The 114,999-nt window shown below is 71.2% G+C and carries 95 protein-coding genes, 1 tRNA gene, 1 pseudogene and 1 riboswitch (1 of these 98 cut by a window edge); of the genes and pseudogenes, 32 read left to right on the top strand and 65 right to left on the bottom strand.

The window, feature by feature from the left end:
* The 5 genes from ACNYS0_RS24815 to ACNYS0_RS24795 form a co-directional block, all read right to left on the bottom strand.
* Positions 1-1,088, bottom strand: partial view of an SIS domain-containing protein gene (locus ACNYS0_RS24815; RefSeq protein WP_422476684.1) — the 5' portion only. 40 nt of this gene lie to the left of the window's left edge; 1,088 of the gene's 1,128 nt are visible here — the first part of the coding sequence; the start codon lies at positions 1,086-1,088; its stop codon lies beyond the left edge, outside the window.
* A gap of 37 nt (positions 1,089-1,125) precedes the next feature.
* Positions 1,126-1,296, bottom strand: a complete 171-nt coding sequence (locus tag ACNYS0_RS24810) for a Trm112 family protein (RefSeq protein WP_422407648.1) — start codon at positions 1,294-1,296, stop codon at positions 1,126-1,128.
* 604 nt (positions 1,297-1,900) lie between these two features.
* Positions 1,901-3,268 (bottom strand): phosphomannomutase/phosphoglucomutase, encoded by a 1,368-nt coding sequence (locus ACNYS0_RS24805; RefSeq protein ID WP_422476683.1) that lies wholly within the window; start codon positions 3,266-3,268, stop codon positions 1,901-1,903.
* A gap of 149 nt (positions 3,269-3,417) precedes the next feature.
* Positions 3,418-5,034, bottom strand: a complete 1,617-nt coding sequence (locus ACNYS0_RS24800; RefSeq protein ID WP_422476682.1) for an L-lactate permease — start codon at positions 5,032-5,034, stop codon at positions 3,418-3,420.
* Positions 5,035-5,199: 165 nt separating this feature from the next.
* Positions 5,200-5,577: a DUF3499 domain-containing protein gene (locus ACNYS0_RS24795; protein ID WP_385765462.1), complete on the bottom strand. Its 378-nt coding sequence runs from the start codon at positions 5,575-5,577 to the stop codon at positions 5,200-5,202.
* 321 nt (positions 5,578-5,898) lie between these two features.
* Between ACNYS0_RS24795 and ACNYS0_RS24790 the strand changes: the two genes are divergently transcribed.
* Complete coding sequence (locus ACNYS0_RS24790) at positions 5,899-6,393, top strand: metallopeptidase family protein (protein ID WP_422411456.1); 495 nt, start codon at positions 5,899-5,901, stop codon at positions 6,391-6,393.
* A 24-nt stretch (positions 6,394-6,417) separates the two neighbouring features.
* Here the strand turns inward: ACNYS0_RS24790 and ACNYS0_RS24785 are convergent, their stop codons facing one another.
* The 3 genes from ACNYS0_RS24785 to ACNYS0_RS24775 all read right to left on the bottom strand — a co-directional run bounded on the left by ACNYS0_RS24785 (position 6,418) and on the right by ACNYS0_RS24775 (position 12,011).
* Complete coding sequence (locus ACNYS0_RS24785; RefSeq protein WP_422476681.1) at positions 6,418-7,878, bottom strand: DUF5719 family protein; 1,461 nt, start codon at positions 7,876-7,878, stop codon at positions 6,418-6,420.
* Entirely contained in the window at positions 7,875-11,555 is a 3,681-nt protein-coding gene (locus ACNYS0_RS24780) for a glycosyltransferase family 2 protein (RefSeq protein WP_422476680.1), read from the bottom strand. The genes ACNYS0_RS24785 and ACNYS0_RS24780 overlap by 4 nt, the downstream gene beginning before the upstream one ends.
* Positions 11,556-11,747: 192 nt before the next feature.
* Entirely contained in the window at positions 11,748-12,011 is a 264-nt protein-coding gene (locus ACNYS0_RS24775) for a WhiB family transcriptional regulator (RefSeq protein ID WP_127831770.1), read from the bottom strand.
* Between the two features lie 615 nt (positions 12,012-12,626).
* Here ACNYS0_RS24775 and ACNYS0_RS24770 point away from each other — a divergent pair.
* The 3 genes from ACNYS0_RS24770 to ACNYS0_RS24760 are packed head-to-tail and all read left to right on the top strand — an operon-like array spanning position 12,627 to position 15,461.
* Complete coding sequence (locus ACNYS0_RS24770; RefSeq protein WP_422476679.1) at positions 12,627-13,145, top strand: cysteine dioxygenase; 519 nt, start codon at positions 12,627-12,629, stop codon at positions 13,143-13,145.
* A gap of 43 nt (positions 13,146-13,188) precedes the next feature.
* Complete coding sequence (cofD, locus tag ACNYS0_RS24765) at positions 13,189-14,160, top strand: 2-phospho-L-lactate transferase (RefSeq protein ID WP_422407654.1); 972 nt, start codon at positions 13,189-13,191, stop codon at positions 14,158-14,160.
* Complete coding sequence (locus ACNYS0_RS24760) at positions 14,157-15,461, top strand: coenzyme F420-0:L-glutamate ligase (protein ID WP_422476678.1); 1,305 nt, start codon at positions 14,157-14,159, stop codon at positions 15,459-15,461. Before cofD ends, ACNYS0_RS24760 begins: the two co-directional genes overlap by 4 nt.
* Before the next feature lie 138 nt (positions 15,462-15,599).
* Here the strand turns inward: ACNYS0_RS24760 and ACNYS0_RS24755 are convergent, their stop codons facing one another.
* The 3 genes from ACNYS0_RS24755 to ACNYS0_RS24745 form a co-directional block, all read right to left on the bottom strand.
* Positions 15,600-16,514, bottom strand: coding sequence for a DNA-3-methyladenine glycosylase family protein (locus ACNYS0_RS24755; RefSeq protein ID WP_422476677.1), 915 nt, complete (start codon positions 16,512-16,514; stop codon positions 15,600-15,602).
* A gap of 185 nt (positions 16,515-16,699) precedes the next feature.
* A complete protein-coding gene (manB, locus tag ACNYS0_RS24750; protein WP_422476676.1) occupies positions 16,700-17,782 on the bottom strand; it encodes a mannose-1-phosphate guanylyltransferase in 1,083 nt (360 codons plus the stop codon).
* Between the two features lie 91 nt (positions 17,783-17,873).
* Positions 17,874-19,145, bottom strand: a complete 1,272-nt coding sequence (locus ACNYS0_RS24745) for a peptidoglycan recognition protein family protein (protein WP_422476675.1) — start codon at positions 19,143-19,145, stop codon at positions 17,874-17,876.
* 376 nt (positions 19,146-19,521) lie between these two features.
* On the opposite strand from ACNYS0_RS24745, the gene ACNYS0_RS24740 reads away from it, so the two are divergent.
* The 4 genes from ACNYS0_RS24740 to ACNYS0_RS24725 all read left to right on the top strand — a co-directional run bounded on the left by ACNYS0_RS24740 (position 19,522) and on the right by ACNYS0_RS24725 (position 25,428).
* Positions 19,522-20,277 carry a TIGR03089 family protein gene (locus ACNYS0_RS24740; RefSeq protein WP_422476674.1) on the top strand — a complete coding sequence of 252 codons (756 nt, stop codon included), beginning with the start codon at positions 19,522-19,524 and terminating at the stop codon, positions 20,275-20,277.
* Positions 20,278-20,364: 87 nt separating this feature from the next.
* Complete coding sequence (locus tag ACNYS0_RS24735; RefSeq protein ID WP_422476673.1) at positions 20,365-21,690, top strand: LCP family protein; 1,326 nt, start codon at positions 20,365-20,367, stop codon at positions 21,688-21,690.
* Between the two features lie 277 nt (positions 21,691-21,967).
* Complete coding sequence (locus ACNYS0_RS24730) at positions 21,968-23,668, top strand: LCP family protein (protein WP_422476672.1); 1,701 nt, start codon at positions 21,968-21,970, stop codon at positions 23,666-23,668.
* Between the two features lie 86 nt (positions 23,669-23,754).
* Complete coding sequence (locus ACNYS0_RS24725; protein WP_422476671.1) at positions 23,755-25,428, top strand: LCP family protein; 1,674 nt, start codon at positions 23,755-23,757, stop codon at positions 25,426-25,428.
* Positions 25,429-25,486: 58 nt separating this feature from the next.
* Here the strand turns inward: ACNYS0_RS24725 and ACNYS0_RS24720 are convergent, their stop codons facing one another.
* Complete coding sequence (locus ACNYS0_RS24720; RefSeq protein WP_422476670.1) at positions 25,487-26,542, bottom strand: glycosyltransferase family 2 protein; 1,056 nt, start codon at positions 26,540-26,542, stop codon at positions 25,487-25,489.
* Positions 26,543-26,666: 124 nt separating this feature from the next.
* Between ACNYS0_RS24720 and ACNYS0_RS24715 the strand changes: the two genes are divergently transcribed.
* Entirely contained in the window at positions 26,667-28,139 is a 1,473-nt protein-coding gene (locus tag ACNYS0_RS24715) for an LCP family protein (RefSeq protein WP_461858965.1), read from the top strand.
* A 155-nt stretch (positions 28,140-28,294) separates the two neighbouring features.
* Here ACNYS0_RS24715 and ACNYS0_RS24710 read toward each other — a convergent pair whose 3' ends face one another.
* Complete coding sequence (locus ACNYS0_RS24710; RefSeq protein WP_422476668.1) at positions 28,295-28,831, bottom strand: acyl-CoA thioesterase; 537 nt, start codon at positions 28,829-28,831, stop codon at positions 28,295-28,297.
* A 108-nt stretch (positions 28,832-28,939) separates the two neighbouring features.
* On the opposite strand from ACNYS0_RS24710, the gene ACNYS0_RS24705 reads away from it, so the two are divergent.
* Genes ACNYS0_RS24705 through ACNYS0_RS24695 form a run of 3 tightly spaced genes read left to right on the top strand, consistent with a single transcriptional unit; the run spans position 28,940 to position 31,738 of the window.
* On the top strand, positions 28,940-30,208 hold the full coding sequence (locus ACNYS0_RS24705; protein ID WP_422476667.1) for an LCP family protein: 1,269 nt from the start codon (positions 28,940-28,942) through the stop codon (positions 30,206-30,208).
* A gap of 36 nt (positions 30,209-30,244) precedes the next feature.
* A complete protein-coding gene (locus ACNYS0_RS24700; protein WP_422476666.1) occupies positions 30,245-30,988 on the top strand; it encodes an SDR family NAD(P)-dependent oxidoreductase in 744 nt (247 codons plus the stop codon).
* 12 nt (positions 30,989-31,000) lie between these two features.
* The gene (locus ACNYS0_RS24695; protein ID WP_422476665.1) at positions 31,001-31,738 is read left to right on the top strand and encodes an SAM-dependent methyltransferase; all 738 of its coding nucleotides are present in this window, start codon (positions 31,001-31,003) and stop codon (positions 31,736-31,738) included.
* 9 nt (positions 31,739-31,747) lie between these two features.
* On the opposite strand, the gene ACNYS0_RS24690 is transcribed toward ACNYS0_RS24695, so the two are convergent.
* Both ACNYS0_RS24690 and ACNYS0_RS24685 read right to left on the bottom strand, forming a co-directional pair.
* Positions 31,748-32,182, bottom strand: a complete 435-nt coding sequence (locus ACNYS0_RS24690) for a hypothetical protein (protein WP_422476664.1) — start codon at positions 32,180-32,182, stop codon at positions 31,748-31,750.
* A 112-nt stretch (positions 32,183-32,294) separates the two neighbouring features.
* Complete coding sequence (locus ACNYS0_RS24685; protein ID WP_422476663.1) at positions 32,295-33,452, bottom strand: acyl-CoA dehydrogenase; 1,158 nt, start codon at positions 33,450-33,452, stop codon at positions 32,295-32,297.
* A gap of 192 nt (positions 33,453-33,644) precedes the next feature.
* Between ACNYS0_RS24685 and ACNYS0_RS24680 the strand changes: the two genes are divergently transcribed.
* On the top strand, positions 33,645-34,970 hold the full coding sequence (locus tag ACNYS0_RS24680) for a UDP-glucose dehydrogenase family protein (protein WP_422476662.1): 1,326 nt from the start codon (positions 33,645-33,647) through the stop codon (positions 34,968-34,970).
* 24 nt (positions 34,971-34,994) lie between these two features.
* Here ACNYS0_RS24680 and ACNYS0_RS24675 read toward each other — a convergent pair whose 3' ends face one another.
* Complete coding sequence (locus ACNYS0_RS24675; protein ID WP_422476661.1) at positions 34,995-35,498, bottom strand: CGNR zinc finger domain-containing protein; 504 nt, start codon at positions 35,496-35,498, stop codon at positions 34,995-34,997.
* An 87-nt stretch (positions 35,499-35,585) separates the two neighbouring features.
* On the opposite strand from ACNYS0_RS24675, the gene ACNYS0_RS24670 reads away from it, so the two are divergent.
* Positions 35,586-35,951 carry a VOC family protein gene (locus ACNYS0_RS24670; protein WP_422476660.1) on the top strand — a complete coding sequence of 122 codons (366 nt, stop codon included), beginning with the start codon at positions 35,586-35,588 and terminating at the stop codon, positions 35,949-35,951.
* A gap of 80 nt (positions 35,952-36,031) precedes the next feature.
* Here ACNYS0_RS24670 and ACNYS0_RS24665 read toward each other — a convergent pair whose 3' ends face one another.
* The 4 genes from ACNYS0_RS24665 to ACNYS0_RS24650 form a co-directional block, all read right to left on the bottom strand.
* Positions 36,032-37,189: a dipeptidase gene (locus ACNYS0_RS24665; RefSeq protein ID WP_422476659.1), complete on the bottom strand. Its 1,158-nt coding sequence runs from the start codon at positions 37,187-37,189 to the stop codon at positions 36,032-36,034.
* A gap of 1,162 nt (positions 37,190-38,351) precedes the next feature.
* A complete protein-coding gene (locus ACNYS0_RS24660; protein ID WP_422476658.1) occupies positions 38,352-39,539 on the bottom strand; it encodes a dipeptidase in 1,188 nt (395 codons plus the stop codon).
* A 5-nt stretch (positions 39,540-39,544) separates the two neighbouring features.
* Positions 39,545-40,081 carry a 5-(carboxyamino)imidazole ribonucleotide mutase gene (gene purE / locus ACNYS0_RS24655; protein WP_422476657.1) on the bottom strand — a complete coding sequence of 179 codons (537 nt, stop codon included), beginning with the start codon at positions 40,079-40,081 and terminating at the stop codon, positions 39,545-39,547.
* Positions 40,078-41,280, bottom strand: coding sequence for a 5-(carboxyamino)imidazole ribonucleotide synthase (locus tag ACNYS0_RS24650; protein ID WP_422476656.1), 1,203 nt, complete (start codon positions 41,278-41,280; stop codon positions 40,078-40,080). The genes purE and ACNYS0_RS24650 overlap by 4 nt, the downstream gene beginning before the upstream one ends.
* A gap of 117 nt (positions 41,281-41,397) precedes the next feature.
* Between ACNYS0_RS24650 and ACNYS0_RS24645 the strand changes: the two genes are divergently transcribed.
* The gene (locus tag ACNYS0_RS24645; RefSeq protein WP_422476655.1) at positions 41,398-41,943 is read left to right on the top strand and encodes a GtrA family protein; all 546 of its coding nucleotides are present in this window, start codon (positions 41,398-41,400) and stop codon (positions 41,941-41,943) included.
* Here ACNYS0_RS24645 and ACNYS0_RS24640 read toward each other — a convergent pair.
* Both ACNYS0_RS24640 and ACNYS0_RS24635 read right to left on the bottom strand, forming a co-directional pair.
* On the bottom strand, positions 41,936-43,210 hold the full coding sequence (locus ACNYS0_RS24640; RefSeq protein ID WP_422476654.1) for an ATP-binding protein: 1,275 nt from the start codon (positions 43,208-43,210) through the stop codon (positions 41,936-41,938). The two genes, ACNYS0_RS24645 and ACNYS0_RS24640, sit on opposite strands and share 8 nt — an antisense overlap.
* Before the next feature lie 155 nt (positions 43,211-43,365).
* Positions 43,366-44,043, bottom strand: a complete 678-nt coding sequence (locus tag ACNYS0_RS24635) for a response regulator transcription factor (RefSeq protein WP_399237506.1) — start codon at positions 44,041-44,043, stop codon at positions 43,366-43,368.
* A gap of 511 nt (positions 44,044-44,554) precedes the next feature.
* Here ACNYS0_RS24635 and ACNYS0_RS24630 point away from each other — a divergent pair.
* Positions 44,555-46,048 carry a peptide MFS transporter gene (locus ACNYS0_RS24630; RefSeq protein WP_422476653.1) on the top strand — a complete coding sequence of 498 codons (1,494 nt, stop codon included), beginning with the start codon at positions 44,555-44,557 and terminating at the stop codon, positions 46,046-46,048.
* A gap of 68 nt (positions 46,049-46,116) precedes the next feature.
* Here ACNYS0_RS24630 and ACNYS0_RS24625 read toward each other — a convergent pair whose 3' ends face one another.
* From ACNYS0_RS24625 to ACNYS0_RS24595, 7 genes are all read right to left on the bottom strand, one after another.
* Complete coding sequence (locus tag ACNYS0_RS24625) at positions 46,117-46,473, bottom strand: hypothetical protein (protein ID WP_422476652.1); 357 nt, start codon at positions 46,471-46,473, stop codon at positions 46,117-46,119.
* Positions 46,474-46,605: 132 nt separating this feature from the next.
* On the bottom strand, positions 46,606-47,919 hold the full coding sequence (locus tag ACNYS0_RS24620; protein WP_422482769.1) for a hypothetical protein: 1,314 nt from the start codon (positions 47,917-47,919) through the stop codon (positions 46,606-46,608).
* A gap of 38 nt (positions 47,920-47,957) precedes the next feature.
* Positions 47,958-49,112 carry a hypothetical protein gene (locus ACNYS0_RS24615; protein WP_422476651.1) on the bottom strand — a complete coding sequence of 385 codons (1,155 nt, stop codon included), beginning with the start codon at positions 49,110-49,112 and terminating at the stop codon, positions 47,958-47,960.
* Entirely contained in the window at positions 49,109-50,008 is a 900-nt protein-coding gene (locus tag ACNYS0_RS24610) for a COG1470 family protein (protein WP_422476650.1), read from the bottom strand. Before ACNYS0_RS24610 ends, ACNYS0_RS24615 begins: the two co-directional genes overlap by 4 nt.
* Positions 50,009-50,143: 135 nt before the next feature.
* The gene (locus ACNYS0_RS24605; RefSeq protein WP_422476649.1) at positions 50,144-50,854 is read right to left on the bottom strand and encodes an LPXTG cell wall anchor domain-containing protein; all 711 of its coding nucleotides are present in this window, start codon (positions 50,852-50,854) and stop codon (positions 50,144-50,146) included.
* Between the two features lie 145 nt (positions 50,855-50,999).
* A complete protein-coding gene (locus ACNYS0_RS24600) occupies positions 51,000-51,491 on the bottom strand; it encodes an ATP-binding protein (RefSeq protein ID WP_422476648.1) in 492 nt (163 codons plus the stop codon).
* Between the two features lie 285 nt (positions 51,492-51,776).
* Positions 51,777-52,160, bottom strand: coding sequence for an STAS domain-containing protein (locus ACNYS0_RS24595; RefSeq protein WP_422476647.1), 384 nt, complete (start codon positions 52,158-52,160; stop codon positions 51,777-51,779).
* Positions 52,161-52,415: 255 nt separating this feature from the next.
* Here ACNYS0_RS24595 and ACNYS0_RS24590 point away from each other — a divergent pair, with 255 nt between their 5' ends.
* A complete protein-coding gene (locus ACNYS0_RS24590) occupies positions 52,416-53,315 on the top strand; it encodes an RNA polymerase sigma factor SigF (protein WP_422476646.1) in 900 nt (299 codons plus the stop codon).
* A gap of 200 nt (positions 53,316-53,515) precedes the next feature.
* The gene (locus ACNYS0_RS24585) at positions 53,516-55,132 is read left to right on the top strand and encodes a ricin-type beta-trefoil lectin domain protein (RefSeq protein WP_422476645.1); all 1,617 of its coding nucleotides are present in this window, start codon (positions 53,516-53,518) and stop codon (positions 55,130-55,132) included.
* 42 nt (positions 55,133-55,174) lie between these two features.
* Here ACNYS0_RS24585 and hutI read toward each other — a convergent pair whose 3' ends face one another.
* The 4 genes from hutI to hutU form a co-directional block, all read right to left on the bottom strand.
* A complete protein-coding gene (gene hutI, locus ACNYS0_RS24580) occupies positions 55,175-56,353 on the bottom strand; it encodes an imidazolonepropionase (RefSeq protein WP_422476644.1) in 1,179 nt (392 codons plus the stop codon).
* A gap of 134 nt (positions 56,354-56,487) precedes the next feature.
* Complete coding sequence (locus tag ACNYS0_RS24575) at positions 56,488-57,825, bottom strand: formimidoylglutamate deiminase (protein ID WP_422476643.1); 1,338 nt, start codon at positions 57,823-57,825, stop codon at positions 56,488-56,490.
* Positions 57,822-59,024, bottom strand: coding sequence for an allantoate amidohydrolase (locus ACNYS0_RS24570; RefSeq protein ID WP_422482768.1), 1,203 nt, complete (start codon positions 59,022-59,024; stop codon positions 57,822-57,824). The genes ACNYS0_RS24575 and ACNYS0_RS24570 overlap by 4 nt, the downstream gene beginning before the upstream one ends.
* Positions 59,025-59,116: 92 nt before the next feature.
* Entirely contained in the window at positions 59,117-60,775 is a 1,659-nt protein-coding gene (gene hutU / locus ACNYS0_RS24565) for a urocanate hydratase (RefSeq protein WP_422476642.1), read from the bottom strand.
* Between the two features lie 265 nt (positions 60,776-61,040).
* On the opposite strand from hutU, the gene ACNYS0_RS24560 reads away from it, so the two are divergent.
* Genes ACNYS0_RS24560 through ACNYS0_RS24545 form a run of 4 tightly spaced genes read left to right on the top strand, consistent with a single transcriptional unit; the run spans position 61,041 to position 63,177 of the window.
* Complete coding sequence (locus tag ACNYS0_RS24560; protein ID WP_422476641.1) at positions 61,041-61,454, top strand: hypothetical protein; 414 nt, start codon at positions 61,041-61,043, stop codon at positions 61,452-61,454.
* Entirely contained in the window at positions 61,451-62,209 is a 759-nt protein-coding gene (locus ACNYS0_RS24555; RefSeq protein WP_422476640.1) for a transcriptional regulator, read from the top strand. Before ACNYS0_RS24560 ends, ACNYS0_RS24555 begins: the two co-directional genes overlap by 4 nt.
* A 47-nt stretch (positions 62,210-62,256) precedes the next feature.
* Entirely contained in the window at positions 62,257-62,760 is a 504-nt protein-coding gene (locus ACNYS0_RS24550) for a roadblock/LC7 domain-containing protein (RefSeq protein WP_422476639.1), read from the top strand.
* A 42-nt stretch (positions 62,761-62,802) separates the two neighbouring features.
* Positions 62,803-63,177: a roadblock/LC7 domain-containing protein gene (locus ACNYS0_RS24545; RefSeq protein ID WP_422476638.1), complete on the top strand. Its 375-nt coding sequence runs from the start codon at positions 62,803-62,805 to the stop codon at positions 63,175-63,177.
* A gap of 54 nt (positions 63,178-63,231) precedes the next feature.
* Here the strand turns inward: ACNYS0_RS24545 and ACNYS0_RS24540 are convergent, their stop codons facing one another.
* The 6 genes and pseudogenes from ACNYS0_RS24540 to ACNYS0_RS24515 form a co-directional block, all read right to left on the bottom strand.
* Positions 63,232-63,663, bottom strand: a complete 432-nt coding sequence (locus ACNYS0_RS24540; RefSeq protein ID WP_422476637.1) for a hypothetical protein — start codon at positions 63,661-63,663, stop codon at positions 63,232-63,234.
* 11 nt (positions 63,664-63,674) lie between these two features.
* Positions 63,675-65,093, bottom strand: a complete 1,419-nt coding sequence (locus ACNYS0_RS24535) for a purine-cytosine permease family protein (RefSeq protein ID WP_422476636.1) — start codon at positions 65,091-65,093, stop codon at positions 63,675-63,677.
* A gap of 12 nt (positions 65,094-65,105) precedes the next feature.
* The gene (locus tag ACNYS0_RS24530; RefSeq protein WP_422482767.1) at positions 65,106-66,041 is read right to left on the bottom strand and encodes an ABC transporter substrate-binding protein; all 936 of its coding nucleotides are present in this window, start codon (positions 66,039-66,041) and stop codon (positions 65,106-65,108) included.
* A gap of 20 nt (positions 66,042-66,061) precedes the next feature.
* Positions 66,062-66,739, bottom strand: a complete 678-nt coding sequence (locus ACNYS0_RS24525) for an ABC transporter permease (RefSeq protein ID WP_422476635.1) — start codon at positions 66,737-66,739, stop codon at positions 66,062-66,064.
* A gap of 7 nt (positions 66,740-66,746) precedes the next feature.
* On the bottom strand, positions 66,747-67,397 hold the full coding sequence (locus ACNYS0_RS24520) for an ABC transporter permease (RefSeq protein WP_422476634.1): 651 nt from the start codon (positions 67,395-67,397) through the stop codon (positions 66,747-66,749).
* 569 nt (positions 67,398-67,966) lie between these two features.
* Positions 67,967-68,995, bottom strand: a pseudogene (locus ACNYS0_RS24515) (ABC transporter ATP-binding protein); the annotation flags it as partial.
* Between the two features lie 179 nt (positions 68,996-69,174).
* Here ACNYS0_RS24515 and ACNYS0_RS24510 point away from each other — a divergent pair.
* Both ACNYS0_RS24510 and ACNYS0_RS24505 read left to right on the top strand, forming a co-directional pair.
* Positions 69,175-70,638 carry an aromatic amino acid ammonia-lyase gene (locus tag ACNYS0_RS24510; RefSeq protein WP_422476633.1) on the top strand — a complete coding sequence of 488 codons (1,464 nt, stop codon included), beginning with the start codon at positions 69,175-69,177 and terminating at the stop codon, positions 70,636-70,638.
* Positions 70,639-70,735: 97 nt separating this feature from the next.
* On the top strand, positions 70,736-71,617 hold the full coding sequence (locus ACNYS0_RS24505; protein WP_422476632.1) for a MurR/RpiR family transcriptional regulator: 882 nt from the start codon (positions 70,736-70,738) through the stop codon (positions 71,615-71,617).
* 257 nt (positions 71,618-71,874) lie between these two features.
* On the opposite strand, the gene ACNYS0_RS24500 is transcribed toward ACNYS0_RS24505, so the two are convergent.
* The gene (locus tag ACNYS0_RS24500) at positions 71,875-73,266 is read right to left on the bottom strand and encodes a cystathionine beta-synthase (protein WP_422476631.1); all 1,392 of its coding nucleotides are present in this window, start codon (positions 73,264-73,266) and stop codon (positions 71,875-71,877) included.
* Positions 73,267-73,424: 158 nt separating this feature from the next.
* Here ACNYS0_RS24500 and ACNYS0_RS24495 point away from each other — a divergent pair, with 158 nt between their 5' ends.
* From ACNYS0_RS24495 to ACNYS0_RS24485, 3 genes are all read left to right on the top strand, one after another.
* Complete coding sequence (locus tag ACNYS0_RS24495; protein ID WP_422476630.1) at positions 73,425-74,459, top strand: SGNH/GDSL hydrolase family protein; 1,035 nt, start codon at positions 73,425-73,427, stop codon at positions 74,457-74,459.
* Between the two features lie 262 nt (positions 74,460-74,721).
* Positions 74,722-75,942 (top strand): acetyl-CoA C-acetyltransferase, encoded by a 1,221-nt coding sequence (locus ACNYS0_RS24490; RefSeq protein ID WP_422476629.1) that lies wholly within the window; start codon positions 74,722-74,724, stop codon positions 75,940-75,942.
* A 243-nt stretch (positions 75,943-76,185) separates the two neighbouring features.
* A complete protein-coding gene (locus ACNYS0_RS24485) occupies positions 76,186-77,004 on the top strand; it encodes a hypothetical protein (RefSeq protein ID WP_422476628.1) in 819 nt (272 codons plus the stop codon).
* A 74-nt stretch (positions 77,005-77,078) separates the two neighbouring features.
* Here the strand turns inward: ACNYS0_RS24485 and ACNYS0_RS24480 are convergent, their stop codons facing one another.
* Positions 77,079-77,390 (bottom strand): hypothetical protein, encoded by a 312-nt coding sequence (locus ACNYS0_RS24480; protein WP_422476627.1) that lies wholly within the window; start codon positions 77,388-77,390, stop codon positions 77,079-77,081.
* Positions 77,391-77,477: 87 nt separating this feature from the next.
* On the opposite strand from ACNYS0_RS24480, the gene ACNYS0_RS24475 reads away from it, so the two are divergent.
* The gene (locus tag ACNYS0_RS24475; protein ID WP_385765319.1) at positions 77,478-77,708 is read left to right on the top strand and encodes a DUF4287 domain-containing protein; all 231 of its coding nucleotides are present in this window, start codon (positions 77,478-77,480) and stop codon (positions 77,706-77,708) included.
* 101 nt (positions 77,709-77,809) lie between these two features.
* Here ACNYS0_RS24475 and ACNYS0_RS24470 read toward each other — a convergent pair whose 3' ends face one another.
* From ACNYS0_RS24470 to ACNYS0_RS24460, 3 genes are all read right to left on the bottom strand, one after another.
* Positions 77,810-78,715 (bottom strand): Bax inhibitor-1/YccA family protein, encoded by a 906-nt coding sequence (locus tag ACNYS0_RS24470; RefSeq protein ID WP_422476626.1) that lies wholly within the window; start codon positions 78,713-78,715, stop codon positions 77,810-77,812.
* Between the two features lie 145 nt (positions 78,716-78,860).
* Positions 78,861-80,036, bottom strand: coding sequence for a 4-hydroxybenzoate 3-monooxygenase (locus tag ACNYS0_RS24465; protein WP_422476625.1), 1,176 nt, complete (start codon positions 80,034-80,036; stop codon positions 78,861-78,863).
* Between the two features lie 248 nt (positions 80,037-80,284).
* A tRNA-Leu gene (locus ACNYS0_RS24460) sits at positions 80,285-80,367 on the bottom strand.
* 384 nt (positions 80,368-80,751) lie between these two features.
* Here ACNYS0_RS24460 and ACNYS0_RS24455 point away from each other — a divergent pair.
* Both ACNYS0_RS24455 and ACNYS0_RS24450 read left to right on the top strand, forming a co-directional pair.
* Positions 80,752-81,525: an ABC transporter ATP-binding protein gene (locus ACNYS0_RS24455; RefSeq protein ID WP_422476624.1), complete on the top strand. Its 774-nt coding sequence runs from the start codon at positions 80,752-80,754 to the stop codon at positions 81,523-81,525.
* 91 nt (positions 81,526-81,616) lie between these two features.
* Complete coding sequence (locus tag ACNYS0_RS24450) at positions 81,617-84,157, top strand: ABC transporter permease (protein WP_422476623.1); 2,541 nt, start codon at positions 81,617-81,619, stop codon at positions 84,155-84,157.
* A 70-nt stretch (positions 84,158-84,227) separates the two neighbouring features.
* Here the strand turns inward: ACNYS0_RS24450 and ACNYS0_RS24445 are convergent, their stop codons facing one another.
* The 16 genes from ACNYS0_RS24445 to ACNYS0_RS24370 all read right to left on the bottom strand — a co-directional run bounded on the left by ACNYS0_RS24445 (position 84,228) and on the right by ACNYS0_RS24370 (position 103,256).
* On the bottom strand, positions 84,228-85,547 hold the full coding sequence (locus ACNYS0_RS24445; protein ID WP_422476622.1) for a class I SAM-dependent methyltransferase: 1,320 nt from the start codon (positions 85,545-85,547) through the stop codon (positions 84,228-84,230).
* Positions 85,548-85,756: 209 nt separating this feature from the next.
* On the bottom strand, positions 85,757-87,169 hold the full coding sequence (locus tag ACNYS0_RS24440) for an NAD(P)/FAD-dependent oxidoreductase (protein ID WP_422476621.1): 1,413 nt from the start codon (positions 87,167-87,169) through the stop codon (positions 85,757-85,759).
* Positions 87,170-87,664: 495 nt separating this feature from the next.
* Positions 87,665-88,609, bottom strand: a complete 945-nt coding sequence (locus ACNYS0_RS24435) for a Ppx/GppA phosphatase family protein (protein WP_422476620.1) — start codon at positions 88,607-88,609, stop codon at positions 87,665-87,667.
* A 141-nt stretch (positions 88,610-88,750) separates the two neighbouring features.
* Entirely contained in the window at positions 88,751-89,281 is a 531-nt protein-coding gene (locus ACNYS0_RS24430) for a DUF501 domain-containing protein (protein WP_422476619.1), read from the bottom strand.
* 26 nt (positions 89,282-89,307) lie between these two features.
* Complete coding sequence (locus ACNYS0_RS24425) at positions 89,308-89,796, bottom strand: FtsB family cell division protein (protein WP_422482766.1); 489 nt, start codon at positions 89,794-89,796, stop codon at positions 89,308-89,310.
* Positions 89,797-89,902: 106 nt separating this feature from the next.
* Positions 89,903-91,183 carry a phosphopyruvate hydratase gene (gene eno / locus ACNYS0_RS24420; RefSeq protein ID WP_399237548.1) on the bottom strand — a complete coding sequence of 427 codons (1,281 nt, stop codon included), beginning with the start codon at positions 91,181-91,183 and terminating at the stop codon, positions 89,903-89,905.
* Positions 91,184-91,506: 323 nt separating this feature from the next.
* Positions 91,507-92,217: a transglycosylase family protein gene (locus ACNYS0_RS24415; RefSeq protein ID WP_422476618.1), complete on the bottom strand. Its 711-nt coding sequence runs from the start codon at positions 92,215-92,217 to the stop codon at positions 91,507-91,509.
* Positions 92,218-92,221: 4 nt separating this feature from the next.
* Positions 92,222-92,379, bottom strand: a riboswitch (cyclic di-AMP (ydaO/yuaA leader).
* 180 nt (positions 92,380-92,559) lie between these two features.
* Positions 92,560-93,564, bottom strand: coding sequence for a transglycosylase family protein (locus ACNYS0_RS24410; RefSeq protein WP_422476617.1), 1,005 nt, complete (start codon positions 93,562-93,564; stop codon positions 92,560-92,562).
* Positions 93,565-93,707: 143 nt separating this feature from the next.
* On the bottom strand, positions 93,708-94,991 hold the full coding sequence (locus ACNYS0_RS24405; RefSeq protein ID WP_422476616.1) for a cytochrome P450 family protein: 1,284 nt from the start codon (positions 94,989-94,991) through the stop codon (positions 93,708-93,710).
* Positions 94,992-95,010: 19 nt separating this feature from the next.
* The gene (locus ACNYS0_RS24400; RefSeq protein WP_422476615.1) at positions 95,011-96,027 is read right to left on the bottom strand and encodes a nucleoside triphosphate pyrophosphohydrolase; all 1,017 of its coding nucleotides are present in this window, start codon (positions 96,025-96,027) and stop codon (positions 95,011-95,013) included.
* A 57-nt stretch (positions 96,028-96,084) separates the two neighbouring features.
* Positions 96,085-96,756, bottom strand: coding sequence for a SurA N-terminal domain-containing protein (locus ACNYS0_RS24395; RefSeq protein ID WP_422476614.1), 672 nt, complete (start codon positions 96,754-96,756; stop codon positions 96,085-96,087).
* A 130-nt stretch (positions 96,757-96,886) separates the two neighbouring features.
* Entirely contained in the window at positions 96,887-97,723 is an 837-nt protein-coding gene (locus ACNYS0_RS24390) for a glycoside hydrolase domain-containing protein (RefSeq protein WP_422476613.1), read from the bottom strand.
* Between the two features lie 39 nt (positions 97,724-97,762).
* Positions 97,763-98,488, bottom strand: a complete 726-nt coding sequence (locus ACNYS0_RS24385) for a hypothetical protein (RefSeq protein ID WP_422476612.1) — start codon at positions 98,486-98,488, stop codon at positions 97,763-97,765.
* 288 nt (positions 98,489-98,776) lie between these two features.
* Positions 98,777-100,312, bottom strand: a complete 1,536-nt coding sequence (locus ACNYS0_RS24380) for a serine/threonine-protein kinase (RefSeq protein WP_422476611.1) — start codon at positions 100,310-100,312, stop codon at positions 98,777-98,779.
* Complete coding sequence (locus tag ACNYS0_RS24375; RefSeq protein ID WP_422476610.1) at positions 100,309-100,947, bottom strand: hypothetical protein; 639 nt, start codon at positions 100,945-100,947, stop codon at positions 100,309-100,311. Before ACNYS0_RS24375 ends, ACNYS0_RS24380 begins: the two co-directional genes overlap by 4 nt.
* A gap of 221 nt (positions 100,948-101,168) precedes the next feature.
* Positions 101,169-103,256, bottom strand: a complete 2,088-nt coding sequence (locus ACNYS0_RS24370) for an N-6 DNA methylase (protein ID WP_422476609.1) — start codon at positions 103,254-103,256, stop codon at positions 101,169-101,171.
* A 227-nt stretch (positions 103,257-103,483) separates the two neighbouring features.
* Here ACNYS0_RS24370 and ACNYS0_RS24365 point away from each other — a divergent pair, with 227 nt between their 5' ends.
* Entirely contained in the window at positions 103,484-104,317 is an 834-nt protein-coding gene (locus tag ACNYS0_RS24365; RefSeq protein WP_422476608.1) for a DUF4190 domain-containing protein, read from the top strand.
* An 84-nt stretch (positions 104,318-104,401) separates the two neighbouring features.
* Here the strand turns inward: ACNYS0_RS24365 and ACNYS0_RS24360 are convergent, their stop codons facing one another.
* The 5 genes from ACNYS0_RS24360 to ACNYS0_RS24340 form a co-directional block, all read right to left on the bottom strand.
* Entirely contained in the window at positions 104,402-105,166 is a 765-nt protein-coding gene (locus ACNYS0_RS24360; protein ID WP_422476607.1) for a GNAT family N-acetyltransferase family protein, read from the bottom strand.
* A gap of 56 nt (positions 105,167-105,222) precedes the next feature.
* Positions 105,223-105,735 carry a hypothetical protein gene (locus tag ACNYS0_RS24355; RefSeq protein WP_422476606.1) on the bottom strand — a complete coding sequence of 171 codons (513 nt, stop codon included), beginning with the start codon at positions 105,733-105,735 and terminating at the stop codon, positions 105,223-105,225.
* Positions 105,736-105,911: 176 nt separating this feature from the next.
* Positions 105,912-109,451: a transcription-repair coupling factor gene (gene mfd / locus ACNYS0_RS24350; RefSeq protein ID WP_422476605.1), complete on the bottom strand. Its 3,540-nt coding sequence runs from the start codon at positions 109,449-109,451 to the stop codon at positions 105,912-105,914.
* A 220-nt stretch (positions 109,452-109,671) separates the two neighbouring features.
* Entirely contained in the window at positions 109,672-112,257 is a 2,586-nt protein-coding gene (locus ACNYS0_RS24345; RefSeq protein ID WP_422476604.1) for an ABC transporter permease, read from the bottom strand.
* Positions 112,254-113,042 (bottom strand): ABC transporter ATP-binding protein, encoded by a 789-nt coding sequence (locus ACNYS0_RS24340; RefSeq protein WP_399237561.1) that lies wholly within the window; start codon positions 113,040-113,042, stop codon positions 112,254-112,256. Before ACNYS0_RS24340 ends, ACNYS0_RS24345 begins: the two co-directional genes overlap by 4 nt.
* 296 nt (positions 113,043-113,338) lie before the next feature.
* On the opposite strand from ACNYS0_RS24340, the gene ACNYS0_RS24335 reads away from it, so the two are divergent.
* Complete coding sequence (locus ACNYS0_RS24335; protein ID WP_422476603.1) at positions 113,339-114,901, top strand: MDR family MFS transporter; 1,563 nt, start codon at positions 113,339-113,341, stop codon at positions 114,899-114,901.
* Positions 114,902-114,999 lie beyond the last annotated feature (98 nt).

Below are 114,999 nucleotides of genomic sequence, written 5' to 3'. Positions count from 1 at the left end.
TCCGTGACGGCGATCAGCTCCGCGAGGGTCTCCAGGTCGCTGCCCTCCTCCGGCTCCAGCTCGCTGATGGCGATGTCGTGCGAGAGCGCGAGTTCGCGGGCGGCGGGCGCGGCGGTGAGGCCGCCGGTGGGCCGGTCGCGCAGCAGGACGACGCGGGCGCGCATCATCTGGACCTCCTCGACGCGGTCGCGGAAGAAGTCGTCGGGGTCGGCGCCCGCGGCCAGGTCGCCGGTGAGGAGGGCGCCGTGGGCGGGCATCGCCTCGGGCAGGTCGGCGGCGAGCGCGGCGCGTCCGGCGAGCTCGGCGAGAGCGGCGGCGAAGCGGCGGCCCGCCGGGCCCGCGGCGGCGCCCTCCGTCCAGATCAGCGGGAGCGCCTCGGCGAGCTCGGCCGCGAGCGTCTTGGCCGGGTTGCTGTACGTGGCGATGGCGGGGCCGCAGCGCTCGGCGACCTGGTCGAGGCGGTCGGCGACCTTCTCGAGCGTGTCCGGCTCGGCCGTGAGCAGGCCCGTGCGGTCGAGCAGCGCGAGGAGGGGGGTGAGCAGCGCCCAGAGTGTGCCCGGCGCGGAGGCGGCCGCGGGTTCGTCCGCCTCGTACGGGGCGGCGGCCATCGGTACGAACAGGCCATGGGCCGCGGCGATCGACTCGGTCAGCGGGGCGCCGGAGGGGCAGACGGCGACGGGCGTGACGCCGCGGCGGTACGCCTGCTCGACGAGGAGCGAGAGGCTCGGCTCCGTGCCGTCCGGGGTGGCGATCAGGAGGAGGTCGAGCGAGCCCGCCCAGCCCGGCAGCTCCCAGCGCAGCGCGCCCGGCGCGGGGGCCACGCCGGTGGAGCGCAGGCGCACGACCGGGCAGGCGGCGCCCGCCAGGCGTCCGACGAAGTCGGCGACGCCCGCGGCGGCCGTGCCGGGGCCCGCGATCAGGACGGCGCGGGGGCGGCCGTCGGGCTTCAGCTCGGCGATGCCGGCCTCGGCCGCGTGCCGGGCCGCCGTGCGGACGCGGGCGCCGGCCTCCGCGGCGCCGCGCAGCAGGCCGCGGCGGTCGGCCCTGGCCAGCGCGTCCGGGTCGTCCAGGAGCGTTTCGTCGAACATGGCGTCAGGCCTCCTGCGAGCGGCGTCTTTTCGGGGGTTACGCGGGGCGGCGCGCCTCGTCGATCAGGAGGACGGGGATGCCGTCGCGGACCGGGTAGGCCAGGCCGCAGTCCTTGCCTGTGCAGATCAGCTCGGCGTCGGCCTCCTTGAGCGGGGCGTGGCAGTCCGGGCAGGCGAGGATCTCCAGGAGGCCGGCTTCGAGCGGCATGGTTCCCTCCGGGGGGTGTGGGGTTCGGGTGCGCTGCACCGCGTGCGGTGGCCGGGTGGCCGGCCGGGGTGCGGCGCTGGTCACCAGCCTACCGGCGGGGGGCGGGGGCCGTGTCGTGGCCGGGGCCGTGGCCTCCGGCAGGGGCCGGGTGCTCCGGAGGTCGGGCTTGGCGGCGGATTGCCCCGGCGGCGGGGGCCTGGGCCTGTCCGGGGTTGAGGTCGCGGGGCGCTGCCCCGGGCCCCGCGCCTCAAGCGCCGGCGGGGCTTGATCGGCTCGACCGGCGACGGGGCTTGATTGGCTCGACCGGCGACGGGGCTTGATTGGCTCGACCGGCGACGGGGCTTGATTGGCTCAATCGTCGCCGGGGCTTGATTGGCTCAATCGCCGCGGGGGCTTGATTGGCTCAATCGTCGCCGGGCCGTGTCGTGGCCGGGGGCGTCGTGAGGGGTGCGCGGCACCGGGTGCCGCCTTGCCCACCCTGCCGCCCAAGGCGAAGGCGGCACCCCGTCCGGCCGACGCCCCCGGAGGGGGCGGGCGGTGGGAGATGGGGTGGTGTCGGGGGATCAAGGCGTCTTCGGACGGCTTGATTTGTCCACCCGGGGCCTCAGGCGCGGATGATCGCCAGGGCCTCGTCGCGGATTTTTTCCATTGTGGGGGTGTCGCGGGCCTCCGCGTTCAGGCGCAGGAGCGGTTCCGTGTTCGACGGGCGGACGTTGAACCACCAGTCGGTCGCCGTGATCGTCAGGCCGTCGAGCTCGTCCGTCGTGATGCCCTCGCGGTCCGCGTACGCCGCCTTGATCGCGGCGAGGCGGTCGGACTGGTCGGCCACGGTGGAGTTGATCTCGCCGGAGGCCGCGTAGCGGTCGTAGGAGGAGACGAGGGCGGAGAGGGGGCCGGGCTGGCCGCCGAGGGCCGCGAGGACGTGGAGGGCCGCCAGCATGCCCGTGTCGGCGTTCCAGAACTCGCGGAAGTAGTAGTGCGCGGAGTGCTCGCCGCCGAAGATCGCGCCGGTGGTGGCCATCTCCTGCTTGATGAAGGAGTGGCCCACGCGCGTGCGCACGGGCGTGCCGCCGTTCTCCTTCACGACCTCCGGCACCGTCCAGGAGGTGATCAGGTTGTGGATGACCGTGCCCGAGCCGCCGTTGCGCGCGAGTTCGCGGGCGGCGACGAGGGCGGTGATCGCGGACGGGGACACCGGGTCGCCGTTCTCGTCCACCACGAAGCAGCGGTCCGCGTCGCCGTCGAAGGCGAGGCCGATGTCGGCGCCCTCGGCACGCACGCGTGCCTGGAGGTCCACGATGTTCGCCGGGTCCAGCGGGTTCGCCTCGTGGTTCGGGAACGTGCCGTCCAGCTCGAAGTACATCGGCACGACGTCCAGCGGCAGGCCTTCGAGGACCGTCGGCACGGTGTGCCCGCCCATGCCGTTGCCCGCGTCCACCACGACCTTCAGCGGACGGATCGCCGTCAGGTCGACCAGTCCGCGCAGGTGCGCCGCGTAGTCCCGCAGGGTGTCGCGCCGCGTGACCTTTCCGGGAGTGGCGGCCGGCTCCGGGGCGCCCGACGCGCTCCACTCCTCGGCCAGGCGGCGGATCTCCGCGAGGCCCGTGTCCTGCCCGACCGGCGCCGCGCCCGCCCGGCACATCTTGATGCCGTTGTACCGCGCCGGGTTGTGCGAGGCCGTGAACATCGCGCCGGGCAGGTCGAGCGCGCCCGACGCGTAGTACAGCTGGTCCGTCGAGCACAGGCCGATCTCGGTGACGTCCGCGCCGAGGGCGGCGGCCCCGCGCGCGAACGCCGCGGTCAGGCCGGGCGACGAGGGCCGCATGTCATGACCCACGACGATCGCGTCGGCTCCGGTCACCCGCACGAACGCGGCACCGAACAGCGCGGCGAGCGCCTCGTCCCACTGGTCCGGGACCACCCCACGCACGTCGTACGCCTTCACGATCTGCGACAGATCAGCAGCAGCCACGGTCTGCCCAGCCCTCCTGGAGTCCTGCACGGACCCACAAAGTACCTGGCCGCACCGACAACGGACCGTGAACCCCTCATTCCTCCCGAGGAACCGGTCCGCCCGCATCCTCACTGGTCACAGCAGTACCAAGCGAAACCCGCCCTCGCTCACGGCAACATCCACGAGAGCACGGCCGTGCTCTGCCCCCACACGATCAGGCACATCACCAGGAGCAGGCCGAGGCTCCACGGCAGCACCTTGCGCAGCAGGTCGCCCTCCCGGCCCGCGAGGCCGACCGCCGCGCAGGCGATCGTCAGGTTCTGCGGCGAGATCATCTTGCCGAGGACGCCGCCCGAACTGTTCGCCGCGGCGAGGAGTTCCGGCGAGAGGCCCGACTGCTGGGCGGCCGTCACCTGGAGGGCGCCGAAGAGCGCGTTGGCCGAGGTGTCGGAGCCGGAGACCGCGACGCCGAACCAGCCGAGAACCGGCGACAGGAAGGCGAGCCCGGCGCCCGCGGCCGCCACGAAGTGCCCAATGGTGGCGGCCTGCCCGGACAGGTTCATGACGTACGCGAGGGCCAGCACGCTCGTCACCGTCAGGATGGCGAACCGCAGTTCGTGCACGGTGGCGAACCACTCGCGCACCGCATCGCGCGCGTGCACGCCGATGACGACCGCGGTGAAGAGGCCCGCGATCAGGACGAGCGTGCCGCCGGTGGAGAAGATCGGCAGCGTGAAGATGTTGCCGCCCACCGGCTTGCCGCTCGGGTCGGCGACGTTCAGGAAGGGCCAGTCGAAGACCCAGTTGGCCTTGGCGAGCCAGTCCTTGATGGCGGGGATCTGCGCCAGGGAGAAGATCACGACGATGAGCGCGTACGGCGCGTAGGCCCGCAGCACCTCGGGCCGCGCGTCCTCCTCGTCCAGGTCCTCACTGCGTACGCCGGTCAGGACGGCGGCGCGTACGGGCTCGGTGGCCGGCCTGCGCGCTTGCGGCACCGCGACGAGCGCGCCGGCACCCACCAGGGCGGCGCCGATGTCGGCGAGTTGCGCGGACACGTAGTTGGAGGCCACGAACTGGGCGACGGCGAAGGCGAATCCGCACGCGAGGGCGGGCACCCAGGTCTCGCGCAGGCCCCGCTTGCCGTCCACCAGGCCGACGAGCACGAGCGGCACCACGAGGGCGAGCAGCGGCGTCTGACGGCCCACCACGGAGGCGACGGCGTCCAGCGGAAGGCCCGTCACCTGAGCCAGCGTCACGACCGGTGTGCCCATGGCGCCGAAGGCGACGGGCGCGGTGTTGGCGACGAGCGCGACGACCGCGGCCTTCACGGGGTCGAAGCCGAGCGCGACCAGCATCACCGAGCAGATGGCGACCGGCGCCCCGAACCCGGCGAGCGCCTCCAGGAGCGCGCCGAAGCAGAACGCGACGACCAGCGCCTGGATGCGCGGATCGTCGGAGAGCCGCCCGAAGGAGCGGCGCAGGATGTCGAAGTGCCGGGTGCGCACCGTCATCCGGTACACCCACAGGGCGTTGACGACGATCCACATGATGGGGAAGAGCCCGAAGACCGCGCCCTGCGCGGCGCTGGAGACGGTCTGTCCCAGGGGCATGTCGTACGCGAGCCAGCCGACGGCGGCTGCCACGGCGAGACCGATCAGGCCCGCCCGATGCGCCTTCATGCGCACGGCGCCGAGCAGGACGAGGACGGTCACGAGCGGCAGGGCCGCGACGAGGGCGGACAGGCCGAGCGAGCCGCCTACGGGCTCCAATTGCTGGACGAACACGATTTCGCCTCCCGGAATCCCGGAGTCGGGTGGCGAAATCGTCGTGTCCTCAACAATCTCGGGTCAACGCGTTCGACTGTGAAGATCCCGTGAAGGGCCCTGATCCACAAGGAAGTTGACCGCGGGCCCGCGAAGGAGCCGAGCGTCGGCGCGCGAGGAAAACGGTCAGTTGTCGGGCGAGCGCAGCACACGGAGGTGGCCGCGGCGGGCGACCTCCATCGGGTCCGCGGTGCGCGGTCCCGAGCCGCCGGCCTCGGCCGCGCGCTCCTGCGGGCGGGCCGCCTCGCGCACGGCGTTGGCGAGGGCCTCCAGGTCGTCCCCGCTGGGGCGGCTGGGACCGCTGCCGTCGGAGAGCCGGACGACCTCCCAGCCGCGCGGCGCGGTGAGGCGCTCGGAGTGCTCGGCGCACAGGTCGTAGCAGTGGGGTTCGGCGTAGGTGGCGAGCGGGCCGAGGACCGCGGTCGAGTCGGCGTAGACGTACGTCAGCGTCGCGACGGCGGGACGGCCGCAAGCGGTGCGCGAACAGCGACGTACAGGGCTCACAGCGTTGGACGGTACCGCACTCTTGAGCGGGCCGCGACGACTCTCCCCGAGGTCACCCCACCGTGTCGTGGCGTGATCCGGCGCACACCACCGCGCACGGGCGCCCCGGTGACCTGCGTCGACCCCGGGTCGTGCGCCCCTCAGGGCAGTTGAAAGCGGTCACCACTGCGGGCATATAGCGGCAATTGCCGCGAGATCATCGATCCGGGAGAGAAGTTGAATCAGCCCCAAGAATGGCTTGATCGGTCAGGAAGCGACATGGAGTGCTCCGTCAGGTGCCGCCCCGCTTCCGGCGCCGCGGAGGACTACGCTGCGTCAGTGATGGAAAGGCCAGTCAACACAGACGACGCGGTTTCGCCGCCCACCGGGGAGCCGCGCCCGCCGCGCCGCCGGGACCGGCACGGCAGGGGCATGCGCGGTCCTGTGGCACCTCCGCAGGTGCCGCTGTCCGCCAGCCGCGCGGAGGCCTTCTCCGATCTCGTACAGGACTCCGTGGAGCGCCTGGAGCGGCGCTGGCCGCAGCTCGCCGAGGTCGACTTCCTGATTCTGGACGTGCCGCGGCTGACGGCCGAGGACGAGGCGAGGACCGGCGGCACCGTGCCGCTCGGCGGCACCGTGCCCGCGCGGGACGACACCCCCGCGCGCGTGGTCGTCTACCGGCGCCCCGTGGAGATCCGCACCAAGGGGCGCGAGGAGCAGGCCGCGCTCGTGCACGAGGTCGTCGTCGAGCAGGTCGCGGAGGTCCTGGGGCTCACCCCGGAGACCGTGGACCCCCGGTACGGGGACTACGGCGACTTCGGGGACGGCGAGGACTGACCCCGCCGCCCGTCCCGCGGCCGGCTACTTCTGCACCACCGAGAGGTCCTCGTCGGCCTTCGGCACCGACACCATGCCCCGGTCGTCCGGCAGCGTCTGCACCGTGAACGCGGGGACGGAGCCCTGCTTCTTCTCCAGCATCCGCGAGCCGTGCACCGGGCCGCCCGACACCGGCTCCACCGTCAGCGCGTAACTGCCCTTCAGGCCGGACGGGACCGGCGGGGCGACCGAGAGCGTCGTGCCGCCCTTGACCGTGTACTCCTTCGTGGTCGCCGTGCCGCCCTCGGTGCCCGGGGACGCGGTGACCTTGACCTTGCCGGTCGCCCCGGGGGCGGTCAGGGCGAGCGTTGAGCCCTTGGAGCGGTTGTCGGCGACCGTGGCACGCGCGCCGATGCTCCGCGTGGCCGGGATGAACGCGGTCTCCTGGTCGGCGCCCTTGCCGCGTGTGACGCGCAGGGCGGCCACGACCGGCACGGAGCCCTCCGAGGGCGTCAGGATCAGCGAGCCCGCGTCGCCGCGCGTCACGGCGCCGAGGTCGACGGCCGTGGTCATGCCCGACTTCAGGTGCAGCGTGTCGTGCCCGGCGGGCGCGATCTTGCCGCTTGAGGTGGCGAGCTGGACCTTCAGGTCGGCATCGTCCTGGCCCGGCGCGAAGGCGACCAGGCGGACGTTCTTGGCGTCCTTCGGAATGCCGGGCAGCACGAGGGACGCGGCCGGGTCGGCCGCGGCGGGCAGCCAGTCACCGCCCTGCTTCTCGTCCACGTCCGACAGGGCCGCCCCGACCCGGCCGCTGCGCGCGGTCACGTGCAGCGTCAGGTTCGTGTACGCCTTGTCGGTCAGCGTCGACAGCAGCACCGGGACGCTGGAGTGCGGCGGGACGGTGATGCCCTCACCGACGTCGGACTTGACGGGCCCCTCGGGGCCGTACATCTGCACGTCCACGACCGCGGCCTCGTCGTCCGGGTTCGTGAGGTGGACGTAGTCGCTGCGGCCCTTGGCGGTGCTGGCGCCGGGGAAGTAGAAGTCCGTGTCGGGCTCCGAGCAGTTCACACCGAGCAGGCCGCGTCCGGCGCCCGCGGTCACGCTGGTGGTCTGCTGGACGGTCCAGCCGGGCGCGAGGGGGCCGTCGGCGGTGCCGGTCAGCGCGGGCGCCTCCGCCCCCGAGGCGTCGCCCGCGACGGGCGTGCCGGGCTTCTTCGGGGTGACGACCGCCTTGCCCTTCTTGCCGCCCTTGGCGGGCAGCAGCTCCGCCGTGCCGGCGCCCTCGGTGCCCTTCGTGGTGGGCGTGTACGAGGTGTACGCGGTCTCGGCGAGGTCGGACTGGCTGGGCTCCGGGCACAGCAGGCTGGAGCGCTCGACGGGGAGGCGCGCGGCGGCCGCGCTGCCGGACGTGTCGTCCCCGCCGGGCGTCGTGGCCGCGGCGAAGCCCGTGACGGCGGCCAGGGCGGTCACGGCGGCGATCAGGGACAGGGTCGTGCGGTTCACTGCTGGCTCCCGTCGGGGCGCTCATTGTCGGCGCCGTTGCCGTGGCCGTGCTGCTGCTCGTACGCGGGGTCGAACTGCTGGTGCTGCTCGTACCCGCCTCCGTAGGCGTACGGGTCGTACTGGCCCGCCTGGTAGGGGTCGGCCTGCTGGTCGTAGCCGTAGGCGCCGCCCTGGTACTGCTGCTGCTCCCCCGCCGCGTAGGTGCCGTACTCGGCGCCCGCGTAGCTGGGCTGGTCCCACTCCGCGTACGTCTGCTGGTGCGGGAAACCGGCCACCGGGACCTCCTCCGGAGGAGGAGGCACTGCGGCGCCCGGAACCGGCTGGGGCGCCGGCTCGGCCTGCACCGCCTGCTCCGCCTCGGCCTGGGCGCGCAGCCGGCGGGCCCTGCGGCCGTCGCCGGCGAGGTCCTGCGCGGTCACCACGGGCTCGTCCGGCAGGTCGTCGTCGACGTTCTCGCGGCGGCCCGGCAGGGCGAGCACCACGAGGACGAGGGCGAGCGCGCCCTGAGCCCACATCCAAAGGGTGTGCGTGATCGGCGCGTCGTACGTCACGTCCAGCGTGCCGCCCGAGGCGGGCAGTGCGAAGCCCTGTGCCCAGCCGTCGACGGTGGTCTTCGGCAGCTCGGAGCCGTTCAGGGTGGCGGTCCAGCCCTCGGCGGCCTGGTCGGCGAGGCGCAGGATGCGGCCGTTGTCGCCCCGCGGCACCTTGGTGTGCAGTTCGACGGGGCCCGCGGCGACCGGCACGACGTCCTCCGCGGTGGAACCGACGCCGGCCTTCGGCAGGACGACGGCCCGCGCCACCTGCCGGTCGACGCGCCACAGCGCCGTGCCGTCCTGCTGGCTGAGCCGGGTCAGGCCGGGCGTCGCGTCGAGGACGCGGCTCATCTCGCGCGGCGCACCGCCCCGTACGAGGACGTAGCGCACGGCGAAGCCGCCGAGCTGGTCGGCCTGGTCGGCGCCGGAGCCCGCGACCAGGTTGGCGACGACCTTGTCGAGCTTGGCGTTCTCACCCGCGGCCTCGGTCAGCTCGCCGTCGCCGAGGCGCGCGCCCGCGCCCCGGACCAGCGAGTACGAGACGTCGCCCGTGGAGCCGTCCATGACGAGCGTGCGGGCCTGGTCCCGGGTGCCGGCCTCCTCGGCGACGAACGCGGGCACCTGCACCGGGTCGCGCCGCTCCACGGGTCCGTCGGCGCCGCCGATCATCCAGCCCGCGGCGAGCAGTACGGGGCCCGCCGCCGCGGCGAACGCGATGAGCGCGGCCAGCGGCTGGCGCCAGCCGAAGCTCTGCTCGGCCACCCGCGAGCGCGCGCCGTCGGCGCCGAGCGCGGCGGCGGCCAGCAGCGCGATGCCGTAGACGAGGGTGGCGGGTCCGGCCCACGCCGAGCCGTTGGACAGTGCCGCGAAGACCAGTGCCACGAAGGCGACGGCCCAGGCGGTGAGGATCGCGGGACGCCGCTCGGTGCGGAGCAGGGCGGCCAGCGCGGCGAGGACGATGCCCACCAGCAGCAGGCTACCCGTGGTGCCGGAGCCGCCCGGCGAGGCGCCGAGCAGTCCGAACCCGGTCGCGGCCCCCGCCTCGTACGGGAGTCCGGCCTCCTTGAAGAAGCCGAACGGAAGCAGCGAGAGGGACCACGGCGCGAGCATCAGCAGCGGTGTGCCGAGCACGGCCAGGAAGCGCAGACCGTAGGCGGCGATGTCCGAGCGCCGCACCACCAGGAGGGCGATGCCGAGGACCAGCGCGATCGGCCACACGATCGGCGTGAAGGCCGTCGTGATCGTGAGCAGCAGCGCGTACGCCCACGTGGCCCGCCAGCTGCCGCGCCCGCCCTGAGTGTGCGTCAGGCCCGAGGCGGCGAGGCCCGCGCGCGCGAGGAGCGGCAGCAGGATCGCGAGGACCGCGGTGCCGATGCGGCCGCCCGCGAGGGCGCCCGTGACGGCGGGCAGGAAGGCGTACGCGACGGCCGCCCAGGCGCGCAGCAGGCGCGAGGTGACGAGCGGCCTGGACGCGAAGTACGCGGTGAATCCGGCGAGCGGCACGGAGCCGACGAGCAGCACCGTGACCGCGAGTCCGGTGGAGCCGAACAGCACGGAGGCGAGGGTGGCGAGGACCGCGAGGTACGGGGGCGCCGCCTGGGTGCCGCCCGTGCTGGTGGCGTGCCAGGCGTCGGCGTACCGCGCCCACAACTCGGAGGCGTCGGCGGGAGCAGGCAGCAGCGCGCCGCCCGCGAGCGCCCCGCCGCCCAGCAGCCCTCTACAGGCGATGAGGGAGACGAAGAGCAGCACCACGACGAGCACGGGCCCGGGGTTGCGGGCGATGCGCTTGAGGCGCGCGAACCGCTCGACCCGGACGAACTCGGCGTCGTCGGGCGACTCCAGGCCGCCGCCACCGTGCCGGCCCGCTCTGGCGGTCTCCGGGTCGGAGCCCTCGAAGAGGCTGCCCGCCACCTGCTCGACGGTGAGCCGCACCGTCGCGCCCGGCGGCGGGAACAGCGGGCGCAGTTCCTTGGGGTCGACGCTGCCCTTGCCGCGCTGCCTGCGGGCGGCGAGGATCCGCCCCGGCCGCAGCAGCGTCGCAAGGAGACCGGTGATCTCGTCGAAGGCCTGTCCCGGCACCTTGCCGACGAGGTACGCGAGCGTACGGAGCACCGTGCCGAACACGACGCGGATCAGGACCCAGGGAAGCGTCGCCCCGCGCGCGTTGGCGAGCAGTGTGTAGACGGCGCCCGCCTTGTCGACCTTGTGCGGCGACGTGGCGGTGCGGCCGACGCAGTCGACGGTGCGGCGCTCGCGCGAGGATGCCTCGGCGTGCCGCACCACGGCGTCGGGGGCGACGACGACCCGGTGGCCCGCGGCCTGGGCCCGCCAGCACAGGTCGACGTCGTCACGCATCAGCGGCAGCCTGCGGTCGAAGCCGCCGAGCTGCTCGAAGACATCGCGCCGGATCAGCATGCCGGCGGTGGACACGGACAGGACGGGCCGCACGTGGTCGTGCTGCCCCTGGTCCTGCTCGCGGCGGTCGAGACCGGTCCAGCGGCGGCCGGAGTGGGCGATGGAGACGCCGACCTCGAGGAGCTGCCTGCGGTCGTACCAGCCGCGGAGTTTCGGGCCGACGATGGCGACGTCGCTGCCGGCCTCGCGCTCCATCTCGACGACGCGCAGCATCTGGGCGAGCGCGTCGGGATCGGGCGCGCAGTCGTCGTGCAGCAGCCACAGCCACTGCTCCGGTTCGCCGTGCGGCAGGTCCGGGAGGTCGTACGCGTCGTCGCGCCAGCTGCGGCTGACGGGATCCCAGCCGCTGGGGCGCTTCAGGTACGGCAGCTCTTCGGGGGTGAGGACGCCCGCGCTGCGCACGGCCTCCTCGACGGCCTGGCCGAAGCCGGTGCGGCGCGCGAGGTGCAGCACGCGGTCGTCACCGATGGCCTGCGCGACGAGCGCGGCGGAGGCGTCGGCGCTGCCGGTGTCGGCCGCCATCGCGTTCTGTACGGGGCGCTCCTGGGAGAGCAGTCCTGACAGAACGTCGGGCAGCCAGCGCGCTCCGTCGTGCGAGACGACGACGGCGGTGACGACATGCCTGGGGAACTCGGGGGCGCTGCTCGGGTCGACCCCTGCTGCGGGCCCCGGGTTGAACGCGGCGGCGGCAGTACCGAATTGGTCTGCCGAGTGGCTGTGCACGGACATCGAGGTACGGGCCCCGGTTCGTTGGACTGCGGTGGACGCCCGCGCCCACTGGGGACACGGTGGCGTCCGGGACGGGGCCCCACACTAACGGCTGCCAACAACAGCGACCCGCCGCCTGTGGACAACCACGGGCAGCGGGCCGGAAAGCACCGCACATCTCGGGGGGCTGGAGCCTGTCGTCCGGATCAGGTCCTAGACGGCGGCCTTCTTCAGCCGGCGGCGCTCACGCTCGGAGAGGCCGCCCCAGATCCCGAAGCGTTCGTCGTTGGCGAGCGCGTATTCGAGGCACTCGGAGCGGACCTCGCACGCGAGGCAGACCTTCTTCGCCTCTCTCGTGGAGCCGCCCTTCTCGGGGAAGAAGGACTCGGGGTCGGTCTGGGCGCACAGCGCGCGCTCCTGCCAGCCGAGTTCTTCTTCCGCGTCCTCGACCAGCAGATCCTGAAACGACTCGGTCATAGTGCGCCCCTCGTCTGTCCGTGCGTCCCCGTGATGTTGCCGCTACCGATTTCGGCTGAACGACACGAGTGAAATTACAAGTGTGCCGATCCGGGGCAGTCAAGCCGAGATCTGCTATTGGGCCCGTTATTCACTCTGCGGAACCAAGGCTATGCGGAAAGTGTTCAAATCGCCAAAAACCGTGACACTTGCCCGCGGCTCATGTGGAGCCGACCGCACACCGCGCGACCACCCCTCCTTCGATGACTGCTACAAGGAAGGACGCCGCGAAGATCACTGACGTTCCGACGTTTGCGCGCCGGGTTGATGCGCCACATGTCCTGTCGCCCCGCTGCACAAACCTTTCGCCTGACAAGGACACCGGATGAGGTGAACCATATTCCACAATCCGGACATTGGGTTGACAACAAGGGCATGACCCGGTGTCCTGTTGGGCATGCTCGCGAATTCGGCACCCTCGACGACCCGCACCGCCGGGCCCGTCCGCGCTGCCCTCGCGTGTTGCTGTTGCTGTTCCAGCTGTTGAGTCGTTGAGCCTCCAGAGCTCCGACCACGCTTCTTCTCATCCCAGTACGGCCCTGTGCACCGCACTTCCTTGAGGAACACCACCACCCCATGAACAGCGACAGCGACCTCCAGATCGCCGGCGACATCTTCGAAGTACCGCACCTGCTCCAGCCCGCCCGGGAACACCCCGAGACGGTGGCCGAGTTCGTCGGCCTCGCGCGCTCCATCGCCGCCGACCGCTCCCAGTGGGAGCACCTCGTCGAGTACGACGCCACGACCCGCTGGTACCACCGCCTGCGCACCGGGCCCGGCTACGAGGTGTGGCTGCTCTCCTGGGTGCCGGGCCAGGGCAGCGGGCTGCACGACCACGGCCTCTCCTCCGGCGTACTGACGCTGCTCCAGGGCGAACTGACGGAGCGTACGGAAGGGGGCGTGCGCGCGCTCGGCACCGGCGCGCAGCGGGTTTTCGCGCCCGGCTACGTCCACGAGGTCGTCAACGACTCGCTGGAGCCCGCGGTCAGCCTGCACGTCTACTTCCCCGGACTGACCGAGATGCCCATGCACACACCGACCTGCTCGGTCGCCGAAGGCACCGTCGAAGGCCCCGCCGAAGGCGCCACTGTCTGAGACCGGCCGACGCGTTGTCAGAGGTGCCTGCGATGCTGGGCACATGCGCATTGTGGTTCTGGCAGGCGGCATCGGTGGTGCCCGGTTCCTTCGCGGTCTCAAGCAGGCCGCGCCGGACGGCGCGGCCATCACGGTCATCGGCAACACCGGGGACGACATCCACCTCTTCGGCCTGAAGGTCTGTCCCGACCTCGACACGGTGATGTACACGCTGGGCGGCGGCATCAACGAGGAGCAGGGCTGGGGACGCACGGACGAGGCGTTCACGGTCAAGGAGGAGCTCGCGGCGTACGGGGTCGGACCCAAGTGGTTCGGGCTCGGCGACCGGGACTTCGCGACGCACATCGTCCGTACGCAGATGCTGAGCGCCGGTTACCCGCTCAGCGCGGTCACCGAGGCGCTGTGCGAGCGGTGGCAGCCGGGCGTGCGGCTCCTGCCCATGTCGGACGACCGCGTGGAGACGCACGTGGCGGTCGATGTGGACGGCGAGCGCAAGGCCGTGCACTTCCAGGAGTACTGGGTGAAGCTGCGCGCCTCCGTGGACGCGCTGGCCGTCGTGCCGGTGGGGGCCGAGGAGGCGAAGCCCGCACCGGGCGTCCTGGAGGCCATCGCCGAGGCCGACGTGATCATCTTCCCGCCGTCGAACCCCGTGGTGAGCGTCGGGACGATCCTGGCGGTCCCGGGCATCCGCGAGGCGATCGCCGAGGCGGGCGCACCGGTCATCGGGCTCTCCCCGATCGTCGGTGACGCGCCGGTGCGCGGCATGGCCGACAAGGTGCTCGCGGCCGTCGGCGTGGAGTCCAGCGCGGCCGCCGTCGCCGAGCACTACGGGGCGGGACTGCTCGACGGGTGGCTGGTCGACACGGTCGACGAGAAGGCAGTGGAGCGCGTCGAGGCGGCCGGGATTCCCTGCCGCGCCGTGCCGCTGATGATGACGGACCCCGTGGAGGGCACCGCCGCCGCGGAGATGGCGCGCGAGGCGCTGAAGCTCGCCGAGGAGGTGCGCGGCGCGTGACGCGGGCCCCTTCGTTCCAGGCCTGGGCCGTCCCCGGGCTCCCCGAGGTGCGCGAGGGCGACGACCTCGCGAAGCTGATCGTCGCCGCCGAGCCGGGGCTCGTCGACGGTGATGTCCTGCTCGTGACCTCGAAGATCGTCAGCAAGGCCGAGGGGCGCGTGCTCCGGGCCGACGACCGGGAGGCCGCGATCGACGCCGAGACCGTACGGGTCGTGGCGCGGCGCGGCCCGCTGCGGATCGTCGAGAACAAGCTGGGGCTCGTGATGGCCGCGGCAGGGGTCGACGCCTCCAACACCCCCGCCGGGACGGTGCTGCTGCTGCCCGAGGACCCGGACGCCTCGGCCGCCGCCATCCGGGAGGGCGTGCGCGACGCGCTGGGCGTCGAGGTCGGGGTCGTCGTCACCGACACCTTCGGCAGACCGTGGCGCAACGGGCTGACCGATGTCGCCATCGGGGCGGCGGGCGTGCGCGTACTCGACGACCTGCGGGGCGGCACGGACGCGTACGGGAATCCGCTCAGCGCCACCGTGGTGGCCACGGCCGACGAGCTGGCGGCCGCGGGCGACCTCGTGAAGGGGAAGGCCGGCGGCCTGCCGGTCGCCGTGGTGCGGGGGCTCGGCCCGGCCGTCACCCAGGAACAGGGCGGATCCGCGCGGGAGTTGGTGCGGGTCGCGCGCGACGACATGTTCCGGCTCGGCACGTCGGAGGCGGTGCGGGAGGCCGTGACGCAGCGGCGGACCGTGCGGGCGTTCACCGACGAGCCGGTCGATCCGGGGGCCGTGCGGCGGGCCGTCGCCGCGGCCGTCACGGCGCCCGCGCCGCATCACACGACGCCGTGGCGGTTCGTCCTCCTGGAGTCGCAGGAGTCGCGGACGCGGCTGCTCGACGCGATGCGGGACGCGTGGATCGCGGATCTGCGGCGGGACGGCAAGAGCGAGGAGTCCATCGCGAAGCGGGTTCGGCGCGGGGACGTGCTGCGCAACGCGCCCTATCTGGTGGTGCCCTGTCTCGTGATGGACGGCTCGCACACCTACGGGGACGAGCGGCGGGACGCCGCCGAGCGGGAGATGTTCGTCGTGGCCACCGGGGCCGGGGTGCAGAACTTCCTGGTCGCGCTGGCCGGGGAGCGGCTCGGCTCCGCGTGGGTGTCGTCGACGATGTTCTGTCGGGATGTCGTGCGGGACGTGCTCGGGCTGCCCGGGTCGTGGGATCCGATGGGGGCCGTCGCGGTGGGGCACGCCGCGGGGGCGCCGGGGGTGCGGCCGGAGCGGGCCGTCTCCGATTTCGTCGAGGTGCGGTAGGACGTCTTTACCGAGGTGCGGTGGAGCGTCGCGGGCACTTTTGCGTCGGGTTTACCGAGGTGCGGTAGGACGTCTTTACCGAGGTGCGGTGGAGCGTCGCGGGCACTTTTGCGTCGGGCTCCCTCACCTGACCCCACCTCACCACTCCGCGATGTTCACCTTGCGCATCTTGGGCTGCCTGCGCGGCGGTGAGACGCCGCTGAGCATGATCAGGCGGGCCGCCCGGTGGCGCTGGCCCGCGTACGGCGCCAGGAGTTCCAGCATGTCCTCGTCCGTCGCGTCCCGGTTGGCCGCGAGGGCGTAGCCGACGATGCCGGGCAGGTGCAGATCGCCCGTCGTCACCTCGTCGGGGGCGCCGTGCGTGCGCTGCACCGTCTCGGCGGAGGTCCAGGGGCCGATGCCGGGGACCAGTTCCAGACGGGTGCGGGCCTCCCCCGGTGCCATCCCCGCCGCCTCCTCCAGGCGGCGGGCCACCCTGGCCGCGCGGATGATCGTCGAGGCGCGCTTGTTGTCCACGCCCGCCCTGTGCCACTCCCAGGAGGGGATCAGCGACCAGGTGCGCGGGTCCGGCATCACGCGCATGCGCAGGTCCTCGCCGGCCGGGCCGGGGGCCGGTTCGCCGTACTTGTTCAGGAGCAGGCGCCAGGCGCGGTACGCCTCGTCCGTCGTGACCTTCTGTTCCAGGATCGACGGGATCAGGGATTCGAGGACCAGGCCGGTGCGGGTGAGGCGCAGGCCGGGGCGGCGGCGGGTCGTCTGCGCGACGAGGCGGTGCCGGGGTTCGAAGACGGCCGGGTCGTCCGACTCGCCGAGCAGGTGCGGGAGTTGGGCCAGGAACCAGTCGGCCCCCTCGCCCCAGGCCCGGGCCCGGACCGTGCCGTCGCGTTCCTCGGTCAGGCGGAGGGTGGCCGGGCCCTGGGGGGTGCGGCTGGATCGCCATACCGCGCCGTCCGGGGCGGTGCGGAAGGTGGGGTCCGCGGGGCCCCTGCGCAGCGGGCTGAGGGTCAGGCCCAGGTGGAGAGGGGTTTCGGTGGGATATCGGCGGCCGGCCACGGGGTCCTTCTGGTGGGGCGGGTGGTTCTTCGAGGGTAGAGGTTCCTCTCCCCCAACCCGCCCCTTCCCGAAAGTGCCCCTAGCGGGGCCCCGTGGTTGACGACTCGGGGCGCTGCCCCGGACCCCGCGCCTCAATCGCCGGCGGGGCTTGAACAGCTCATTCGACGCAGCGTCGAATGAACCGATCACTGGTCCGACGAGAAGCGGATCGATGCCGCGGGCACGGTCGCGTCGCACCAGACGCGGGCGCCCGACTGGAGTTCGTTGTCCGCGCCCACGTGGGCACCGTCGCCTATCACCGCGTCCTTGAGGATCGTACGGGCGCCCACGCGGGCCGCCGTGCCGACCAGGGAGTCGGTGATCACCGCGCCCGGTTCGATCACGGCGTCGGGCAGGATCGCGGAGCCGGAGATGCGGGCGCCCTCGCCGATCCGCGCGCCCTCGCTCACGACCGTGCCCTCGGTGAGCTTCGCGTCCGGGGCCACCCGTGCCGACGGCAGGACCAGGCGGTCGCCCCTGCGGCCCGGGACCGCGGGCGACGGGGCGCGGCCCATCACCAGGTCGGCGGAGCCGCGGACGAAGGCCTGGGGGGTGCCGAGGTCCAGCCAGTAGGTCGAGTCGACCATGCCCTGGAGATGGGCGCCGGAAGCCAGGAGGTCCGGGAACGTCTCGCGTTCCACCGAGACCGGTCGGCCCGCGGGGATCGTGTCGATGACCGAGCGGCGGAAGACGTACGCGCCCGCGTTGATCTGGTCCGTGACGATCTCTTCGGGGGTCTGGGGCTTCTCCAGGAAGGCCGTGACGCGGCCCGTGGAGTCCGTGGGGACCAGGCCGTAGGCGCGCGGGTCCTCGACGCGGGAGAGGTGCAGGGAGACGTCCGCCCCTGTCGTGCTGTGCTCGTCGACGAGGGCCGCGATGTCCAGGCCCGTCAGGATGTCGCCGTTGAAGATCAGGACCGGTTCGTCGGGTCCCGAGTGCAGGTGCGAGGCGACGTTGCGGATGGCGCCGCCGGTGCCGAGGGGTTCGACCTCGGTGACGTATTCGAGGTGGAGGCCGAGGCGGGAGCCGTCGCCGAAGTAGGGCTCGAAGACCTCGGCGAGGTACGAGGTGGCCAGAACGATGTGGTCGACACCCGCCGCCTTCGCGCGCGCCAGCTGGTGCGTGAGGAACGGCACACCGGCCGCCGGGACCATCGGTTTCGGTGTGTTCACCGTGAGTGGCCGGAGTCTGGTGCCCTTGCCGCCGACCAGGAGGATCGCTTCTGTCACCTGTCGTCTCTGCTTCCTGCTTGGGCCGGCCGAACTGTCTTTCGGCCGGCCAGTGTATGCAGACCGTGCGAGGCGCCCAGGCCGGCCGGCGTCAGCGACCCTGGAGGCGGGCGGAGCTGGAGCGGGCACTGCCGAGCTTGTCGTAGAGCCGGCGTCCCGGACATTCGGTCGCGAAACCGTCCCTGTGACCGGAGATCACCTTGAGTCGTACATTCTTTCCCTTGCGGTAGAGATTGCCACCGCCCGACTTCAGATATGTCGACCCGCGCGGATTCGCGCCGTGGAGACCGAGCTTCCAGGCCGTGAGTCGCGCGATGGCCTTGACGGCCGCGGCGGGCGGGTTGGAGCTGCCGTACGAGCCCAGGACCGCGATACCCGTGCTGTTGGTGTTGAAGCCGAGGGTGTGCGCACCCATGACCGGTTTGGCGACGCCGCCGGCCCGGCCTTCGTAGATGTTTCCGCACTTGTCCACGAGGAAGTTGTAGCCGATGTCGCGCCAGCCACTGCTCTTGACGTGGTAGCGGTAGATACTGCGGATGAGTGAAGGGGCTTGTGAGCAGCGGTAGTTGTTGCCGGTGGCGCTGTGGTGGATGAACGCCGCCTTGACGGTCTTCGTGTAGCCGAGCTTGCGTTCCCGCAGTTTCTCGTCGGCGCCCCAGCCCTTGCGCGTGATGATGCGCGGGCGCGGGCCGATGAACGGGCGGGAGCCGGCCGCGGCGGCGTCGGTGCCGCGGGCCTTGAGCAGTTCGTCCTCCGTCTGCTTCTTGTCGAGGGCGGGGATGACGCCCGCGGTGGCGCCTTCCGCGCGGGAGCCCTGCGGGGGCTCGTCGCCGGGGTCGACGAGTTCGAGGCGCAGGCCCTTGGGGAGGGCGGCGGGCTCCGTCGCGCGTTCGTGGTCGGACTGCTCCGCCTTGACGCGCACTTCCACGCCGTCGCTGTCGCCGACCCAGAGCGGGGCGGTCGCGCCGTGCAGGCTGCCCGCCGCGCGCTCCGGGGTGTCCAGGTCGGGGGCGTCGTCGTTGTGGGTCTCCACGTCCTGCCAGGTGGACCAGTGGGCGGTGTCCGTGGTCCGCGTACGCACTTGTACGTGGCCGTGGAGGTGGGCGTCCGGGTCGTCCCAGACGACGCCGACGAGGGAGAAGGGGCGTACGTCGCGGCGGGTGAGCCCCTGTTCTTGGGGGGCTCCGGCGGCGCGCGTCGAGGTGCTGCCGGGCGGCGGTTCGAGGGGCAGGGACTGGGTGCTGCCGGGGACCGCTTCGCGCGTCGGGGACGGCGCGGCGTGCGAGGCCGTGGGCAGGGTGAGCGGGAGGGCCAGGGCCGCCGCGCAGGTGACACCGATCGATGAAGCAAGGAATCCACGCATGCGCACGATCGTGTGCGGATCCCTGGGCGTCGGCCATCGGGGGAGGGTCATACGGGTGTTGGGGCCGGGGTGGGTGCGGGTGGGTTCCGTTGCGCGGCGCCGGGGGTGGTCAGCCGTGCCTGGGTGACGCCATGGGGGTCCGTTGCGCGGCACCGGGGTGCCGCCTTGCCCACCCTGCCGCCCAAGGCGGCAGATTGCCCAAGGCGGGCGGCACCGGCTGTGGGCGGGCGGGGCGCCCATGGCGGGCGGCACGCGACCAAAGCGGGCGGCACCGGGTGTGGGCGGGCGGGGTGTCCCCAGGTGGTGGCGGTGTGTGGGGAGGGTGGGTGGGGTGGCCGAGGGGGGTGGGGTGATGGTGGTGCGTAGGGTGGTTGGCGTGAATGCTGCTGCTCGTACTCCCGCCGCTCTGCTTCAGGCCGCTCTCGACGCCGATCCGGGGCGGCCGCTCGTCACCTTCTACGACGACGCGACCGGGGAGCGCGTGGAGTTGTCCGTGGCCACGCTCGCGAACTGGGTGGCCAAGACCGCCAACCTGTTGCAGGGCGATCTGAACGCCGAGCCCGGCGACCGGCTCGCTCTCCTGCTGCCCGCCCACTGGCAGTCCGCGGTGTGGCTGCTGGCCTGTTCGTCCGTCGGCGTCGTCGCCGATGTGGGCGGGGACCCCGACCGCGCCGATCTCGTCGTGAGCGGGCCCGACACCCTCGATGCCGCCCGCGCCTGCTCCGGGGAGCGGATCGCGCTCGCGCTGCGGCCGCTGGGCGGCCGGTTCCCGCAGCCGCCCGAGGGCTTCCTCGACTACGCCGTCGAAGTGCCGGGACAGGGCGACCGGTTCGCCCCCTTCGCGCCCGTCGACGCGGAGGAGCCCGCGCTCGTCGTGGCGGGCGCCGAGTGGACGGGCGCCGAGGTCGTGGAGAAGGCCGCCGCCGACGCCACCGGGCTCGGCCTGACCGGCCCCGGCTCGCGACTGCTGTCGGGGCTGCCGTACGACACGTGGCAGGGGCTCGCCGCGGGCCTCTACGCCCCGCTGGCCACCGGCGGTTCCGTCGTGCTGTGCCGCAACCTCGACCGGCTCGGCGAAGAGGCCCTCGCCAAGCGCGTGGAGAGCGAGCGGGTCACCGCGACCGCGCGCTGACCCGTTCGGCTCAGCTCCCCCGGCCCGGCCGCCCCGCAAGGTCCATGGTCGTAGGTACGCCTACGTTTCCATGAGGGGGACCTGTACGTGACCGACTCCGCTGCCACGCCCCCTGACCCCGGGCCGGCCCACGGCTCCTCGCCCACCGGCGCGGGGCGTGCGCGGCGGCGCGGGAGATGGCTGCGGTACTCGGCGATCTGCGCGGCGTTCCTGGTGCTCGTCGCGGGCGGCGTCGGCTGGATCGCGTACGACAGGCTCAACGGGAACATCACCGAGGACACGGACACCGCCGCCGAGCTCGCGCGCTACGAGAAGGAACGGCCCACCGTGCTGGCCGAGGGCGCGCAGAACCTGCTGCTCATCGGCTCCGACTCGCGGGCCGGAAAGAACGGGAGATACGGCCGCAACGACGGTACCCAACGCTCCGACACCACGATCCTGCTGCACGTCGCGGCGGACCGGAAGAGCGCGACGGCCGTCTCGTTCCCGCGCGACCTGATGACCGACGTGCCGACCTGCCGGCAGCGGGACGGCTCCCGGCACGACGCGATGTTCGCGATGTTCAACTACGCCTTCGAGGTGGGCGGTTCGGCCTGCACGATCCGTACGGTCGAGAAGATGACGGGGGTCCGGGTCGACCACCACATGGTCGTGGACTTCGACGGGTTCAAGGACATGGTGAACGCCGTGGGCGGCGTCACGGTGTGCCTGGAACGGCCGATCGACGACGACGACGCGCACGTCCGGCTGCCCGCCGGCACCCACCATCTGAACGGCGAGCAGGCCCTGGGCTACGTACGCGCCCGCAAGAGCCTCGGCAACGGCAGCGACACCGACCGGATGGACCGTCAGCAGCGGTTCCTGGGCGCGCTCGTCAAGAAGGTGCAGAGCAACGGCGTGCTGCTGAACCCGGCCCGGCTCTATCCGGTCCTCGACGCCGCCACCTCCTCGCTGACCACGGACCCCGGGCTCGCCAGCCTGCGCGGGCTCTACGACCTGGTGCGCGGCATGCGGAACATCCCGGCCGAGCGCGTCCGGTTCCTGACGGTGCCCCGCGAGTCGTACGTCTACAACGCCAACCGGGACCAGCTCGTCCAGCCCGCGGCCGAGCGGCTGTTCACGCAGCTGCGCGAGGACACCCCCGTGAAGGTGTCCGAACAGCCGCCCGCGGACGAGGAGTACGGCGCCCAGGACGAATACGGCACGGACGGCGAATCCGGGCAGTATTCGGATGGATACGACGGATCAGATGGATCAGACCCATACGACGGATACGACGGGTCTGGTGAATACGGGACGTATGGCGGCGACGAGGCGAGCGACGGGAAGCCCGGGTCCCCCGTCCACGGGCCCGGCGCCTCCCCCGCCCCGACCTTCCGCGGCAACACGGCCGGACAGGCCTCCTGCGGCTGAGACCGGTCGTCCGGACCTCGCCCCAACCGCCCCTGGGTAAAGCTGTGGTCATCAGCTGACTCACAGGTTCAAAGAAATGGTCCGGATTGCCCAGTTGTAGGGGAGTGGAATTTGTCACCGTCCTCGCTTGACGCTGAACTGGGCGGATAGTGTGAGCGATCCGGTGCACCCGGCCATGCTTGCGAGCCCGGTCGCGCACTACTGACCGACTTGACCGGGCGCCCGCTTTTAAGGGGGGTGGGGCGCCGCGTGGCCCCGACGGAGGACACAGACAACCGTGGACGCGCAAGGCCGTGGGCGGGCTGAGAACATCGACCCCGCAGATCAGTGGGTGCTCAACCCCCACACCGGTGACTACGAACTGCGACTGACCCCCTCCGCTGGGCAGTCGGGAGTGCCGAGCCCCCGCCGCGCCGCACCGCGCGGCGACGGTCCGCGCCGCGGCAGCCCCCAGGGCGGCGGCCGGCGCGACGTTCCTCCGCAGCGCAGACGGCGCGAGGCGGCGGCGCAGGAGGGCTCCGGCCGGCGGCGTTCGCGGCCGAAGAAGAAGTCGAAGGCCAAGAAGATCCTGCTCTGGACGTCCGGCGGCATGGCCATGGTCGTCCTGGTGGGCGCCGGGGTCGGCTACTGGTACTGGGAGCACCTCAACGGCAACATCACCTCGCAGGACGTGGTCGGCGCCAAGAACGGCTTCGCCAAGGACGAGGCGATCAACGTCCTCGTCATGGGCACCGACAAGCGCACCGGCAAGGGCAACGAGGGCTACGGAGACAAGGGCAGCCTCGGCCACGCCGACACCAATGTGCTGCTGCACGTCTCCAAGGACCGTACGAACGCGACCGCGTTGAGCATTCCGCGCGACCTCGTCGTGGACGTGCCGGACTGTCAGGTGAAGCAGAAGGACGGCTCGCTCAGGACCATCAAGGGCACGCCGAACGTCCGCTTCAACACCAGCCTCGGGCAGTCCGACCGCGACGCCGGCTGTGTCATGAAGACCGTCAAGGCGGTCACGGGCATCACCGTCGACCACTTCATGATGGCCGACTTCAACGCGGTGAAGACGCTGTCCAGCGCCGTGGGCGGGGTCAACGTCTGTGTCGCCAAGAACGTCAACGACCCGGACTCGCACCTCAAGCTGTCGGCGGGCACCCACAATCTCCAGGGCGAGCAGGCGCTGGCCTTCCTGCGCACCCGGCACAGCTTCGGCAACCAGGGCGACCTGGACCGGATCAAGGTGCAGCAGCAGTTCCTGGGTTCGCTGGCGCGCAAGATGAGTTCGAGCGACACGCTCACCAACCCGCGCAAGCTCACGAGCCTCGCGGAGGCCGCGACCAAGGCGCTCACCGTCGACAAGGGCATCGGCAGCCTGAACAGCCTCAAGGACCTGGCCCTTGAGATCAGGAAGGTGCCGCCGAAGAACCTGTCGTTCACGACGGTGCCCGTGATCGACAACCCGGCGGAGCCGACGCCCGTGACCGTCGTCGTGAACCCGACGGCCGGACCGCCGGTCTTCAACGCGATCAAGAACGACGTGTCCCTCACCGCGACGAAGAAGAAGCAGAAGGAGAAGCAGGACGCGAAGCTCAAGGGCCCCAAGTCCGCCGCCTCCGCGGTCCGCGTCAACATCTACAACGGCAGTGGCAGGACGGGCGCCGCCCAGGAAACTCTCACGGAACTCCAGAACAATGAGGGCGTACTGAAGTCGAGCCAGATGGGCAACAAGCCGAATCAGGCGAAGACGAGCCTCGAGTACGCGCCGGACCAGGCAGACCAGGCCCGGCGGCTCGCGGACATCATGGGCCTTCCGGCGTCCGCGCTGAAGGAAGGCAAGAGCGAGAAGAACGATCAGGGGCTGCCGGCGATGACCCTCATCCTCGGCGGCGACTTCAAGGGTGCGGGGACACCCGTCGACGGAGCCTCGGCGAAGGCGCCGGAGGTCGACAAGACAACAGCGGACAAGGCTGTGTGCGCCAAGTGACCAACCTCTGCCGCCTGTTGACTGTCTAAGCAAGTGACAGTGGGCGGCAAAGGCGCTGTCACAGGGCGGGGAGGGCGGGGTAGGACATGGGGCGAGGCACTGTGCGTGGGGAGCGCACACGGCGGCCTGCCGGGCGGGGCGAACCACCGGAGAAGGCTTCCGACCTGGGGTGGGACGACAGCCTGTACGAGGACGCGGCGGGCGGTGACGCGGACAGCCGCGGCCGCACGGCGCGCGGCAGGCAGCGGGCGGCCGTCCGGCCGCGCCGCCGCAGACGACGGATACTGCGCTGGACCGCGAGCATCCTCGCGTTCCTGATAATCGGCACGGCCGGCGCCGGATACCTCTACTACCGGCATCTGAACGGCAATCTCAAGACGGGCAAGCTCAATCTCGGCGAGCACAAGGTTCCCGAACCGACGCCGAACGCGGCGGGCCAGCGGCCGCTGAACATCCTGCTGATCGGCTCCGACAGCAGGAACACCAAGGAGAACCTGAAGCTCGGCGGGCACAAGCAGAGCGTCGGCTCCGCCCCGCTGGCCGACGTGCAGATGCTCCTTCACCTGTCGGCCGACCGCAGCAACATGTCCGTGGTGAGCATGCCGCGCGACACCCTGACCAGGCTGCCCCAGTGCACCGATCCGAAGTCCGGCGAGGTGTACGAGGCGACGGTCTCCCGCCAGATGGTGAACTCCTCGCTGGCCCGCGGCGGCCCCGGCTGCACGGTCGCCACCTGGGAGCAGCTGACCGGCATCCACATCGACCACTACATGATGGTCGACTTCTCGGGCGTCGTGTCGATGGCGGACGCGATCGGCGGCGTACCCGTCTGCGTCAACGCCAACGTCTACTCCAGGAACAGCTCGGGCGAGGGCTCGGGGCTGAAGCTGCGCAAGGGCACGACGTCCGTCAAGGGCGAGCAGGCCCTGCAATGGCTGCGGACCCGGCACGGCTTCGAGGACGGCAGCGACATCGCGCGCGCCAAGGCGCAGCACATGTACATGAGCTCGATGGTGCGCGAGCTGCGCGAGAACGCGACGTTCAGCCACCCGGGCAAGCTGCGCACGCTCGCCGAGAAGGCGACGGACGCGCTCAGCGTCGACGACGGCCTCGACACGGTCAAGAAGCTGTACGACCTGAGCAACGAGCTGAAGCGTCCCGCCCCGAAGCGGATCACGATGACGACGATGCCGTTCGTGTACGAGGGTGCGCGCGTGGTGCCGAAGGAGAACGACGCCGACGCGCTGTGGCGGCTGCTCCGTGACGACATCGCGCTCGACGGCAAGGACAAGGCCGACAAGGAGAAGCCGAAGGACGAGACGTCCGGCGATCCGGCCGCGGCGGACGGCGAGATCGCGGTGCAGGTGCGCAACGGCACGCGTACGGCGACGACCCCCGCGGCGCCCGGGCGGGCCGCGCAGGTGGCGCAGGCGCTCACCGCCAAGGGGTTCACGCAGGCGGTGGCGTACCAGGCGCAGTCCCTCGTCGAGGACAGGACGGTGATCCGCTATCCGTCGGCCGATCTGGAGGGCGACGCGCAGGCGGTCGCCAAGTCCCTCGGGATTCCGCTGAGTTCGGTGCAGGAGTCGACGGAGGTGTCCGGGGTGACGCTGATCGTGGGCGCCGACTGGAAGACGGGCACCGCGTTCCCGAAGTCCACGGAGGACGAGGACGCGGGCAAGGCCCTGGACAAGGAGCAGACGCAGAACGGCGCGGACGACTCCACGTGCATGAAGGTGGAGCCGGGTTACACCTGGTAGCCGCTACGACGACGGGGCGCGGGAGGTGAACTCCCGCGCCCCGTCGAAGAGTTGACGGTCAGCTGACCGCGGGCTCCTGCGGCACGGCCGGCCGGCGCGAGGCGATGACCTTCTTCGCGAGCGACTTCGGGCTGGTCAGGAAGCCCCAGCCCCACGTCATGTGCATCGTGGCGAGCGCGACGGGGATCTGGGCGCGCGCCTTCAGCGGCAGACCCTTGCCCGCCGGGATCGAGCCCGCGACGATCGCCGCGAGGTAGCCGCCGGGGATCACGAAGCCCCACGGCGTGAGGGCGGCGCCGACCACGACGCCCGCCGCGATCGCGCACACGGCGGTCGGCGGGGCGAGGTAGCGCAGGTTGATCGAGCCGGAGTGGAAGCGGGCGACGACGTGCCGCCAGCGGCCGTAGTTCCGGTACTGCTTGGCGAGTTCCCTGACGCTCGGCCGGGGGCGGTAGTCGACCAGCAGCTCGGGCGAGAACCAGATGAGGCCGCCCGACTCGCGGATCCGGAAGTTCAGCTCCCAGTCCTGGGCGCGGATGAACTCCTCGTTGTACCCGTCGAGCTTCTCGAGCACCTCGCGCCGGAAGACGCCCAGGTAGACCGTCTCGGCCTCCTGCGCCTCGCCGCCGGTGTGGAAAGCGGCGTTGCCGACGCCGATCTTCGACGTCATCGCGGCGGCGACGGCCTGCTCCCAGGCGTTGGTGCCCTGGGCGTGCATGATGCCGCCGACGTTCATCGCCCCGGTCTCCTCCAGGAGGCGGACGGCGGTGGCGATGTAGCCGGGCGAGAGCGCGGCGTGGCCGTCGACGCGGACGACGACCGGGTGGCGGGAGGCCTTGATCGCGGCGTTCAGGGCGGCGGGGGTGCGGCCCGTCGGGTTCGGCACCGTGGACACGCGTTTGTCCGAAGAGGCGGTTTCGGCGACGAGCCGCGCGGCGACCTCGTCCGTACGGTCGGTGGAGGGGCCGAGGGCGAGCACGACCTCCATCTCGCCGTCGTACTCCTGCGCCAGGATCGCCTCGACGGCCTCCTTCAGGTGCCGCTCCTCGTTGAGGATGGGCATGATCACGGAGACGGCCGGGAGCTGCGTGACAGAGTTGGCGGTTGCGTTCATCGCGGGTCACGTTACCGCTAATGGGGGACACGGGCGCGCGCCGCCGAGTCGCTGCCGTGGGCAGCAGATCGTATGGGCCTACTGTGCTCGCGTCCCACGCCCACTGTCGCGGAGGTGTCCACCGGTGCCCACGCCGCCCCGCTCCCCCGACCGTCCGCAGCGGCCGTCCCGCCCCCGGGGGCAGGCCCGCAGGCCAGGACGGCCGCCGCTCCGGAAGAAGTCGCGGTGGGCCATGCGGGTGGCGACGGCGCTCTCGGTGACGGTGCTCACGGCCGCCGGCGTCGGGCACGCGCTCGTCACCGGCCTCGACTCCGGGATCCACCGGATCGACCCCTTCAAGGACATGAAGAACCGTCCCGCCGCGGGCGACGGGATGAACGTGCTGCTCGTCGGCACCGACGGCCGCGACAAGATCAGCGACGAGGAGCGCCAGAAGTACAAGCTGGGCGGGGCGCCCTGCCACTGCACGGACACCGTGATGATCGTGCACATCTCGGCGAACCACGACCGCGCCTCCGTCGTCTCCCTCCCCCGCGACTCGTACGCGGAGATCCCGGCGCACACCGACCAGAACAGCGGCGAGAAGCACCACCAGCACCCGGTGAAGCTGAACGCGGCGTACGCGGAGGGCGGGCCGCAGCTGACGCTGCGCACCGTCGAGCACATGACGAAGGTGAAGCTCGACCACTACCTGGAGGTCGACTTCACCAGCTTCATGAAGACGGTCGACGAGCTCGGCGGCGTCGACATCTGCACGGACACCCCGCTCAAGGACTCCTACACCGGGCTCGATCTGGGCGCCGGCACCCACCAGTTGAACGGCGGGGAGGCCCTTCAGTACGTACGGGCCCGGCATCTCGACGGCGCGGGCGACCTCGGCCGGATGCAGCGCCAGCAGCGGTTCATGGCGGCGCTGATCTCGAAGGCGACGTCGTCGGGCGTGCTGCTCAATCCGGTCCGGTTCCGGGGTGTCGCCCGGACGATGCTCAGCTCGGTCCGCGCCGACAAGGGCTTCGGCTCGGACGAGATGGTGGACCTGGCGCGGGCGATGCGGAACTTCTCGCCGTCGTCCTCGGAGTTCACGACCGTGCCGATCGGGAACATGAGCTACCCCGTGCCGAACATCGGCTCCACCGTGAAGTGGGACGACAAGAAGTCCGCGGCCCTGTTCAAGGCGCTGCGCGAGGACAAGCCGCTCTCCCCGCACCGGCCGAAGGCGAAGCGGCCGGCCGTGGTCGACGTCGCGCCGAGCGAGATCCGCGTCCAGGTCGAGAACGGGACGGCGTCGGCGGGGCTCGGCAAGAAGGTCGACTCCGCGCTGAAGAAGACGGGGTTCCTGACGACGGAGGCGCCGGTCAACGCGGACGACCGCACCGCGAAGCGGACGACCGTGCTGTACGACCCGGGGTGGGACCGGTCGGCCAAGTCCTTGGCGGCGGCGTTGCCGGGGGCGCGGATGAAGGCGGTGGACGGTCTCGGGCCGACGTTGAAGGTCGTTGCCGGGGCGGACTATGGGGGTGTGCGGGCCGTGCGCGCGCAGGACGCTGACGCTGGGTCGTACGGGGCGGTTACCGGGGACCAGGTCGTCTGTCATTGACCTGGGCCGGGGTTGTTGACCTGGGCCGGGGTTGCGGTCGCGGGGCTCTGCCCCGGGCCCCGCTGCTCAATCGCCGCAGGGGCTTGATTTGGGGCTCTGCCCCATGCCCCGCGCCTCAATCGCCGGCGGGGCTTGATTTGCCGAGCTTGATTGGATCACTCGTCGCCTGACTGCGCCCTCAGCTCCTTGATCGCGCGGCGGCGGGCCAAGCGGTGTTGGCGGCGGATCTGGGCTTCCTGGTAGCGGCGGCGGTCGCGGTCGGTTTCCGGTTCGACCGGGGGGACCGTGCGGGGCTTGCCGTCCGCGTCGACCGCCGCGAAGACGAGGTACGCCGAGCCGACCTGCTGTGCGGGGGTCGACTCGTTCCAGCGCTCGGCGAGGACCCGCACGCCCACCTCCATCGACGTGCGCCCCGTCCAGTTCACCTGCGCCTTCACGTGCACCAGGTCGCCGACCCGCACCGGCTCCAGGAACGCCATCTCGTCCATGGAGGCCGTCACCGCAGGTCCGCCCGAGTGCCGGCCGGCCACGGCCCCCGCCGCGTCGTCCACCAATTTCATGATCACGCCACCGTGCACCGTGCCGAGGAGATTGGTGTCGTTGTGCGTCATGATGTGCGACAACGTCGTGCGGGAAGCGGAGGTCGGCTTGCCCGGAATATCCGATTCCGCGCCGTGGGCCAGGTCTGTCATGCCACCAACCTTATGCGCGCGTCGAATGTGTTAGCTCTGCAACAGCACTGGTGCGATTTCACTTCAGGGCTTGTAAGGCACGTATTCGGGCACGGCACACTGAGCCCTATGAATGATTGGCCCGACGGGCGGAGCGACAGGCAGGGCGGCGCGGGCCGCGGCGGATACGGCCGTGGCAGCGGCAGCGCGCGCCCGGAGGGCGCCCGTGTCATGCCGCACGTGCAGCGCCCCGTGCCGCAGCAGCAGCCGCCCACGTACGACGGCGGCGGGTACGACCAGTCGTACAACGACGGGTACAACACGGGTCAGGTCTACGGCCAGCCGAGCGGCCGCGGCCGGGGTGGCGGCTTCGACGACGGTGGCGACTACGGGCCGCCGACCGGCCGCCCGGTGCGGCCCCCGAACTGGGGCAAGCGCATCAAGCGGACCGTCCTGGCCGTGGTCGTCGTGCTGGTCGTCGCGAGCGTCGGCACGTACTTCTGGGCCGACTCCAAGCTGCACCGCGACGTCGACCTGTCGAAGGTCATCGACCGGCCGGAGGCGGGCGACGGTACGAACTACCTGATCGTCGGCACCGACAGCCGTGAGGGCATGTCCGCCGAGGACAAGAAGAAGCTGCACACCGGCTCCGCCGAGGGCAAGCGCACGGACACGATGATGATCCTGCACGTCGGCTCGGCCGGGGACACCCTCGTCTCGCTGCCGCGCGACTCGAACGTCGAGATCCCCTCGTACAAGGGCGCCGAGTCCGGCAAGACGTACCCGGCCACCGGGCGCCAGACGAAGCTGAACGCCGCGTACGCGGAGGACGGCCCGACGCTGCTCGTGCGCACCGTCGAGGCCAACACCGGGCTGCACATCGACCACTACGCGGAGATCGGCTTCGGCGGCTTCGCGAGCATCGTGGACGCGGTCGGCGGCGTCGAGATGAACCTGAAGCAGGGCTTCAAGGACAAGTGGTCCGGGGCCGACTTCCAGAAGGGCAAGCAGACCCTGGACGGCCAGCAGGCCCTCGCCTTCGTCCGTACGCGGCACGCCTTCGCCCAGTCCGACCTTCAGCGCACCAAGAACCAGCAGCAGTTCCTCGGGGCGCTCGCGCACAAGGTGTCCTCGCCCGGAACGGTCCTGAACCCGTTCACGCTGTACCCGACGATGGGCGCGGGCCTCGACTCGCTGACCGTCGACAAGGACATGAGCCTGTTCTCGCTCGGCAAGATGTTCCTGGCGATGAAGTCGGTCAACGGCGGCGACGGCAAGTCCATGAACATGCCGACGAGCGGTTCGGTCGGCGGCAACCTGCTGTGGGACAAGGCCAAGGTCAAGCAGCTCGTCGACCAGTTCAACAACGACGAGAAGGTCACGGTCTCCAGCGACTGAGGGCCCCTTCACAGGCCCTCGGGCCAGGATGTCGTCATGGCATCCGCTCTCGTTCTCGGTGCCGCCGGTGGTGTCGGCCGGGCTGTCGTGGCCCGGCTCGCCGCCGGCGGTTCGCATGTGGTCGCGGTCGACCTCGACCCGACGGTGCGTCAACTCCCGGGCGCCTGCGCGGCGTTGGCGGGCGACGCGACCGAACCGGACGTCATCGGGCGGGCCTTCGACGCCGCGCCCGAACCGCCCTGCGTGCTCGTGCACGCGCTGCTGCACGAACTGCGGGCGCCGCTGGGCGGGTTGACCCCGGCGCAGTGGCACACGGTCTTCGACGTCGGGCTCGTCTCCGCCTGGCAGGCCGCCGCCGAGCTGGTGCGGCGCAAGGGCGCGGGGCCCGCGTCCGTGGTCCTCGTCGGCTCGGTGCACGCGCACGGCGCGGCGCCCGGCTGCGCCCCGTACGCCGTCGCCAAGGCGGGCCTCGGCGCCCTCGCCCGCGCGGCGGCCACCGAGTGGGGGCCGCTGGGGGTACGGACGAATGTCGTCGAGCCGGGTTTCGTGCCCGTCGAGCGCAACGCCCACCGCTGGCGCGACCCGGTCGCGCGCGCCCGCGTCGAGGCCGACTACCCGCTCGGCCGCCTCTGCTCCCCCGAGGAGATCGCCGACGTCGTCGTCTTCCTGGCGGGCCCCACCTCCTCGTACGTCAACGGGGTCTGCCTGCCCGTGGACGGCGGCTACCTCGCGGCACTGCCGGAAGTCACAAAAGGTGATGCGGCCCGGCCCAGCTCCTGACACTCTGCGCCGATGGATCGCGAAGAGATCTCCCGCATCGCCCACACCGACCACCCCATCAAGGCCCCGCTCGGCGACGACTCCGTGCGCGAGCTGCTGCGGCACGCCCTGCCGCGCGGCGACGAGCGCGTCCTCGACCTCGGCTGCGGCCCCGCCGAATGGCTGCTGCGGGCCCTCGCCGACCGGCCCGGCGCCCGCGCCGAGGGGATCGACCTGGACGCGGGCGCTCTGGCGGAGGCGCGCGAGCGGGCCGAGGCGGCGGGGGTGGCCGACCGGCTCACGCTGCACCACAAGGCGGCCGAGGAACTCGTGCCCGAGCAGCCGTACGACGCCGTGCTCAGCGTCGGCGCCGCGCACGCCTTCGGCGGACTGCTGCCCACCCTCGAAGCGGCCCGCGCGCACCTGGCCCCGGGCGGCCGGGTCCTGATCGGCGACGGCTACTGGGAGGCGGCCCCCTCCCCCGAGGCCGTCGAGATGCTCGGCGACTTCGCCGACCTGGCGACCACCCTCGACCGGGTCGCCGAGGCCGGCTGGACCCCGGTCTCGGCGCACCTCAGCACCCGGCACGAACTGGACGCGTACGAATGGTCCTGGCTCGGCTCCGTCGCGAACCACGCCCTCGACGCCCCGGACCACCCGGACAGCGCCGGACTCCTGGACCTGGTCGCCGAGCGCCGCACGGAATGGCTCCGCACCTACCGCCACTGCTTCGGCTTCGCCTGCCTGGTACTGCGCCGGACGCGGCCCTGACCCGCCTCGTCACGCCCCGCCCGGGCGGGGCGCGCTGTACGGGAGACGCTGCGGGAAGGTGCGCCCGACGGCGTGCGATCCGTCGCTGGTGAACAGGACGGTCGCCCAGGAGCGCGGCACGAGGGCGCGGACCAGCAGACCCGCCGCCGACTCCCAGTCACCGCGCATCGCCTCGCGCTCCTTGCCACCGCGGACCAGGGCGTTGACGGGGTTGAGCCGGAACAGCCGGTCGTCCATCTCCCCGGCACGGGTCAGCAGCCCCGGCGACCCGTCGAAGGCGTCCGGCCGCAGCCGGGCCGGAGGCTGCGACACCTGCGGGTCGACCTGGACGAGGTGCGCCGCGGACAGCTCGGCGCTCTCGCCGGGCGGCAGCACGCTCAGGGCGAGCTGCTTGGCCCTGGCGGCGGTCTCCTTGGCGTCCGCGGGCGTGAGCCAGTCCTTCACGACCCGCAACGATCGGTCCTGTATGCCCGTGGTCTCCCCCTCCACCTCACCAGGGCCGCACCCAACACGAACGGCCCCCGGCACGGTGCCGGGGGCCGTTCGTGGGGGTGGGTTACGGCAGGTTGCGCGCCATGACGATGCGCTGGACCTGGTTCGTGCCCTCGTAGATCTGGGTGATCTTGGCGTCGCGCATCATGCGCTCGACCGGGTAGTCGCGGGTGTAGCCGTAGCCGCCGAGCAGCTGGACGGCGTCCGTGGTGACCTCCATCGCGACGTCCGAGGCGAAGCACTTGGCGGCGGCGCCCTGGAAGGTGAGGTCCTTGTCGCCGCGCTCCGACTTGGCGGCGGCCGCGTAGGTCAGCTGGCGGGCGGCCTCGATCTTCATGGCCATGTCCGCGAGCATGAACTGGATGCCCTGGAAGTCGCCGATCGGCTTGCCGAACTGCTTGCGCTCCTGGACGTAGCCCTTGGCGTAGTCGAGGGCACCCTGCGCGACACCGAGCGCCTGCGCGGCGATCGTGATGCGGGTGTGGTCGAGGGTCTTCATCGCCGTGGCGAAGCCGGTGCCCTCCTCGCCGATCATGCGGTCGGCGGGGATGCGGACGTTGTCGAGGTAGACCTCGCGGGTCGGCGAGCCCTTGATGCCGAGCTTCTTCTCCGGGGCGCCGAAGGAGACACCCTCGTCGGACTTCTCGACGACGAAGGCGGAGATGCCCTTCGAGCGCTTCTCGGGGTCGGTGACCGCCATCACCGTGTAGAACTCGGACTCGCCGGCGTTGGTGATCCAGCGCTTCACGCCGTTGAGGATCCAGTGGTCGCCGTCGCGGACCGCGCGCGTCTTCATGCCGGCCGCGTCGGAACCGGCGTCCGGCTCGCTCAGGCAGTACGAGAACATGCCGTCGCCCTTGGCCAGCGGGCCCAGGTACTTCTTCTTCAGCTCCTCGGAGCCGGAGAGGATCACGGGGAGGGAGCCGAGCTTGTTCACCGCGGGGATCAGGGAGGACGAGCAGCAGACGCGCGCCACCTCCTCGATCACGATGACCGTGGCGAGCGCGTCGGCGCCCGCGCCGCCGTACTCCTCGGGGACGTGCACGGCGTGCAGGTCCGAAGCGGTGAGCGCGTCGAGGGCCTCGCGCGGGAAGCGCGCCTCCTCGTCCACCGCTGCGGCGTGCGGGGCGATCTTCGCCTCGGCCAGCGCGCGGATCGTCTCGCGGAGCATGTCGTGCTCCTCGGACGGGCGGTACAGGTCGAAGTCAGCCGATCCGGCCAAGGTCTCTCACGCTCCAAGCCACGCTTCTACTGATGCTAATTACCGTTAAGTAACTCGAATCTTAGGTCGCGGCCCACTGCGCGGATACGTGAGCTATGCGACAACGGTGAAGTTGCCCGGTGAGGCGCCTCCACATGCCACGGCTATGCTCGGCAACGCCCTGAAGCACCCACACCTCTGGAGCACCGCGATATGGCCCTCAAGATCACCGTGATCGGCACCGGCTACCTCGGCGCGACACACGCCGCGGCCATGGCCGAGCTCGGCTTCGAGGTGCTCGGCCTGGACGTCGTGCCCGAGAAGATCGACATGCTCACGCGGGGCGAGGTCCCGATGTACGAGCCCGGCCTGGAGGACCTCCTGCGCCGGCACGTCGAGGGGTTCGAGGGTTCGAGCGGGCGGCTGCGCTTCACGATGGACTTCGCCGAGGCCGGCGAGTTCGGCGATGTGCACTTCGTGTGCGTGAACACGCCGCAGAAGCACGGCGAGTACGGCTGCGACATGTCCTACGTCGACGCCGCCTTCTCCTCGCTCGCGCCGCACCTGAAGGACGGCGCGCTCGTCGTCGGCAAGTCGACCGTGCCGGTCGGCTCGGCCGAGCGCCTCACCGAACTGCTGCCGCAGCACGCGGAGTTGGCGTGGAACCCGGAGTTCCTGCGCGAGGGCTTCGCCGTGAACGACACGCTGCACCCGGACCGCATCGTGGTCGGCGTGAACAGCGACAGGGCCGAGAAGCTGCTGCGCGAGGTGTACGCGAAGCCGCTCGCCGAGGGCACGCCGTTCATCGTGACGGACTACCCGACGGCCGAGCTGGTGAAGACGTCGGCGAACTCCTTCCTCGCCACGAAGATCTCCTTCATCAACGCCATGGCCGAGGTCTGCGAGGCGGGCGGCGGCGACGTCGCGAAGCTCGCCGAGGCGATCGGTTACGACGAGCGGATCGGGCACAAGTTCCTGCGCGCCGGGATCGGCTTCGGCGGCGGCTGTCTGCCCAAGGACATCCGCGCGTTCATGGCGCGCGCCGGCGAGCTGGGCGCGGACCAGGCCCTCACCTTCCTGCGCGAGATCGACTCCATCAACATGCGGCGGCGCGGCGCGATGGTCGAGATGGCCCGCGAGGCGCTCGGAGGCGGGGCGTTCCTGGGCAAGCGGGTCGCCGTCCTCGGCGCCACGTTCAAGCCGGACTCCGACGACGTACGCGACTCCCCGGCCCTCAATGTCGCCGGCCAGATCCACCTCCAGGGCGGCCAGGTCACGGTCTACGACCCCAAGGGCATGGACAACGCGCGGCGCGTGTTCCCGACGCTCGGCTACGCGGACTCGGCGCTCGAAGCGGTGCGCGGCGCGGACATCGTGCTGCACCTCACCGAGTGGCGCGAGTTCCGCGAGCTGGACCCGGCCGAGCTGGCCAAGGTCGCCGCGCACCCGGTGCTCCTGGACGGCCGCAACGCGCTGGACAGCACGCTGTGGCGGGCGGCCGGGTGGACGTACCGGGCGATGGGACGTCCGAACGCGTAACCCTTTTCCGAGGTACCAGAGGCACTACTTGGCGCGGTAGCGCCGCATCTTCGCCCGGGCCCCGCAGACCGCCATGTCGCACCAGCGACCGCGGCCCGCGGGGCTCCGGTCGTAATACGCCCAGTGGCAGTCGGCCGCCTCGCAGGCCTTGAGCCGTGCCCAGGTGCCGTCCCCGCGCGCCTCGGCGATGGCCGCCGCGACCCGCCCGGCCAGGGACTCCGGGTCGACCGGGACCAGGCTCGCCGCGCCGTCCCGCCCATCGACGACCACTCGCAGCGGGACCGGGGCGAGCAGTTCGCTCAGCGGGGTCACGGTGCGGTGCGGCGGGTGGCCCGCGTGGGCCAGGCACACCGCGCGCAGCGACTCGCGCAGTTCGCGCGCCTCGTCGACCTCGCCCGCCGCGATGCCGAAGCGCTCGCGCACCTCGGCCCGGTCCAGCGCGTCCTCGCCCGTCGTGATGTCGAGCAGCGTGTTCACCAGGGCCTCGATCAAGGAGAGGCCGCCGGGTGCGGTCTGGCGGGCATTCATGCTTGCGACGTTACCCCCAGTGCGGGAGTATGCAGTAACGCGGAAGTTACCGGTTGACCCCTGATAGGGGTAACACGAGGAGGCATCATGCCCGTCGCACAACTCGGAGTCGTCGTCCTGGACTGTCCGCGGCCGCGCGAGCTGGCCGATTTCTACGCCGCCGTGCTCGGCGGCACCGTCACGGGGGAAGAGGAGGACTGGGTCGACGTGAAGGCGCCGGGCGGACACGCGCTCGCTTTCCAGAAGGCGCCCGGGTACGCGGCGCCTTCCTGGCCCGCCGCCGACCACGACTCGCAGCAGTTCCACCTCGATCTGACCGCGGAGGACCTGGACGCGGCGGAGAAGGAGGTGCTCGCGCTGGGCGCCACCGTGCTCGACGCGGAGGACCGTTCGCGCAGCTGGCGGGTTTACGCGGACCCCGCGGGGCACCCGTTCTGCCTCTGCGCCTGCTGATCCGGCCGGGCACCTGTCTGCCCGATCCGGCCGGGCACCTGTTCTGCCCGATCCGGCCGGAAGTGGGTGAAGGCCTGTCCCTACGGTTCGGGGGTCGCCGTCGACGGACCCCGGCGGCGCTGTGCGGCGCGGGAGACGAACTCCGTGCTGCGCAGCACCCGTTGGACGTTGCCCCAGGTGAGCAGGGTGAGGTCGGTGTCGGTCCAGCCGCGGGCCTGGAGTTCCGCGATCAGGGCCGGGTAGCCGGCAGCGTCGGCGAGGCCCTCCGGGTGTGCGTCCCCGGTGTCGTACGTCCCGGACAGGCCCACCGACTCGGGGCCCGCGAGGCGGCGCACGTGGTCGATGTGGTCGGCCACGTCACGCAGCGCGGGCCCCGTGCGGTCCGCAGAGCACGGCACCAGGCACAGCCCCCGGCTCTCGCCCAGTGCGCCGAGGAGTTCGTCCGGGGCGTTGTCCGGGTGGTGGTTCAGGGTCCGGGCGCCGGAGCGGGTCAGGACGGCCGGGGCCTTGGAGACGGCGAGGACGCGGGCGGCGGTCGCGGCCGAGGCGCCGGTGAGGTCGATGAGCAGGCCGAGCCGGTTCATCTCCCGTACGACCTCCTCGCCGAACAGGGTCAGGCCGTCGTCCGAGGCCCAGGACGTACGGCTCAGCGTGAGCGCGCGCAGGCCGAGGGCGTGCAGGCAGCGCAGCGTGCCGAGCGAGTCCGCCGCCGCCGAGGCCGGGGCGGGGCCGACGAGGACGGCGATACGGCCGTGGGCGCGGGCGTCGGCGGTGTCCGAGGCGGAGCGGACGAGGCGGAAGTCCTCCGGGTGGCGGGACACGATGTTGGTGATCAGGTCGATCTGTTCCAGCGTCGAGGTGACCGGGTCGTCCGGGTCCACGTGCGGTGCCCACAGCTGCGCTCCGGTGCCGCCGGCGCGCAGCCTCGGCAGATCGGCCTCCACGGCGCTCTCGCCCAGCTCCAGGTCGTACCAGGGGAGGGTGCGCAGGACCTGCGGGAGACCGCAGTACCCGTCGGCCACGGGGTGGTGGGCGAGGAGGTCGTGGGGTGCGGTGGGGGGCGCGGTTGTGGAGGGCGCGGTGCCCGCGTCGGCCGGGACGTGGCCTGTGGGCGCGGGTCTCGCGAGGTCGGAGGGGTCGGAGGGGTCGGAGGGGTCGCCCTCGTCGGCGGTGGGCCTGGTGGTTTCCAGGTCACCGGCCTCGGCGGGAGCGTCGAGCTCGTCCTGTAGGTCTGCCATGGCAGGGCTCCGGACGTCGGTGGGACAGTCGTTCGAACCACCGTTGCACGGGGTGGGGGCGGGGTCTCGGCGAGCGGTGCCGTTCGGGTGGGCGGGGGCGGTTGTTGCGCGGCGACGGGGGGGTGGGGGCTGGGGCGGGGTTGGTGCCGGACGGCCATTGCGCGGCACCGGGACCGCCTTACCGGGGCCGACGCCCGCTCCCCCGCGACGCGCGGTACTGGGGCTGACGCCCCACGCGCCTCGGTACGCGGCACCATGCCGCCGCTCCAACCATCCCGATCCCCCGCCCATCTCCCACCACCCGCCCCCTCCGGGGGCTTCGGCACACCGGGGGCCAGGCGCTGCACCGACGTCGACGCCCATCGTGACCGCGCGCCGCGCCGGGCACGGGGTCGGCGCCAACCGTCCGATGCGCGGCACCGGGGGCCGCCTTGCCCACCCTGCCGCCCAAGGCGGCAGATTGCCCAAGGCGGTGGCGGCTGACCGCAACGGGTGGGGAGCCGGGCCCGGCGGCAGGCTGCCCAAGGCGGGGGCGGTCGGCCGCAACGGGTGGGGAGCCGTTACTGCGGCAGGCTCCCCAAGGCGGTCGCGGCCGTCCCGCAACGGGTGGGGAGCCGAGCCGGCGGCAGATCGCCCAAGGCGGGGGCGGTCGGCCGCAACGGGTGGGGAGCCGCTACTGCGGCAGGCTCCCCAAGGCGGTGGCGGCCGTCCCGCAACGGGTGGGGAGCCGTGCCCGGCGGGCCGAAGCCCCTGGAGGGGGCGGGTGGGTGGGAGGTAGGCGGAGGAGAGGGAAAGGCCCTGCGTGAAGGGCCGGCGACCGGGCGAGGGAGCACGCCGTTCGGTGGGGCCCCGAAACCACGAGCTGCCCGAAGCCGAACGTCGGGCCCGTGAAAGGCACCGGCCACCCGAAGCCGCCCGCGGGCCCCGAAACCTCAGGCCCCTCCAAGCCGCCCGCAGCCCGAAACCTCAGACCCCTCCAAGCCACCCCCGGGCCCCGAAACCGCGGCCCCCGAACCACCGACGCGCCAAGCGAGCCCACCGGGCCCACCAGGCCCACCGACCCCACCGGCCTCCCGAAGGGCACCAGCAGGCACCGCGTGGCGCGGCACCGCCCCGGGGGGCGCGGCCCACCGCGACCGCCCCGCCCGGTCCGGCGCCCGCGCTACCCGTCCAGCTGGGACAGCGTCGCGTTCGACGGGCCCCGGCGGGTCCGGAGGTCGGCCGCCACCGATTCCGCGGCGTCGAGGACGCGGACCGTGTTGTGCCACGTCAGCTTGGCGAGGTCGGTGCGGGACCAGCCGCGGTCGAGGAGTTCGGCGATGAGGTTCGGGTAGCCCGAGACGTCGTCCAGGCCGTCCGGCGTGAACGCCGTGCCGTCGTAGTCGCCGCCGATCCCGATGTGGTCGACGCCCGCGACCTCGCGCATGTGGTCGAGGTGGTCCGCCACCGTCGAGACCGTGGCGACCGGCCGCGGCCGCGCCTCCTCGAAGGCGCGGTGCAGCTTCATCGCCTCCGGGGACGTGTCCAGGTGGTGGTAGCCATGCGAGCGCAGGTTGTCGTCGGCCGCCGACGTCCAGTCGACCGCCGCCTGCAATACGAACTTGGGGACGAAGGTGGCCATGGCCACTCCCCCGTTCCCCGCCAGCCGTTCAAGGACATCGTCCGGGATGTTGCGCGGGTGGTCGCAGACCGCGCGGGACGAGGAGTGGGAGAAGATCACGGGCGCTTCCGAGACGTCCAGCGCCGCGCGCATCGTCGTCGCCGCGACGTGCGAGAGGTCGACGAGCATGCCCTCGCGGTTCATCTCGCGGACGACCTCGCGGCCGAAGGCGGACAGGCCGCCGACGCCGGGCTCGTCCGTCGCGGAGTCCGCCCACGCGATGTTGTCGTTGTGCGTGAGCGTCATGTAGCGCACGCCCAGCGCGTACAACGCCCGCAGCGTGGCGAGGGAGTTGTTGATGGAGTGGCCGCCCTCGGCTCCCTTGAGGGAGGCGATGCGGCCCTCGCGGCGCGCGGTCTCCATGTCGGCCGCCGTCCGCGCCTCCCGCAGCTCACCCGCGTACCGGGCGATCAACTGGTCGACGCAGTCGATCTGTTCGAGCGTGGCGGACACCGCCGCGTCGCCGGACAGGTCCGTACGGACGTACACCGACCAGAACTGCGCGCCGACACCGCCGGCCCGCAACCGCGCCAGGTCCGTGTGGAGGTGGGCGCTCTGGTCGACGGCGATGTCGCGCGCGTCGATGTCGTACGTGACCTGCTCGCGCAGCGCCCACGGCAGGTCGTTGTGCCCGTCGACCACCGGGAACTCGGCGAGGATCGCCCGGGCCCGCTCCAACGCGTCCGTCATGCCGCTCACTTCCCGAAGCCGAAGCCCGTGCCCGAGCCCTCGACCTTGGCCCGCAGCCGCTTGCCCTTCTCTGTCGCCTGGTCGTTCAGCTCCTGCTGGAACTCCCGCATGCGGCCGAGGAGTTCCTCGTCGTGCGCGGCCAGCATGCGCGCCGCGAGCAGGCCCGCGTTGCGCGCTCCGCCGACCGACACCGTCGCGACCGGGACGCCGGCCGGCATCTGCACGATGGACAGCAGGCTGTCCATGCCGTCGAGGTACTTCAGCGGGACCGGCACACCGATCACCGGCAGCGGCGTCACCGACGCCAGCATGCCGGGCAGGTGGGCCGCGCCGCCCGCGCCCGCGATGATCGCCTTCAGGCCGCGCCCGGCGGCCCGCTCCCCGTACGCGATCATCTCGTGCGGCATCCGGTGCGCGGAGACGACGTCGACCTCGTAGGGGATCTCGAACTCGTCGAGCGCCTTCGCCGCGGCCTCCATGACGGGCCAGTCGGAGTCGGAGCCCATGACGATGCCCACGACGGGGCCGGTGGCGGAACTCATTCGGTGATCGTGCCCCTCAGGTAGCCGGCTGCGTGACGGGCGCGCTCCAACACGTCGTCCAGGTCGTCGCCGTAGGTGTTGACGTGGCCGACCTTACGGCCGGGCTTCACGTCCTTTCCGTACATGTGGATCTTCAGCTGCGGGTCGCGGGCCATGCAGTGCAGATACGCGCTGTACATGTCCGGGTAGTCGCCGCCGAGGACATTGCACATGACCGTCCACGTCGCGCGCGGGCGCGGGTCGCCGAGCGGCAAGTCGAGCACGGCGCGGACATGGTTCGCGAACTGGGACGTGACCGCTCCGTCCTGCGTCCAGTGGCCGGAGTTGTGCGGGCGCATCGCCAGTTCGTTGACCAGGATGCGGCCGTCGCGCGTCTCGAAGAGCTCGACCGCGAGGTGGCCGACGACTCCGAGCTCCTGCGCGACGCGCAGCGCCAGCTCCTGCGCCTCGCCGGCGAGCGACTCGTCCAGCTCGGGGGCGGGCGCGATCACCGTGTCGCAGACGCCGTCGACCTGCTGGGACTCGACGACGGGGTAGGCGACGGCCTGGCCGTGCGGGGAGCGGACGACGTTGGCCGCCAGCTCCCGTACGAAGTCGACCTTCTCCTCGGCGAGGACCGGGACGCCCGCCTTGAACGGGTCCGCGGCGTCGGCCTCCGATCGGACGAACCAGACGCCCTTGCCGTCGTAGCCGCCGCGCACCGTCTTGAGGATGACGGGGAAGCCGTCTCCCTCCTCGGCGAACGCGACCACGTCGGCCGGGTCCCGCACGATGCGGTGGCGCGGGCACGGCACGCCGAGCGACGTGAGCTTCGCGCGCATCTCGCCCTTGTCCTGGGCGTACAGCAGCGCGTCGGGCCCGGGCCGGACGGGGATGCCGTCCGCCTCCAGGGCGCGTAGGTGCTCTGTCGGTACGTGCTCGTGATCGAAGGTGATCACGTCGCAGCCGCGCGCGAACTCGCGCAGCGTGTCCAGGTCGCGATAGTCGCCGACCACGACATCGCCGACGACCTGGGCCGCGGAGTCCTGCGGGGTGTCACTGAGGAGCTTGAACCTGATGCCGAGCGGGATGCCTGCCTCGTGTGTCATACGAGCGAGCTGTCCACCGCCGACCATGCCGACTACGGGGAACGTCACCGCTCCAGGGTATCGGCCATTTGACCGGATCCCGTACCCGCCTCTTCCTGTAGGAAAGGACAAGGGGCGCCGTCCCCCGACGTCCGGGTGGGCGCCCGGTTAGCATGGCTGAGTCGGTCATGACCGGACGGACCGGACGACCGGCCCGGATCAGAAGACGACGGGGGCTGAGGCGACCACATGGGGATCACCGGACGTACCGGCCGTATCGGGGCACTGCGACAGCGGCTCGCGGGTGTGGCCCGTGAGGTCGCGAAGTTCGGTGTCGTCGGCGCCCTGGGCGTCCTCGTGAACTTCGCGGTCTTCAACCTCATGCGGCACAGCACCGACCTCCAGGTGGTGCGGGCCAGCGTGATCGCGACGGTCGTCGCCATCGCCTTCAACTACGTGGGGTTCCGCTACTTCACGTACCGCGACCGCGACAAGAGCGGCCGCACCAAGGAACTCACGCTGTTCCTGCTGTTCAGCGCGGCGGGCCTGGTCATCGAGAACGGGGTCCTGTACGCGGCGACGTACGGGTTCGGCTGGAACAGCTCGCTCCAGAGCAACATCTTCAAGTTCCTCGGCATGGGCCTCGCGACCCTGTTCCGGTTCTGGTCGTACCGCACGTGGGTGTTCCGCACGCTCCCCGCGCGGGAGGCCGTGGCCAGCGCGGAATCGTTCCTCGGCGACTCGCGGCCCGCCCAGCCGGTGCGCCGCCGGCCGGAGACCGAGCGCGTCACCTGATCATTTGCTCCTCGTCACCGTCCACCGCCTTCTTCATCGGCGTACGGGAGAGGAACAGGCCGAAGACCGGCGGGCTGCTCTGGAGCATTTCGAGGCGGCCGCCGTCGGCCTCCGCGAGGTCGCGGGCGACGGCGAGGCCGATGCCCGTGGAATTGCGGCCGCTGATGGTCCGCTCGAAGATCCGTGAGCCCAGCTCCGCCGGGACGCCGGGCCCCTCGTCCGTGACCTCGACGATGGCCTGGTTGCCGGTGACCCGGGTACGCAGGGCGACCGTGCCGCCACCGTGCATCAGGGAGTTCTCGATCAGCGCGGCGAGCACCTGGGCCACCGCGCCCGGGGTGCCGACGGCCGTGAGGTGGCGCTTCCCGGAGGAGACGATCGCGCGCCCGGCGCTGCGGTAGGCGGGCCGCCACTCCTCCAGCTGCTGCTTGAGCACCTCGTCGAGGTCGAAGGGGACGGCGGAGCCGGTACGCGGGTCGCGGGAGTTGGTGAGCAGCCGCTCGACGACGTCGGTGAGCCGCTCGACCTGCGCGAGCGCGATCGTCGCCTCCTCCTTCACCTCGTCGAGGTCCTCGGTCATGGTGATCTCCTCCAGCCGCATGGAGAGCGCCGTGAGGGGCGTACGCAGCTGGTGCGAGGCGTCGGCGGCCAGGCGCCGCTCGGCCGTCAGCATGCGGGCGATGCGCTCGGCCGAACCGTCGAGGACGTCGGCCACGCGGTCCAGCTCCGGGACGCCGTAGCGCTTGTGCCGGGGCCGCGGGTCACCGGATCCGAGGCGCTCGGCCGTGGAGGCGAGGTCCGTGAGCGGCGACGCGAGGCGGTTGGCCTGGCGTACGGCGAGCAGCACGGCCGCGACGATGGCGAGCAGGGCGACGCCCGCGATGATCAGGAGCGTGCGGCCGACCTCCGTGGTGACGGCCGACCTCGCCTCCTCGACGGTGACCTTCTCGCCCTGTTCGCCCTTGGCCGTGTAGGAGATGACGTCGCCGACGGGTTCCTTGCCGATGGTGAGCGGCGCGCGGCCCGGCATGTCGATCTCGGCGTAGCGGTCCCCGGCGACCTGGTCCTGGAGGATGCTGCCGGTGATCTGTTCCTCGCCGAGGATTCTGCTGTCCACGATGGAGGCGAGGCGGACGGCCTCCGACTCCACGCGTTCCTGGGCGCTGTTCGTGATGGTTCGGGTCTCCACGATGACCAGGGAGACGCCGAAGACGGCGATCACTACCAGGACCACGGCGAGGGTGGAGTTGATCAGTCGGCGACGCATAGGTCTCAGTGTCCCGGATTGGTACCCGGTACCGGCGTTACGGCCACGGGGCTCCGCCCCGGACCCCGCTGCTCAATCGCCGCAGGGGCTTGAAAACCCAGCCCCGCCGGCGTTTGAGGCGCGGGGTCCGGGGCGGAGCCCCGTGCGGGTGACCTCTAGCTCTTCTCGAACCTGAAGCCCACACCCCGCACCGTCGCGATGTAGCGCGGGTTCGCCGCGTCGTCGCCGAGTTTTTTGCGGAGCCAGGAGATGTGCATGTCGAGGGTCTTCGTCGACGACCACCACGTCGTGTCCCAGACCTCGCGCATCAGCTGGTCGCGGGTGACCACGCGGCCCGCGTCCCGGACGAGGACCCGCAGGAGGTCGAACTCCTTGGCCGTCAGCTGGAGTTCCTCGTCACCCATCCACGCGCGGTGCGACTCGACGTCGATGCGGACTCCGTGCGTGGCCGGGGCCTGGACGGGCTCGGTGGCGCCGCGCCGGAGCAGGGCCCGGACCCGGGCGAGCAGTTCGGCGAGGCGGAAGGGCTTCGTCACGTAGTCGTCGGCGCCCGCGTCGAGGCCGACGACCGTGTCCACCTCGTCCGCGCGGGCGGTGAGGATGAGGACCGGCACCGTGTGTCCCTCGGCGCGCATGCGGCGGGCCACTTCGAGGCCGTCCATCCCCGGCAGTCCGAGGTCGAGCACGACGAGGTCGATGCTTCCCTGAAGTCCGGCGTCGAGGGCGGTGGGGCCGTCCTCGCGCACTTCCACCTCGTAACCCTCCCGGCGCAGGGCACGGGCCAGCGGCTCCGAGATGGACGCGTCGTCCTCGGCGAGCAGTACACGGGTCATGAGGCGATGGTAGTCCGCGCCGGACGGCGCCCGTGGGGTGATCGACCACTGCGGCGCCTCCCGGTTAACGGAATTTTTGCTTCCGGGTTCGCGCCCTGCGGTGCAGGGGTGTCATCGTGGGGAACACCTTTGAAACAGTGCGGGCGGTTCCACGAAGGCCTGTGATCCATCTCTCAAGTCCTTCCATATGCCGCTGAGTCGTTCGTAAGGTGATTCAACGCCTGATGCACTACTGGGGGACCTTTGGAGCGCACTGCGCACCCAAGGTCCCTTTCTTGTGTGAGCTGACTTCCGTCAGCCTTTTAGGAATGACCTGTGGCCGGGCCCCGCGTGTAAGGATGCGCGCCGGGTGTGGATCTCGGGTCCGCCGTACCTCGTCCCGCACGACAATCTCGTGCGGACACATCCCCTCATGGCGTGGGGAGGACGGTAGGACTCCGGTGCCGGCCGCCCCCACCGGGCGCGTACTCGCTTCTGCGAGGCGCGTCCCGACACCCCACGAGGATCGACCATGGCGTCCAGCCTGACGAAGGACTCGGCCGGCACCCCCGGCTCGCAGAAGACCTTCTTCGGCCACCCCCGCGGACTGGCCACTCTCTTCATGACCGAGATGTGGGAGCGTTTCAGCTTCTACGGCATGAAGGCATTGCTCCCGCTGTACCTGATTGCCCCCGGCGGCCTCCACATGGACCCGGCCACGGCGACGGCGATCTACTCGGTCTACATGTCCATGGTCTACCTGCTCGCCCAACCGGGCGGCTGGTTCGCGGACCGCTTCTGGGGCCCCCGCAAGACGGTGGCCTACGGCGCGGGCATCGTGATCCTCGGCCACATCACCCTGGCGCTGCCCGGCTCGGGCACGTTCTTCGCGGGCCTCGCGCTCGTGGCGCTCGGCTCGGGTCTCCTCAAGGCCAACATCTCCACGATGGTCGGCCACCTCTACGACGGCCCCGAGGACCCGCGCCGCGACAGTGGCTTCACGGTCTTCTACATCGGCATCAACCTGGGTGCCTTCCTCGCGCCGCTGACCATCGGCACCGTCGGTGAGAACGTCGGCTGGCACCTCGGCTTCGGGCTCGCCGCGGTCGGCATGGCCCTGGGCCTGGCCCAGTTCCTGCTCGGTACGCGCCACCTCAGCAGCGAGAGCGACGTCGTGGTGAAGCCCGCGACGGCCGAGGAGAAGGCCAAGTCGCTGCGCACGTCCCTGATCTGGGCCGCCGTCGCCGCCGTCTTCTACGTGATCGTCGTCACCACCGGCACGTACACCCTCAACTGGGTCCTCGTGCCGCTGACGCTGATCGGTCTGATCATCCCGGTCGCCGTCCTGGTGCGCATGAAGCGCGACAAGGAGCTGTCGAACGACGAGCAGTCCAAGCTCTCCGGCTACATCTGGTTCTTCGTCGTCGCCGCCATCTTCTGGATGATCTACGACCAGAACGGGTCGACGCTGTCGATCTTCGGTGAGAACTCGACGACGAACCACCTGCTGGGCTTCGACTTCCCGACCTCCTGGTACCAGTCGCTGAACCCGATCTTCATCATGGCCATCGCGCCCGTGGTCGCCTCCGCCTGGCTGTGGCTGAACAAGCGCGGCAAGGAGCCGAGCACCGCGGTCAAGTTCGGCTCGGGCCTCGTCCTGATCGGCATCTCCTTCGTCGTCTTCCTCATCCCGCTGCTCGACACCGCCAACAACGGCGGCAAGGTCTCCCCGATGTGGCTGGTGTCGATCTACTTCATCCAGACCATCGGTGAGCTCTGCCTCTCCCCGGTCGGCCTCTCGGTCACGACCAAGATGGCCCCGGCCAAGTACGGCTCGCAGATGATGGGTGTCTGGTTCCTCGCGGTCACCGCGGGCGACTCCGTCACCGGCCTGCTCTCGACCGGTGGTGTCAACCTCAACACCACGGGCGCGGTCGCCGTCGAGGCCGGCCTCGCGATCCTCGCCGGCTTCGCCTTCTGGATGTACCGCAAGAAGGTCAAGGAGCTCATGGGCAGCGTCAACTAGCCCACCGCACCTGCAAAGCAAGCGCCGCCGCACCCGGAGGGGTACGGCGGCGCTTCGCTGTGTCCCGGCTACTTGACCTGCTGTCCGCAACCGGCGAGGGACGAGCGGATCGGACACTTCACCGTGGACTTGGTGCCCGCCTTCTTCCACGGGCCGTAACCGGTCCAGTAGATGTCGTGCTGATTGCCCTGCCCGCGGATCTCCGCACACTTGATCATGGCGCGATGCTTGCTGACCTTCTTGCCGCTCTTCGACTTCTTGCAGGCAGAGGTGGACTGGGCGGTCCCCCACACCAGCTTGGCCGACGCCTTGCACTTGTACTTCGCAGCGGCGGCCTCGGCCGTGCCCGCCGTGGCGAGTCCCGCCCCGGAGGCGAGCAGAACCGCCGCCAGGGCCCCCGTCACGGACTTCTTCAACTTCCCCATGTGCCATTTCCTTCAGCAGGCCCCGGAGGATTGCGGACCGTGGTCAAGGTCCCCTCCGGGGTGTTTCTTGTGAGCCGCCAACGCTTTCACGTTCGCGAACTGCCAACAAGACCCGTTCCTGCTGGTCCCCGGTTACCGGCGGACCACCCGCCGTGCTCGCGGCAAGAACGTGAACACCGCGCCGCCCAGGAGGATCACCGTGCCGGCCGCCAGGCCGAGGGCGCGGAGGGCGCCGTCGCTGGAGGAGCCGGTTTCGGCGAGGCCGCCGCCGCCCGAGGCCGCCGAGCCGCCGCCGCCCGCCGAGCCGCCCGCGGAACCCGTGCCGCCCGCCGCGCCGCCCGCCTGCTTCGACGTGTCGAGCTCCAGGGAGACCGGGGCCTTGTTCGGCGTGCAGGTGGTGGTCGTGCCCAGCGCCTTCACCGTGAGGACGCCCGGCGAGAGCGTCGACTTGCCGTCGGCGCCCGGCTTGTACGTACCGGTGAGGTCCGGGATCTCGATCGGGTCGCCGGACTTGATGGCCTTCTTGTTGGTCGGGCCCTCCACGGGGACGGTGCCCTTGTCCGAGCCGCCCAGCTTCACCTGCATCGACGGCTTCACCGAGTCGGCCGGGATGTCGGCCGGGCTGTCCATCACGGACTTCTTGAACTTCACCGTGAGCCCGAAGTTCCCGCCGTCCTTCTTCGCGTTGATCTGCACCGGGGACGTCGCGCTCTTGTCACCGATGGGCGTCTTGCAGGAGTAGGGGACGCTGACCTCCTTGCCGGTGAAGTCGCTCTGGCCGCCGCTGCCGCCACCACTCGTGGAACCACCGGTGCTGGACGAGCCGCCCGAACTCGACGAACCACCCGCGCTCGACGAGCCGCCCGAGGAACCACCGCTCGACGTGCCAGGCAGGCCGCCGATCGCGCCCCCAGAGCCGCCGGATCCGCCCGAACTCCCGGCCCCCTCAAGGACCTTGATGACCGCGCCCGGGTCCACGGCCTCCTTCGGAGAGCACTTGGTGTCCGTCGACATCGGCTTGCTGACGTTGATGTTGTACTTGTCCGGCGTCAGCTTCACCTCCCCCGGCTTCTCCAGCTTCAGCTTGCCCGTCATCGTGGACAGCTTCATCGGGCTGTTCTTGGGGATCGCCGGGTTCTCGCGCGGCCCCTGCATGGCGATGTCACCGGTCTGCGCGCCCGCCGCCTTGAGCGTGCCGGTGGGCTGGACGGTGTTCTCGCCGAGGTCGAGGACGTCCGGGTTCTTCGACGCGCCCTGGATGAACTTCCAGGTCACGTTCACCGTGTCACCGACCTTCGCGGTGGCGGGCGCCGTGATCTGCGTGATCGTGGTGCCCTGCACCGGGTCGAGCCCGGAGATCGAGGGCGGTATGCACTCCGTCTTGTACGAGATGTCGGCGGCCTGCGCGGGCGCCGCCACGAACAGCAGGCCCGCCCCTCCGAGCATCAGGGCGACACCGGCCGCGCTCACTCTCCGTTGGGTGTTCACGTGTTTCCTTTCGTCGTCGGACTGTTCTCGGGCGGTGCGGAGAGTTGCCCGGCCGCGGGCCGCTCCGGAGGACCGGTGGGTCCGGTGTCCGGGGTGAACCAGGGCAGGGTCGTGGTCTGTGTCGTGCTCGTCGGCGCGGTGGGCGCGTCGGCGGGTGCCGGCTGCCTGGGCTTCTGCTGCGGCATCCGCACCTTCGGCAGCCGCACGGTGCGCCCGCCGGCCGTCCCCCTGGTTCCCTTGGGCCCCTTGCCGTACGAGCGCCGGTCGCGCGGCCGTACGCGGTCCACGACCGCCATGCCGATCCGGAAGACGGCGGCCGGCACGACGACGCAGAGCAGGATCCAGAAGAGGGTGACGCCCCAGGGGCGGCCCACGCCCCAGGGCTGTTCGGCCAGCACCTTCCCGCCGTACTTGAGCGAGACGAGATAGTCGCCGTGCGCGCCCGCCGTCAGTTCGACGGGCAGCTTGATCCGCTCCTTCTGCCCCGGCCTGATCGTGCCGCGCCACTGCTGGTCCTCCCACTGCGGCGCGAACACGCCGTGGGAGGTGCCGACTTGGAAGATCGGGTTCTTCACCGGGGTCGATCCGACATTGCCCACGGTGAACGTGAAGGACCGCGAAGGCGGCGCGCCGAACCAGGTCAGCAGCCCGCTGGACCCCTCGAGCCGGGTGTCCGCCACCATCGTCAGCTGCCCGCTCCCGGAGGACTTCGGCAGCGCCTTCACCGGATGCCCCGCCACCTGGAACACGGCGTCCGCCTGCGCCTTCTGCCCGGTCACCGTGGCGACGTGGACGACGCACGGGCACGGCTTCGGCGGCTCGGCGACCGGGAGCTTCTTGCCGAACGCCCCCTCGGAGTCGGTGGTGACCGCGCGCCCCTCGGAGTTGGCGCAGGAGTTGGTGCCGCCGATGACACCGCGCGACGGGCTCGACTGCCCGCAGATCAGCATCATCAGCAGCGTGTCGGGCCGCCAGCCGGCGCCCTTCACGGTGATCGAACCCCCGGTCCCCGCCTGGGACTTGGAGAGGCTCACGGACGGCTTCTCGGCGGCGGAGGCGGTGGCCGCCCAGGGCGCGGTCCCCGCGAGCAGGGCGCCCACGAGGGCGAGGACGGTCAGCAGCCGCGAGGCGCTGCTGCGGCGGCGTTTCATGGCGCACTCCTTACGTTCCCTTGTCGGCGGAGCAGTCGGAGCAGGTGCGGCGGTGCGGGCCAGGAGGGCCGCCGGCGGCGCAGGTACCAGTAGGCGGCGCACCCCGCCCCCGCCAGCACGGCGAGGATCCCGCCGACCGCCGTCCACGGCACGAACCGGGCGCTCGCCGTGGCCGAGTCCGCCGCGCCGCCGCCCGCCGTGACCGTCACCTTCACGTCGACGGCGTCGAGCGCCGGGGCGTCCTTCCACGGTTCGCTGAGGCTGACCCTGCGCCCCGGCAGCAGCTCCACCGGCAGGTCCCGGCTCCGGTCGAGGGCGGCGCCGAGCACCCCGTCGGCCCGCACCGCGAGGCGCGGCGACAGCGTCGTGTTGCCGCGGTTCACCACGTCGTACGCGATGGACCCCTTGTCCACCCGCACGTTCTCGACCGTGAGGGCGGAGAGCGTGGGGCCGCTGACGCGCAGGTGGACGCTGACCCCGGCGTCGCGCCCGCCCGCCCGCGCCACGACCGCGCCCGGATGGTCACCGGGGGTCGCGCCCGCGGGCACGGACACCGTGAAGGGGACCTCGGCGCGGGTGCGCGCCGGGATCTTCACGGACTCCTCGGCGAACCTGATCCAGGCCCCGGTGTCGGTCGCCTTCTTGCGCACGTCGAGCGAACCGTCGCCCTTGTTGTCGGCGTCGGCCCCGCGCAACGAGACCTTCAGCGGCTTGTCACCGGGGTTGCTCACCGCCACCTTGTCCTCCAGCACGGACCCGGGCGTCCCCTCGGCGTAGATGTACGGCCGCCCGTCGTCGTCGGCGGGCCGGGTCCCGGCGGAGGAGGAGGGGCTGACGGACCAGGCGGGCGAGGCGGCCGCAACCGGCGCGGCGGGGCTGCCCATGAGAAGCGCCACGACAGCGGTGATCAACCATTTCAAGCCCCTGCGGCGATAGAGCAGCGGGGCCCGGGGCAGAGCCCCGCGACCGCAACCCCGCGAGGCCCCACCGACCAAAGACGAGCGCAACGTCATACTGCCTACGCCCGCCCCTTAACGGGACGCCGCCTGATGCCGCCGGGTCAGCCACAGCACGCCCGCCGCCCCGGCAAGAAGCACCGTCCCGCCCAGCGTCCCGAGCGCGATCGCCGAGTCCTCTGGACCGGTCTGCGGCAACTCCCCGCCGCCCGGCGCCGACGCCGACGACCCCGACCCGGAGTCCGCGGACCCGCCGCCACCGCCCGCCGCGCCCTTGACGTCCATCTCAAGAGAGGGCTTCGGGCTGTTGGACGGCGTACAGGTGGTGTTCGTGCCGAGCGCCTTGATGGTGAGGACGCCCGCGGTGAAGTTCACCTTGCCGCTCTTCTTGGGCGTGTACGTGCCCGTCAGGTCACTGATCTTGATCGGGGTGTTGGCGGGGATCGCCTTGTCGTTCGGCGGCCCGGTGGCCGTGAACTGGCCGCTGTCCGCGCCGCCCACCTTGATCACCGCGCTCGGGTGCATGGCGCCCTTGCCGAGCTCGACGGGGCTGGAGGAGACGCCCTTCTGGAAGGACATCGTGATCTTGTAGCCGCTGCCGCTCTTGGCGCTCTTCATGTCGATCGGGGAGACGGCTCCCTTGTTCCCGATCGGCGTCTTGCACTGGTAGTTGACGTTCTGCACCGTGGCCGAGGCAGTGGGGGCGGCCATCAGCACCGCCGAGCCTGCCAGGGCCGCGCTGAGCGCGAACGCGGCGGTTCGTTTCTGGTACGTCCGGTACGACACCTCGAAGTCCCTTCAAACCGAAGGTTACTGACGGTTCATCAGATCTGGGTGGCTCAAGGTACGCCGGGGGCCCTGCCGAGGGAAGACAAAGAGCACGCCGGATCGAAGTCGATCCGGCGTGCTCTCGAATACGCACGTGAGGCGGCTACGCGGGGGCGCCGACCTCCGCCCATACGACCTTGCCCGTGACGCCGGGGGTGCGGACGACGCCCCAGTCGAGGCAGAGGCGCTGGACGATGAACATGCCGTGCCCGCCGGGCCGGCCGACCCGGTGCGGGTTGCGCGGCGCGGGCTGCCCCGCCCCGCGGTCCGCCACCTCGATGCGCAGCACCTTGTTGGCCGGGGAGTCTCCGAAGTACAGGATGATCTCGTCGGGACCCTCGGCGTGCAGGCACGCGTTCGTGACGAGTTCGGAGACGACGAGCAGCACGTCCTCCGCCGCGGCCCGGCGGTCCGCGGTCGCCGCCGGCAGCCAGCCCCAGGCGTGCAGCGCTTCGCGGGTGAAGTCACGGGCGAGCGGCACGATCCCGCTCGCGCCGCTGAGGCTCAGCCTGCGGACCCGCGCACCCGCGACGACCGGCACTTCACCGGACTCGGGGCCGTGGTCGCCCGGCGAGTAAGGCCGGGTGGTGCTCATCAGCACTTCACCTCACCGATTCACCAATTCAGCTTCAGGATTCAGGGTCTTCAGGGTCCGAGTGCCCACTGCCCGGCCAAGAAGTCCGGGTCGCGGATCGGAGTCGGAGGGTCGTCGAAGTCGCAGGGTCGTGGTCGTGTTCGGGGGGTCTCCTGCCCGAGGGAACGACGGAAACACCCACTTGTTCAGAACGGCTCCTGTGACGCTGGTAACGCCTCGATCACACGGAGACAACTGGAGCGTAACTTCTGCGGTTGACCACGGCATGCAGCCGCCCGGTTCCGGTCAGTCGCCGGAGGGGTCGGGCAGGAGGGCCTCGTCGAGCGACGCGTGCACCGTGAAGACGGCCTCCGCACCGGTGATCTCGAACACCCTGGCAACCACCGGAAGCATGCCCGCGAGGTGCACTCCGCCGCCGGCCGCCTCGGCCTTGAGCCGGGCCCCGAGCAGCACGTTCAACCCGGTCGAATCGCAGAATTCGAGGCGTGAACAGTCGATCACAAGCCGGGAATGTCCATTATTGAGGCATTCATCCAGGGGGTCGCGCAGCAAATCGGCCGTATGGTGATCCAACTCACCGGCCGGGGTCACGACGGCACTGGAGCCCTCTTGCCGCACCTCGACCAGAAGCCGGCCCCGATGCGCACTGCCGACTGTCCCGCGGTCCATGACGTCTCTCTCTCGCTGCCTTCGACGTGCCGATTGACGCCCTCGAACACTACGCCCTCTGGCTGTGCATCGACACCCGAACAACCTCTAGAATTCGGACATTTCGCCGCAATACGCACTTGCGGCCCGGTGTGGAAAACGGGTAGGCCTAGTAAGGACAACATTCGACCACGGCCGGCTTTGGAGGCGCCGCACTAAGAAGCAGTGCACGCATTGGCATCGGCAGCCATATGCCGAGAACGCATGGAGGACATCATGTCAGCCCGGCTCGACGAATCGCGTACTGACCAGGCGACGTCGACACTCCCCCCGGAAACTCATGTCGACGTCGAGACCGAGGGCCTCGAAGGCCTTGAAGGCCTCCCGGAGATCCCCCCGTACGACGAGGTGGGTCCGCTCGACGCCCGAGCCCTCTCCAAGACCCTCTTCGAGCGCCTCGAGTCCCTCGAAGAAGGCACGCACGAATACTCGTATGTCCGCAACACGCTGGTCGAACTGAACCTGGCTCTGGTCAAGTTCGCGGCCTCCCGGTTCCGCTCCCGCAGCGAGCCGATGGAGGACATCATCCAGGTCGGCACCATCGGCCTGATCAAGGCGATCGACCGGTTCGAGCTGAGCCGCGGCGTCGAGTTCCCGACCTTCGCGATGCCGACCATCGTCGGCGAGATCAAGCGCTTCTTCCGCGACACCTCCTGGTCCGTGCGCGTACCGCGCCGTCTCCAGGAACTCCGTCTCGACCTCGCCAAGGCGGGCGACGAACTCGCCCAGCAGCTCGATCGCGCCCCCACGGTGGGCGAGCTCGCCGAACGCCTGGGCCTGTCGAAGGACGAGGTCGTCGAGGGCATGGCGGCGTCCAACGCCTACACCGCCAGCTCGCTCGACGCACAGCCCGAGGAGGACGACTCCGAGGGTGCGCTCGCGGACCGCATCGGCTACGAGGACCACGGGCTCGAGGGCATCGAGTACGTCGAGTCCCTGAAGCCGCTGATCGCCGATCTCCCCCCGCGCGACCGCAAGATCCTCTCGTTGCGCTTCGTCGCCAACATGACGCAGTCCGAGATCGGTGAGGAACTGGGCATCTCGCAGATGCACGTGTCGCGGCTGCTCTCGCGGACGCTGGTGCGCCTGCGCAAGGGTCTGACGCTCGAGGAATAATCGCTCGGACCCGTAACACCCGCACCACCCGTAACGCCCTGTCACGTCGAGGGGGCCGACCGTGAGAACGGTCGGCCCCCTCGGTGTTTTTGCGCCAACTGCCGCCGCCCGGCGCTCGGTTACCGCGGGAAACACCTTTCCGTACCCCCTCCCCTGCACCACTATGAGCACCCATCTGGGCCCCGGTGACAGGAGGACACGTGTCTGCGAACGGCGGCGCCCATGCAACGGCGCCCGACCACCGGCTCGTCGGCCTGCTGCGGGCCGACACCCCGACCGCGTACCCGGCGCTCGGCGAGCTGCGCGGCAGGCACCGGCACGCACTCCTCGCCTACGCCCGGGTGTGCGCGAACGACGCGGACGCCGCACGGCAGTTGGGCGCGCAGGCCTTCGCCCGCGCCGCACGGGAGGTCGCGCGCGGCGCCGAACCGCGCGGCTCCTGGCGCCACCACGCGCTGCTGCTCGTCCACCGCACCGCGGTCGAGTGGGCGGCCGACGAGCGCCGCGCACGCCTCGCTCCCGGTCTCCTGGGCGCCCTCGGCGCTCCCGACGCCCACCGCGCGCCCGCGCTGCTCGCCGCCTTCCATACGCTGCCGCCACGCACCCAGACGCTGCTGTGGCACTCCGTGGTGGACGGGGAATCCGACGCCGCCACCGGCATCGTCACCGGGACGCCCGCGCGGGACGTGGCGCAGGCGCGCGGCGCGGCGCTCGACGCGCTGCGCGGCGCCTGCCTCGCGGCGCGACAGGGCACGCACTGCCGGGCCTACGGGCGTCTCATCGAGGGGGCTACGAGACCGGGCCGCCCGCGCGGCACCGCCGACCTGGACGCCCACCTCGCCCGCTGCCCGAGCTGCACCGCCGCGTACCTGGAACTGACGGCCCTGCGGGACGACCCGCGCCGCGCGCTGGCGGAGGGCCTGTTGCCGTGGGGCGGCACGGACTACGTACTGACCGAGACGCCTGCCCCGACGACCCCGGCCCCGGTGCCGCAGCGCCCCGCCCCGCGCCGCCACCGCGCGAAGCCGCCGGCGAGGGCCGACCGCCGGAAGGCCCCCCGTCGCCACACGCCCGTGCGCGCGACCCCGATGGGCTTCGCGCTCGCCTCGGCGGCGGTCGGCGTGGCGCTCGTACCGCTGCTGATCCTGACGCTGACGGAGGGCCGCCCCGATCTGTCGGCGGTGGGCCAGGGCATGGGCGCCACGCCCTCGACGCCGCCGCCGGTCCGGGTGACGGTCACGGCGACGACGACCGCCACCAGCACGACCACGACGACCGCCACGGCGACGACGACCGCGCGCAGCACGGAGACGGTCACGGTGCCGCCGCCCCCGCGGGCCACGCCGACCCCGAAGCCGTCCTCGTCCGCCCACAAGCCGAAGCCGCCGCACTTCCGTCCGCCCGGCGAGGACTACGCGGAAGTGGTCGACGTGGCGTCGGGCCTGTGCCTCGACGTCTCCCGCACGCCCCTGACGGACGGCGACGACGTCGTGGCCGTGAAGTGCGACCGCACGGGCAGCCAGCAGTGGCGCGTGGACGCGGCCCGCGGCGTCGTCCAGTCCGCGGCCAACCCCGACTTCTGCCTGGACAACCGCGGCGACACCGACCGCACGGTCGGCCTCTGGCACTGCGCGGCCGTCGCCGACGACGACCACGGCGCGAACCTTGCCTTCTCGGTCCACGCCGACGGCTCGATCCGCCCCGGCACCGACTGGAAGACGGCGGTCACCCCACTCGACGACGGGTCCTTCCGCCTCGGCCAGCGCACGTTCCACGGCGGGGCCGAGCAGCGGTGGCGGGCGGGGAAGAGCCTGTAGCCGCTGGTGGGCGGTGCCGCCCTGGTCGGAGCAGGGGTCCGGTCAGCCCGTGACGGGCTCGCCGCGGCGCCACACCTCCGAGACCAGGGGGACGCCCGGGCGGTACGCGAAGTGGACGTGGCTCGGGGCGTTCAGGAAGGTCAGGTCGGCCTTCGCGCCCGGGGCCAGGTGGCCGACGTCCGTGCGGCGCAGCGCCTTGGCGCCGCCCGCCGTGGCCGACCAGAGGGCCTCGTCGGGGGTCATGCCCATGTCCCGTACGGCCAGGGCGATGCAGAACGGGACCGAGGACGTGTAGGAGGAGCCCGGGTTGCAGTCCGTGGAGAGCGCGACCGTCGCTCCCGCGTCGATGAGGCGGCGGGCGTTCGGCCACTCGGCGCGGGTCGAGAACTCGGCGCCCGGGAGGAGAGTGGCCACTGTGTTGCCGTTCGCGAGGGCGTCGACGTCCGCGTCCGTGAGGTGGGTGCAGTGGTCGGCGCTCGCCGCGTCCAGTTCCACGGCGAGTTGGACGCCGGGGCCGTACGACAGCTGGTTCGCGTGGATGCGGGGCAGCAGGCCCTTCGCCTTGCCCGCCGTCAGGATCGCGCGCGCCTGGTCGCCGTCGAAGGCGCCCTTCTCGCAGAACACGTCGACCCAGCGGGCGTGCGGGGCGCAGGCGTCCAGCATCTCGCCGGTGACCAGGTCCACGTATGCCGCCGGGTCGTCCGCGTAGTCCGGGGACACGATGTGGGCGCCGAGGTAGGTGACCTCGTCGGTGTGGGCCGACGCGATGCGGAGGGCGCGTTCCTCGTCCTCAACAGTGAGGCCGTAGCCCGACTTCGTCTCGAACGTTGTCGTGCCCTGGCGGAGGGCCTCCGCCAGGTGGTGCTTGAGGTTCGCCTCCAGGGCCTCGTCCGTGGCCGCACGGGTCGCCGCGACCGTGGTGCGGATGCCGCCCGCGGAGTAGCTCTGGCCCGACATGCGGGCGTTGAACTCGGCGGTGCGGTCGCCCGCGAAGACGAGGTGGGAGTGGGAGTCGACGAAGCCGGGGATGACGGCGCGGCCGGCCGCGTCGTGGGTGGTGTCGGCCGCGGGGGCCTTGGCCGTCGGGCCCGCCCAGGCGATCTTGTCGTTCTCGATGACCAGGGCGGCGTCGTGGATCTGGCCGAGGGGGCCCTCGCCGATGGTCGGGTCGTTCGTGACCAGGGTGCCGATGTTGGTGATGGCCGTCGTGCGGTTCGTCATGGGTCCTCTCCGTGGGTGGGTGGGGATTTTTTCTCCCCCAGCCCACCCCTTCCCGAAAGTTTGCGCTTCGCGCCCGTGGTTGAGGTCGCGGGGCTCTGCCCCGGGCCCCGCGCCTCAATCGCCGGCGGGGCTTGTTACTGGTGCAGTGCGCTGATGGCTTCCGTCAGGGCGCCCGCCACGTCGCCCACCCGGACGTGTTCGCCGTCGCGGACCACCACCCGGCCGCCCGTGACCACGTCCGTCACGTCGGAGGCGGTCGCCGCGAAGACGGCCGTTTCCGCGCCGAAGCGGGGGGCGGGGCCTGCCGTGCGGACGGAGTCGAGGCGGATCGTGACCAGATCGGCCACCGCACCGGTCTCGATGACGCCCGCGTCGTCCCAGCCGAGAGAGGCGTGGCCGTCGGCGGAGGCCGCGCGGAGCAGGGCCGCCGCCGTCCAGTGGCCGCGGGTGCGGGACCGCAGGCGTTCGTTCAGCTCCATCGCGCGCGCCTCCTCGAAGAGGTCGATGACCGCGTGGCTGTCGGAGCCCAGGGAGAGCGGGGAGCCCGCCGCCTGGAGGCGCGGCGCCGGGCCGATGCCGTCGGCCAGGTCGCGCTCGGTGGTGGGGCACATGCACGTTCCCGTGCCCGAGCCGCCGAGGAGCGCGATGTCCTCGTCCGTGAGGTGCGTGTTGTGCACGCCCGTCGTACGTGCGCTCAACACGCCGTTGTCGGCAAGGAGTTGGGTGGGCGTGCAGCCGTGTGCCGCCTGGCACGCGTCGTTCTCCGCCGTCTGCTCGGAGAGGTGCACGTGGAGGGGCGCACGGCGGGCCGACGCCCAGTCCGCGACCGTCGACAGCTGCGCCGCCGGGACCGCGCGCACGGAGTGCACCGCCGCGCCGATCCGTACGCCCGGACGCTCCTTCAGCAGCGATGCCCGCTCCGCCCACGCCTCGGCCGTGCCGTCGCTGAACCGCCGCTGGTGGTGGTCCGGCTCCTTGCCGAAGCCGGAGGACAGGTACGCCGTGTCGAACAGCGTGATGCGGATGCCCGCCTCGGCCGCCGCCGCGATCAGCGCCTCGCCCATCGCGTTCGGGTCGGCGTACGGGGTGCCGCCGGGCGCGTGGTGGAGGTAGTGGAACTCCCCCACCGCCGTGATGCCCGCGAGCGCCATCTCGGCGTACACCGCCCGCGCGAGCGCGTGGTACGTGTCCGGCGTGAGGCGGTCGGCCACCGAGTACATGACCTCGCGCCACGTCCAGAACGTCCCGGAGCCGACCTGCACGGTCGAGCGGAGCGCCCGGTGGAAGGCATGACTGTGGGCGTTGGCGAGGCCGGGGACGGTCAGTCCGCGCAGCGCGGTCGCGCCGGGCGGGGGCGTCGCGACGCCCGTGCGGACCGCGGTGAAGCGGCCCTCGTCCGACACGTCCACGGCCACGCCGGGCTCGACATGCGTGCCGAGCCAGGCGTGTTCCAACCAGTAGGTCGTCGTCACTTGCAGGCCAGCCCTTCGAGTACGTCGGCCAGTGCGCGCACCCCTTCGAGGCAGTCGTCCTCGGCCGCGGACTCGGCCGGGGAGTGCGAGACGCCCGTCGGGTTGCGTACGAACAGCATGGCGGTGGGGATCGACTGGGCGAGGATTCCCGCGTCGTGTCCCGCTCCCGTTCCGAGGACGGGGACCTTCAGGTCCGTGTCCCTGCCGAGGATGCGGCCGAGCTCGTCGCGCAGCGCGTCGTCGAACTCGACGATCGGCGTGAACGACTCACGGGTCAGCGACACGTCGATGCCGTGCGCCTCCGCGTACTCGCGGGCCGCCTTCTCCACGCCGTTGACCGTCGCGTCCAGGGACTCCTGGTCGGCGGCGCGGGAGTCGAGCCAGCCGCGTACGAGGGAGGGGATGGCGTTGACGCCGTTCGGCTCGACGGAGATCTTGCCGAACGTGGCGACCGCGCCCGCGAGTCGGGCCTCGCGGCGGGCCGCCAGGACCGTCTCCGCGTAGCTCAGCATCGGGTCCCGGCGGTCGACCAGGCGGGTCGTGCCCGCGTGGTTGGCCTCGCCCCGGAAGTCGAAGCGCCAGCGGCCGTGCGGCCAGATGGAGCTCGCGATGCCGACCGCGTCGCCGGACAGGTCCAGGGCGCGGCCCTGCTCCACGTGCAGCTCGATGAACGCGCCGATGCGGTCGAGGCGCTCCTGGTCGGCGCCGAGCGCGTCCGGGTCGTGGCCCGCCCGCTCCATGGCCTGCGGGAGGGTGATCCCGTCGGCGTCCGTGAGCTTGTGGGCCGCCTCCGGGGTGAGGACGCCCGCGGTGAGGCGGGAGCCGACGCAGGCGAGGCCGAAGCGGGCACCTTCCTCGTCGCCGAAGTTGGTGATCGCCACGGGCTTGGTGAACTCCGCTCCCCTGCGGCGGAGTTCGTCGAGTGCCGCGAAGGAGGAGACGACGCCGAGGGGGCCGTCGAAGGCGCCGCCGTCCGGGACGGAGTCCAGGTGCGAGCCGGTGACGACGGCGTCGCCGGCTTCCGGGTCGCCTTGCCAGGCCCACTGGTTGCCGTTGCGGTCGAGTTCGTAGGTCAGGCCGCGGCTTTCGGCTTGCGCCTTGAACCAGGCGCGGCAGTCGGCGTCGGCCGCGGTCCAGGCGTGGCGGCGGTATCCGCCGCTCTCCCGGTTCCGGCCGATGGGCAGGAGTTCCTGCCACATCTCCACGAAGCCCGGGGCCGCGGGGCTCTGCCCCGGACCCCGCTGCTCAATCGCCGCAGGGGCTTGATTGAGCGGCTCTGCTTGATCGGTACTCACTCGCCCTCCGTCATGGGCACCCGCACACCGCGCTCACGCGCGACGTCCGCCGCGTGCTCGTAACCCGCGTCCACGTGGCGGATGACGCCCATCGCCGGGTCGTTCGTGAGGACGCGCTCGATCTTCTGGGCGGCGAGGTCGGTGCCGTCGGCGACGCAGACCTGGCCCGCGTGGATGGAGCGGCCCATGCCGACGCCGCCGCCGTGGTGGAGGGAGACCCAGGACGCGCCGGACGCGGTGTTGACCAGGGCGTTCAGGAGCGGCCAGTCGGCGATCGCGTCGGAGCCGTCCTTCATGGCCTCCGTCTCGCGGTACGGGGAGGCGACCGAGCCCGAGTCGAGGTGGTCGCGGCCGATGGCGACGGGGGCGGAGAGTTCGCCGCTCGCCACCATCTCGTTGAACTTGAGGCCCGCCAGGTGGCGTTCGCCGTAGCCGAGCCAGCAGATGCGCGCCGGGAGGCCCTCGAAGGCGATGCGGTCGGCGGCCATGTCGAGCCAGCGGTGCAGGTGCTTGTTCTCGGGGAACAGCTCCTTGATCGCCTTGTCCGTCTTGGCGATGTCCTCGGGGTCCCCGGACAGCGCCGCCCAGCGGAACGGGCCGAGGCCCTCCTCGAACAGTGGCCGGATGTGCGCCGGGACGAAGCCGGGGAAGTCGAAGGCCCGGTCGTAGCCGGCCTTGCGGGCCTCGTCGCGGATGGAGTTGCCGTAGTCGAAGACCTCGGCGCCCGCGTCCAGGAAGCCGACCATGGCCTCGACGTGCAGCCGCATCGACTGACGGGCCTTCTCGGTGAACCCGGCCGGGTCCGCCTCGCGCTCCTTGTCCCAGTCCTCGACCGAGATGCCGACGGGCAGGTAGGCGAGCGGGTCGTGCGCGGAGGTCTGGTCCGTGACGATGTCGATGGGGGCGCCGCGGCGCAGCAGCTCGGGGAAGATCTCGGCCGCGTTGCCGACGACGCCGATGGACAGGCCGCGGCGCTCGTCGCGCGCCTGGACCGCCAGTTCGAGCGCGTGGTCGAGGTTGTCGGCCTTCACGTCCAGGTAGCGGGTGCCGATGCGGCGGTCGATGCGCGTCTCGTCGACGTCGACGCAGATCGCGACGCCCTCGTTCATCGTGATCGCGAGGGGCTGGGCACCGCCCATGCCGCCGACACCGGCGGTGAGGGTGATCGTGCCCGCGAGCGTGCCGTCGAACTTCTTGCGGGCGACCGCGCCGAAGGTCTCGTACGTGCCCTGGACGATGCCCTGCGAGCCGATGTAGATCCACGAGCCGGCCGTCATCTGGCCGTACATCATGAGGCCCTCGGCCTCCAGCTTGCGGAACTCCTCCCAGTTGGCCCAGTCGCCGACCAGGTTGGAGTTGGCGAGGAGCACGCGCGGCGCCCACTCGCTGGTGCGCAGCACGCCGACCGGCTTGCCGGACTGGACGAGGAGCGTCTCGTCCGACTTGAGCGTCTTCAGCGTGCGCACGATCGCGTCGTACGCCTCCCAGGACCGGGCCGCCTTGCCGGTGCCGCCGTAGACGACGAGCTTGTCGGGGTGCTCGGCAACCTCTCCGTCGAGGTTGTTCATGAGCATCCGCAGGGCGCCCTCCTGCTGCCACCCCAGGGTGTTGAGCTCGGTGCCGCGCGGGGCTCGTACGGGGCGGGGTCCTGACATCGGCGGCCTCCTGGGGGTCCTGGTGTGCATGGTCATCGGCTGTTCAGCCTTCTATTCACATCCTGGCTACATGAATAGGTCTAGTCAAGAGGGGGATTCGGGACATCGGGCCGGTCGGCCGATCGAGCCGGCGGATTTTAGTCGCCTCACGCATGTTCCACCGGGAAATGACAGAAGCCTCACCTGGTCTCCGTACGTTCCGTAGCTTCGTCGTCACACACGCACCAGTGACACATACGTGGCGATCAGGTGGGGAGCCCGAGGCGTGCCCGGAATTGACGAGTGTCTCCTGGAGGTCATGCGACTGCCTGGCGCGCGCGGCGCCGCCGTCGTCGACTGGACCAGCGGACTCGCCCTGGGCACGGTCGGCGCGGCACGCAACGGGGACCACGAGGCGGATGCCGCCGAGTCCGCCGAACTGGCCCGGATCGCCGCCGAGCACAACGCCTTCTCCCCTGCGGACGGAAGCGACTGGTCCCATGGTTCCGCCAGTGACAAGGCGCCCCCCGTCGAGGACGTCATCGTCACCAACCGCGACAGCTACCACCTGCTGCGCTTCGTGCGCACCACCTTCGACAGCAGCGTCTTCCTCCACTTGTGGATGGGGCGGGACGAGGGCAATCTCGCGCTCGCCCGGCTCCGGCTCGCCGACATAGCCGACCGGATGGTCCTGGGATGAACACCGACGCCCGGGTCGGCGTCTCACCGATGCTCAGCCGCCTCGCGGACGAGCAGGCCACCGGCGCCCTCATCCGCGAGCACGGCACGCTCTACCTGGAGGGCGGGCGGGTCGTGCACGCCGAGTCGCCCGCGACCCCCGGCATGGACATCCTGCTCATGGCGGGCGGCGCGGTGCAGGCCGAGGGGTGGTCGGAGGCCGTGGACCGGGCCGGGGCGAGGAGCCGCGTCGGCCGCTATCTGGTGGAGCAGGGCCGTCTCTCGGACGGCGCCCTCGAACTGTGCCATCTGGGCGCCCTGTTCGACGCCTCGTACTTCACGCTCGCCCCCAGCAGCGGCCCCTCCCGGTTCCGGTACGGCGTCTCCCACTGGTTCGGTTCGGTGCGCCCCGTGCCGGTGGCGGCCGTCGAGCGCGAGACGCTGCGCCGGCGCGAGCTGCTCCAGCGGATCTGGCCGGAGCCGGACACGGACACGGCGCCGCTCAGCCGGATCATCCGGCAGGACGGGACAGGCGTGCCGCCGCGCAGGCGCCGCGTCCTCGACCTGGTCGACGGAGCGCGGACGGCCTCCCAGATAGCGCTCACCCTGGGCAGGCCCACCTTCCACACCCTGGTCGACCTGCGGCGCCTCGCCGCGAGCGGACTGGTGACCACGGCCTCCGTACCGGCGCCGCCCGAATGGCCCGAGCTTCCCGTCGTCGAGGACCCCGACGTGGCCCTGCTGCGACGGCTGCGCGCCGGTCTGGAGGCCCTGTGAAACGCCTGCTGCGCTCCTCCGCACGCACCCCCGAAAGGAGACTTCCGATGGTCGACCAGGGCGAACTCCTCGCCGAACTGCAACGGTTGAGAGTTCGCGTGCCCCAGGTCACGGGCGCCCTCGCCGCCAGCGTCGACGGCCTGGTCCTCGCCCAGGACACCCCGGGCATCGAACCGGAGGGCGTCGCCGCGCTCACCGCCACCGCGCTCGGCGTCGCCCAGCGGCTCGCCGACGCCACCGCACAGGGCGCCTTCCGCGAACTCCTGGTGCGCGGCGCCGACGGCTACATCGCCACCTACGCGGCCGGAGAGACCGCCGTCCTCACGCTCCTCGCGGAGGACCGGGTCAACGTCGGCCGCCTGCATCTCGAAGGGCGCCGCTCCGGCGCCCGCATCGGGGAACTCACCGCTCCCGACGAGGAGGAACCGCCGCCCGAGCCGGCCCCCCGCGCCCGCGGCCGGGCCCGTGCCCGCACGGCGTCCACCACCACGACCGAGACCGGACTACCGGTCCGGCCGCCCGCCAACGTGCCGCCCCAGCCCACGCGCTGACCTCCGGCACACACTCGAAGAAGCACGAAAGGACCCAGCATCATGGCCAATACCGAGACAGCCCTCAAAGACGCCCTCGCCTCCATAGAAGGCGCCACCGCCGCGGCCCTCGTCGACTACACCAGTGGCATGGCCCTCGGCACCATCGGTGGCTCCAAGAGCTTCGACCTGGAGGTCGCGGCGGCCGGCAACACCGACGTGGTCCGCTCCAAGCTGCGCACCATGGACCAGCTGGGGCTCAAGGACGGCATCGAGGACATCCTCATCACCCTCGGCACCCAGTACCACCTGATCCGCCTGATCAAGGGACGTGGCGGCAACGGTCTGTTCCTGTACCTGGTGCTCGACAAGGGCCGCGCCAATCTGGCGATGGCCCGTCACCAACTGAAGAAGATCGAGGGCGAGCTGGAGGTCTGAGCGCGTCAGAAGGCGCCGCGCCATGTGAGGCGCGGCGCCTTCACGACCAGGGCCCTACCCCTCCCAGTCGGACTCCTCGTGCTCCCGGCGCTCCCGCCGGCGGCCGGGCCCCCACCGCACCGCGTGCAGCCCGTTCACCCCGACGATCCCCGCCCAGGCCACGAAGAGCCCCGGCAGTCCGGCGTTGACCACGGCGATCGCGGACAGCGGGATGGCGAGGACGAGCGAGACCACGGCGAAGCCGAAGCGCTCGCCCCAGTTGTCGGCGCCGGAGTCGCGGGCCCCGCGGGCCACGGTGATCCGGTGCTCGGCCAGTTGTCGTCGCACCCTGCGGTCGACGACGGAGTCGAGTCGCTGCTCGACCTTGTCGAGGAAGGAATCGACGAGCGCCGGCTCGTACTCGTCGCCCAGTTCCCTGCGTGCGTGCAGGGTGGCGTCGAGTTCCTTCTTGAGTTCGGCGTCGCGTGCGCGTTCGCGGGCTTCCATACCGTGTGACGTTACGGAGCCGAGGCCCCCACCGCACTGGGGCTATCCCCCGTCTTCTCGCTGGGCCACACCCCCGCACCGGTGCGCCGGGCGAGCAGCCAGTAGAGGGCGGCGGGCACGACGAGCCCCACGATCCACGACACGTCCGCGCCGCCGAGCGGCTCGACGAGCGGGCCCGTGTAGAAGGCGGTGGCCAGGAACGGCAGCTGGGCCAGGAGCCCGATCCCGTAGACGACGAGCGCGTCCCAGCGCCAGGCGCCGTAGCGGCCGTTCACGTCGAAGAGCGCCGGGATGTCGTAGCGCTCGCGCGAGATCAGGTAGTAGTCGACCAGGTTGATCGCGGACCACGGCGTGAAGAACGTCAGCAGGAACAGCAGGAAGTCCTTGAACGAGGTCAGGAAGCTGTCCTTGCCCGCGAGGGCGACCACCGTGCCCGCGACCATGATGATGCCGATGTAGAGCGCCCGGCCGCGCTGCGAGAGCACCCGCTGCCCGCGGAATCCGCTGATGCCGGTGACCATCGACATGAAGCCGCCGTACGTGTTGAGCACGTTGACGGTGAGCTTGCCGAGCGCGATCACGAAGTAGAGGAAGGAGGCGGCGAGGCCCGCACCGCCGAGCGAGACGACGTATCCGACCTGGTTGTCGATGAACTTCTCGCCCGCGCTCGCCGCGACCAGCACACCGAACGCCATCGACCACTGCGAGCCGAGCGCGGAGCCGGCGAGCGTCCACCAGAAGGTGGCCCTGCCGCTGGTCGTACGCGGCAGATAGCGCGAGTAGTCGGCGACGTACGGGCCGAAGGCGAGCTGCCAGGAGGCCGAGAGGGACACGGCGAGCAGGAACATCGGCATCGAGAAGTGCGCGTCGGAGAGCAGCGAGCCGACATCGACGCGGTCGAAGAGCCGCACCGCCAGATAGACGAAGGCGAGCGCGCACACGATGCTCGCCACCCGCCCGAGGGCGTGGATGACCCGGTAGCCGACCGTCGCCACGATGCCCGTGACGAGCGCGAAGACGATGATGCCCGTCGTGTCGTTGGTGTGCGTCAGCCGCGCGGTGGCCTGCCCGGCCAGCACGGTGCCGCTCGCGAAGAACCCGACGTACATCAGGATCACGAGGAGCAGCGGGACGACGGCGCCCTTCACCCCGAACTGGGCCCTGGACTGGATCATCTGGGGCAGCCCGAGCTTCGGCCCCTGCGCCGAGTGCAGCGCCATGACGGCGCCGCCGAGCAGATTGCCGAGCACGAGCCCGATCAGCGACCAGACCACGTCGCCGCCGAAGACCACGGCGAGCGCGCCGGTGACGACGGCCGTGATGTGGAGGTTCGCTCCGAGCCAGAGCGTGAACTGGTTGAACGCGCTGCCGTGCCGCTCACTGTCCGGCACCACGTCGATGGAGTGCTTCTCCACTACCGCTGCGGCCATGCGATGGCCTCCTTACTTCTTGCTGATCCCGTGGCGGTGCGCGTAGTCGTTCGCGACGTCCTCGGGGTCCTTCTTGTCCTTGTCCACGAGCCGGTTGAGCTCGGTGAGGTCCTCGGTCGTCAGCACGTTGCCCAGGCGGGCCAGTGCCTTGCGGACGGTCGAGTCGGCCTTGCGGTCGGCGATCAGCGGGACGACGTGCTGACCGGGGACCAGGTTCTTGGGGTCGCTGAGGACGACCCAGTGGTTGGCGGCGATGTCGGTGTCGGTGGTGAACAGATTCGCCACGTCGACATCGCCCTTCTTCAGGGCGCCCTTCACCAACGGGCCGGATGAGTCGAGGGACTTGAACTCCTTGAACTCGACGCCGTACACGTCCTTGAGCCCGACGGCACCGACCTGCCGCTTCTTGACCTCGGGGGCGGCGCCGATGACGAGCTTCCCGTTGTGCTTCGCGAGGTCGGCGAGCGACTTGAGCTCGTACTTCTCCGCGGTCTCGCGGGTCACCGCGAACGCGTCGGAGTCCTCGGCCATCCCGTACGGGAGGATCTGGAGGCCCGCCGGGAGCACCATGGCGAGGGCGTTCTGCATCTCGCCCTCCTCGGTGGCCTTCGACTTGGTGTCGAGGTAGTGCAGGAGGGCGCCCTGGTACTCGGGCAGCAGGTCGATGTCGCCGCCCTTGAGGGCGGGGATGAGGATCTCGCGGGTGCCGAGGTTGGGCCGCACGCTCGTCTTCACGCCGGCCGCTTCGAGCGCGGCCGCGTACAGGTACCCGAGGACCTGGTTCTCGGTGAAGTTGGCGGTGCCGATGGTGACACCCTTCTTGCTGGAGCCGCCGCCGGACAGCGAACCCCCTTGCTGGTCAAGGGAGGTGATGCCGCTGGAGCAGGCGGCGAGGGCGGGGACGGAGGCCGCGGCGGCCAGGCCGCCGAGGAGAGTACGTCGGTTCATCTTGCTCATCTGGCGTGCTCCTAGGCGGACTTGAGAGTGGTGGGACGGTTGCGGAAGAGAAGCCGCTGAAGCCCGGACAGCGCGAGGTCGAGCACGATGGCGACCACCGCGACGAGCACGGCTCCGCCGAGCACCTGCACGAGGTCCCGCTGGGCGAGCCCGTCGAAGACGTAGCGGCCGAGCCCGCCGAAGGACACGTACGCGGCGATGGTGGCGGTGGCGACGACCTGGATGAGCGCGAGCCGCAGCCCGGTCATGATGAGCGGCAGCGCGAGCGGCAACTCGACCTGGAACAGCACCTGGTGGGCCTTCATGCCCTGTCCGCGCGCGGCGTCCCGCACCTCGGGGTCGACGGCGGTCATCCCGGCGTACGTATTGGTGACGATGGACGGCACGGCGAGCGCGACGAGCGCGATGTAGACCGGCCACATGGAAAGCCCGCTCGCGAGGAACACCAGCACGACCAGACCCACGGTCGGCAGGGCCCGCCCGAAGGACGACAGGTTGATGGCGAGGAAGGCGCCGCGCCCGGTGTGCCCGATGAGCAGCCCGACCGGGAGGGCGATGGCGGCGGCGACCAGGGTGGCGAGCAGCGAGTACTGGAGGTGCTCGGCGATGCGCGTCGCGATGCCGTCGCTGCCCGCCCACTGCTCGCCGCCGACGAGCCAGGCCCCAAGATTCTTGAAGAGTTCGAACATGACGGCTTCAGGCCTTCCGGGTCCGGGTGCGGGTCCACGGGGTGAGCAGACGCTGGACGCCGACGAGCAGTGCGTCGGCGACGAGCGCGAGGAGCAGGGTCAGCACGACGCCCACGATCACCGGGGTGGGGAAGTTCCGCTGGAACCCGTCGGTGAACAGCTGCCCGAGCCCTCCGTCCCCGATGTAGGTCGCCACGGACACGAGCGAGATGGCCATCACGGTGGCGATCCGCACGCCCGCCATGATCACGGGCAGCGCGAGCGGCAGCTCGACGGTGAGCAGGGTCCGCATCGGCCGCGTCCCCATCGCCTTCGCGGCCTCCTTGGTCTTCGCGGGCACGGAGTCGAGCCCCTCGACCGTGTTCCGGAGCAGCACGACGAGCGTGTAGATCGTCAGCCCGATGACGGTGGTGGTGCGGGTGAGCCCGGAGACGGGCAGCAGCAGCACGAAGACCGCGATGGACGGAATGGTGAACAGGACGTTCGACATCCCGAGCAGAAACCCGCGCAGAGCCCGCACCCGATGCGCGACCACGGCAAGCGGCAGGGATATGACCAGCCCGAACACGACGGCACTGAGCGCGGCTTGAAGGTGCGAGAGGGTGAGGGTGGCGAGATCGGCCTGATGCTCCCCGATCCAACTCCAGTCAATGCTCACGCGACACCGCCGGCCTTCTCGCCACTCCCCGCCGCGGCACCATCAGGCTTGGGTGCGTCACCATCAGACTCCGCCCCGGCACCATCAGGCTCTGACGCGTCACCGTCAGACTCCGACCCGGCACCATCAGACTTGGGTGCGTCACCATCAGACTCCGCCTCGGCGCCATCAAGCCCCGGTGCGGCGTCATCAAGCTTGGGTGCGGCGTCATCAGACTCCGACCCGGCACCATCAAGTCCCGGCGCGGCGCCGTCAGACTCCGACCCGGCGCCAACAAGCCCCGGCGCGGCGTCATCAGACTCCGACCCGGCACCATCAAGTCCCGGCGCGGCGCCGTCAGACTCCGCCTCGGCGCCATCAAGCCCCGGTGCGGCGTCATCAAGCTTGGGTGCGGCGTCATCAGCCTTCGCCCCGGTGCCATCAAGCTTGGGTGCATCGCCATCAGCCTTCGACGCGGCGCCATCAGGCTTTGACGCGTCGCCATCAAGCCCCGGTGCGGCCAAATCAAGCCCCGCAGTCGGACGAGAGCCAGCGGGGTCCGGGGCGGAGCCCCGAGGCGTCAACCCCGACCGGGCGTCAAGGTGCGCCCGGCCGGACCGGGCATGGACGTCGTCCCGGGACGACACACCGGTGAACACCCCATCCGCGTCCACCCGGACGACCAACCCCACGGGCGACGCCACCGACTCGTTCAACGCCGACAACAGCGAGTCACCGTCGCGGAGCGCCCGCACGGGCGTCTCCGCCCCACCGTCCCGCTCGCGCCAGGCGACCGGCCGCCGCGCACCGTCCAGTACCAGCTCCCAGGCCCCGCCCTCCGGGGCCGCGCCCTGCGCCACATCCTCCAGCGTCGAGAGCGACAACAGCTTCAGCCCCCGCTCGGCCCCCAGGAAGTCCGCGACGAACTCGTCCGCCGGCCGCGCGAGCAGCTCCTCCGGCGGAGCACACTGCACCAGGTGCCCGCCCTCCCGGAACACGGCGATCCGGTCCCCCAGCCGCACGGCCTCGTCGATGTCGTGCGTGACGAACACGATCGTCTTGCTCAACTCGGTCTGGAGCCGCAGCAGTTCGTCCTGGAGCTGGGTGCGCACGACGGGGTCGACCGCCCCGAACGGCTCGTCCATCAGCAGCACCGGCGGATCCGCGGCGAGCGCCCTCGCCACCCCCACCCGCTGCTGCTGCCCACCGGAGAGCTGATGCGGATACCGCTTGCCCATCTCGGCGGAGAGGCCGACCCGCTCAAGGAGCTCACCGGCCGCCGCCCGCGCCTTCTTCCGCCCCCAGCCGAGCAGCAGCGGCACGGTGGCGACGTTGTCGAGAACCGTCCGATGCGGAAAAAGACCCGCCTGCTGAATCACGTACCCGATGGAACGCCGCAGCTCAGCCGCGTCCTGCTCCAGGACATCGCGCCCGCCGACCCGAATGGTGCCCGACGAGGGCTCGACCATACGATTGATCATCCGGAGGCTGGTCGTCTTGCCGCAGCCCGACGACCCGACGAAGACGGTCACGCCCCCTTCCGGCATGTCGAGCGAGAGATCATGCACCGCTGTCGTGCCGTTCGGGAATCGCTTGTGGACCGCTTCGAACTGGATCATGGAGCGCCTCTGGAGTCCTCTTGCCCGTCCTGCATATCGTCATGCAGAGTTCTCGGTGCGTGAATAACTTGTCAATGCCTCCGCGTAAATCGTCGGTAAATCCAGAGCCGGAGACCGATACGTGAGACGCGGACGCCCCATTTGGGGCATTTGAACATCGTTCAAAGGGGAAACAGCACATGGTGTCACAGCCGGTCGTCGTGCTCGACGGCCACGGTCTCCCGGTCGCCGATGTGGTCCGCCTCGCCCACGCGAGCGCCCGCCCGGTCCCCGGCACCGACGCCATGAACCGCGTCGAACGGTCCTGGAACGCGGCACGGGAGATCGCCGCCTGGGGCAGGGTCTACGGCCGCTCCACCGGCGTCGGCGCCAACCGCAGCGAGGACGTGCCCACCGAGGCCGCCGCCGACCACGGCCTGCGCCTGCTGCGCAGCCACGCGGGCGCGATCGGCGACGAGCTGCCCGAGCGCGAGGTGCGGGCGATGCTCGCGGTCCGCGCGAACCAGCTCCTGGCAGGCGGCGCCGGCCTGCGCCCCACGGTCGTCACGGCCCTGTGCGAGGCCCTGGAGGCGGGCGCGTACCCGGCGGTCAACGAGCACGGCTCGGTCGGCACCGGCGACATCGCGCCGCTGGCCCAGATGGGCCTGGCGCTGGCCGGCGAGCACCCCTGGCGCGGCAAGGGCACCCCGCCCAAGCCGCAGCCCCTCGACAACAACGACGCCCTGGCCCTGATCTCCTCCAACGCGCTCACCCTCGGCCAGGCCGCCCTCGCCCTGCACGAGCTGCGCGACCTGCTGGCGGCGACCAACCTGGTGGCGGCCCTGAGCCTGCTCGCGGTCGACGGCTCCTACGAGGCGTACGCCCTGCCCGTGCACGAGTCGCGCCGCCACAAGGGCAGCTTCGACGTGGCGGCCCGGATGCGCGAGATCCTCGGCGCCGACGACCACCCCACACCCCCGCTGGGCCGGATCCAGGACCCGTACGGCTTCCGCTGCGTGCCGCAGATCCACGGCCCGGCGCTTGACGCGGCGGACGCCCTGGAGGACGTCCTCACGGTGGAGATCAACGCCGCGGCGGAGAACCCCCTGATCTCGTACACGGAGATGGCGGCGTACCACCACGGCGGCTTCTACATGGCCCAACTGGCCCTCGCGCTCGACCACTTCCGGCTCGCGATCAGCCAGGTGGCCCGCCTCTCCACGTCCCGCCTGTCCACCCTCAACGAGCCGAACTTCACCCGCCTGCGCCCGTTCCTCGCGGACGGCGAACCGGCCTCGTCCGGCGTGATGATCCTGGAGTACGCCGCCGGTGGCGCCCTCGCCGACCTGCGCGCCTTCTCCGCCCCCGCGTCGCTCGGCCACGCGGTCCTCTCGCGCGGCGTCGAGGAGCAGGCCAGCTTCGCCTCGCTGGCGGCCCGTCAGACCCTGCGCGCGTGCGCGGCGTTCCGCCAGGTCGTGGGCTGCGAACTGGTCGCGGCGGTCCGGGCGCTGCGGCTGCGCGATCTGCACCCGGAGTCGGAGCTGCCGGTGGGGCGGGCGTTCGAGCTGGCGTCCCAGGAGCTTCCCGACGACGTGGCGGACCGGCCCCTGACGGCGGACGTGGAGCGGGCGGCGGCCCTCCTCGGGCAGTTCGCCGAGCAGTGACGGGAGCGGGTCGTACCGGCCGGAAGGCCTGGCGCCCACGCCCCCGCCCTGAATAGAATCATGCACGAATCGGCCGTTGAATGGACCGGCGGGAGACATGAGCGAGCGCACGGACAGCACACGGAGCGGGACGGGGGGCGACGCGGGGACGCACAGCCCCTCCGCCCGCCTCCAGAACCTCTTCGAGGGGCACCGCCTCACCCCCACCCAGCGGCGCATCGCGCACTGCATGGTGCGGCGCGCGGCCGAGGTGCCGTTCCTGTCGTCCGTGGAGCTGGCCGAGCTCGCGGGCGTCAGCCAGCCCTCCGTCACCCGGTTCGCGGTGGCGCTCGGCTTCGACGGCTACCCGGCGCTGCGCAAGCACCTGCGTGAGACGGCCCCCGCCGAACCGGCCTCGGCCACCAAGGCCAACGAGTACCAGCAGGCCGTGGAAGCCGAGATCGCCAACCTCCGGCACCTCGCCGAACTGCTCGCCGACCCGGAGCCGGTCGAGCGGGCGGGCCGGCTCCTCGCCGCCTCGCCGACGCTGCTCGTCCTCGGGCTGCGCGCGGCCGCGTCCCAGGCGTTCGGCTTCGCGTACTTCGCCGCGAAGGTGCACCCCGACGTACGCCTCCTCGACGAGGGCGGCACCATGCTCGCCGACCGCATCGACGCGGCCGTCCGCGCGGGCGCCACGACGCTGCTCTGCTTCGCGCTCCCCCGCCACCCCCGCGAGGTCGTCGACACCCTCGCGTACGCGAAGGAGGCGGGTCTGACGGTCGTCACGGTCGCCGACTCCGCCTTCGCCCCCGTCGCCCGCCACTCGGACCTGCTGCTGCCCGCGGCGGTCGGCACGGGCCTCGCCTTCGACACGGCGTGCTCGCCGATGCTGCTCGGGCGGGTGCTCCTGGAGGCGATGTGCGACGAACTGCCGCAGGCCCAGGCGCGCCTTGAGGAGTTCGACGTCCGGGCCGCGGAGCGCGGCCTCTTCATGGAGTGACTCCCGTACGGGAGAAGTGAGTTGTGCGGGGACCGCCGCACCCCCGTGAACGGGGGGCGGGACGACGGCGGTCCCCGCGAAGGGTGTTGCACCGGTCAGGCCGTGTACACACCCAGGGCGTCCGTGGAGGTCCGGGAGCCGCTCCGGAGTTCCTGGCGCCACACACCAAGGTGCCGGACCCGTGTTAAGCCGGTGCTGCGCGCACGTGTCGCGCTCGTACCGTTTTCGCGAACCAGCGGCTCCGGTACCTCGTTCCGCTACTTCGTACCGGTCTTCGCCAGGAACGACAGCAGGTCCTGACGGCTCACCACACCCGTCGGCCTGCCCTCGACCAGCACGATCGCCGCGTCGGCGCCGCCCAGCACGTTCATCAGGTCCCCCACCGGCTCCCCGGAGCCGACCTGCGGCAGCGGCGCCGACATGTGCTTCTCCAACGGGTCGTGCAGGGACGCCCGTTGGGTGAACAGCGCGTCGAGCAGCTCCCGCTCCACCACGGACCCGATGACCTCGGCGGCCATCACGTCCGGGTGCCCGGCCCCCGGCTTCACGATCGGCATCTGCGAGACCCCGTACTCGCGCAGTACGTCGATGGCCTCGCCGACCGTCTCCTCCGGGTGCATGTGGACGAGCGAGGGCAGCGCGCCGCCCTCCTTGTCCTTGAGCACGTCGCCGACGCGCGCGCTGGGACCGGAGTCCTCAAGGAAGCCGTAGTCCGCCATCCAGTCGTCGTTGAAGATCTTCGACAGATAACCGCGCCCGCTGTCCGGCAGCAGCACGACCACGATGTCGTCGGGCCCGAGCCGCTCCGCGACCCGCAGCGCCGCCACGACGGCCATCCCGCAGGAGCCGCCCACGAGCAGTCCCTCCTCCTTCGCGAGCCGCCGCGTCATCTGGAACGAGTCCTTGTCGGACACCGCGACGATCTCGTCGGCGACCTCCCGGTCGTAGGCGGTCGGCCAGAAGTCCTCGCCGACGCCCTCCACGAGGTACGGGCGCCCGGAGCCACCGGAGTACACCGAGCCCTCCGGGTCGGCGCCGATGACCTCGACCCGCCCCTCGCTCGCGTCCTTCAGGTAGCGACCGGTCCCGGAGATGGTGCCGCCGGTGCCGACGCCCGCGACGAAGTGGGTGATCCGCCCGTCCGTCTGCTCCCACAGCTCCGGCCCGGTGGAGTGGTAGTGGGACTCCGGGTTGTTCGGGTTGCTGTACTGGTCCGGCTTCCAGGCGCCGGGCGTCTCACGGACGAGACGGTCCGAGACGTTGTAGTACGAGTCCGGGTGCTCGGGATCCACCGCCGTCGGGCAGACCACCACCTCGGCGCCGTACGCCCGCAGCACATTGATCTTGTCCGTGGAGACCTTGTCCGGGCAGACGAAGATGCATTTGTAGCCCTTCTGCTGGGCCACCATGGCGAGGCCGACACCCGTGTTGCCACTGGTGGGCTCGACGATGGTGCCACCGGGCTTCAGCTCACCGCTCTTCTCCGCCGCCTCGATCATGCGCAGCGCGATGCGGTCCTTCACGCTGCCGCCAGGATTGAAGTACTCGACCTTGGCCAGGACGGTCGCCCTGAGCCCTTCGGTCACTTTGTTGAGCCTCACCAGCGGGGTGTTGCCGACGAGGTCGATCATCGATTCGTGGATGCGCACCGTGGTCTCCGGGTTCTCCTCCGTAATGGTGCCGCCAGGGTAAGCGGCACACCATGGACCATGTCGCTTCATCCGGCGTTGCGATTGGCCGACAGGGATAACGGGGCAAGGAGTCCTTGTAGCCGTAAAAGAGTCGCAGAGGCAGGTGGCCGCGGAACATGTCGAGCAGGGCGAGGGTGGCACGGCGGATCGCAGCGGGTGCGGCGTACGGCGGCGGCGGGATCGGGCTGCTGGGCGCGGCCACGGTCGGCGTCGTGCTCGCCGAGGTGCAGATCGCGCGGCGTCAGGTCGGCAATCACGGCTCCGAGCCGGTGCACGTGCCGGCCGCGGACGGGGTGTACGGCCGACGGATGTACGGCCCTCACGACGGCGAACCGTTGCGCTTCTTGATGCTGGGCGATTCGACGGCCGCGGGGCAGGGCGTGCACCGGGCCGGGCAGACCCCGGGCGCGCTGCTCGCGTCCGGGCTCGCGGCGGTGGCGGAGCGGACCGTGGAGCTGCGCAATGTGGCGCTGCCGGGCGCGCGCTCCGACGACCTGGACCGCCAGGTGCCGCTCGGCCTCGCCGACCCCGACTGGCAGCCCGACGTCTGCGTGATCATGATCGGCGCGAACGACGTCACGCACCGCATCCCGGCGACGAAGTCCGTGCGCCACCTGTCCGCTGCCGTACGCCGGCTGCGCACGGCCGGTGCGGAGGTGGTGGTCGGCACGTGCCCCGATCTCGGCTCGGTGGAGCCGGTCCAGCAGCCGCTGCGCTGGCTGGCCCGCCGCGCCTCGCGGCAGCTCGCGGCGGCGCAGACCATCGGGACGGTGGAGCAGGGCGGCCGTACGGTGTCGCTCGGCGACCTGCTGGGCCCCGAGTTCTCGGCGAACCCCCGGGAGATGTTCGGCCCGGACAACTACCACCCGTCCATGGAGGGCTACGCGACCGCGGCGATGGCGGTGCTGCCCACGCTGTGCGCCGCGCTCGGCCTGTGGCCGGAGGAGGAGCGCCCGGACGTCTCCCGCTCCGAGGGCTTCCTCCCGGTGGCCCGTGCGGCGGCGCAGGCCGCCCAGGAGGGCGGCACGGAAGTCGCTGCCGCCATGCCGACCGGTCCCCGGGGGCCGTGGGCATTGCTCAAGCGGCGCCGCAGGAGGCGGGTCTCCAGCGAGGACCCGGTACCGGCTCATTCAAGCCCCTGCGGCGATTGAGCAGCGGGGTCCGGGGGCGGAGCCCCGGGGCGCTCACCGGATAGCCGTGGCTGGGCTTGGGGCTCTGCCCCATACCCCGCGCCTCAATCGCCGGCGGGGCTTGATTTGCCCGGCCCGCGCGCACAAAAACCGGTCACCCGCGGAGCGGTGAGCAAGCGCTTAGTAAAATGCGGCGCGGGTCACACACCTCACCCGGTGACCCGGCCGGTACGTACGGGTAACTTCCCTCACGGTCAGCCGTATCGAACTCTGGAGCCGCGTGATGCCCGAAGCAGTGATCGTCTCAGCCGCCCGTTCCCCCATCGGCCGCGCCTTCAAGGGGTCGCTCAAGGACCTCCGTCCCGACGACCTGACCGCCACGATCATCCAGGCCGCCCTCGCCAAGGTCCCCGAGCTCGACCCGCGCGAGATCGACGACCTGATGCTCGGCTGCGGCCTCCCCGGCGGCGAGCAGGGCAACAACCTCGGCCGCATCGTCTCCGTGCAGATGGGCATGGACCACCTCCCGGGCTGCACGATCACCCGGTACTGCTCCAGCTCGCTCCAGACGACCCGCATGGCGCTGCACGCCATCAAGGCGGGCGAGGGCGACGTCTTCATCTCGGCCGGCGTCGAGATGGTGTCCCGCTTCGCGAAGGGGAACTCCGACTCGCTCCCCGACACCCACAACCCGTTCTTCGCCGAGGCCGAGGCCCGCACCGCCGAGGTCGCCACGCAGGAGAACACCACGTGGCACGACCCCCGTGAGGACGGCCTGGTCCCGGACGCGTACATCGCGATGGGCCAGACCGCCGAGAACCTGGCCCGCCTGAAGGGCATCACGCGCGAGGACATGGACGTCTTCGGCGTGCGCTCGCAGAACCGCGCCGAGGAAGCCATCAAGAACGGCTTCTGGGAGCGCGAGATCACCCCCGTCACGACCCCCGACGGGACCGTCGTGAGCAAGGACGACGGCCCGCGCGCCGGCGTCACGCTGGACGGCGTCTCGGGCCTCAAGCCCGTCTTCCGCCCCGACGGCCTCGTCACCGCCGCCAACTGCTGCCCGCTGAACGACGGTGCCGCCGCCCTCGTGGTCATGTCGGACACCAAGGCGCGCGAGCTGGGCCTGACCCCGCTCGCCCGCGTCGTCTCCACCGGCGTCTCGGGCCTGTCCCCCGAGATCATGGGCCTCGGCCCGGTCGAGGCCAGCAAGCAGGCCCTGAAGCGCGCCGGTCTCGGCGTCGACGACATCGACCTGTTCGAGATCAACGAGGCCTTCGCCGCGCAGGTCATCCCGTCCGCCCGCGAGCTGGGCATCGACGAGGACAAGCTGAACGTGAACGGCGGCGCCATCGCCGTCGGCCACCCCTTCGGCATGACCGGCGCCCGGATCACCGGCACGCTGATCAACTCGCTCCAGTTCCACGACAAGCAGTTCGGTCTGGAGACGATGTGTGTGGGTGGTGGACAGGGCATGGCGATGGTCATCGAGCGCCTGAGCTGACCCTCTTCGGACCCCGGCGGTCTATCCGTTCGTGATCCAATCTCCCCCAGGATGTGACGTGCATCTCGGGGGAGATTCATTTTCGCAGGTCAGCCCCGTTCCCACCCCATAACGGTGCTAAACACCCGCCAAAAGACCTGTCCGTTTCGTGACGTAATGCACTGACAGCTGGTTCGTCCAGGCTTCAAGCTGATGTAGGAAGTCGGGGGTCGACTTGAAACCGGGAGTACGTCAGTGAGCGCCATGCCCGCAGCCATCAGTGTTCTTGTGCTCGCCACGGCCGCTGCCACGGCCGTCGGAGCCGTCACCCTTCAGCACGTCAGGGGACTGCGTCGACAGGTCTCGGATCTGCGCGACGAGCTGAGCAGGGACCGCGCCGATCAGGCGCTCCCCGCCGTCCCCGCCGCGCGCACCACACCGGACGTCGAGGCGATACGCAACGCCGTCGCCGACGCCCTCGCCGAGGAGCGGGAGCGCGAGCTGGCGGAGGCCCGGGCGTTCTGGGCCGCCCAGGAGGCACGGGACAGCTCGGAGCTGCCGCCGTTCCTGGCCGGCGGAGCGCTGGGCGACGACATGTTCCTGCCGCGCCAGGCGGACCTCGCGGGCCTGGAGCCCTTCGGGGAGCCGGCCCTGGAGCCGGAGGACGAGTTCGCCGGCACGGCCGCGCTCGACGAGATCGTCGAGGACTCGCCCGAGCTGGCCGCCGCCCGCCGCAGGCACCCCTCGCACCCCGACTTCGTCCCGGTGCAGTCGCCCGTCGTGGGCGACCACGAGCGCACGGTGCAGTGCCTCGAGGAGCTGGCGCAGACCCGCACCGCCCTCGCGGACGTCCGTCCTGGCCCGCTCGGCACGCTCGACGTGTACGTGTTCGCCGACGGCACGACGCTGTGCATGACCCCCGGCCACCGGGAGACGGCGGAGCAGCTGGCGTCCGCCCTGCGCGACGGCGAGACCCCGGTGCTGCTCGGCGGCTCGGGCGTCTCCGGCGCGTACGCCCTGACCTTCGAGTGCGCCAAGGACAACGTCTACATACTGGCCGACCGGGTCATAGCTTCGGCCTGAGCCGCACGGGGCTCCGCCCCGGACCCCGCCGCTCAATCGCCGCAGGGGCTTGAAGAACCAAGCCCCGCGAGGGCTTAGACCCCGGCCCGCTTCATCGACAGCTCGACCAGCTCCACGGCCTCCGCCAGCTCCCCCGCATCCCGCAGGGAGACCGCCAGGTCCCGCCCCGCGACCGTCACTTGGTCGGCCGCGGCGAACATCCCAGCGTCGGGCATCTCCCGCACCGGCGCATCGGGCGCATCCAGTTTCTGGGCCCGAGCCGAAAGCTCCCTGGCCAGCGCCAGCGCCTCCGCCGCCGCACTCCGCTGCAATCTGCTCTGCGGCGCGGCCCGGAGCCGATCGGCGAACTGATCCACTGCTGCGGTCAAAGGCGTCGTATCAAGCACGCGCCGACTGTAGCTGTTTACAAGGCCCCACCGCTCAGGCACGGTGGCGTGAAGGACCGGCCACATCGAAGCGTTCCGGAGGCGCCGATGTCCCAAGTCTTCTCCGAGGAGACCCACCGCAATCTGCTGGCTCGTATCCCCCACTGCACCGGTCGTGAACTTGCCGACTGGATGCGCACCGTCGAAGAAGGCCCCTGCTTCCTTCGCTTCGAAGAGAAGGTCAGTTGGCTGCGTGGCGAGCACGATCTCGCGTACGGCCACGCGAAAGCGATCATCCACGAGTACGACCTGAGGCGCGCCGCACGGCGATTCCGTTAGCGCGCCGCTCCCCTTCACAACCCTCACCTCACGGAAACGGAAAAGGGCCCGCGCACCGTCCGGTGCGCGGGCCCCCGACCGTCGGGCGGCGGCTGTTACGCCTAGTCGTTGCCCTGAAGGATCGCGATGAGCCGCAGGAACTCCATGTAGATCCAGACCAGCGTCATCGTCAGACCGAAGGCGGCGAGCCACGCCTCTTCCTTCGGGGCGCCGTACGCGACGCCGTCCTCGACCTGCTTGAAGTCCAGGGCCAGGAAGCACGCGCCGAGCAGGATGCCGATGATGCCGAACAGGATGCCGAGGCCACCGCTGCGGAAGCCGAGGCCGTCACCGCCGCCGAAGACGGCGAACAGCAGGTTGATGCCCATCAGCAGCACGAAGCCCAGCGCCGCGGCCATCACGAAGCCGTAGAAGCGACGGTTGACGCGGATCCAGCCCGCCTTGTACGCGACGAGGACGCCCGTGAAGACGGCCATCGTGCCGAGCACGGCCTGCATGGCCGCGCCGTCGGCGATGCGGTTGTCGACGATGCTGGAGAGCACGCCGAGGAAGACACCCTCAAGGGCGGCGTACGCCAGGATCAGCGGCGGGGACGCCTTGCGCTTGAAGGCCTGGACGAAGCCCAGGACCATCGCGACGAGGCCCGCGCCGATCGCGATGCCGTACGACTTGCCGATGTGCGCGTCGTCGACCGGCAGCAGCGCCCAGGCGAGCGCCGCCGTGACGACCAGCAGGCCGAGCGTCGTGGCGGTCCGCACGATGACGTCGTCCATCGTCATGCGGCCGGTGGTGGCGGGCGCCTGCGGAGCCCCGTACTGGACGTCCTGCTGCGCGTAGGGGTTCTGCGCGTACGGGTTGCCGGCGGGGGCCTGGGCGTACGGACTGCCCTGCGCCGTGCCGACAGCGGGGCCCCCGGCCTGCGGCGCCTGCGCGTTCGCGTTGAACTGCGCGTAGCCGTTGTCGCGGCTGAACCCCCGTCGCGAGAAGACCGGGTTGCTGCTCCTCATTTCACTCCTCCATGGCCACCCTGTATGGCCTTGCCATCAAGAGTAATGGTCTGGCAAAGATCCGACCCTAGTGCTCAGGGAGGATCTTTCCCATCCTGTTACGAGGAACGTCCCGTGCACCCTCTGTGTTCCGCCTTCCGGCCCCTCATACGGGGAATCCCGTGTACGCCTCGGCGAGATCCGTCTCGGCCGCCTTCGAGGTGGTCACACGGTCGAGCTGGGCCAGCTGGATCCTGTCGTCGAAGGCGGTGGCCTCGGGGGCGCGGTGCAGCATGGTCGTCATCGCGTAGGAGAAGCGCTCGGCCTGCCAGACGCGGCGCAGGCAGGTCTCGGAATACGTGTCGAGCCCTTCCGTGTCGCCCTTCTCCACGTACGCGATGAGGGCGCGGGCGAAGGTCACGACGTCGCCGACGGCGAGGTTGAGGCCCTTGGCGCCGGTCGGCGGGACGATGTGCGCCGCGTCCCCGGCGAGGAAGAGGCGGCCGTGCCGCATCGGCTCGTGGACGTAGGACCGCATGGGGGTGACGGACTTCGACGTGATGGGGCCGCGCTCCAGGCGCCAGTCCGGGTCGTCGACCTCCAGGCGGCGGTCGAGCTCGGCCCAGATCTCGTCGTCGGACCAGGACTCGGCGTCGGTGCCGGCCGGGACCTGGAGGTACGCGCGCGTGACGTGCGGTGAGCGCATCGACATGAGGGCGAAGCCGCGGTCGGAGCGGTTGTAGATCAGCTCGTCGTGGGAGGGCGCCACGTCGGCGAGGATGCCGAGCCAGGCGTACGGGTAGGTGCGCTCGTACGTCCGCACGAGCTCCTCGGGGACCGCCTTGCGGGCCACGCCCCAGAAGCCGTCGCAGCCGACCACGTAGTCGCACTCCAGGGTCTGCTCGCGGCCCTCGTGCCGGAAGCGGACGCGCGGTCCTTCGGTGTCGGCGCCCTCCACCGCCAGCGCCTCCGCCTCGAACAACAGGGGTCCGCCGTCGGCCAGTTGGGCCGCGATGAGGTCCTTGCAGACCTCGGTCTGCGCGTAGACCATGACCTGCTTGCCGCCGGTCAGGGCGGGGAAGTCGACGCGGTGGCGGCGCCGGTCGAAGCGCAGCTCGATGCCGTCGTGCGGCAGGCCCTCGCGGTCCATGCGCGCGCCGACACCGGCCTCGCGCAGCACGTCCACGGTGCCCTGCTCCAGGATTCCGGCGCGCTGCCGCTGCTCCACGTAGGCGCGATCGCGGCTCTCCAGGACGACCGATCCGATGCCGGCGTTGTGCAGGAGCCTGGCCAGGAGCAGCCCGGCCGGGCCCGCTCCGATGATGCCGACGGTGGTGCGCATACGGGATCCCTCTCGCGTCTTTGCGTTCGTTCGCCTGTGGTGCCGCGTCACGCGGCGCGTGTTCGCCTGGTGAACTTTCGTTCATCAACTTCTGTGCGGATCCTCGCCCCGCACGGGGCGGGTGTCAATGGTTTCGAGGACGCCCGGGCCGACAGGGCCGCACGGGAGACGGGAGAAGGCGCGCCAACGCTCCCTGGTACGGGGGAGGTTGGGGTCCGCGACGCGAAGCGGAGGGGGAGGTTCTGAGGTGCCCGGAACCGGACTTGAACCGGTACGCCCGCTAAGGGCAGCGAGGTTTAAGCTCGCCGTGTCTGCATTCCACCATCCGGGCAGGCTGTGGGGCTCCGCGTCGACGTTCCGAGCCTATCCGGCGGCGTCCCTCGATCAGCGGGAGTACGTCCCCACGTTGTCTTATTTTATTGACGTCTGAGGGTGCATCAGCACACGCGGGGGCCCATCAGCACCTGCCGGGAGCCCTGCCGCCGCCAGGGACGGGCTCGCACGGATTGACGGAATTTCACCGCCCCGGTCCGCGCACCCCGGGTCCGGCGTCCCTCAGGGGCCGGGATCATCCCCAGGTATGACTCCGGCCGCCCCGGTCCCTCCGAAGTCGCCCATCGGAACGAGAGCTGCGACTGACCTTCCCGGCCCGATCCGCCGCGACGATGGAAGCGTCCCCGAAAGCAGCACCACAGACCGACAGGAGCACCCTCCCGTGACCACCACCCCGCTCGCGGGCCGCCCCACCACGACGGCCGCCGCCCGCGCCACGGATCTGTCCAAGATCTACGGACAGGGCGAGACCAAGGTGGTCGCGCTCGACCAGGTCTCCGTCGAGTTCCGGCAGGCCGAGTTCACCGCGATCATGGGCCCGTCCGGTTCCGGAAAGTCGACGCTGATGCACTGCGTCGCGGGCCTCGACACGTTCTCCTCCGGATCCGTCCGGATCGGCGACACCGAGCTGGGGTCCCTGAAGGACAAGCAGCTCACCAAGCTCCGCCGGGACAAGATCGGCTTCATCTTCCAGGCGTTCAACCTGCTGCCGACGCTGACGGCCCTGGAGAACATCACGCTCCCCATGGACATCGCGGGCCGCAAGGGCGACAAGCAGTGGATGGAGAACGTGATCCAGATGGTGGGCCTGTCCGGGCGCCTCGGGCATCGGCCCTCGCAGCTCTCCGGCGGGCAGCAGCAGCGCGTGGCGGTGGCCCGCGCGCTCGCCTCCAAGCCCGAGATCATCTTCGGTGACGAGCCCACGGGAAACCTGGACTCCCGGTCCGGCGCCGAGGTCCTCGGCTTCCTGCGCAACTCCGTGCGGGAGCTGGGGCAGACCGTGGTCATGGTCACGCACGACCCCGTCGCCGCGGCGTACGCGGACCGGGTGATCTTCCTGGCGGACGGGCGGATCGTGGACGACATGCGCGATCCGTCCGCCGACTCGGTCCTGGACCGGATGAAGCGGTTCGACGCGAAGGGGCGGACGAGCTGAGCGTCCTCCTCGCTCGCGGGGCTCTGCCCCGGACCCCGCTGCTCAATCGCCGCAGGGGCTCCAATTCACCCACCCAGGACTGAGTAGACCCATGTTCCGAACAGCTCTGCGCAACGTGCTCGCGCACAAGGCCCGGCTCCTGATGACCGTGCTCGCCGTCATGCTCGGCGTCGCCTTCGTCAGCGGCACCCTCGTCTTCACCAACACCATCTCCGGCGCCATGGAGAAGTCCTCCGCCAAGGGCTTCAGCCACGTCGACGTCGCCGTCACCGCCGAGCGCGCCGCCGACAAGGGCAACACCGTCGGCAAGGAGGCCCGGCTCACCGACGCCACCATCAAGGCGGCGCGCGACACCCGGGGCGCCGGCTCCGCGTACGGCGTCGTCAGCGGTTACGCCGCCGTCGCCGACCAGAACGGCAAGCTCGTCGGCAACGGCTTCTCCACCAAGGGCGGCAACTACTGGGGTTCCGGCGACAAGCCCGACTCCCGGTACCCGCTCAAGACGGGCAAGGCCCCGCACGGCGCCGACCAGGTCGCCCTCGACGCGAAGACCGCCGAGCGCGCCGGCTACAAGGTCGGCGACCAGGTGCGGATGTCCGTCGACGGGCCCGTCCTCACCCCGACCCTCACCGGCATCTTCACCACCGACGACGGCAACGTCTCGGCGGGCGGCTCGCTCGCCCTCTTCGACACCCCGACCGCGCAAGCGCTCTTCCACAAGCCGGGCGCGTACGACGAGATCGATGTGACGGCCGCGGCCGGGACGAGCCAGGACCAGCTGAAGTCCGCGCTCGACAAGGCGCTCCCGTCCGGCCAGACCGAGACCACCACCGCGCAGCAGCTCGCCGACGACCAGGCCGAGCAGATCTCGTCGTCGATGAGCTCCATGAAGACGATGCTGCTGGTCTTCGCGGGCATCGCGCTCTTCGTCGGCATCTTCATCATCGCCAACACCTTCACGATGCTGGTCGCCCAGCGCACCAAGGAACTCGCGCTGATGCGGGCCGTCGGCGCCTCACGGCGTCAGGTCACCCGCTCCGTGCTCCTGGAGGCCTTCGTCGTCGGCGCGGTCGCCGCCGTGGCCGGTCTCGCCGTCGGCATCGGCATCGGCGCGGGCATGCGGGCGCTCATGGGCACGACGGGCGCGATCATCCCGGACGGGCCGCTGGTCGTCTCCCCCGACACCGTCGTCGCCGCGCTCGTCGTCGGCGTCCTCATCACGATGCTGGCCGCCTGGCTCCCGGGCCGCCGCGCCGCGAAGATCCCGCCGGTCGCCGCGATGAACGCGGTGCACGCCGCGCCCACCGCCAAGTCCCTGGTGCTGCGCAACACGCTCGGCGCCCTGGTCTCCGCCGCCGGTGTCGCGGCCGTGCTCTACGCGACGACCCTCAGCGGCGACAGCGGCCAGGCCCCGATGGGCCTCGGCGCCGCCCTCCTGGTCATCGGCGTCTTCATCCTCACGCCGCTGCTCTCCCGCCCGCTGATCGCGCTCGCGGCCCCGGTGCTGCGCGCCTTCGGCATCTCCGGAAAGCTGGCCCGCCTCAACTCGGTGCGCAACCCGCGCCGCACCGCCGCCACCGCGTCGGCGCTGATGATCGGCCTGACCCTGATCACCGGCCTCACGGTGATCGCGGGCAGCGTGCAGGGCGCGATCAACAAGATGGCGGCCGACTCGATCAAGGCCGACTACGTCGTCGCCATGTCGAACGGGAACCAGCTCTCCCCCGACGTCGTGAAGACCCTCGACAGGACGCCCGGCGTCACGGCCGTCAGCGGCCTGACCAACTCGCCGGCCCGCATCGACAACGGCACCGAGTTCCTGACCGGCGTCAACGGCAGGACGATCAACCAGCTCGCGGAACTCCCGCTGGACAGCGGCAGGTTCACCGTCGGCGGCGACAAGGTGGTCGTCGACGACAAGACCGCGAAGGAGCACGACTGGACCACGGGCTCGACCTTCACCACCCACTACGAGGACGGCAAGCAGCAGAAGCTGACCGTCTCGGGCGTCTACGAGGCCAACGAGATGATGCGCGGCATCATGATCGACAGCCCGACGCTCGCCCCGCACCTCAGCGCGGGCTCCGGTGACATGCAGGTCATGCTGAAGACGTCCGACGGCGCGTCCGACGCCACGAAGGACAAGCTCACGAAGGCGCTCGGCGAGAACCCGGCGATCCAGGTCCAGGACAAGCAGGACATCACCAACCAGGTCGCACAGGTCTTCACCCTGATGCTGAACATGCTCTACGGCCTGCTCGCCATGGCGGTGATCGTCGCCGTGCTCGGCGTCATCAACACCCTGGCCATGTCGGTCTTCGAGCGTCAGCAGGAGATCGGCATGCTCCGCGCGATCGGCATCGACCGCAAGGGCATCAAGCGGATGGTCCGCCTGGAGTCCCTGGTGATCTCGCTGTTCGGCGGCGTGCTCGGCATCGGTCTCGGCGTGTTCTTCGGCTGGGCGGCCGGTCAGCTCATCGGCAACTCCATGGCGACGTACGAGCTGATCCTGCCGTGGGGCCGGATGGGGATCTTCCTCGCGCTCGCCGCGGTCGTCGGCATCCTCGCGGCCCTGTGGCCGGCCCGCCGCGCGGCCCGCCTGAACATGCTCGACGCGATCAAGGCCGAGTAGCGGTAAGGGAGTTACGACATCGGGGCGCATCCGCGACTGCGGATGCGCCCCGATTCGCTTGCCCCACGGGCTAACTGACGACGTTCCAGGTGCGCGCCCGCAGCGGCATCCCGGACGCCCCGCTCTCCGGTGTCCGCACCGCGAGGATCTGGTTGACCCCGATGCGGTTGCGTTCGAAGCTGAGCGCGGAGGCGGCCATGTAGAGCCGCCAGACCCGGGCCCGGCCGGGGCTGACCAGCTTCAGGGCCTCGGCCCAGCGGGCCTCCAGGTTCCTGACCCACTGGCGCAGCGTGAGCGCGTAGTGCTCGCGGATCGCCTCGACGTCCCGCACCTCGAAACCGGCCCGCTCGAGCTGCCCCGTGGTGGAGCCGACCGGCGCGAGCTCCCCGTCGGGGAAGACGTACGCGTCGATGAACTCGTCGACCTCGTACGCCGACTCGTCGCGTTGCGGCCGCCGCGCGATCTGGTGGTTGAGCAGCCGGCCGCCGGGCTTGAGGAGGGCGTACACGTCGGACGCGTACTCCAGGTACCGCTCGGCGCCCACGTGCTCGGCCATGCCGATGGACGAGATCGCGTCGTACGGGCCGTCGCGCACGTCGCGGTAGTCCTGGACGCGGATCTCGACGCGGTCGGTCAGACCCTCGTCGGCGACCCGCTTCCTGGCGTACGCGGCCTGCTCCTGGGAGAGCGTGACGCCGACGACGCTCACACCGTGCTCGCGCGCGGCGTGGATCGCCATGGAGCCCCAGCCGCAGCCCACGTCGAGCAGCCGCATGCCGGGCTTCAGCGCCAGCTTGCGGGAGATCAGCTCCAGCTTGTCGCGCTGGGCCGATTCGAGACCCGCCTCGGGCGACTCCCAGTAGGCGCACGAGTAGACCATCGACGGGCCGAGGACCAGCTCGTAGAAGTCGTTGCCCACGTCGTAGTGGTGGCTGATGGCCTGCTTGTCGCTGCCCTTGGTGTGCAGGTGGAGACGGCCACCCCTGCTCATCTCCTCGGGCGGCGGGGCGGGCGGCAGCGGACTGCCGGCGAGCTTCACCAGCTCCTTGGCCGCGGAGCGCACCGTGGGGTCCCTGAGTGCCTGCAAGAGGCTCCTGGGGCCCTCCGCGTCCTCGTCGGGGTCCCGCTCCCATATGAGGCCGGCCATCCGGTCGAGGGCCGCGTACAGGTCGCCCTCGACGTCCAGGTCGCCTGCCACCCAGGCCCTGGCGAGGCCCAACTCTCCCGGCTTCCACATCAGTCGGCGCAGGGCGCGACGGCTGCGGACGATGAGCACGGGGGCGTCCGGAGGGCCCGCCTCCGAGCCGTCCCAGGCGCGCAGGCGCACCGGGAGTTCGACGCCGAACAACTTCTCGGCGAGATCCTTCAGCCGCTGTGCGGCGTTCTGCATGGCGGACACCTCCGTGACGAGACGATTCTCGGAAATCCCGGAACGGTTCAACACCACGTAAACACCGACAGGGCGCCTGCGCAGTCCCGTTACCGAGTCACGGAACGGCAAAATACCTGTAGCCACCATGTATATCGGTGCGGAAACGCCGAAGGGGCCGCCCGCACCACGGATGGCGAGCGACCCCTTCGGGCTGAGCTAATTGCAGGTCAGGAGGCCTTGGCCTTCTCCTCGACCTTGTCGTCCTTCTTCTCCTCCGCCTTCGGCGCCTCGGCCGCGGGCTTCGGAGCCGGCTTGGCGGCCTCGTAGAACTCCTCGCGCGGAGTCTCCAGGGCGCCGAGCGCGGTGATGTCGCGCTTCTGGAACATGTTGATCGTCCACTCGGCGATCACACGGATCTTGCGGTTGTACGTCGGCATGGCGAGCCCGTGGTAGCCACGGTGCATGTACCAGGCGAGACGGCCCTTGAGCTTGATCTTCATCTTGCCCATGACGATCATCGCGACGCCCTTGTGGAGGCCGAGACCGGCCACCGCACCCTTGTTGGCGTGCTTGTACTCGCTCTGCGGGAAGCCCCGCATGCCCGAGACCACGTTGTCGCCGAGGACCTTGGCCTGGCGCATCGCGTGCTGGGCGTTCGGCGGGCACCAGGCGTTCGGGTTGCCGTTGGCGCGGCCCACGAGGTCCGGAACCTGGGCGTTGTCGCCCGCGGCCCAGATGTAGTCGCTGCCGGCGACCTGGAGGGTGGCCTGGGTGTCCACGTGGCCGCGCGGGCCGAGCGGGAGACCGAAGCGGGAGAGGGCCGGGTTCGGCTTGACGCCGGCGGTCCACACGATGGTGTTGGAGTCGACCTCGAGGCCGTTGCTGAGGACGACGTGACCGTCGACGCAGGACGGCATCGTGGTGGAGAGGTAGACCTCGATCCCGCGGGACTCCAGGTGCTTGCGGCCGTACACGCCGAGCTCCGGGCCCACCTCGGGCAGCACCTTGTCGGCGGCGTCGACGAGCACGAAGCGCATGTCCTCGCGCTTCACGTTCTTGTAGAACTTGGCCGCGTCGCGCGCCAGGTCCTCGACCTCACCGATGGTCTCGGCGCCCGCGAAGCCACCGCCGACGAAGACGAAGGTGAGCGCCTTGCGGCGGATCTCCTCGTCCGTGGTCGACTCGGCCTTGTCGAGCTGCTCGAGGACGTGGTTGCGCAGGCCGACGGCCTCCTCGACACCCTTCATACCGATACCGGCCTCGGCGAGGCCCGGCGTCGGGAAGGTGCGGGAGACCGCGCCGAGCGCGATCACCAGGTAGTCGAAGGGAACCTCGTACGCCTCGCCGACGATCGGCGCGACGGAGGCGACCTTGCGGTCCTGGTCGATGGAGGTGACGCGGCCGGTGAGAATCTCGGCGCCCGGCACAGCGCGTCGCATGGGGACGACGACGTTGCGCGGCGAGATGCTGCCGGCGGCGGTCTCGGGGAGGAAGGGCTGGTACGTCATGTACGAGCGCGGGTCCACGACCGTGACGGTCGCTTCGCCGTAGCGCATCTTCTTGAGAATGCGCCGCGCCGCGTACAGGCCTACGTACCCACCCCCGACAATGAGGATCCTGGGACGCTCCGTGGTGCTCATGCCATCGAGTATCCACCCGACTGGCGGGGGTCGCTCGTGCGCCCCTTCACAAGCTTGTAGGGGCCCTCTGCTACACTGCGCCGCCCACGTGACCCATGTCATGACACGACGGGGGAACCACGGCGCCGCCCCAGACGTTGCTCACCCCTCTTGAGCAGCCATAGTGAGCATTTGGCGGTACTGGACCACTTCGGTCCGCAATCGGCTCGCAACACTGCGGCAACCTCACGCGTGGGCCGTGGGAGCACCCCCGCGAGCCCCCGAACGGGCCCGAGAGCGCGTAACAGCGACCAAGTGGGCCGTTTTCCTTGTGAAGAAGTTCACGAACTTTCCCGACAGCGTGTCGCGGCGGGGTGCGAGAAGCGCCCCGCGGGGCGCTCAGACGCTGCGCGGGGCGCTCAGGAGAGACGTTTTCGGGCCCTTTTCGGGGCCGTCTCCGGGCCCGATCCGGGGCCCGTCTCCGGGCCTGATTCAGGGCCCGGCTCCGGGCGTGATTCAGGCGATGGACCAGGCGATCCCGTCGAGGATGTCGTGCTCGCTCACGATCACCTCGCGCGCCCCGGTCCGCTCCATGATCAGACGCAGCACGAGCGCGCCGGAGGCGATGACGTCGACCCGGCCGGGGTGGATGACCGGCTTCAGCGCGCGCTGGTCGTGCGTGGACTCGAGGAGCCAGTCGGTGAGCTCGGCGACCTTGTCGTAGGAGATCCGGGAGTGGTGGATCGCCGCCGAGTCGTACTCGCTCAGGCCGAGGGCCAGCGCGGACACGGTCGTGACCGAACCGGCCAGGCCCACCAGCGTGCGGGCCTCGTCCAGCGGCACGGTCTCGTTCACCTGGCCGAGGGCGGCGTCGATGTCCTCGCGGATCGCCTCGATCTGCGCCGGAGTCGGCGGATCGGTGACCGTGCCGTCCTCGGCGACGAGGTGGCGCTCCGTCATCCGTACGCAGCCGATGTCCACGGAGCGCGCGGCGCGCACGGAGTCGTCGCCGACGACGAACTCGGTGGAGCCGCCGCCGATGTCGACGACCAGGTAGGGCTTGTCCAGGTCGGCGCGGCCGGTGAGTTCCTTCGTCGCACCCGTGAAGGAGAACGTCGCCTCCTGGTCACCGGTGATGACCTCGGGCTCGACGCCCAGGATGTCGAGGACGCCGCTCACGAAGTCCTCGCGGTTCTCGGCGTCGCGGGACGCCGAGGTCGCCACGAAGCGGAGCTTCTCGGCGCCGTGCTCCTTGATGACCTCGGCGTACTCGCGGCACGCCGCGAAGGTGCGCTCCAGGGCCTCGGGCGCGAGCCGGCCCGTCTTGTCGACGCCCTGGCCGAGCCGGACGATCGTCATCCGCCGGTCGAGGTCGACGAGCTCGCCGGTTTCCGGGTTCGCGTCCGCGACGAGAAGGCGAATGCTGTTGGTGCCGCAGTCGATGGCGGCGACCCTGGTCATGGCGGTGGTCTCCTGAGGTCGTCGTGAGGTTGCGGTGAGCCGCTGGGGGCGCTGCCCCCAGGCCCCCGCGCCTCAATCGCCGGCGGGGCTTGATATGCCCAGCCCCTCCGGCGATTGAGGCGCGGGGCGGGGGAAAGGAGGTCAGTCGGTGGGCGCGTCGGCCGGAGTGACGCAGGGGCCCTTCTTCCACCACTCCGGCAGCATCGCGATCGCCTCGTCGCCCAGCGGGTTCACTCCGGGACCCGCGGCCAGCGAGTGGCCGACCAGGACGTGCAGGCACTTCACGCGGTCGGGCATGCCACCGGCGCTCGGGAAGTTCTCCAGCACCTCGATGGCGTCGCGACGGGCGATGTAGTCCTCGTGGGCCGCGCGGTACTGGCGGGCCAGCTCCGGGTCCGTCTGGAGGCGCTCCGTCATCTCCTTCATCACACCGTTCGCCTCGAGCGTGCCGATCGCCGACGCCGCACGCGGGCACGTGAGGTAGTACGTCGTCGGGAACGGGGTGCCGTCCTCCAGGCGCGGGGCCGTCTCGACCACGTCCGGGTTGCCGCAGGGGCAGCGGTGCGCGATGGCGCGCAGGCCGCGCGGCGGGCGCCCCAGCTGCTCCTTGAACGCCTGGATGTCGGCGTCCGTGGGCGCGGTGGGCTCGGTCTGCGGCGGGGGGGTTTCCATCGCTCGGGTGTTTCCTTCAGTGTTCGTCAGTTGTCGGCCTGGTCGGCCTTGTCGACGCCGTCCCAGACGTTGGAGTACCAGGGGCGGTCCTCCGCGCCCTGCTCGGCGCGCTCGGCGGCGGTGCGCTCGCTCGGCACCACATAGCCGGTCTCGCCCGGCATCACCATGTGCAGGCGCTCCCGGATCCGCTGCTCGGCGAACGAGTCGTCCTGCCAGCGGGCCTTCTGGTCACGCAGCTTGTCGACCCGCTCCTTGGCCTCCTGCTGCTGGCGCCGCAGGTCCTCGATCTCGCCGCGCTGCGACACGTACTGCCTTATCGGATACGCGAGCGCGACCACGAGGGTGCACAGGACGAGGGCCAGCAGCGCCGCGCGGCCCGTGAGCCGGGAGCGGCGGGCCTGCCGCTTGTTCTGCGAGCGGTAGACGCGCTCGGCGGTCTGCTCGCCCAGCACACGCAGGCGGGTGGCCGTCGAGAAGCGATCTCTGGAGTCCCTGTCTCGGACCTTTCCGGGCATCGCCTGCTCCGCCTCCCCGTCGCCGCTCACGGCTCACGTACGTACGTCCCCGCACACGGTACGGGACCGAGTGCGGGGACGTACGGAACTGCTGCCTCAGTGAGGCTCAGCCCTTGAAGCGGGGAAATGCGCTGCGACCGGCGTAGACCGCCGCGTCGTCCAGGATCTCCTCGATGCGCAGGAGCTGGTTGTACTTGGCGACGCGCTCCGAGCGGGCCGGGGCGCCGGTCTTGATCTGGCCGCAGTTCGTGGCGACGGCGAGGTCCGCGATCGTCACGTCCTCGGTCTCACCGGAGCGGTGCGACATCATGCACTTGAACCCGTTGCGCTGGGCGAGCTCGACGGCGTCCAGGGTCTCGGTCAGCGAACCGATCTGGTTCACCTTCACGAGCAGGGCGTTCGCCGAGTTCTCCTCGATGCCGCGGGCGAGGCGCTCCGGGTTGGTGACGAAGAGGTCGTCGCCGACGAGCTGGACCTTGTCGCCCAGCTTCTCGGTGATGACGTTCCAGCCGGCCCAGTCGTCCTCGTACAGCGGGTCCTCGATGGAGACGAGCGGGTACGCGGAGACGAGCTCCTCGTAGTACTCCGTCATCTCGGCGGCGGAGCGCTCCTTGCCCTCGAACTGGTACTTGCCGTCCTTGTAGAACTCGGAGGCGGCGACGTCGAGGGCGAGGGCGATCTGCTGGCCGGGGACGTAACCGGCTTCCTTGATGGCCTCGAGGATCAGGTCGAGGGCCTCACGGTTCGAGCCCAGGTTCGGGGCGAAGCCGCCCTCGTCGCCCAGGCCGGTGGCCAGGCCCTTGCTCTTCAGGACCTTCTTCAGCGTGTGGTAGACCTCGGCGCCCCAGCGCAGGGCCTCGGAGAAGGACTCCGCGCCGATCGGGGCGATCATGAACTCCTGGATGTCGACGTTGGAGTCGGCGTGCGACCCACCGTTCAGGATGTTCATCATCGGCACCGGGAGAAGGTGCGCGTTCGGACCGCCGAGGTAGCGGAAGAGCGGCAGGTCGGACGCCTCGGAAGCGGCGTGCGCGACGGCGAGCGAGACGCCGAGGATGGCGTTGGCGCCGAGCGAGCCCTTGTTGTCGGTGGCGTCCAGGTCGAACATCGCCTGGTCGATCAGGCGCTGCTCGGTGGCGTCGTACCCGACGAGCTCCGGGCCGATCTGCTCGATGACGGCGAGGACGGCCTTCTCGACGCCCTTGCCCTGGTAACGGTTCGGGTCACCGTCGCGGAGTTCGATGGCCTCGAAGGCACCGGTGGAGGCACCCGACGGGACGGCCGCGCGGCCGGTGCTCCCGTCGTCGAGGCCGACCTCGACCTCGACCGTGGGGTTGCCTCGGGAGTCCAGGATTTCCCGGGCTACGACGACGTCGATGGACGGCACGAGCATCTCCTTCTGGGATGTGACGCAGGCTATGCGGGCGGCTGCATGGATACGTGGTCCCGCACCCCTGAGCGTAACCGGCTCGCGGGCATCGGCCATCCGAACGCCCGTCTCGTGGACAACGCCCACAGCGAAATGTTCCTTAACGGAACAAAAACAGCGACCCCCGGCCCGGCTGAGCGGGACGGAGGTCGCCGAAGTGAGCGGCCCGTGGGGACGGGGTGCGGCGGGGCTCGGCGTCCGCCGATGCCGAGCCCGTGCCTGATGGCCTGGGAGGGCCTGGGGCCCTGTGCGGACCGGTGGTCCTGTGCGGACCGGACGTCTTAGCTGAGGTGCAGCTGCTGACCCGGGTAGATCAGGTCGGCGTCCTTGACGATGTCCTTGTTCTTCTCGAACAGCTGCTGCCAGGACGTGCCGTGCGCCTCGGCGATCTTGCTGAGGGTGTCGCCGGACTCGACCTTGTACTCGCCGTCGCCCTTCTCGACCTTCTTGCCGGTCGGGGTGGTGACGGTGTCCTGCTTCGGGGCGGCCTGCTTGGGAGCCTCCTGCTTCGGGGCCTCCTGCTGCGGCTGCTGACGCTGCTCGGAACGGTCGGCGCGCTGCTGGGTCTCCTGCTTCGGAGCCTGCTGCGCGGACGAGTCGTCGCCGCCACCCTCGTTCGGGGTGGAGGACAGGCCCGAGCCGCAGTTCGGCCAGGCACCGCTGCCCTGGGAGGCGAGAACCTTCTCGCCGACGGCTATCTGCTGCGCCTTGGACGCCTGGTCGGCGGTGGAGGCGTACTGGTCGCCGCCGTAGGCGGACCAGGTGGAGGACGAGAACTGGAGACCGCCGTAGAAACCGTTGCCGGTGTTGGTGGACCAGTTGCCACCGGACTCGCACTGCGCGACCTGGTCCCACTCGGAGGTGGTGGCGGCGGAGGCGGAGGTCGCACCCATCAGCGGCACGGCGACGGCGGCAGCGGCGACGCCGCCGAGCGTGGCGACGCGGACGGCCTTGGACGGGCGGCGGTGCTTGTTCTTGCCGGAAAACAGCATGGAGATCTCTCCTCACCGACGCCTGCGAGGTGAGCTGTCGGGTTCGGGCCAGTGAGTGCCCGGCAGACGCATCCTTGTGCGCTGCTTAACCCCAAGCCCGTCCGGTCTCCCGGAAGGGCGCTTACCTGGGTCCCCCGCTCCTGCCTACGGCGCTTACGCGACGACTGTTCCCGTACGGACGTTGGCAGGATTCGGCGTGACATCCGTCGGGGCCCGCTGAAGCGAGCGGTCACGAACGTAAGCGGTCGATCCGCCCGATTTCAAAGTCGATCAGGGGCTTTGAGACCCATGTCTCACTCGATCGACACCGGACAAAGCCCCCTCAACCGGCCGGAACCCCAGCTACCTTTTGTCCGATCCGTCCCCAAGATCCAGGCTCTGACCAGGAAGGATGAGGTCTGGGTCGGTACCGACCGTCTCCTTGTTCCGCTCGTAGAGCGCGTCCCAGCCGCCGTGCACGTCCTGGGCCTTCGCGATGTCCCAGAGGTTGTCGCCGGCGTGCACCTCGTACGTGCCTCCGTCGCGCTTGTCGTCGCGCGAGGCGTGCCGTCCCTCTCCCCCACGGGAGCCGGAACCGTCGTCGTCGGCGCGGTCGCCGCGGTGGCGGCCGGACGTGGCGTCGCCCGAGGCCTCACCGGAGGGCGGGGCGGACGGCGAGGCCGTCTCGGCGGGGGCGTCGTCAGAAGGCGCGTGGGACTTGTCACTTGAGGGGGTCGGGGAGTCCTCGGCCTTGCTACCGGAGGTATCCCCCGACACGTGGGAGTCGTCGGCCTCGTCGTGACCCTTGTCTCCCGAATCGGCCGCATCAGCCCCATCGGCCGCATCGGCCGATGCGGTCGGATCGGTCGAATCCGTGGAGCCCGCCTTGCCCGCGTCCTCGTCCGACGCGCTGTCGGCGTCGGTGTCGGACGACCCGGAGGGCTGCGCCGACGGCGACGCGGACACGCCCGGGTCGACGTCCGCCGATCCGTCCTCCTTGGTGAGGTCCGAGGTGAGCGAGCACATCGGCCAGGCACTCGGCCCCTTGTCGTCGAGAACCTTCTCGGCGACGGCTATCTGCTGCGAGCGGCTGGCCTGGTCGGCGCGCGGGGCGTAGTCGAGCCCCCCGAACTCCTCCCATCTCTCCTGCGTGAACTGGAGGCCGCCGTAGTAGCCGTTACCGGCGTCCAGGCTCCACTGGCCGCCGCTCTCGCACTCGGCGAGCTTGTCCCACGCCTGCGTGGTCGCGGCACTCGCGCCGCTCGCGGCGAACAGCGGGATCGCGATGGCGCTGCCGGTGACTCCGGCGGCGACGACGAGAGCAGGTGCCTGACGGGGGCGACGGTGACGACCGTTCCCGGAGAGCATGCGTTTGCCTTTCGCGAGACTGATGCTGCTACGCGCGACGGGTGGTGCAAGTGGTGCGAGTTGTGCATGTGTCGCGATGATCCGTGAACGTAGCGGCACTCGAACGCCTGTCACAAGTCGATGCAGCGTAGATCACGTGAAAGTCACATTGTTGACGGGCCGTCAGTTCCGACCGGATTCTGACGCGGGGTGAACTCCACCGGGAGCGTGCGCAGTCCGCGCATGATGAGCCCGCCGCGCCACCGCAAATCGGTCGGTTCCACCGCAAGTCGCAGGTCCGGAAGGCGGGTCAGGAGCGTGCCGAGGGCGGCCTGTCCCTCCAGGCGGGCGAGCGGAGCGCCGAGGCAGTAGTGGATGCCGTGCCCGTAGCCGAGGTGCTGGTTGTCGCGGCGGGAGAGGTCGAGGGTGTCGGGCTCGCTGAAGCGCGCCGGGTCGCGGTCGGCGGCGGCGAGCACGACGAGGACCGGGTCTCCGGCGCCGATCTCCTGGCCGCCGATGGTGAGCGGCTCCCGGGCGAACCGCCAGGTGGCCATCTCCACCGGCCCGTCGAAGCGCAGCAGTTCCTCGATCCCGGTCTCCAGCAGGCCCGTCTCCCCCGCCGCGATCGACTCCTGAAGCCGCTCCCTCTGGTCGGGGTGGGTGAGCAGGGCGTACGTGCCGTTGCCGATCAGGTTCACGGTCGTCTCGAAGCCGGCGAAGAGCAGCACGAAGCACATGGCCGCCACCTCGTTCTCCGTGAGGTGTTCGCCGTGGTCGGAGGCGCGGATCAGTTCGGAGATCAGGTCGTCGGTGAGGTCGCCGCGCTTGCGGTGGATCAGCTCCACCAGGTACGCGCGGATCCGCTTCACCGCCCGCCCCACCCCGCCGCGCGGGCCGCCGCCGTGGCGGATCATCATGCCCGCCCACTCGCGGAAGTCCTCCTGGTCCTCGCGGGGGACGCCGAGGAGGTCGCAGATGGCGTAGATGGGGAGGGGGAAGGCGAAGTCGTGGATGAGGTCGGCCTCGCCCTTGCCCTCGAAGGCGGCGATGAGGTCGTCCGTCAACTGCTGGACGCGCGGAGCGAATTCGGCGACCCGGCGCGGGGTGAACGCCTTCGAGACGAGGCGGCGCAGACGGGTGTGGTCCGGCGGGTCGATGTTGAGGAGGTGGGTCGTCAGCTCGGCCTTGCGCTCGCCCGGGATGCCCGTCTTGCCCTTGGCGTGGCTCGGCTCGTCGTGGTGGTCCGCGTTCTTGCTGAGCCGCTGGTCGGCGAGCGCCTGGCGGGCGTCCGCGTACCGGGTGACCAGCCAGGCCTCGATGCCGCTCGGCAGCGTGGTGCGGTGCACGGGCGCGTGCTCGCGCAGCCAGGCATAGGCGGGGTAGGGGTTGCTGGCGAACTCCCAGCTGAAGAGTTCGGGGGCGCTGGAGGGGGTGGGGCTCTCGGTCACCACCTGACCGTAACCGCCTCTATGGGGCGGTGAGCCCCTCGGTGGTCCGCACCGCGTCCCGGTAGGCGCGGGCCGCGGCTCTCAGGGCCGCCTCCGGGTCGGCGCCCTCCGCCTCGGCACGCAGGGCGAGGGCCAGGAGTTCGTAGCCGACGCCCTCGCCCGTGGGGACCGGGACGTCCAGGCCCGCCGTGCGCACCCGCGAGCCGAGCTTGGCGGCGAGGGCGAGGCCCGGCTGGCCGAGGGGGACGCCGTCCGTGACCGAGGCGCGGCGCTTGGACTCGCCTTTCTTGCGGAGCCAGATCTCCCGGACCTCCTCCGGGGTGGCGGCGCTCTCGTCACCGAAGACGTGCGGATGGCGGTGGATGAGCTTGTCGACGATGCCGCCCGCCACGTCGTCGATGGAGAACGGCTCGTCCTCGCCGGAGGCCTCCTCGGCGATGCGCGCGTGGAACACGACCTGGAGGAGTACGTCGCCGAGCTCCTCCCGCAGTTCCTCGCGGTCGTCCGTCTCGATCGCCTCGACCAGCTCGTACGCCTCCTCGATCGCGTACTTGGCGAGGTCCTCGTGGGTGCGCTGCTTCGACCAGGGGCATGCGCGGCGGATGCGGTCCATGACCTGCACGAGGTCGAGGAGGCGGGCGCCCGGCAGGTCGTACGAGCCGGGGAGCAGCTCCAGGTTCGGCATCTGCTCGCGGCCCGAGCCTGCGAGGCTCGCCAGGCCGTCCGTGAGCTGCCGGTCGCCCTCGGCGGTGGCGAGGACGACGAGCGTGCGCCCGCCGTCGGCGCAGCGGTCGACGAGGTCGCGGGCGGTGGGCGAGGCGATCGTGACCTGGACGCCCGCGTCCTTCACGTACGGCAGCTGGGGGTGCGCGGCGTCGGCGCACAGCACCTCGTCGGCCGTGCGCAGCGTCTGCCACGCCTGCCAGGAGAGGAGCCCGGGGGCGACCCTGTGGCTGGTCGTGAGCAGGACGACGCGGCCGGCGGCGTCCTTGGCTTCGGCGGGGGCGTGGGAGTCGTGCGCCTCGGGTTCGTTCACCCCTCGAACGTAACCCAAGCCACTGACAACCCCGCCCCGCCGGGGCCGCCCGGGGCCCTACGCCGTCTGCTGCTCGGCCGGGGCTTCCTTCGTGATCTGCCGCAGCCACGGCGTCTTGGCGTCGACCCGGCTGTTCTTGGTGACGTCCCACGTCCCGTAGCGGGGGTTGAGGTCGACGTTCAGTTCCTTGGAGGCGCTGGAGAGCGCCTTCCAGAAGACGGCCTTGCCCTGTGGGGTCTGCATGTCCGCGCCGAGCGCGGTCGACAGCTTCTGCGCCTCGATCTCGGTGCGCAGGCTCTCGGTGAGGCGGTTCGGGGGGATGTTGTACTGCTGGAGCCAGGCGACCTCCAACTGCCTGGCGCCGCCCGCCTGTTGCTCAAGGCCGGAGCGCATGCTCTGCATCTCCTTGCGGGTGACGGAGATGCCCGCGTCGGTCGCGGCGCGGTGCAGGACCCGGTCGAGGACCATCGTGTGCAGCGTGTTGCGGGTGAGACCACCGGTCTTGGCGATGGCCTGTTCGTACTGCGCGGAGTCCTTGGTGGCGGTCTGTTGCGCGTCCCGCACCTCGTTCACCCGGCTCTCCAGCTGCGAGACGGTGATCCGCTGGCCGCCGACGACGGCCGCGGCACCGGGGTGCGCTTCGCTGCCACAGGCGGTCAGGGCGGGGACTGCGGCGATGGCGGCGGCGGACAGGACGAGCGCGGTGCGGCGGCTGTTGCGGCGGTGCAAGGTGGGCCTCCCTGCGAAGAGTTTGTGCGTCGGTGCACAAAGTCCGGCGTTGATCGATGTTAGGCAGTGGCCGCTTGCTAGGCCACCTATTCGACAACGATTCGCCACGAGTTGAGGTACTCGCTTCCTGTCAGCCCACCACGGCGACGGGAGCGTCCCAGGCGTCCCGGTCGACGGTGATGGCGTAACCGCCGCGCGACTCCTTGCTGTTGACCATGTACTGGTGGCCGCGGTGGTGGCCGGTCCACAGGGTCGAGGCGAACGGCCAGTCGGTGGTGGTCGTGTTCACCTTGTCCCACTTGGCGTACCAGAGGTTGCCCGGCAGGTTGTCGCGGTCGGTGGTGGTGGCGACGGCCTTCGCGCTGGAGCTGGAGAAGCCGTACATGCCGGTGCGGTAGTACTTCGCGTGCACGGCCTTCTGCCAGGCGCGGACGTAGGTGAGGACGGCCGTGTTGCAGGAGGAGTCGGTGGTGTCGTACGCCTCCATGTCGAGGTAGAGCGCGCTGCCCGCCTTCATCCCGAGCGCGGACGCCTTGGTCACGGCGTCGGCGCCGTCGGCCGCGCCGAGCGAGGCGGCTGTCGTGGACGTCATCTTCTCCGGGTTGGAGCCGCTCGCGCAGGGCGGCTGCGCGCCTACGTAGAGGGGGATCAGCTTCCAGCCCTGGGTGGTGACGGTCTTGACCCAGGAGGCGGTGAGGTTGGCCTGGGTGCAGCCGCGGTTCTTGCCACCCGTGTAGACGGCGGCGGCCCCGTAGAAGCCGGTGTGCCAGGCCTTCATGGCGGAGGCGGACGGTGCCGTGCAGGCATCGAAGGCGCGGCCGGTGTAGTACTTCGCGGCGGGCCAGGACGTGGTGGTGGCGAGCGACTGCTGCGCCGTGACCCCGCCCGCGAGGACGGCGGCGATGGCGGTGCCGATGGCGAGGCGGCGGCCTCGTCGGCCGAGGCGGTGGGTGCCGGTGGCGGGCATGCGTGTCCTCTCTGGGGCGGGGCCTGGGCAGGGTGGGTGTCAGTTGTGGGCGGGCAGGGCGCCGGTCAGCCGCGCCGCCAGCTTCTTGGCGGTGGCGGCGCCGTTGTCGTGGCCGTCGGTCGACATGACGGTCACCACGGCGGTGCCCTTACGGGCGGCGATCAAGGTGCTGCCGTTCTCCCACGACGGGGCGGTGAGGGTGATCGTGTACGCCTCGTCGCCGAGGCCGCCCGTGTCGGCGCCGGCCACCTTCACTTCGCTCTTGGTGTCCACGTCCTTGTAGGTGGGGCACGTGGCGACGGTCTTCTTCAGGTGCTGAAGGACGGTGGCCGCCTGCTTGCCGCGGAAGACGTCGATCTCCTGGGCGATGTCGGCGGTGGTCTTCTCGTTCACGTAGTCGTTCTGCGCGAAGGAGACGCCCTCGTCACCGGTGACGGCGATCCAGCTGGTGCCGCCGAACTTGGTGCAGTCCGGCTTGCCGAGGGCGGCCGCGTCGCTGCTCTGCTTCTGGTACGTGGTGCCGGTGGCGCGGGCGGCGGCCTTGTCGACCTGGTAGCCGACGCCGAAGAAGGAGGCGGGGGCGAGAGCCTTCTTCAGCTCTGCGCCCTTGGCCAGACCGGCGTTGGGGTCCTGGGCACTCTTGGCGGCGGACGCGGTGGCGTCCTTGTCGCCGGTGGCGCCGGAGTCCTTGGAGGAGCAGGCGGTGAGGGCGAGAGGGAGGGCGGCAGCGGCGAGCAGGGCGGCAGCACGGGCGGCGGTACGCATGGGGATGTTCCTAGGGGACAGGACAGCAGGAATGGGACGTGCGGGGGGAGGCGCCACGTGATCGCTGCCGAGGGTGTGTGCGCATGGTCCCGGTGGGGCGGGAGGCAGGCGCGCCATAGGGAGCACACAGAGAGCGGATTGATTGTGCACGACCGAATCCGGTGAATTCCCCGCTCAGTGGGGGTCTTGGCCATCCCTTGGCCATGGCTTGACCGTGCGGGCCCCGATCTTGGACGGACCGGACGGGGGGGGAGGATCGGCCGGGGGAGGCTCGGCCGGGGCCGTGGTTCAGCCCCGCACCTGACCGAGCCACTGGAGCGTGCGGCGCACCTCCGCCGGGAACGGGTGGCCGGGGCCGTGCAGTCGTTCGGCGTCGTGCAGCAGCCGGGTCAGCGTCGCGTGGGCCGCGCCCCGGTCGCCCACGGAGAGCAGCAACTGGCCGATGCGGCGCCGCACTTCGAGGGCGAGCCTGAGGTCCGTCGTCGCGTACTGGTTCTCGTAGTACGGGAGGAGGGCCCGGTACTCGGCGAGCGCCGCGGCGGGTTCACCCAGGGCTTCGAGGCATTGAGCCGCCTCGTAGCGGAACTGGAGGGACTGCGGGTCGGCGTGGCCCGCTTCCGCCGCCCGCTCGTCGGCGAGCCGGCGCAGTTCGGGCAGGGCGCGCCGGTACTGGCCGTCGTCCATGAGGGTGGCCGCGTACTGCTTGCGCAGGGTGCGGACGACGGGTGAGTGCTCGCCGTGCTGGGCTGCCGCGGCGGGGAGGATCGCACCGAGGATGTCGACGGCCTGCGTGATGCGGCCCTCGCCGAGCAGCACCTTCACCTCGTCGACGGCCCGGGCCACATCGGGGCGGTCGCCTTGGAGGTCGGCTCCGGCGGGCTGCGGCGCCGGGGTGACGGCGCGGTCGGGCCAGGGGGCGTGCGGGCGCAGGAAGGGGCGGGTGGGGTCGAGCGGTCGGCCGGTGGGGACGCCGCGCGCGGGCAGCAGCGGGAGCAGCTCCTCGTACGTCTGCTGGGCCGAGGCCGGGCGGTCCTGCGGGTCCTTGGCGAGCAGCCGCAGCACCAGGTGTTCCAGGGCCTGCGGCACCTCGGGGCGCAGCTGGCGGACCGGGACGGGGGCCTCGTAGAGGTGGCGGTGGAGGATGCCGAGGGCGGTGGTGCCCGCGAACGGGACGTCGCCGCTGAGGAGTTCGTGCAGCAGCACGCCGAGCGCGTACAGGTCGGTGTGCGGGCCGACGGCGCCGCCCATCGCCTGTTCGGGCGCCATGTAGGCGGGGGTGCCGATGGGCGATCCGGTGTGCGTGAGGCGGGTGGTGTCGGTGTCGAGGACGGAGGCGACACCGAGGTCGAGGACGGTGAGCGTGCCGTCCTGCTTGACCATCACGTTCCGCGGCTTGAGGTCGCGGTGCACGATCGGCACGGCGTGCACCGCGGAGAGCACCGCGCACAGTTGGGCTGCGACCGCGACCGCCCAGGGCCACGGGAAGGGGCTGTGCTCGGCGAGGTGGTCGGCGAGGTCGGCCCCGTCGATGTACTGCATGACGAGGTAGAGCTCTTCGCCCTCGGCGCCCGCGTCGTGCACGGTGACGAGGCCGGGGTGGTCGACCTGTGCCGTGACCCGGCATTCGCGCAGGAAGCGGCGGCGCAGCTCGTCGGCCTCGGCGCCTGCGACCCGGTCGGGGCGCACGAGCTTCACGGCGACGCGACGGTCGAGACGCTGGTCGTACGCCGTCCAGACCTGTCCCATGCCGCCCTGGCCGATGAGCGTGGAGAGTTCGTAGCGCCCGGCGACGACGCGGCCGCCGGTCTTGGGCTGCCCGGTCACTGGCCGCCGTCCTGCTTGCGCAGGTAGTCGCTCAGCTCGTCGAGCTCGGCGCGGACCTGGTCGATGCGGTGCGGCGGCGGGGCCTGGTTCTGCGGCGGGGCGGGCGGCTGGACGGGAGCGGGCGCGGGCCCGGGCGTGACCGTGTTCATGGAGTGCTGCGTGGGCATCGCGTGCGGCTGCGGGGGCGTCGCGGGCCAGGGCCGCTGCGGGTGCGGCTGCGGCTGCGGCTGCGGCTGCGGCTGCGGCTGCGGGTGTCCGTAGGCGGAGGGCCCGGACGGTGCCGTCGGCGCGTAGGGGCTCGGCGGGTGCGCGGGGGACAGCCTGCGTATGTCGTAGACGAGGAAGTACACCGCGCTGCCGAGCGCGAGGAGCAGCAGCAGGCCGAGGGCGACGTCCGTGCGCGTGTCCTCCTCCGGCAGCGAGCCGATGATGCCGAACAGCGTGATGCTGACCGGGAGCGAGGCGACCGCCAGGATCCAGTCGACGGGCCTGCGGCGCAACGTCGCGATGCGGAACAGCGGGGCGCAGGAGAGCAGGCCGCACGTGAGTACGGACAGCGCAGGGAACAGCACCCTCAGGGTGATGGCCGCGCCGTCGCTCTCGCGTCGGGGCGGCACCGCGCCGGGCCCGTACATGGCAGCTCCTGGTCACTTGTCCGAGTGGGAACACGCACGGCAAGGGGATGCCGGTTCCTTCGAGCGTATAGGCGGACTCGGACAACGGGCCCGGGGTTGTACGGAACGGATGTCGCTCCGCTCACACCCGGTCCAGTGGAACCACTCCTTCCGGCGCGCCGCACCGGCGTTACGGACTCGGGGCTCCGCCCCGGACCCCGCTCCTCAATCGCCGGAGGGGCTTATTTGTCCGGTGGGAGTGTGCCTGCTGTCAGGCCGTCGTGGAGGCCCTGGACCAGGTGTTCGCCCAGGCGGGCCGCGCGGCGGAGGGTGTCCTCGAAGGCCGCCAGGGACTTGAAGCGTTCGCCGTAGCCCGCCTGTTCGGCCAGGGGGAGGCGCGGGAGCTGGAGGCGGCGGACGTCTAGGCGGGTGGCCGTGGAGGCGTAGCTGGAGGCCTGGCGGTTGTTGGCGGTGGAGCGCAGGAAGCCGGCGAGGAACCACGGGTCGAGCGCGGTCGGTTCGGGCCGCAGCAGGGCAAGGCCCTTGCCGAGCGCGGCGCCCGCGTCCGCCTCGTCGACGACGCGCACGGCCGCGGCGCCGCCGACCACCGGCACGACGACGTCCCCGGCTTCGAGGATCACCGGGTCGTCCTCCGCGGCATGCGCGCCACCGGAGGGCGCGGTGCTCGTCAGTACGTCGTGGTCGGTGAGCACGGGTACGCGCGCGTGCCCGCCCGGGCCGCCGCCCGGCGCCGCGATCCGCAGCGACAGGGCGCCCGCGCGCGCGAGTTCGCCGACCGTGGTCAGTGGCCAGCGGGCCGGGGCCGTGGTGTCCGGTACGGCCCGCGGGGCGAGTTTCGTGGTCAGCCGCAGCGTGTCGGCGAGCTCCTCGCGCACGGCGGCCAGTTCCGCGGCGCCGCCGCCCGCGACCGGCGGGGGCAGGCGGCGGGCGGGTGCGAGGTCGACCTCGTCGTCGAGCAGGTCGATGACGGGCACGGAGCGGGCGAGGCCGGGCTGCTCCTCCAGGGAGCCGTCCCGGTCGAAGGCGCGCCAGGCGTCGAGCACGGCGCTTCGCACCTCGTCCCAGACCTGCTGCTCCCGTACGTCGCCGGACTCGGCGAGCGAGGCCGTGTCGACGAGCAGCAGTTCGGGAGCGGCGGGCGCGCCCGGGCCGGGGCGGCGCAGCACCCACAGGTGCAGCGGGATGTTGTTGGGCGGGACGGCCCCGGCGGGCAGGGCGATCACGGCGCGCAGGGCGCCGCGGCGCAGCAGGTCGGCGCGGATCCGGCGGCCCGAGCGGCGCGAGGCGACGGTGGGCGGCATCAGGAGCACGGCGCTGCCGCCGTCCTTCAGGCGCGCCAACGCGTGCTGCACCCACGCCAGTTCGGACTCGGTGCGGGCCGGGAGGCCGTACTCCCAGCGCGGATCGTAGGCCAGCTCGTCGTGGCCCCAGCCGCGCTCGTTGAACGGCGGGTGGGCGAGCACCACGTCGGCCCGTACGTCGCTCAGGGCGTCGGCGCGCAGGGTGTCGGCGGCGGCGGTGCGCACGGCCGGGGCGTCCGTCCCGCCGTTGCCGTCGAGGGCGAGGCGGAGCGCGGTGAGCGCGGCGAGTTCGGCGGCGGCGTCCTGGCCGTACAGAGTGCGGCCGGGGCGTGGGTCGTGGGCGCGCACGGCGTCGAGGAGGGCGCCGGTGCCGCAGGCCGGGTCGAGGGCGGTGGTGGCGGGTCCGCCGAGCGCGGCCATCAGTTCGGCAGGACCCTGCGGGGTGAGCGTGTACTGGCGCGGGTTGGCGTCGAGGTGCCGGCCGAGCAGGAACGCGAAGGTGCCGCGGGCGCCGAGCTCCGCCGCGAGTTCGGCGGCGCCGCGCAGCAGCGGCACCGACGGCAGCAGGTCGGTGGGCGTCGGCGTGGCGACGGCCCGCTGTGTGGCGTGGCCGAAGCGCGGGGTGAGGACGCCTTCGAGGGCGGCGGACAGGCGCTGGGCCAGGTCCCGGTCCTTGTCGGTCGCCGCGGTGAGCGCGAGCCATTCCGTGGGCCGGTCGTGCACGAGCAGCAGGGCGCAGCCCGTGTGCAGGAGTGCGGCGACCGGGCCCGCCGGGTGGCCCGCGAGCTGCTGCCACACGCGCTCGCGCAGCGGGACCTCGGCGAGCTTGCCCTGGTCGCGCAGCCACTCCTCGACCTCGGCGAGGGCGAAGGAGGGGCTGGTCTCGGTGCCGCCGACGGGCTTGGGGAAGTCCGCGTGTCTGCGCCGCCAGTTGCTGACGGCGGCGCGCCCGACTCCGGCGAGCCGGGCGATCCCGGCGGCCGTCACCTCTGTCGCGTTGTCCTGCACCGGGCCGACTCCTCTCCGGACGTCCGTCCCGCGGAGACGTCCTGACGTGCCTGTGCGACCGACCATACAGACTCCCGCGTAAGACCCGCATTCACAGCCGTGAGCGTACGAAGTTTTGTGAATCAGGTTGACTCGGTTCACAGCTAGTGCTGTTATTGCCTCAGCCAACCGCCGGATACACGGAAAGCCGGGGGGAGGTTGGCTTCTCTCATCTCGGAGGAACAGCTATGTCCCAGACCCAGCCGCCCCAGCAGTACCCCCAGTACCCGCCGTTCCAGCAGCAGCCGCCGCAGCAGGTCGCGCGCAACGGGCTGGGGACGGCGGCTCTGATCCTCGGCGTCATCGGCGCCCTGTCGGGCCTGATCCCGCTGATGTTCTGGCTGGCGGGGATCCTCGGCGTGATCGCCCTGATCCTGGGCCTGACGGGGCGCGGCAGGGTCAAGCGCGGCGAGGCCACGAACAAGGGCATCGCCCTGGCCGGCACGATCCTCGGCGTCGTGGCCATGGGCCTCGCGGTCTTCGGGGCGTACACGGTGTTCAAGGCTGCGGACGACCTGGTCGACGACCTCAACAAGTCGGTGTCCGACACGAAGGCCAAGGACGCGAAGCCGTCCGGCGGCGCGAAGGACAAGGACTCCGGTGCCGGCAAGGACGAGAAGCCGGCCGCGGGCAAGACGCTCGCCGCGGGCGACTCCGTGGTCTACGACGACGACCTGACCGTCTCCGTCTCCAACGCGGTCACGTACAGCCCGAGCGAGTTCGCGGCGGGCCACAAGAAGGGCAACCACGCCTACAAGGTCACGGTCACCGTCACCAACGACTCCAAGGAGAAGTTCGACGCGAGCCTGCTGACCGCCGACGCCCGCGCCGGCAAGGCCGGCGCCAACGCGGAGCAGATCTTCGACGACAACGTCGGGGACGGCTTCACCGGCACGGTCCTGCCCGGCAAGAAGGCCACGGTCGTCTACGGCTTCGACGCCCCGGCGGACGCGAAGAACCTGACCGTCGAGGTCACGCCGAGCTTCGACTACGACGGCTCGCAATGGGACCTGAAGCTGTAACCGGCTTCGGAAAATGGGGGGAGTGGATGCGGCACGCGCTCAACGCGCGTGCCGCGTCCGCGTGTTCACAGGCCCCATAGGGGCTCACACAGCGTGCCGCACCCACACGTTCGGCTCGACGTACACGGCATAGCCGTGCTCGGGCTCGCAGCGCACCGGCACCAGGGCGGCGGGGACCTCGACCGGGCCCTCCTTGTCGAAGGGCAGACCGGTCCAGCTCCGCCACTCGTCCAGCGAACCCGCCACGACCATCGAGGCGGGCGCGACCTTCTCGATGACGCCGCCCGCCCGTACGTGCACCCGCAGCCACGGGTCGTACGGCAGCCCGTCCGGCTCCCGCACCCGGAACGCGTACTCCCCGATGGGCGCCTCGGGTTCGAGGTGCTTGGCGCTCGGCCGCACCGGGGCGACGACCTCGCCGAAGCCACGGGCACGCGCGTTCTCGCGCATCGCGGACAGCATCCGCCCCGACAGGCCGCGCCCCTGGAGCCCCGGCGTGACGGCGATCTCGATGGCGCTCACGGTGTCGGGCGCGACCCCGGCGGCACGGTCGGCGAACGCCCACCGCAGCACCTGGTCCCAGCCGCCGTCCGGCAGTTCCCCGCGACCCTCGGCGCGCAGCGCGAACGGCACGCTGTACGCCTTGGCGACCACGGCCCCTTGGGCGTCCGTCGCCACGAACGCGTACTCGGGCAGCTCCTGCCAGATGCGCCGCAGGAAGATCCCGGCGCACAGGTCGTGCCCGATGAACACGGGCCAGGTGTCCGGCATCGTCCACATGGGGAGGGCGAGTTCGGGACGCTCGGCGAGGGTGGTGATCGTCAGGTCCGTGCCCGGGTCGGGTTTCATGCGCACATGGTGCGACGGACGGGGCGGTACCGCAGCCGGTTTTCCGCCGGGGTCGGTCAGGCGTAGACCCAGCGGTTGGAACCTGAGCTGAACGTGCACTTCACGATCCGGCCGTTGGCGGCGTGCGTGGTGCGGCCGACGTCGGCGTTGCGGCAGAACTGGCCGGCGTTGTAGCAGTTGCCCGCGTTCGAGACGATCTCGCAGGTGGGCGCGGCCGGCTTCGGGGCGGCGCTCGTCCGCGTGGGCGCCGGGGCCTGGGTCCTGGTCGGCCTCGGGGCGGGGGCCTGCGTCTTCGTTCGAATCGGCGTGGGGGTCGCCTTGGGAGCCTCGGGAGTCGGCGAGTGCGTCGTAGGGGTCGGACTCGGCGTCGGAGTCGGCGACTGCGTGGACGGGGTGGGGCTCGGGGTCGGCGTCGCGGAGACGGACTTCGTGGGCCGTGCGTCGGCGGCGTCGTCCGTGCCGGAACCGGGCCCGCAGGCGCCGACGGCCAGGGACAGGGCGAGGGCCCAGGCGGCGAAGCCCGCGGAGCGTCTGCGTATCGACGACGACCGGTCAGATCTGTTGAGCATGTGAACCCCGTGTGGAGAAAACGTGAAGAACTGTAGTTGCCGCGCACAGTAATCCACGAGGCGCCGGACGGGGAGCCTGTTCGGTTATTTGGTGCCGGGTGAAGTATTCGGTGCCGGGTGCAGCAAGTGGGGGGCGGGCCGAGGCCCGCCCCCCCCACTTGTCGGTCGGCCGAGGCCTACGCGCCCAGGATCGAGGTCAGGAACTCGCCGACCCACGCCAGCAGCTCCCGGCCGACCACCGGCTTGCCGCCCATCTTCTTGGGCTTCGGGCGCGGTACGAGGAGCTGCCCGGTGGCCGCCTTGATGACCGTGCCGGGATAGAGGCGCTTGAGGCGGAGCTCCTGGGACTCGCGCAGCTCCACCGAAGCGAAGCGGATGTTGTTGCCCTGGAGCACGATCTCGCCGACCCCGCAGGCCCGCGCCAGCATCCGCAGCCCTGCCACGAGCAGCAGGTTCTCCACCGGCTCCGGCAACTTGCCGTAGCGGTCGACGAGTTCCTCGCGGACCTGGCTGACGTCCTCCTCCGTGTTCGCGGAGGCGATGGCGCGATAGGCCTGGAGCCTGAGCCGCTCCCCCGGCGCGTAGTCGTGCGGGACGTGCGCGTCGACCGGGAGCTCGATCTTGACCTCCAGCGGCGGCTCCTCCTCGACGCCGCCTTCGAGCGAGGCGCGGTAGTCCGCGACCGCCTCGCCCACCATGCGTACGTAGAGGTCGAAACCGACGCCCGCGATGTGACCCGACTGTTCGCCGCCGAGCAGGTTGCCCGCGCCTCGGATCTCCAGGTCCTTCATCGCGACGTACATGCCCGCGCCCATCTCCGTGTGCTGGGCGATCGTGGCGAGGCGCTCGTGCGCGGTCTCGGTGAGGGGCTTCTCCGGCGGGTACAGGAAGTACGCGTACCCGCGCTCGCGGCCTCGGCCCACACGGCCGCGCAGCTGGTGCAGCTGGGAGAGTCCGAAGTTGTCGCCGCGCTCGACGATCAGCGTGTTGGCGTTGGAGATGTCGATGCCGGACTCGACGATCGTCGTCGAGACGAGGACGTCGAACTTCTTCTCCCAGAAGTCCACGACGACCTGTTCCAGGGCCTGTTCGGACATCTGGCCGTGGGCCGTCGCGATCCGCGCCTCCGGGACGATCGCCCGGAGCCGCGCCGCCGCCCTGTCGATGGACTCGACGCGGTTGTGGATGTAGAAGACCTGACCCTCACGCAGCAGTTCACGGCGGATGGCCGCGCCGATCTGCTTCTCCTCGTACGGGCCGACGAAGGTCAGCACCGGGTGGCGCTCCTCGGGCGGCGTGGTGATCGTCGACATCTCGCGGATGCCCGTGACCGCCATTTCGAGCGTACGGGGGATGGGGGTCGCCGACATCGTCAGCACGTCGACGTTGGCCCGCAGCTTCTTCAGCTGCTCCTTGTGCTCGACGCCGAACCGCTGCTCCTCGTCGACGATGACCAGGCCCAGGTCCTTGAACTTGGTCTCGGAGGAGAACAGGCGGTGCGTGCCGATGACGATGTCGACCGAGCCGTCCCGCAGCCCTTCGAGCGTCGCCTTCGACTCGGTCTCCGTCTGGAAGCGGCTGAGCGCCTTGACGCTGACGGGGAACTGGCCGTAGCGCTCGGTGAACGTGCCGAAGTGCTGCTGGACGAGGAGGGTCGTGGGGACCAACACCGCGACCTGCTTGCCGTCCTGGACCGCCTTGAAGGCGGCGCGGACCGCGATCTCCGTCTTGCCGTAGCCGACGTCGCCGCAGATCAGCCGGTCCATCGGGACCGTCTTCTCCATGTCCTCCTTGACCTCGGCGATCGTGGTCAGCTGGTCGGGGGTCTCCGCGTAGGGGAACGCGTCCTCCAGCTCGCGCTGCCAGGGGGTGTCCGAGCCGAAGGCGTGGCCGGGCGCCGCCATGCGCGCGGAGTACAGCTTGATGAGGTCGGCCGCGATCTCCTTGACGGCCTTCTTGGCCTTCGCCTTCGTCTTCGTCCAGTCGGCGCCGCCGAGCCGGTGCATCGTCGGGGCCTCGCCGCCGACGTACTTGGTGATCTGCTCCAGCTGGTCGGTCGGGATGTAGAGGCGGTCGCCGGGCTGGCCGCGCTTGGCGGGCGCGTACTCGACGACGAGGTACTCGCGGGTCGCGCCCTGCACCGTGCGCTGCACCATCTCGATGTAGCGGCCGACACCGTGCTGCTCGTGCACGATGTAGTCGCCGGATTCGAGGGTGAGCGGGTCGATGGTCTTGCGGCGCCGCGCGGGCATGCGGGCGCCCTCCTTGCCGGCGGCCCGCTGCCCGGTGAGGTCGGTCTCGGTGAGGACGGCCAGCTTCAACGCCTGGTCCACGAAGCCGAATTCGAGGCTGCCGCAGGACACCTGGACGACGGACGGGGCGAGTTCGCCGAGGTCCTTGTCCAGGCGGGCGGCGATGCCCTCGCCGCCGAGCACCTCGACGGTGCGGGTCGCGGGGCCGTGGCCCTCGGTGACGTACACGGCGCGCCAGCCGTCGGCGAGCCAGCCCTTGGTGTCGGCGAGCGCGCGGGCGGTGTCGCCGCGGTACGTCTCCGGGGCGTGCATGCCGAGCTGGAGGGTGTCGGTGTTGGTGTCCGCGCCCACCTCGTCCGCCGCGAACGGGGACACCGACCACCACATCATCCCGAGCTCGCGCGCCCGGTCCCGGACGTCCGCGATGGCCCACAGGGACGCGGCGCCCACGTCGATGGGGGCCTTGCCGCCGGTGGCGGAGGCCGCCCAGGACGCCTGGAGGAACTCCTGGCTCGTGGCCACCAGGTCGGCGGCGCGCGTACGCACCCGCTCCGGGTCGCAGACCATGGCCATCGCCCCGGCCGGCAGCACGTCGAGCAGCAGCTCCATGTCGTCGACGAGGACGGGGGCGAGGGACTCCATGCCCTCGACGGCGATCCCCTCGGCGATCTTGCCGAGCAGTTCGCCCAGCTCCGGGTGTTGCTCGGCGAGATCGGCCGCGCGGGCGCGGACGTCGTCCGTGAGCAGCAGCTCGCGGCAGGGCGGGGCCCACAGGCCGTGCTCGGCGATTTCGAGGGAGCGCTGGTCGGCGACCTTGAAGTAGCGGATCTCCTCGATGTCGTCGCCCCAGAACTCGACACGGAGCGGGTGCTCCTCCGTCGGCGGGAACACGTCGAGGATGCCGCCGCGCACGGCGAACTCGCCGCGCTTCTCGACGAGCTCGACCCGGGCGTACGCCGCCGCGGCCAGCGCCTGGACGGTCTCCTCCAGGTCGGCGCTCTGCCCGGTGCGCAGGGCCACGGGCTCCAGGTCGCCGAGGCCCTTGACCTGCGGCTGGAGCACGGAGCGGATGGGGGCGACGACGACCGAGACCGGGCCGGTCTCCGGGTCGTCGGTGCTCGGGTGCGCGAGGCGGCGCAGCACGGCGAGGCGGCGGCCGACCGTGTCCGAGCGCGGGCTGAGCCGCTCGTGCGGCAGCGTCTCCCACGACGGGTACTCGACGACGCCGTCCTCGGGCAGCAGCGAGCGCAGCGCCGCCGCCAGGTCCTCGGCCTCACGGCCCGTGGCGGTCACCGCGAGGACGGGGCGCTTGGCCTCGCGGGCGAGCGCGGCGATCGCGAAGGGGCGGGAGGCGGGTGGGCCCACCAGGTCGACGTGCATCCGGTTGCCGTCACCGGCGGCCTTCACCGCTTCAACGAGGGCCGCGTCCTTGACGACGGCGTCGAGCAGTCCGTGCAGGCTCATGGAGAAGGTCCGTCCCGGGTCGGAGGGCAACGCGAAGGGCCCGACACGTGGTACGGGCCGGGGGTTCCAGCGTACGTCTTCCTCCGGGGGCTCACCCGTTTGATCCGTTTCGCCCCCTCGGATGTGGCAGCCTCCACGGCGTTGCGGTCGCGGGGCGCTGCCGCGGACCCCGCTGCTCAATCGCCGCAGGGGCTCCACATATGGAGCCCCTGCGTGACCGCTACTCCGTTGCGATGGCGCCCAGGACGTTCATGCGGCCCGCCCGGAACGCCGGGATCAGGGCTGCGAAGAGGCCCACGAAGGCCGAGGCCACGAAGACCGCCGTGATGGTCGGCCAGGGGATTTCCAGGACGCCGAGGCCCTCCAGGGCCAGCAGTTTCTGCGCCGTCGCGCCCCAGCCCATTCCGAGGCCGAGGCCGAGGAGCGCGCCGAAGACGGCGATGACCACCGACTCCAGGCGGATCATGCGGCGCAGCTGGCGGCGGGAGAGGCCGATGGCGCGCATCAGGCCGATCTCCCGGGTCCGCTCGACCACCGAGAGGGCCAGCGTGTTCACGACGCCGAGCACCGCCACGATGATCGCGAGCGCGAGCAGCCCGTAGATCATGTTCAGGAGCTGGCCTATCTGGTCCTTCAGGGTCTGCTTGTAGTCGGTCTGGTCCTTGACGTGGACCGTCGGGTCGGCGGCGACCGAGGCCTTCAGGGCCTTGTACGCCTGGTCGGCCTTGCCGGGCTCCGCCTTCGCGAACATCATCCCGTTCAGCGGCATCCGGTCCGCCGGCAGGTAGCTCGCCGCCGTCGTCAGGTTCGTGTACATGGCGCCCTTGTCGAACGTGGTGTCGTCCGAGGTGACGGCCGCGACCCTGAGCTTGGCGGTGCGCCCGTGGTCGAAGGCGACGGTCATGGTGTCGCCGACCTTCACCCCGTGCTTCTCCGCGAAGCCGGAGCCGACCGACATCGCGTTCTTCCCGTACGCCGCCGACAGCTCGCCGGAGGTGGTCTCGCGGCGCAGGTCCTGGGCGTAGGTCGGGGAGGCCGCGACCAGCTCCTCCGACTTCTTCGCGCCGTTCGGCGCGGTCAGGTCGGCCTTGACGTACTTGACCTCCGTGACATGGGAGACGTACCCGTCCCGCTCGACCTGCTTGAGGTCCCGGGCCGCCTGCGGCTTGATGCCGCCCTGGCCCTCGACGATGTAGTCGGCGCCGACCGACTTGTCGAGCTCGCTGGTCGCCGAGGCCACCATCGAGGAGCCGACGACGGAGAGGCAGGCGACGAGCGCGAGGCCGATCATCAGGGCCGCGCCGGTGGCGCCGGTGCGGCGCGGGTTGCGCAGCGCGTTGCGCTCGGCCATCCGCCCGACGGGGCCGAAGATCCGCAGCAGGACCGCGCTGATGACGCGGACCACGACGCCCGCGAGCAGCGGGCCCACGACCACGAAGCCGATGAGCGAGGCGACGATGCCGACGCCGAGCCACAGCGCGCCCTGGCTCGCCTTGTCGGCCTGCGCGGCGAGGTAGAGGGAGAAGCCGCCACCCGCCGTGAGGACGAGGCCGATGACGCCGCGTACGACGCCCGCCTTGACGTCGGCCGGGGTGCCCGCGTCGCGCAGCGCGGCCATCGGGGAGACCTTGCCCGCGCGGCGGGCCGGCAGATACGCGGCGAGGACGGTGACGACGATGCCGAGCAGCAGGCCGATCGCCGGGGTCGTCCACTTCACGGTGAGGTCGTCGGTGGAGAGGTCCATGCCCATCGAGGACATGAGCTTCATCAGGCCGACGGCCAGGCCCATGCCCGCGCCGACGCCGAGCACGGAGCCGACGACGCCGAGCAGCAGCGCCTCGACGAGCACCGAACGGTTGACCTGCCCCCGCGAGGAGCCGATGGCGCGCATCAGGCCGATCTCGCGGGTGCGCTGGGCGACCAGCATCGAGAACGTGTTGATGATCAGGAAGATGCCGACGAGGAAGGCGATGCCGGCGAAGCCGAGCAGGGCGTACTTGATGACGTCCATGAAGGAGCCGACGTCCGCCGCGTTCGCGTCCGCGGCCTCCTGCTGGGTCTGGATCTTGTACGTGCCGCCGGTGTTCAGGGCCGCGGCGACATTCCTCTTGAGCTGTGCGTCGCTGACGCCGCTGTCCGCGGCGGCGTTGATCTGGGTGAACTGCCCTTTCTTGCCCAGCAGTTCGCGCTGCGCGGTCGCGGTGTCGAAGTAGACGACGGCCGCGCCGGGGTTGGTCACCTTGAAGGAGGCGATGCCGGCGATCTTCGCCTTGATGTCGCCCGAGGCGGTGATGGTGCGCAGTTCGTCGCCCATCGCGAGGTGGTGCTTCTTCGCCGTGTCGGCGTCGACCATCACCTCGGTGGGACCGCGCGGCGCGTGCCCGGAGGTGATCTCCATGGAACGCAGGTCGTTGTGCGTCCAGTTGCCCGCGATGGTGGGGGCACCGGTGGTGGACCCCATGTTCTTGTTGTCGGAGTTCACCACGGTCACGTTCATCGAACTGACCGCGCCCTCGGCGGACTTGACGCCCTCCGCCTTCCGGACGGTGGCGAGCGCGGACGCGGGCAGCGCCTCGGGGCGCCCGGTGGCGCTGCCCTCGGCCTCGGCGTCCTTGGGGCTGACGGTGACGTCCGACGCCGTGGCGGTGAACAGCTTGTCGAAGGTCTTGTCCATCGTGTCGGTGAACACGAGGGTGCCGCAGACGAAGGCGACCGAGAGCAGGACGGCGACCGCCGACAGGGCCATCCGGCCCTTGTGCGCGAAGAAGTTGCGCAGCGAGGTCTTCATGACCGTGTTGGCACTCATGACGTGCGGCCCCGCGCGTCGAAGTCCTTCATGCGGTCGAGGACCGCCTCGGCGGTCGGGCGCGCCATCTCGTCGACGATGCGGCCGTCGGCCAGGTACAGGACGCGGTCCGCGTACGAGGCGGCGACCGGGTCGTGCGTGACCATCACGATCGTCTGGCCCAGCTCGTCGACGGAGCGGCGCAGGAAGCCGAGGACCTCGGCGCCCGCGCGCGAGTCGAGGTTTCCGGTCGGCTCGTCGCCGAAGATGATCGACGGCCGGGAGGCCAGGGCCCGGGCCACGGCGACGCGCTGCTGCTGACCGCCGGAGAGCTGGGTGGGCCGGTGCTTCAGGCGCTCGGCGAGCCCCACGGTCTCGACGACCTGGCGCAGCCACGCGGCGTCCGGCTTGCGGCCGGCTATGTCCATCGGGAGCGTGATGTTCTCGATCGCGTTCAGCGTCGGCAGCAGGTTGAACGCCTGGAAGATGAAGCCGATGCGGTCCCGGCGGAGCTTCGTGAGCTTCTTGTCCTTCAGGCCGGTGATCTCGGTCTCGTCGAGGAAGATCTGTCCCGACGTGACCGTGTCCAGGCCCGCCAGGCAGTGCATCAGCGTCGACTTGCCGGACCCCGAGGGGCCCATGATCGCGGTGAAGCGGCCGCGCGCGATGTCCACGTCGACGTGGTCGAGCGCGACGACGCGGGTCTCCCCCGACCCGTACGCCTTCACCAGTTGCCGCGCTCGCGCGGCGACGGCCGAACTCTGTCCAGTGCCCCCGTGCCTGGGGATGGTTGCAGCCGTAGTCACGGTAAGTCTCCTAAGTCGGTCACGCGTCGGATGCGTGGAACAACGCCTTGTGCGGCCAAGTCTGGTGGAGCGGGGTGCCCCGGCGCTTTGCAGAAAAGCCCCGTCTTTTCGGGGGGAAAACCCCACCCCTGAACGCTACGAAGGTCCCCGCGCCCCCTCGTCCTCCAGCGGGACGAAGCGACCCTGCCTCCTTCTACGGAGGTCCCCTTAGGGGAGGTCCACCCCTCGGTGGACCTCTACTCAGGGACACCTCCACCCGCCTAAGCTCCTGACGTAGATACGTGCAGGGGGAACGCATGCAGGGAACCACCGACCGGCGCCGCGCGGCGGTCGTCGCCGCACTGATGCTGAGCATGGCGCTCGCCGCGCTCGACACGACCATCGTCTCGACCGCGGTGCCGCAGATCGTCGGCGACCTCGGCGGCTTCTCCGTCTTCTCCTGGCTGTTCTCGGGCTATCTGCTCGCGGTCACCGTCACCCTCCCCGTGTACGGAAAGCTGTCGGACACCTTCGGCCGCAAGCCCGTCCTGATCGCGGGCAGCGTGCTGTTCCTGATCGGCTCGCTGCTGTGCGCGTCCGCGTGGAACATGGGCGCCCTGATCGCCTTCCGGGTGGTGCAGGGCCTGGGCGGCGGCGCGATCCAGGGCACGGTGCAGACCCTGGCGGCCGACCTCTACCCCCTCAAGGAACGCCCCAGGATCCAGGCCAAGTTGTCCACCGTGTGGGCCACGTCCTCGGTCCTCGGCCCGGCGCTCGGCGGGCTGCTCGCCTCGTACGCGGGCTGGCGCTGGATCTTCCTGATCAACCTGCCGATCGGCGCCGTCGCCCTCTTCCTCCTCGTACGTCATCTGCACGAGCCGAGCCGGGAGCGCACGGAGCGGCCGCGGATCGACTGGGCGGGCGCGCTCGCGGTGTTCGCGGCCGGCGGTGCGCTGCTGACCTGGCTGGTGCAGGGCGGCGTCGCGTGGTCGTGGGGGTCCGCCCCCTCGATCGCCCTGCTCTGTACGGGAATCGGGCTCATCGGCGCCGTGTTCGTGATCGAGCGGCGGGTGGCCGAGCCGATCCTGCCGGGCTGGGTGTGGCGGCGGCGCACCATCGCGGCGGTCAACCTGGCGCTCGGCGCGATGGGCCTGCTGATGGTGGCGCCGACCGCGTTCCTGCCGACGTACGCGCAGTCCGTCCTCGGCCTGTCCCCCACGGCCGCCGGCTTCGTGCTCTCCGTGATGACGCTCAGCTGGCCGGTCTCCGCGGCCCTGAGCCAGCACGTGTACCGCAGGATCGGCTTCCGCGACACGGCCGCGCTCGGCATGGCGGGGGCGCTCGTGCTGCTCGCCGCGTTCCCGCTGCTGCTGCCCTACCCCGGCGAGGTCTGGCAGCCCACCCTGCTCAGCCTGCTGCTCGGCGCGGCCCTCGGCCTCTTCCAGCTCCCGCTCATCGTCGGCGTGCAGTCCACGGTCGGCTGGGCCGAACGCGGCACGGCCACCGCGTCCGTGCTCTTCTACCGGCAGATCGGGCAGACGGTCGGCGCCGCCGTCTTCGGCGCGGTCGCCAACGGAGTGATCTCGGCCCGCCTCGGCTCCGGCGCCGACCTCGACTCGGTGGCCCGCGACAAGGGCACCGACGGGGTGCGCCGGGCCATCGACGCGGCCGTCGACTCGGTGTACGTCGGCGCGGCCTGCGCCGCCGCGGTCGCCCTGCTCGTCCTCCTGACGCTGGCCCCGCGGCGCTTCCCCGTCCTGGAATCGGACCCCCCCGACCCCATACCGGACGAGGGCGGACAGGAAAAGTCATCCGCGACACAAGTCCCCCACCAGCAACACTCACCTCACGTACAAGAAAAGTCGCCCCGCACGGACTGATCGTTCGACCAAACGCTCCCCAACTCGTCTACCTACGAGTAACGTTCCGGCTCCCCACGCACTCCCTGCGGTCCGCCCAGTCCCCGGCGGACCCGAGC

Source organism: Streptomyces anthophorae (assembly GCF_049310305.1).
Lineage (GTDB): Bacteria > Actinomycetota > Actinomycetes > Streptomycetales > Streptomycetaceae > Streptomyces.
The sequence above is the reverse complement of the archived record's forward strand: the minus strand, read 5'-3'. Positions and strand labels throughout refer to the sequence as shown.

Bases quoted from the DNA above. Each gene is read 5' to 3' on its own strand.
- ACNYS0_RS24465 (WP_422476625.1), bottom strand. From the start codon at position 80,036: ATGCGCACCACCGTCGGCATCATCGGAGCGGGCCCGGCCGGGCTGCTC.
- ACNYS0_RS24720 (WP_422476670.1), bottom strand. From the start codon at position 26,542: ATGAACGCAACCGCCAACTCTGTCACGCAGCTCCCGGCCGTCTCCGTG.
- ACNYS0_RS24425 (WP_422482766.1), bottom strand. From the start codon at position 89,796: ATGCCCGGAAAGGTCCGAGACAGGGACTCCAGAGATCGCTTCTCGACG.
- ACNYS0_RS24490 (WP_422476629.1), top strand. From the start codon at position 74,722: ATGCCCGAAGCAGTGATCGTCTCAGCCGCCCGTTCCCCCATCGGCCGC.
- ACNYS0_RS24355 (WP_422476606.1), bottom strand. From the start codon at position 105,735: ATGCTCAACAGATCTGACCGGTCGTCGTCGATACGCAGACGCTCCGCG.
- ACNYS0_RS24810 (WP_422407648.1), bottom strand. From the start codon at position 1,296: ATGCCGCTCGAAGCCGGCCTCCTGGAGATCCTCGCCTGCCCGGACTGC.
- ACNYS0_RS24680 (WP_422476662.1), top strand. From the start codon at position 33,645: ATGGCCCTCAAGATCACCGTGATCGGCACCGGCTACCTCGGCGCGACA.
- ACNYS0_RS24360 (WP_422476607.1), bottom strand. From the start codon at position 105,166: ATGAAACCCGACCCGGGCACGGACCTGACGATCACCACCCTCGCCGAG.
- ACNYS0_RS24535 (WP_422476636.1), bottom strand. From the start codon at position 65,093: ATGGCCGCAGCGGTAGTGGAGAAGCACTCCATCGACGTGGTGCCGGAC.
- ACNYS0_RS24790 (WP_422411456.1), top strand. From the start codon at position 5,899: ATGGAAAGGCCAGTCAACACAGACGACGCGGTTTCGCCGCCCACCGGG.
- ACNYS0_RS24485 (WP_422476628.1), top strand. From the start codon at position 76,186: ATGCCCGCAGCCATCAGTGTTCTTGTGCTCGCCACGGCCGCTGCCACG.
- ACNYS0_RS24375 (WP_422476610.1), bottom strand. From the start codon at position 100,947: ATGTACGGGCCCGGCGCGGTGCCGCCCCGACGCGAGAGCGACGGCGCG.
- ACNYS0_RS24700 (WP_422476666.1), top strand. From the start codon at position 30,245: ATGGCATCCGCTCTCGTTCTCGGTGCCGCCGGTGGTGTCGGCCGGGCT.
- hutU (WP_422476642.1), bottom strand. From the start codon at position 60,775: ATGTCAGGACCCCGCCCCGTACGAGCCCCGCGCGGCACCGAGCTCAAC.
- ACNYS0_RS24510 (WP_422476633.1), top strand. From the start codon at position 69,175: ATGGTGTCACAGCCGGTCGTCGTGCTCGACGGCCACGGTCTCCCGGTC.
- ACNYS0_RS24660 (WP_422476658.1), bottom strand. From the start codon at position 39,539: ATGACGGACGCGTTGGAGCGGGCCCGGGCGATCCTCGCCGAGTTCCCG.
- ACNYS0_RS24665 (WP_422476659.1), bottom strand. From the start codon at position 37,189: ATGGCAGACCTACAGGACGAGCTCGACGCTCCCGCCGAGGCCGGTGAC.
- ACNYS0_RS24620 (WP_422482769.1), bottom strand. From the start codon at position 47,919: ATGCTCGGAGGGGCGGGCCTGCTGTTCGTGGCGGCGCCCGCGCAGGCC.
- ACNYS0_RS24630 (WP_422476653.1), top strand. From the start codon at position 44,555: ATGGCGTCCAGCCTGACGAAGGACTCGGCCGGCACCCCCGGCTCGCAG.
- cofD (WP_422407654.1), top strand. From the start codon at position 13,189: ATGCGCATTGTGGTTCTGGCAGGCGGCATCGGTGGTGCCCGGTTCCTT.
- ACNYS0_RS24745 (WP_422476675.1), bottom strand. From the start codon at position 19,145: ATGCGTGGATTCCTTGCTTCATCGATCGGTGTCACCTGCGCGGCGGCC.
- ACNYS0_RS24545 (WP_422476638.1), top strand. From the start codon at position 62,803: ATGGCCAATACCGAGACAGCCCTCAAAGACGCCCTCGCCTCCATAGAA.
- ACNYS0_RS24440 (WP_422476621.1), bottom strand. From the start codon at position 87,169: ATGAGCACCACGGAGCGTCCCAGGATCCTCATTGTCGGGGGTGGGTAC.
- ACNYS0_RS24430 (WP_422476619.1), bottom strand. From the start codon at position 89,281: ATGGAAACCCCCCCGCCGCAGACCGAGCCCACCGCGCCCACGGACGCC.
- ACNYS0_RS24550 (WP_422476639.1), top strand. From the start codon at position 62,257: ATGGTCGACCAGGGCGAACTCCTCGCCGAACTGCAACGGTTGAGAGTT.
- ACNYS0_RS24435 (WP_422476620.1), bottom strand. From the start codon at position 88,609: ATGACCAGGGTCGCCGCCATCGACTGCGGCACCAACAGCATTCGCCTT.
- ACNYS0_RS24590 (WP_422476646.1), top strand. From the start codon at position 52,416: ATGTCAGCCCGGCTCGACGAATCGCGTACTGACCAGGCGACGTCGACA.
- ACNYS0_RS24600 (WP_422476648.1), bottom strand. From the start codon at position 51,491: ATGAGCACCACCCGGCCTTACTCGCCGGGCGACCACGGCCCCGAGTCC.
- ACNYS0_RS24475 (WP_385765319.1), top strand. From the start codon at position 77,478: ATGTCCCAAGTCTTCTCCGAGGAGACCCACCGCAATCTGCTGGCTCGT.
- ACNYS0_RS24640 (WP_422476654.1), bottom strand. From the start codon at position 43,210: ATGCGTCGCCGACTGATCAACTCCACCCTCGCCGTGGTCCTGGTAGTG.
- ACNYS0_RS24410 (WP_422476617.1), bottom strand. From the start codon at position 93,564: ATGCTCTCCGGGAACGGTCGTCACCGTCGCCCCCGTCAGGCACCTGCT.
- ACNYS0_RS24530 (WP_422482767.1), bottom strand. From the start codon at position 66,041: ATGAACCGACGTACTCTCCTCGGCGGCCTGGCCGCCGCGGCCTCCGTC.
- ACNYS0_RS24695 (WP_422476665.1), top strand. From the start codon at position 31,001: ATGGATCGCGAAGAGATCTCCCGCATCGCCCACACCGACCACCCCATC.
- ACNYS0_RS24615 (WP_422476651.1), bottom strand. From the start codon at position 49,112: ATGAAACGCCGCCGCAGCAGCGCCTCGCGGCTGCTGACCGTCCTCGCC.
- ACNYS0_RS24470 (WP_422476626.1), bottom strand. From the start codon at position 78,715: ATGAGGAGCAGCAACCCGGTCTTCTCGCGACGGGGGTTCAGCCGCGAC.
- ACNYS0_RS24725 (WP_422476671.1), top strand. From the start codon at position 23,755: ATGGGGCGAGGCACTGTGCGTGGGGAGCGCACACGGCGGCCTGCCGGG.
- ACNYS0_RS24365 (WP_422476608.1), top strand. From the start codon at position 103,484: ATGTCCCAGACCCAGCCGCCCCAGCAGTACCCCCAGTACCCGCCGTTC.
- ACNYS0_RS24635 (WP_399237506.1), bottom strand. From the start codon at position 44,043: ATGACCCGTGTACTGCTCGCCGAGGACGACGCGTCCATCTCGGAGCCG.
- ACNYS0_RS24670 (WP_422476660.1), top strand. From the start codon at position 35,586: ATGCCCGTCGCACAACTCGGAGTCGTCGTCCTGGACTGTCCGCGGCCG.
- ACNYS0_RS24415 (WP_422476618.1), bottom strand. From the start codon at position 92,217: ATGCTGTTTTCCGGCAAGAACAAGCACCGCCGCCCGTCCAAGGCCGTC.
- ACNYS0_RS24390 (WP_422476613.1), bottom strand. From the start codon at position 97,723: ATGCCCGCCACCGGCACCCACCGCCTCGGCCGACGAGGCCGCCGCCTC.
- ACNYS0_RS24505 (WP_422476632.1), top strand. From the start codon at position 70,736: ATGAGCGAGCGCACGGACAGCACACGGAGCGGGACGGGGGGCGACGCG.
- ACNYS0_RS24385 (WP_422476612.1), bottom strand. From the start codon at position 98,488: ATGCGTACCGCCGCCCGTGCTGCCGCCCTGCTCGCCGCTGCCGCCCTC.
- ACNYS0_RS24595 (WP_422476647.1), bottom strand. From the start codon at position 52,160: ATGGACCGCGGGACAGTCGGCAGTGCGCATCGGGGCCGGCTTCTGGTC.
- ACNYS0_RS24335 (WP_422476603.1), top strand. From the start codon at position 113,339: ATGCAGGGAACCACCGACCGGCGCCGCGCGGCGGTCGTCGCCGCACTG.
- ACNYS0_RS24625 (WP_422476652.1), bottom strand. From the start codon at position 46,473: ATGGGGAAGTTGAAGAAGTCCGTGACGGGGGCCCTGGCGGCGGTTCTG.
- ACNYS0_RS24345 (WP_422476604.1), bottom strand. From the start codon at position 112,257: ATGAGTGCCAACACGGTCATGAAGACCTCGCTGCGCAACTTCTTCGCG.
- hutI (WP_422476644.1), bottom strand. From the start codon at position 56,353: ATGACGAACCGCACGACGGCCATCACCAACATCGGCACCCTGGTCACG.
- ACNYS0_RS24525 (WP_422476635.1), bottom strand. From the start codon at position 66,739: ATGTTCGAACTCTTCAAGAATCTTGGGGCCTGGCTCGTCGGCGGCGAG.
- ACNYS0_RS24775 (WP_127831770.1), bottom strand. From the start codon at position 12,011: ATGACCGAGTCGTTTCAGGATCTGCTGGTCGAGGACGCGGAAGAAGAA.
- ACNYS0_RS24450 (WP_422476623.1), top strand. From the start codon at position 81,617: ATGTTCCGAACAGCTCTGCGCAACGTGCTCGCGCACAAGGCCCGGCTC.
- ACNYS0_RS24710 (WP_422476668.1), bottom strand. From the start codon at position 28,831: ATGACAGACCTGGCCCACGGCGCGGAATCGGATATTCCGGGCAAGCCG.
- ACNYS0_RS24555 (WP_422476640.1), top strand. From the start codon at position 61,451: ATGAACACCGACGCCCGGGTCGGCGTCTCACCGATGCTCAGCCGCCTC.
- ACNYS0_RS24770 (WP_422476679.1), top strand. From the start codon at position 12,627: ATGAACAGCGACAGCGACCTCCAGATCGCCGGCGACATCTTCGAAGTA.
- ACNYS0_RS24705 (WP_422476667.1), top strand. From the start codon at position 28,940: ATGAATGATTGGCCCGACGGGCGGAGCGACAGGCAGGGCGGCGCGGGC.
- ACNYS0_RS24675 (WP_422476661.1), bottom strand. From the start codon at position 35,498: ATGAATGCCCGCCAGACCGCACCCGGCGGCCTCTCCTTGATCGAGGCC.
- ACNYS0_RS24780 (WP_422476680.1), bottom strand. From the start codon at position 11,555: ATGTCCGTGCACAGCCACTCGGCAGACCAATTCGGTACTGCCGCCGCC.
- purE (WP_422476657.1), bottom strand. From the start codon at position 40,081: ATGAGTTCCGCCACCGGCCCCGTCGTGGGCATCGTCATGGGCTCCGAC.
- ACNYS0_RS24445 (WP_422476622.1), bottom strand. From the start codon at position 85,547: ATGCAGAACGCCGCACAGCGGCTGAAGGATCTCGCCGAGAAGTTGTTC.
- ACNYS0_RS24570 (WP_422482768.1), bottom strand. From the start codon at position 59,024: ATGTGGCAGGAACTCCTGCCCATCGGCCGGAACCGGGAGAGCGGCGGA.
- ACNYS0_RS24645 (WP_422476655.1), top strand. From the start codon at position 41,398: ATGGGGATCACCGGACGTACCGGCCGTATCGGGGCACTGCGACAGCGG.
- mfd (WP_422476605.1), bottom strand. From the start codon at position 109,451: ATGAGCCTGCACGGACTGCTCGACGCCGTCGTCAAGGACGCGGCCCTC.
- ACNYS0_RS24495 (WP_422476630.1), top strand. From the start codon at position 73,425: ATGTCGAGCAGGGCGAGGGTGGCACGGCGGATCGCAGCGGGTGCGGCG.
- ACNYS0_RS24540 (WP_422476637.1), bottom strand. From the start codon at position 63,663: ATGGAAGCCCGCGAACGCGCACGCGACGCCGAACTCAAGAAGGAACTC.